The following is a 111,124-nucleotide window of genomic DNA, read 5'->3' on the forward strand; positions in this document are numbered from 1 at the left end:
AGGCCTTGGTATTGCCGGTGGGGTAAAGCTGAGCGAGAACCTCTACGCCGTTGCCAGCGTATCAGACGCAAACGCCGACCCGTCCGATCCAAACTTTGATGTGTTTAGCGACGGCAATCTCTTCAAGTCGCTCGAACTTGGGTACACGTCCGGCTTTGATCGCATCTACTTCGACAATATCCATCTGACCCTCTGGCATGCGGATGCGGCTGACGATGGCAGTCGAGCAGAAGATTACGGCGCAGCGTTTTCCGCCGCATGGTTTGTTGACAATAAATGGATGCCGTTCTTCCGTGCAGGGGCCTCGAAGGGAACCGCAGCGCTTTATGAACGGTCGATTTCTGCCGGTCTCGGTTACTATGGTCGCAACACCGATTTGGCCGGTCTGGGCCTAAACTGGGCCGAAGCAAGAGGCATAGATGGCGATCAGTTCACGCTTGAAGCTTTCTACCGCTTTTCAATCTCACCCGGACTGCAGATCACGCCATCGGTACAATTCATTTCCGACCCGCTTCTAAATCCCGATCAGGACCGGATTACCCTGTTCGGTCTAAGAACCCGGATCGTTTTCTAATGCGGGGTGAAGGCAGTCACTAAGGGGTGTGCCAAAGGGCAACTAAGAGAGATCAAGCGCGTGCCGGAATTTTCAACGCCGGTCGAATGAAGTTGGGAAGCAAAGGAACAATCTATGAAGATTGCATACGGAATTCTTGCAGCCTTAGCAGTTGTGTTTTTCATCCTTGGAGGCAGCGATGCCCATGCCAAAGACAACAAGGGTAAAAAGCCGAACAAGGGGGGCAAGAACGGTGATGTCAGCATTCAGATAGAAGACAAACCCGGCAAAGGCCCAAAAGCTGTACCACCTGGACAGATCAAGCGCTACACGCGCGGTGCCAAGCTCCCATCTGACCTGGAGTTCGAGGATATTGGGGACCTTTCCAAATGGAAGCTTGGGGAGCCGGGCAAAGGAAACCGCTACATTCTGGTCGATGACGAAGTCCTCGAAGTTACGAATGACCTGTCTACCGTGGTCGATGCCGTCGGCATCGTCGGTGATCTTCTAAATTAGGCGAAAGTACGATGTTTCAGGGCAAGAACTACCTCGTTTGCCCTGACGCTGGCCGGGGCGATCATTTGTGAACCCCGGCCCAAGTTCAAAACCCGGATCCGAGGCGCTACGATGATAAAGGCCCTTCTTGTTCTTTTTGCGCTTGCTACCTTTTCGTCAGCACGCGCCCTACTCGCTCAGGAAAACGGTGCAACTGAAGTCCCGCAAACAATACGCTTTGAGGGCTATGTATAGCCCAGTCGCGAAGCAGAACTGTCGCCTTTGGTGGACAATGTGGTCAACCGGACTTTGCAGAGTCTGCTTTCTGCGCATAGCCGCCGTCGGTTGATCGCGCAGCATCGGTCACTATGGGCTCAACGCGGTCATTCGCCGCGCCAGACACGAATGACTGATCTGCGGACGAAGCCGCCAATCGGTCTCTTAGTGCAAGAGGTCGCAATCGGCCCTTAGCGGACTCTTGGGTCACACACCGGGAACGGCAGTTTTCGGAAACACAGCAAGTCGGCAAGTTGAGCTACATACGCTGAACACGCAGGTTTCTGTTCATCAAGCCGCAGACTGTTGTAACCAGGCAGGTCAATTCACTGCCTGACCAGGCACCGCTTCGACAACCGGCACGGACGCCGGGCATCGGGAATGCGCGCCGAAAGTCATTGCGGGTCAAAGATTGATCCGCAGCCTCAGGCCGAACACGGTCGGGTCCTGATCGTTGAAGCCCGGGTTGATCAGGTGCTGGACATCCGCCGTCAGGGCGACATTGTCCGACAGGTCCAACCGGTAGAAGGCTTCCATCGTCGTCTGGGTGTCGAGTGTTTCATCCACCGGGGCAGCGACCGTTGCGCCGAACCCGAACAGGTCGTCATAGAGGCCCGGCCGCCATAAAAGACCGGCATTGGCCGCACGCCGGGCGATCGGCGCCTCCCCCTCCGACCAGCCGAAACGTCCGTAGATCATGAACTCCTCGTTTATCGTGTGGTTGGCTGACAGGATCGCCCCGTAACTTTCCGGCAGGCCCGCCTCTGCGCGTTCGTCGACGTGAAACACGCCGAGGTGAACGTTGGTTAGAAAACGCTTCGAGCGTTCGGGGGTCCATCCGATCTCGGCGTATTTGTAGAATTCGGGGCCACCGGGGAACCACTCGACATCGGTCAGCGAGCCGTTCGCGTCCGACAAGACACCGAGGGCATAGATCTGGTCGGTCAGGAAACCGCCCCCCGCGATTCCGAAGCCGGGATCGGGGAGCGGCAGGACCGGGCTGAACAGGATCGAGAAATTGGAAAACGTGGTGCGTGGGTTCACGTAGCCGAGGATGTCCGAGTAGTCTCCCGGATCGATCCGGCCGGCCACGAAGCCGGCCCGCCCGCCGGCGAGAGTCTGGGACCAGTAGGCGACGGAGAGGGTCGTGTCGGTGTCACTGAAAGTCGTTGCGGTGACGCCCGCATAGCCGATCTCTCCGGCAAGCCCTCCGGGCGCAATGTCTGTGCCAAGCAGGTGGCGATTCTCCAATGAGAAGACAAGTTGCCCGGGGTTTTCACCACCGCGGTTGAGCAGCGTCCACTGGCCAAGAATGCGGGCCTGGCCCAAAGCGGCTTCTTCGATATCGGTCAGGCTCTCGGTCGCAGACTGATAATAGGCCTGGTAATCAAAGGAAAGGTTCAGGCCGGTGCGTTCGGCAAAGCTTTGTCGCGATGCCTCCAAGGGGTCCAATGCGGCATCCAGCCCCGGCCAGCGAGAGTCCTGCAACCGTCGGATCCGGTCCTGCTCCAGTTGGGCCTGCGTGGAGGCCGGGCCACCCAGCGAGACTGCGGCGGCGGCCTCCAGGGCGGAGGGTGGCGGGCTTTCCTGCGCGATGGCTCCGGTTGAGACCCAGAAGCCAGCAACGATGACCGTACCGAGAAGCCTTGCCTGTCCCATGTCAGTTCTCTCTTGTTGCTTTTGGTTTTCTTCGGCCTGTTTATGCAAGTATCGCCAGAACCACATCCCGACCGGACTAGAGAACCAAGGCCGACAAGGTGGCGGTAATCATGGCGGGCACGCCGTCTTTCCATGTGTCCCAGATCAGGTGGCAGCCGATTGCGCCAAGCGACGTGCCCAGAAGGGCGGCGGCCCCGAGCGGCCCGAGCAGGCTGCCCTGAAACCAGATCGCCACCGCCCCAAACAGCTCGACGACCCCGACAAGCGCCATGATCTGACGATTCAGCCCGTATTTGACGAACATCGCCAGTTGCGTTTCGAAGATGAGTTTCTGCCAGCCAAGGATCTTGATCGAACTGGCGAACAAGAAGAACGCGGACAGCAGGCCAATTGCGATCATCAACATGAGTGTCGCCGGCCCCTGCGGGCATGGTTGAATATCATCTGGTGTTCCATTCCCTGTTCGTCCCCTGCTCGGGCGATCAATTGACCGCCCAACGCAACACTTTCGCAGCCTTGGAGAAGACCTACCCGCCCCAGTTGGCCTCGTAGACGCGCATGAGGTTTTCGCCCATCAACGCGCGGATCTCGGCCTCGCTCCAGCCATGCTCGTCTTCCAGAACCTGCGCGACAGCCCAGGCATCGGCGGGCGGCGCCATTTGCGTCGGCAGGCCATAGCCCTGCGCCGGCGGGTATTTCTCCGGGTTGCTGATGATCGGACCGAGGGCGACACCGTAGTTCTCCACGTAGTCAACACCGAAACATGTCGCCTGCTTGCCGACCATCTGGCCGATATAGTCGATATGCTTGGCTATCGCCTTGGGGGTGGCGTCCCCTTGCGGATTCAGGAAGCCGCCAAGGAAATTGACACACACCACGCCGCCGGTTGCCGCAACCGCGCGGATGGCCGCGTCCGTGACGTTTCGGAAATTGCCAAAGAGCGCATCAGAGTTGCTGTGAGAGATCATCATCGGCTTCGCGGTGATCTCGGCGGCGTCAAGGCAGGTCTGCCAGGAGGAATGCGAGCAATCGACGATCATGCCAACACGGTTCATCTCGGCGACGACCTTGTAGCCCAACTCGGTCACGCCGTTATCGGGAATAGCCGGATCGTTGGCGACCATGCCGGCGGAATAGGCGCCGGTCTGGTTGTAGCTGAAGTTCATCTGCCGGATGCCGAGATCCCAGTATCTTTGGACGTTTTCGAGGTTCTCATCCAGCATGTCCATGCTCTGGGAATTGAGCATGATCGCGACCTTTCCGGCAGCCTTGGCATCCCGCAGATCCTGAACGGTCGTGGCAATCACGAAGCGCTCAGCGTTCTCCTCGACCCATTTCTGCATCACGTCGATACGTTCCAGCACCGCGAGCGCGCCTTCCGAGCCGTTCGAAATTGTCGTGCTGAAGGCCGCGAACCCGGACCCCTCGTAATGATCCGCAAGGCTCTCCCAATCCTTCAGCAGGAAAGCAATACTCTCGAACCCCGGCGATCCGACCGCCAACGCGTCGATCATGAAGGCGTCGGCATAGCGCTCCCGATATGCCAGATCGCCCCTACGCGCCTCATCGCCGCGCGGGTCGGCCATCTCGACCAGTTTTTCGATGCGGGCGGCGATCTCCTCGTCGCTTGGCGCGGATTGAGCAATTGCCGGGCCACCCAGAACCACCACTGCAAGAGCAAGCCCTGTTGTTCGTTTCATTGTGTCGTCCTCTCCGTCGTCTTTCGGTTACTTGAGATCGTCCTGCGCCTTGATCTCCTGCACCCGCTCGAGGGCTTCGGCCATGTCGGCGCTGCTCATCAACTCGATCATCTGGTATTCGGTCAGCAGCCCGTCGCCGAGGCGGCTGACATAAAAGGCCTGGATGAAGGTCGGGTCGTCCGGAAGGGCCACGGTGATGTAGTTCTTCCCGTTCCCCAGCCCCCAGTAGTAGCTCAGAAGCTCTCCACCGAGCGCCTCGATCCCACCTTTCACCGAGGCCGCGCGGTCTCCGGGATTGGCGATCTGCATCTCCCAGGCGGCGCTGTTGGAAGTGCCGATGAACAGAAAGGTGCGCATGTTTGCAGCGTCTTCGGCGGTGGCCATCGAGCCGCAGAGGGCCATGAGAGTACCAAAGGCGAGATGTTTCACAGTCTGTCCTTTCCCGGATACTTGTGTCGGATGAAAACGCGGGGCGGACGAGGGAGACCGCCCCGTGCTCACCTCAGTCCAGCGTGTTCTTGTAGATCACGCCGTCCTTCATGATGACCTTCAGGTTGGGATCAGGATCGGCCAGAAGCAGGATGTCTTCGAGCGGGTTGCCATCGACCAGCAGGAGATCCGCGTAAGCGCCTTCCTCGACCACGCCGAGCGGGCCATCCTGGTACGGGTTGTTCAGGCCCGTAAGCCGGTTCATGCGGGCGCCGTTCGATGTGGCCATCCGCAGAATGTCAAAGGGTTTGAACTTGGCCTCGTGCAGGTATTTGAACTCGTCGTTCATTTTCTTGTCCTGCTCAAGTGTCTGGTCCCAGTTGTTGATGAGATCGGTGCCTAGCGTGTAGAGGTCGATCATGCCCGGTGTCGTCTGGATCACCTCGATCATGTTGGCGGCGGCGTCACGGACGCTCTTCCATTTGGCGAACGAGGCTGGCGTATAAAACGCCTCTGCCTGCTCGGTTGAAACCGAGTAGACCGGTGCTACCGCAGTTGCGAACATGACTTGTTTGTCGACCATCTCTTCGGCCACTTCGGCAGTCAGAAACGGGATGTGCTCGACGGTTTTTGCCCCGTTGTCGATACAGTTGCGGATCGCCTGTTCGGTGAACACGTGGCAGGTCACGTAGGTGCCCCATTGCTCGGCCGTTTTCACCGCCATCTGGATTTCGTCGTCTTGATATTGCAGTGAATGCAGAGGGTCGAATTCCGAGGTCACACCACCGCTGACCATGATCTTGATCTGGGTTGCGCCGCGGCGCAGGTTCTCGCGCACGGCCATGCGGATCTGCTCCGGGCCATCCGCGATGAAGCTCATATCCGTGTCGACCCAATGCAATGGACCTTGCCCCGACAGGGTAGGATGCCGGTCGTTCAGCTTACGGAAATCGGCATGGCCCGATGTCTGCGTGATGAAAGCCTCGGAAGAATAGATCCTCGGGCCGGGGAACATGCCGGTATCGATGATCCGCGCGATGGACTTTGCCGGTCCGCCCAGATCGCGAACCGTCGTGAATCCGTTCATCAGGATGCGTTCGGACCGGATCGTTGCGACGCCGCCAAGATGGAAGGGCGTGATGTTCTGGCGCAACCCGTCGCTGAGCGGGTTGAAAACCGTAAGGTGCACATGCTGGTCGTGCATCCCCGGCATGAGCGTGCGCCCGCCGCCGTCAATCATGGTTGCGTTGGGCGCTTCGATCCCGTCCGTCGAAATCTCCTTGATCAGGTTGCCTTCGACCAGAACGCTGGCGTTTTCGATCCGCGCCTCGTTCACGCCGTCAAAAACATGGACATTGGTGAACAGGGTCTGCGGCAGCGCTTCGTCCTGCGCAAAGGACATGCCTGCGGCGAGCGTCACCACTCCCGCCAGCAATGTGGACTTGAAAATATGCTTCATGAGTTTGCCCCTCCGGAAGGTTGACGGCGGGGCCAGCGCCCCGCCGAAACGTTCAGTCCAGCGTGTTCTTGTAGAACTTGCCGTCCTTCATGATCACGCGAATGCTCGGCACCTCCTGCCCGCGCGGTTCGGCATCAAACCATGTATCGACAGCGCCGATGGCCGTGATGTCTTCGAGCGGGTTTCCGTCAACGATGAGGATATCGGCATAGGCGCCTTCTTCGATTACGCCGAGCTTGCCTTCGGGATAGGGGTTTCCGCGTCCCGTCAGCGCGGCCAGCTCGCCGCCATTCGAGGTCATCATCTGCAAGGCCCAGAGGTTGCCGAACTCACGCGCCATGAAAGCCTTGGTGAAGTCCATCGACTGCCGGTACGGCACACCGGTCAGCAGCACGTAGTCGGAATCGAACACCATCTTCGGCTTGTACTTCCGCACCAGATCAAACAACTGCTCGCTGTTTTTCCGCAACCACAGGAACTTCGCCGTCGGCGGGAAGGTCGGGTCCTGATGCATCGGATGCTCCAGCGCCTCGGGCGCCAGCGCGGTCAAGTTGGGCGAGAAGAATGCCCCCTTTTCCACCAGCTTCTGCATGGTCGGCTCCGTGATGGTCAGGCCGTGATCCACCACCTTGACCCCGAGATCGAGCGCGCGCGACAGGTCGCTGTCCATGAAGACATGCATGGCGACATAGGAGTCCATGTCCCCGGCCACCTCGACGGCTGCGGCGATCTCCGCGTCAGTAAAGGCGGACTGGTAGATCGGGTCCTTGATAGAGGTCACACCGCCGCTGACCATGATCTTGAGGTAGTTGGCCCCAAGCGCAAAGTTACGCCGCGCGCCGTGGAGTACTTCGGCAGGGCCGTCGACAAGCCGCGTGATCTCCAGACGTTCAAGATTGCTTTCGTTCTTGCGCTGCCCGGCGATCCCCCAGTCGCCGTGACCACCGGTCTGGCTGAGGCAGGCACCGGATGAGTAGATCCGTGGTCCGGGAAGCGAACCCTCGTCGATTACCGCACGAAGTCCACCATGTGCACCGCACATGTCGCGCACCGTTGTGAAGCCCATCGCCAGCATTTCCTGCGCAAAGGCCGCAGAACGTGCGCCGATCTCTTCCCAAGTCGTGTCCTGAAGGCCCGGGATCGTGCCATCCTTGTACATATTCACATGCACATGGCTGTCGATCAGGCCCGGCATCAAGGTGCGTCCGCCGCCGTCGATCACATTGACCTTGACCTCTTTGGTCTCGATTCCGCGTTCGGTCTGGACAGTGAAAGAATAGCCGTCGATACCGCCAACAGGGTCGGGCAGGCGCTTGCTTCCGCCTGTCTGTACCTGGACCTCCCATGTCCCGGATTCGGGAATGCCCTCTGCAATCTTGTGAATCTTGTTCTTGACGACGAGCACGTCGACATCTTTCAAGCCGTCATTCACCCCGTCGAAGACCATCACGTTTTTGAACAGCGTGACCTCTGATGGAATGTTGGGGATATCCTGCGCAATAGCGGTGGTCGTCAACGCAACTGCCATGGACATGGCCGGCAGCAACGCCTTCAGGTTGAGTGTTGTCATTCGGTGTCCTCCCAAGGGTCGGTCTTCCTGCGGACCGGTCCTCCCACTATGCACATGTGCCCCGAGATTCTTTTGACCCGCTGATCCCGTGGTGCGTTTTTCTGACCCGATCCGGTCAATTTCAGCCAATTTCTGCTTGGCCTTCAGGCGCGCGCGCCCGTAGCGTGGTGGAGAGCGAAAGGGTGATGTGGATGCCGCAAGGAGAACAAAAGGACGGATTGTCCCTCGTGCGTGCTACGGTTCTCGGTCCGGTCGTGGCGATGATGCGGCGGCTCGATGTGGACCCCGCCTTCGCGCTTGGGCTGCATGGTCTGTGCGAGGAACAGGTCCTGAACCCGGCCGCCTTCATCCCGCATGACACGGTCTATGCAGCGCTGACCACTATCGCCGATGTGACACGGCCAGATATCTGCGCATTGGCTGGGCAACAGACAGACCTGTTGAACTTCCTGCCGCGTGGCGCGCTCCTCGGCCAGTCGGTGACCCTTGGCGATTTCTTCACCCGGTTCACCCAGATCGTCTCGAAGGAAAGCAACGCGGTGTCCTTCCGGCTCGTGATCGAGGAGGAACACGCCTACTTCACCACCAGCCGCAACTTCGAACCCGAGGCGTCGCCGAGCCATTCGGACGCCTTTCTCGTTGGGATCTGGATCTCCCTGCTGCACCGCGTTCTCGACTTCAGATGGGATCCAACCCAGGTTGTTCTGCGCCTGTGTGACCCGACCCTATTGCCGGAGCAGTTTCATGGCGTGCGGGGCATCAAGTGCAACAACAGGGGATTCTCGATCCGCTTTCCGGTGGCCTGGTTGTCGCTTCCAATCAACCCCGAGGTCCTCGCGAACCACGACAATGATATCGAAGAACCGGTTCAGGTCGATGTGCCCCTGGACTACCTCGAAGGCTTCGAAATTCTCGTGCGGTCAAGGCTGTCCGATCCGGCGCTGACGGTGAGCGAGGCCGCCCGGATGTGCAGCATCACCACCAAGGTGCTCAACAAGCGCTTGTCCTCCTACGGGACAACGGCTTCCAAGGTGATCAACAGACTCCGGATGGAACGGGCCTCGGAGTTGCTCACCGGGTCTGATCACTCGATCAAAGAGATTGCCCAATTGGTCGGCTTATCCGAAACATCGGCCCTGACCCGTGCTTTCACGCGGAACTTCGGCATGTCCCCGAAAGATTGGCGCAAGAAGGAGGCACAAGAGGCCCAAATTGCCGGTGCGCCTGCAGATTAGCCTGACCCCGCTGCGACTTTTCAGCTACCGAAATCTCTTGGGACCTCGGTCGCCCAAGGTAATGCCGAAGAGATGCATGAACCGGCGAGCCCTTCGCCGGGAGCAATCGATGGGAAAGGAGACCTCCGTGCTATCCGCAGCGAACTTCCGTTTGCCGCCCTTAGCGACAAATGCTGCACTTAATTTCTAAGTCGCCTTCGGGCTCAGAGCAGTCGTTCGCGGCGCAGTGCATCAGTGACCGCTGTGTAGACCAAGCCGACGTTCAACGTTAGTTAGCGAGATGGCCAGTATGCCTTGAGATGTTTCGTCATGACACGAGACCCAGCTGCTGAGCGATAGAAGCAGCATCGTAGTAATCCCGACCTTCTACTACTTTGCCATCCTTGACCCGCATAACACTGCAATAGCGCGTCTCTTGCCACCTACCAGTTGGTTCGAACGATCCAAGCGAAGACTCAAGAAGGCCGGTATGGGTTCCGCGATTAATAAACTCAACCACTGCTCTGTCACCATCTACTACTACGTTTGTGACCTTCACCTCTCCATCGGGGAACGCGCGTCGCCAGCGTTCATAGTCCATTCTGTAGCCCTCAGGTCCGATCTGGCTCTCGCTTCGTGGGATATCCTCGAACTGGCAGTCGCTCGCAATAACAGCAACGCCGCGTTCGGGATCACGCATGTCCCAAGATTCGTGGAATTGCCTTACGATCTTTTCAGTCGGATGCATTGCCAAGCTCCTTTGCGCGTATGAACAAGAAGAGTATCAATCGGAGGGGGCCTGTCCACTACTAGGTCTAACGCGAATCCAAAGCAGCCGCTTGCGGTTCCCTCTGGCGCGGCCAAGTAGGTTGAATGCCTATTTTGCGGACTTTTCTGCAGCTTGCCGATCTTGAACCAAGGTTTGTTTTTCTAATCGCGAAGGCGGATGCCCGTTAGTCAGGGTACAACAGTTTGATCAAAAGCCGCTCGGGCGCGCCATGAACTCTTAGCCTGAGCGCTCCAGCCGGCCCGCAAAAGCCGCGTAATCCAGTGTTGGAAAAAACAAGTTGGTCGGTAACAAAAGGCTGGTCGTATTCATGAATAAGCTTCATTTCCGGGTTGAACAGCGAGAACCGAATGGCGTTCTCCGGCACTCAAGAGATGTCGAGCTGATCAACCAGTGACGTAGAGCTGTCTTTCGGTAGTTGTGTCGGGTCAGAGTAAGGTGTGTTTATGCAGACAAACCCGACGTCATCCCGGAAAGCGGCCGCCAACGGGATGGGTATTTCTTTCTCACGGAAGTTTTGAAGCTCTGCCCAGTTCCAGGGAAGGCTTTGTCTTTGAATCGTGAGCCAAACTCCAATGATGACGAGCGCGATGACAAGCGCAAGCATGATGGTTTTGAAGGCGGCTGACCTTAGCATGATCGTAGTCTAGCGGTAGGTGGATACAGCCAACACCAAAAAACAATGCTGGAAGGGTAAGCCGTCTTTTCTGTCCTTGACCCGCTTGCGCCCGCCGGCCGCTTGTGACGCATCCGTCGGATTTGCGCGCGATGCGACGTATAATTGATGAAGGCTAACCGCCGAATTTGGGATAAATGAAACCGTTCACCGGGTAAAAACTGCCATATCTCCCCGGATGGCTTTCAACCCGGACCAACGTCCAATCATTGTTTTTGGATACATCCTTGACGCCCATTTTCAATGATACCTTGTTGCGGTGCCAGTTGGCATGGTTTACGACGACTTCCCTGTCGGTGATAACATCGGATACGACAGCCACGTGACCAAGGGGCATCCCTCGGGTTGCTCTAAAGGACATGACCGCTCCGACAACCGGTTCACTGCCTCGCTCAAAATTATTGCGCGCTTTGCCCCACCAGTCCTTGGCGTTTCCGCGAATTTCGATGCCACTGAGGTTGCGTGCGTAGGGTACGCACCACACCCTTTGTCCTCGAGCTTGTTTTTGTGAGACCTCGAGCAACGCCATGGACTGACGTTCTGGGTCGAGATCCGCGTCCTTTGAACTCTGAGCACAGGCAGATACAAGAACAAAAAACCCCATCGCAAACGCAGTACGCGCAGCGCCGGGTAGGCGCTGCCATTTGGCATTCGTTTTGCTGTCGCTGTTTTGCAAGAAACTACATTGCCGGTATGAGTGGTTTTAGAGTTTTAAGGCGATCTTTCGGCCTGTGAAAAGAGCCCAGTTTATTCCCCGGCAGGAATTTGCCAGGTGGTGTTCACGATCTGCGGGCCGAGCGCGAGGCTTTGCGAAGTCAGCTTTCCGTGCGTAGTCGCCGTCGGTTGACCGCGCTGCATCGGTAACTAGCGGCCCGAAGAAGACGTTCTGTGCGTAGTTCCTCAGTGACCGCTGCGCCAACGTTCCTGTCAGTAGCGTTTTTTGTTTGAACAGCGGATCTCAGTACTTAGCATTGGCGCAAAAGTACCTTGGCTGTAGCACGGACATTCGGTACGCAATGTTAATGCCTATTTTTGTGAACCTAGGCAGTCGCGTCGAAGTCTGCGTGATAATGCTCTAGATTGTATCCTATCAGCGGCCAGTCACGTTTTTTCGATAAAGAACGATTAATTCAGAATTCTTTCCGAAACGTCCTCAAGAATAGCGTGCAGATCAAACTCTTCGCCTTTTTCCGCAAGTCTCCTATCGTGCAGAATGAAAGACAGCCCGTGCACGAAGCTCCACAACAAAAAACCACGACGACGGACTTCTTCTGTGATTCCCGGTTCCCCAAGGCATTTTGCAACCTCAATTAGCAGAATCGAAAAGTTTTGCTGACCGCCTTCTTCCAGTCGGGGATCCGCGATGCGGTCTGTAAAGCCGCCAAATTTTAATCTGAATATCCCGGGCTCACTTAAGGCGAAAGCAATATACTCCATACCGATTGCAGTAATGCGCTCGGGAGATCCTTCAGGAATGCCGTCAAGCGCTGCTAGCATTTTGCTTCGGTGACGGTCCATCCCTTCCAGAACTGTCGCGACCAGCATTTCTGTCTTATCTTTGAAGTGTTTGTACGGCGCCGCAGTCGATACGCCCGCCCGTCTGCAGGCCTCGGAAACGGAGAACCTGTCTGGTCCTTTTTCTTCAACCAACTGCCGCGTTGCCTCGATCAGCGCAGCGCGGAGATCGCCGTGATGGTAGGCTTTCTTGCTTACTGAATGGCTGGTTGTTGCGTGATATTTTTCTGTGCTGCTCATGATCCAACATGTGCCAGATCACGTATTCCTTGTCAAAGTGAGAACTTCTAACATATGTTAGAGATGCTAACTTGATGAGGTCCCCAAATGTCGAGTCCTGCGGATTTATCAACTGAAACGACCAAGCCGAACCTATTTTCGCGTATGCTGCGCGGTATTGTGCGTCTCTTGGTAACTATCTGCTTTATTGCCGTCGCTGCTGCTGCAGTTTACCTAGGCGCTTCAGAGCTTAATCGTAGGGCAGATGCTGTTCCTTCACCGGAAGCGGCCGCAGTGACCCCCGTTTCAGCAACGCTCATCACGTCGGAGAGCGCCTACACGGTCGACCGTGTATTCATCGGACAAGTCGAACCTCAGCGTTCAGCGGATATCTCTTTCGAATTGAATGGTACGCTGGACCACATCCTGGTGGATGAGGGTGACGAGGTCGCTAAGGGCCAGCTTCTCGCAACGCTGGACGTAGCTTTGTTGGAGGTCGAACGCGAAAGACTGTCAGCATCACGCGATGCCATTGCAGCCCAACTTGCATTCGCAAAGAAAACCGTCGAGCGAAACGCTAAACTCATCGAGCAAGGCTTTACCAGTCAGGCCCGCCTCGATGAGGCAGTTTCCCAGCAAGATGAATTGCTTTCCAGAATTGGGGAATTGGATGCGGGATTGCGTGACGTCACCGTTCGGATCGCGAAATCCAGCATCGAGGCACCTTTTGCGGGTCAAATAACCGCTCGGCACGTGGACGGCGGAGAGACTTTGCGTTCGGGCCAGTTGGTTTTCGGAATAGTCGAGGTCGTGTCGCCGCAGGTTCGGATCGGTATCCCGCTCGACGTTGACCCTGCGTTGCTATCCGACGTTGAAATTGAAATAGAAGATCAAAGCTATAGGGCCGACCTTGCAACTTTGCGACCCGATATTGATCCGGTAACCCGAACCCGAACTGCGCTTTTCGATCTTAGGAACAGACCGGACGTTGCCTTCGGACAAACTGCCCGGGTGCATGTACTTGATCCCGTCCAGAACGCAGGAACCTGGGTGCCCACGACTTCACTAAAAGAGGGGACGCGCGGGCAATGGACGTTGCTGGTTGCCGACGCGCAGAAGACTGTGCGACTGGCAACGGTCGAAGTGCTTCATGCCGAAGATGACCGTGTATTTGTGCGAGGCGTTTTTCCTGAAGGCACCGTCCTGATTGATCAAGGGCCGCAGCGCGTTACCGTCGGTCAGCGCGTCGACTTCACCATTGGCGAGTGACGGAGCGACATGATGGAAACCCTTACCTTTCGCCATCTCCGGCTCGTCGCCCTCATAATTATGGTGCTTGTATCTGCAGGCCTGTCTTCGTTCCTATCACTGGGGCGGCAGGAAGACCCAACGATTACCAACCTCTTCGCTACTGTTACGACGCAGTTCCCGGGTGCAGACCCTGAACGGGTCGAAGCGTTGGTTACTGCAGAAATCGAAGAAGAGCTTCGGAAAATTGCCGAGGTGGATGAAATCAGTTCTGTATCCCGCTCGGGCGTTTCGGTTGTTTCGGTGGAATTGCTCGAGACGCTGGACGAGGCCACGATTGAGCAGGTTTGGGCCGAGGCTCGGGATGCGGTTGAAGACGCTCGACAAAAGTTTCCGAGTGGAGTGGGGCAGCCGGAATTCGATGCCGAGGGTATTTCTGCCTATTCTGCTGTTATTGCGGTCGCGGCCGAAGAGCCTGACTTTCCGATAACTTTGCTTTCGCGTCATGCCGAAGCGTTGGGTGACAGATTGCGCGCGATACCTGCTACGCGGGCAGTGGACTATTTCGGTCAGCCGGAAGAAGAGGTGCTCGTAAGTGTCGATATGGACAAGGCCGCTGCGCTTGGGCTTGGCGCCGCAGAAATTTCGCAGAGAATCGCCGAAGCAGATGGAAAGGTTCAGTCTGGGCGGTTGCAGTCCGATGTCGACCTGACCATAGGCATCAGCGGTGAAATTGAAACTCTGGACCGTATTAGGAGCATCGTCCTGCGTGAAAACGCGGAAGGTGCCGTTGTGCAGCTCGGAGATATTGCCAGCGTGGACCGTGGCGCGCGCGAACCGCAGTCTTCAATCGCGTTTGCCAACGGCAATCCGTCCGTTTTAGTCGGGGTAATGGCGCAGGATGGCGTACAGATCGACCGCTGGACTGGTTTTCTTCGGGATGAGCTTGAGGCCGGGGCCGCATCGGTACCTTTGGGCGTGAAGGAAATACTGCTGTTTGATCAAAGCCAATACACGACGGATCGTTTGTCAGAGGTTGGGATCAACATGGCTATTGGCGTGGCTCTGGTCGTGGCTGTTTTGTTCTTTACCTTGGGTGTGCGGGCAGCAGCGATTGTCGCTTTGGTGTTGCCGGTTGTCTCATTGGCAACTTTGGCAACAATGAACATGATTGGATTGCCAATTCATCAGATGTCCGTAACGGGTCTGATTGTTGCACTCGGTTTGCTGGTCGACGCAGCGATCGTAATGACCGATGAAATTCGGCGCCGTCTGCAGGATGGGTTGGAACGGCTTGCGGCCGTGCGAGATGCTGTTCGCCGGTTGGCTACGCCGTTGCTGGCGTCGACTGTGACAACGGCGCTTGCCTTCACGCCGATGATCTTGCTTCCGGGGCCCGCTGGCGACTTTGTCGGTGCTATCGCTATAGCCGTCGTGCTTATGCTTGTCTGGTCCTTGGTTGTGGCGTTGACAGTCACTCCAGCCGTTGCCGGCTGGTTACTATCCGATCGCCCTGACGCAGGAATGCTGAGCCGTGGTATCAGTATCCCCCCGCTTACCCGCTTGTTTGAGGCGTCAATTCGATTGTCCGTTGCTAATCCGGTGCGATCCATCGCGTTGGCATTGGTCTTGCCCGTGCTTGGCTTTGCGGCCTTTCCAACCCTGACTGCGCAGTTCTTTCCGGGCGTCGACCGAAACCAGTTCTATATCGAGGTCGACATGCCAGGTGGAACTTCAATCGCCACCACCGAAGCAACCGCGCGACGGATTGACGAAATCCTACTGGCCGATGACGGCGTCAAGAGTGTTTACTGGACTGTGGGTGAGTCTGGCCCGGCATTCTACTACAACATCGTTGGTAACCGTTCTCGCGAGCCTGGGTTTGCACAAGCCATGATCACGACCGACACGGCCGACGACGCTGCCCGCCTTGTTGGAGCGTTGCAGAACCGTCTAGATGTCGACTTTCCTGACGCTCAGATCATCGTTCGCAATCTTGTACAGGGCCCCCCAGTCGCCGCACCGGTTGAAGTCAAAATTCAGGGACAGGACATCACGGTTTTGCGCGATCTGGGCGACGAAGTGCGTTCGGTCATGGCAAATCTCGATTTGGTGACCCAGGCGCGTGCGAGTGTGAACGGAGGCAATCCCCAAATTCGGTTCGAGATTGATGAAGTCAAAGCCCGTCTGCTGGGGCTGGATGTAGCGGATATAGCTGGCCAGATGGACTCGGCGCTTGTGGGCATTACCGGCGGATCACTGATCGAAGGGACAGAACAACTGCCAGTACGCGTTCGCTTAGGCGACGAGGTACGATCAGATCTTAGCGCAATTGTCAGTATGCCGATCCTTTTGCCGAACGCTGCTGAAATATCTGCGATCGGAGTTTTTCCCGGCGTGCCGTTGTCAGAACTAGCCCGGCCAGTGATCGAACCGGCCGAAAGCGTCATAACCCGAACGGATGGCACGCGCGAGAACACTATACAGGCGTTTATAGTGCCCGGTGTTTTGCCTGAAGAAGCATTGCAGGACGTATTAGCAGCGCTTGACGCGTCGGAGTTTGATCTGCCGCAAGGCTACAAGATGACTTTAGGCGGTGACAGTGATGCTCGATCCAATACCGTGGGTAATCTGCTCGCGTCCGTGGGTTTGATCGTAACACTTTCCATCGCGACCATCGTGCTAACCTTTAACTCGTTCCGCCTGACACTTGTGACCTTGGTCGTTTGCGTTCTATCCGCAGGCCTTTCAATGTTGTCGCTGGCAGTTATGCAATTCCCATTTGGAATAAACGCGATAATTGGGGTCATTGGTTCAATCGGGGTTTCGATCAACGCTGCAATCATTATCTTGACTGGGTTGCAACAAGACCGGCAGGCCAGCCAGGGCGATCAGGCGGCCATGGCTCGCGTCGTTATTGGTTCCAGCCGTCACATTGTCTCGACTACGGTCACAACATTTGGCGGCTTCCTGCCTCTGATATTGGGCGGAGGTGCATTTTGGCCACCATTCGCCGTGGCAATCGCCGGAGGCGTTCTGTTGTCAACCGTTGTATCGTTTTACTTCACTCCACCCGTTTTCGCTTTGGTGTATCGAGGAACATTCAACAAAATAAATTCGGCCAATCACGACCATTCTGAGCCCTGCAGTGATATTGTAGCACTTGTGGCGGAGTGAGGATTGAGTTGCCTTCTATAGGCGGGTTGTAATGCTTCGATGTGGTCGTTGTTCAACGCAAGCTTTCTAATCTGCTTCGTCTCGTAAGTGGACTATGCGCAATCTGCTTTTTCTAGAATCTACTGCACTTGGCTATCGCGGCGATAGCCGTTTTGAGCTCATCGCCGGCATACGTTGAGCTCTGCATGAGTGGCTTCTATGAGACAGCAAGCAGATCATCTGCTTTGCTTGAATCTCGGTTTAAGCTCCGCCTGACATTAGGATCGGTGTGGTATATTTGGTGGTAGTTCCAAAAAAATCCATTTAATATTGTTTATATTTAATAATGCTTTAACGGATTAATTGTACTGCCTTCGCCTCCGCCATCAACACAGAATTTGTGTGCTCTTCCGCCTATGTTGATGGTTTCTTGTGGATCGAGTTGATCACAACATGACATTCCAACCCGCCCAGCACCTTTGATCTGCCCAGATCCAGCTTGGCTCCGTATGCATTGAGCAAATCGACCGCAATCGCCAACCCCAGTCCCGTTCCAGCGACAGAGGTGTCTAGTCGCCCGCCTGATCGAAGAGCTTCGCGCCGGTCATCCTCGGGGATACCCGGTCCGTCGTCCTCGATATGAATTTCAATACTGTTCCTTTTGGCCATCGCCGAAACACGCACAGTTTGACGACACCATTTGACAGCGTTGTCCATCAAATTACCCAGGACTTCCTCGATATCCTGGGGATCCATCCGTACCCAAAGGTTTTTTTGTCGGATGACTTCGAGCTCTTTGCCGTCACGTTCAGCCATGCGAGAAAACAGGCGCGACAGCCGGTCCACCGAATTGGACAGATCTGCGCGCGAATGGCTAAGTTCGGCTGTGTTCATAGCCCTCATTCGTGCCAATGATCGACTGAGTTGAGCGTCTATCCTGTCCAGTGCTTCCTGCGCGGTGTCGATCGTGGCGCCATGTTCAGCTAGGCTGCTCAATTCATTACGAAGGATCGCTGTCGGCGTCTTGAGCGCATGCGCGAGGTCGGCAGTTTGTCGACGCGACCCTGATACAATATCCCGATTACGCCTTGAAAGTTTGTTGAGGTCGTCGACCAATGGCGACACCTCATCAGGATAGTCGTCAGGCTTGAGCCCCTCATCCGTGTCCCAGCGATGTGCAACATCCGTACGAAGTTTGCGAAGTGGACCCATGATCGCAGACATCAAAAGCAAAGATCCGGCGACCCCAATCAGGCCCACCAGAGTAAACACCGGCAGCAGGCTGCGCTGCGCGGCCCGGCGCTCGGCAATGAGCTCGTCGCGACTCTCGGCTACACTGACGCCCCATACGGTTCCGTCCTCGTACGAGATTTCCTGATAGATACTGCGCAGAGCCTCACCTTCAGGGCCGGTTGTGTTCCAGAAGGTTGCAGACGCCGTGGCAACGACAGGTTCCGCGATGGTTTCATCGAACAGAGAAGCCGAGGTGAAAACCTCATCCCTTCCGTTGGTCACCTGCCAATACCGCCCTGAATAAGGTGTGCCATAGGCCGGATCGAACATCAGATCCTGCAATGCATCCGGGTTGTCTGTCGTGACACTTAGCCCGACAACGAGCTGCGTGTGGCGGTCACGCAGATTGGAGTCAAATTGATCCGAGACCCTTGAGTTGATATAGGATAGAACCGCCAAAGTGCCCACCGCAACCGAGATGGCACCCGTGGCAACGCCGCCCAGCAGGGCTCGTTCCCTTAGTGACAGCATCAGGCGCTGTCGATCATATAGCCGCGCCCGCGTACGGTTTTGATCAGTTCGGGACCCAGCTTTTTTCGAAGACGTGTGATGAAGACAGCGATCGTGTTCGAATCCCGATCACCATCATATTCGTAAATATGCTCGGAAAGTTCGGTGCGCGAGATCAGACGGCCGCGGTTATGCGCCAGATAGGTCAGCACAGCGATTTCCTGTGCAGTCAGATCAACCGGAACATCTTTCGCGGTTACTCGTCCGTTTTTGGTATCCAGTGACACACCCCCCATCTCGATCAGGGGATTAAGCTGTCCGCTTTGTCGCCGTAGGATCGCACGCACTCTGGCTGCCAGCTCGGGCATATGGAAGGGTTTGGTCATGTAGTCGTCGGCGCCAGCATCCAGACCGTCGACCCGTTCGCTCCAGCCATCCCGTGCAGTAAGGATCAGCACTGGGGTCTTGACGCCGTTTGCGCGCCATTCCCGCAAAACCGAGATACCGTCCCGTTCCGGCAGACCGACGTCCAAAACGATCACGTCGTACGGTTCAGTTGATCCAAGATGAAGCGCCTCAAGCCCATTGTGGGCGACGTCCACAACCCGGCCTTCGGCGTTCAGAAGTTTTTTGATCTGAGCGCAAAGATGCGGCTCATCCTCTGCAAGCAATACTCTCATAGGTGAAAACTACAATGCTTCGGCGAAATGTTCATCGGTTATCTTCCGCGTCCGCCATTTCCGTTACCGTTGCCGCCGGAGTTACCACCACCGCTGTTGCCGCCGCCGGAGTTACCACCACCGGAGTTACCACCACCGCTGTTGCCGCCGCCGGAGTTACCACCGCCGGAGCTGCCACCACCGCTGTTGCCACCGCCGGAGTTACCACCGCCGCTGTTGCCACCACCGGAATTGCCATTACCATTACCACCGGAGTTGCCATTACCATTGCCACCGGAGTTGCCATTACCATTGCCACTGGAGTTGCCATTACCATTGCCACCGGAGTTGCCTTTGCCGTTTCCACCGGCATTGTTGTTTCCGCTGTTGGCCCGGTTTCCAGCTTGGCTTTTGGAATTGGCCGATTTGCCGTTATTCGCCTGAGCCGCTTCGCGTATTTGCCGACCAACACTAGATCGATTCGATACGACAACGCCGGTCTGGGCATCAACAATAACACTTATAATGCTGCCATTGGGTTTTTTGACCAGAATCCGGTAGTAGACCCTGTCCGTCTGAAACGCGCGTGCGTCCACAGGAGTGCCGCCAAACACTTTTTCAACGCCACGAATAACTCTTTTCAACCGAATTGCACTGCCAGTCTTTGTCGCCTGGCGTAACTCGGACTGCTTAAGTTCGCGCGCGTCAGCAAACCCCTCACCAGTCATGAGAAGGGTGGCAAAAAGCGTTACTGCTACAAGCTTTAACATCACGGTCACTGTCTTTGCGTAGATCACCCTAAAGATTAATTAATTCTATGTGAACTAGTGATGAACAAACAGTTTTTCGTGTGTTCAGTGTGCATCATGTCAAATGCAATCAAAGGGGTGATTCTGCCTCTGGCGACTAAGTGGGGGCTGTCGTTCGGAATATTTCGATCCGCGAGGGCCAAAGTAAATGAACATGAAGATCAAGACGACAAACCTCCTGAAAGCTTCTGCTGTTGCCGTGGCCTTAGTTGGCTCTGCTGCTGTTGTTATGACGGTCGCGGTGCCTGAACCCGCCTTTGCCAAAGGGGGGCAAGGCAATGGCGGGGGCAACGGTGGCGGTAAAGGCAATGGCGGCGGTAACGGTGGAGAAAAAGGTAACAGCGGCAAAGGGAATGGCGGCCAAGGCGCAGGCAAAAATGATGGCGCAAAGGGCAAAGGGGGACTCAACCGTAGCGGTAAGAAAACCGCGGGGTCGGGAAGTAAGTCGCTTGGGGGAAAAGGCTTCTCTTTGAAGGATTTTTTCCAAGGCAATAAGTCGTCCAAGAAATCGTCCAAGTCCAGCCGTTCCGTATCCTCTGGCTCTCAGCAGAAAGATGCCGTGACCGAAGTGACAACATCTGTTCGGCCACAGGGCCGGAGCAAAAAGGTCAAAGCGTCCGAGCTTCTTCAGGCCCATCCTTCTGAACTTGGTGCCTTGAATGCGGCCAATGCCAGCCCGACAGCGTTGTTGAATGCCTCTCCGAATTCCCGTGTCGGCCGGATCGCAATCTATCGTGATACCGTGCTGGCAGGTTTTGCCCTCGAAGAGGATCTGGAAGAAGCGATCGAAACGCTTGCGGGCCTGGAACAGCCCGATCGTACAACCGATGAGATCGAAGATGCGCTTGATGAAGCGCAGCAAAATGTCGACGAGAAACAAGAGGTTGTCGACGGTCTGGAACAAGACCTGGCGGATGCCGGTGGTGAGGATGAAGCAATCGAAGAGGCGTTGGGCATTGCAGAAGCAGAGCTTGCGGAAGCCGTAAAGGAGGAGCAGGAAATTGCGGATGAGCTGCAGGATGCTGTCGACTACAACGATGCGGTTGCAGAAGTTGAAGATCTAACTGAGCAAGTTGAACAGCAGCCAGACCTGGAGCGTGAGGCGCTTGAAGATGCGGCGAACAAACCTGTAACCGACGAAGTGGAGGCGACGGTGCGAGCCATGCTCGGGCTCGAATAAGACATGATCTCATTGCCCTGAATCTCACGGAGGCAACGAGAGCCGGGCCAGCCTTTATCATCCACCTACAAAACATTGGCTGGCCCGGTAATCGACTAATGGATGTGAACTGAAGACGAAAAGGATCGCGCACCCGTACTCACTCTAGGCGCGAATTAAAGCCCGCTCTTATTATGAGCGGGCTTTTCCCTTTTTTTGGGGCGAGCAGCGCCAGAATGTTGGTCCGAAATCACTTGGGCGCGGCGGGTTTATTTTCTTCCTGAAACCGCATTTCTCTGACGATGCCCGCAAGCGTAATGTTGATCGGAGGAAAACGTTCACGACCTCGCATTCCCACCGCAGGGCTGCTGCTGCACCTGACCGACTTAAATGTGTATCGCTCAACCGAAGACCACGGTGTTGCAATCAATATGGCAGACTTTGTCATGTTATTCCCTTTGCAGAATCTCGGGGCGACTAAGGTGTTCAGATTCAATTAATACGAATTGTGCCAAATCTTGATTGAATGAAGTGCGAATACATTATTCAACTTCCGTTAAAGTTGTTGCGAAAATGAGAACAACGCCACTTTAGTTCGCCGAATCGACGTAGCCGTTCCCAGCGTGGGCAAATAGGCTTTGGTTTTCGGGAGTTTTCCAATTGTTCCAGTCCGCCCCAAATACCGCAATTTTCAAGCTATTTTTTCAAAGTATTAATTGAAAATGAACCGATCAGGGGGATTCTCAACGCAGTATGAATTTATTTAACTAATTGTTATTGAACGACTAATTAGAGCCTTTTTCTGTAGGAAATCTTCGTTAATTTTCAGTTCATTTCACATTCATTTATTGTAATCTAAACACCCGATTTGTGGCAAATTGGGGACAAATTCTCAGGCAATGGTGAAAAAAATTTACGTTGCCCCGGAGATTCAAATGCCCAGAATTCGGACTAGAAGACAACTGAACTCAATTTTAAGTGGTCCTTCTAAAAAGGGACGTTTCGCCACTGGCGAAGATGGCGCTTTGACGATTTTTGCGCTTTTCGTCTTTCTCATGTTGCTGGCCGCTACGGGAATCGCAGTTGATGTCGCCAACTATGAGCGCGACCGCGTTAAGCTACAGTGGGTTCTTGACAATGCGGTGCTTGCTGCCGCCAACCTCGAGCAGACACTGCCACCAGAGGAAGTGGTTAATGCGCATCTGGCGGCGCAGGGGCTGTCGGAGTACCAAAGCTCAGTAGCTGTTCAAGAGGCGTTTCAGGACCGGACGGTCGCCGCAGCGATCGGGGCAGAATACGATACAAAATTCATGCGCCTGAGTGGTATCGACTCTATTCCTTTGGGTATCGGAGCCGCGGCCAATGAAGCTGCGCCCCATACCGAGATCTCATTGGTGCTGGATATTTCGGGCAGTATGGGCAGCAACAACCGTGTCGATTTGATGCAAGCTGCCGCCAAGGCGTTCATCACCAAAAGTCTTAGCCGAAATGAAGACCCCACAACGGGTACCAAGGCGGACAAGCAGACTTCGATCAATGTCATTCCTTTCGCGGGTCAAACAAACCCGGGGTCGACGATGTTCGAATACCTGGGTGGTGAACGGTTTGGCACGACCACAGAAGAGGGGTATTTCCCGACCTGGAAGCAGGATATTTCCAACGTTGTCTTCTGGTTTGACACCAGCGGCGACGGTTCACCGGATTACTCGGTAAAGATTGACAGCTTTCCGGACAACGACGTGGATGGTTTCGACAAAGACGACGTCGACACCTACTATTACTACGTCAAGGATTTCGCCATCGAGAACTCTGTCCTGACCGAAGACGCAGAACTGGTTGGTGCTTCGATCAAGGGTGGTAAGCAAGCAACCGAATACTACAGCGTCACGGGTGACATGGAAGCCAGCGAAACTAAATTCAACAATGTCGATGCTGAATTGCAGTTCAATGATTTCCACTCATACTACCAGACCATCCCGAACAATGAATCGTCCTGTCTGGAACTTTCATATTCCGATTTCATGACGTCGCAATTGCCATCCGGTTCGACCGAGCAGGTGCCGTACTTCGTGAATTGGGACTATGACGAGACCACGCAGAACTGGGGTTGGTGCCCGGATGACGAGATGAGCATCAAATACGCTCAGAACGACGAGGTCACTCTGCACAGCTTTATTGACAACCTGCGTCTGTTCGACGGCACTGGCACCAATTACAGCCTGAAATATGCGCTGGCTCTGCTTGACCCGTCTTCGCGCGATGCCTTTGCCTATCTCAGCACAATGGGTGAGGTTCCGGCTGAATTCGCGAACCGTCCCCTAAACTGGGATCATGAGGACACGTCGAAATACATCGTCATCATGACCGATGGCCGGACCAGCCCGCAGGTTCGCCCAGCTGACGAAATGGAAGAAGAAAACGGTCTGACCGAGCTGGTCTCGCGCCCGTCCGAAGACACGACCATTACATCGTCACAGGTTACCAACTTGCAGCTGTTCAAACAGCAGTGTGAGCTGGCCAAGGCGAACAACGTGATCATCTATGCGGTTGCGTTTGAAACTTCAGATCAGGCGGCGGCCGAGGTTAAGGCATGCGCCTCGTCGCCTTCGCACTACTACGAGGTTACCGGCGAAGAGATCATCGACTCGTTCGTGTCGATTGCCGGTTCCATCCAGAAGCTGCGGCTGATCCAGTAACCATGCAAAAGGAGCACACGTGATGTGCTCCTTTTCGTTTTCCCTCTACCGCTCGGTTCCGAAAGGGCCGGGCGATTTTTTTTGCTTTAACCCAGCAGTGTGGCGGTTTGGGCTTTGTCGAAGTCCCAAATCACTGCGCGCTCAAAGTTGGCGCAAGGCAAACCAAAATTCGGCACATCCAGTACGCGCGAACGGTGCTGAATTTCGAAGTGTCAGGCGTTGGATGGGGTCGTTCAGGAATAGCCCAAAACTTTACGGGCAACGCGGAAGCATTCCAGAGCCTGTGGAACGCCGCAATAGATACCGATGACATGGATGATGGCGCGGATCTCTTCTGGTGAAACACCGTTGTTGATCGCGCCTTTGCAGTGAATTTCCCACTCATGCATTTTGCCCAGGGCGCCGATCATCGACAGGTTCATCATCGACCGTGTTTTGGCGTCGATGACATCATCACCCCACCCAAAGCCCCAGCACCATGCTGTCATTGCTTCTTGGAATGGGCGGGTGAAGTCGTCAGCCGCCGCGAGGTTCTTTTCGACATATTCTGCGCCAAGAGTGTTTTTGCGTTGTTCCAGGCCTTTCAGAAACAGGTCTTCGTTGAACAGGTCTGACATTTTCACCTCTGAAGTTTTGTTTGTAGGCTAAGCGTCGGGCTAAGAAAATTCGACGTATTTTCCTAGCCATTAGGCAGGTCAGCCATCAATGGCGTCGCGCATCCATTGTTGCAACCGTGCGATTGAATGTTCGGACATAACCCCACAGCCGGGGTCCAGCACCAGCGGTCCGGGGCGATAGCCGCGGGATTTCAGGCCGCGGTGGACGGATTCGACCAGACGGATATCCTCTTCGACCGTTGTCTCGCGGTCTTGCACGGCCAGTTGGCGGATGACGGCGCTTTCCGATCCGCCCTCGGTATACCATCCGCGCCAGACGGTGCAGTGATCGGCGTCATTCGCGCGCCAGTGATAGGTGTTCAGTACGTTACCCGGATAGCACTGGAACGAGAACATCGGCCACAGGAACCACGACTGGTAGTCGCCCGCGTGAGGCACGGACATGTCGATGGGGTAGGTCATCTTGTCGAGGCTCTGACACTCGGTCGTATGACGCAGGACATGGCCGCCGCTGGCGTCGGGCTGAATGTCATAGGTCTCGGGCTTGACGACGCCTTCGGCAAAAGTCGGGTGGTTGGTCGGGCAGTGATAGCATTCCGAGTAATTCTCGATACTGACCTTCCAGTTGCAGTTTTCCGGGATTTCCACCCATTCCAGCGGTTCCAGGTCGTCGATATGCGGCACAAACGCACCGATTTCCTCGCGCACGCCGGGATACCAATCGTCCATGGGGGCTGCATCATCGTCGAGGTTGACGAAGATGAAACCGTTGAACACTTCGGTCCGGACCGAGGTCAGGCAGATCGCGCTGCGGTCGAAACCGGGAACCGATTTGATATTCGGGCCGGCGCGCAATTGGCCCGTCAGTTCATAGGTCCAAGAGTGATAGGGGCAGACGACCACGCGGGTATTACCCGCGCCACTGACCATCTCGTGCGCGCGGTGTTGGCACACATTGTAGAATGTGCGGATTTCCCCGTCGCGACCCCGAATGCAGAAGAGGTTTTGCCCCGCGATCTCGAACGCAAAGTAATCACCCGGTTCGCGCACCTGCGCCACGTGGCCCGCGAATTGCCAGGATCGGGCCAGCAGCCCCTGCATCTCGTGCGCGAAAATCGCGGGGTCGGTATAGTATCGCGCGTCCAGTGAATGGGTCAGGGGTGCGTTCATTCGGGCTCCTCCGCGTAGAGGCCAAGTTGGTGTCTGCGTTGATGAAACCGCTCCACCCGCTCGACGATTTCGTCGCTGGAGACGGCCACCACAAAGGACAGCAGCGTTTCCAGCAAAGCGATAGTCGAGACGGAGGAGGGAAAGAATTGCGGCGTATCGGCGGCCACGACAAAGCCGTGCTGCGCGTTCAGAATGACCGGGCTGGCCGGGCTGTCCGAGATACCCACGACGGTCAGGCCCTGTTGCCGGGCCAGTTTGATCGCGTCGATCACCTCGGTCCGGTAGGGGTGGCATGTGATGGCGATCAGCACGTCCTGTTCATCGGCCCAGGCCAGATCGTCTACCGGAGTTGATCCGGGACGGGGGATGGCGTGGAATTGCTTCATCCCCGTTGACGCAAGATAGGTGAAGTTGCGCGCGTTCGAGTTGTTGACGCCCACGCCCAGCGTGAAAATCTGGCGGCAATTCCAGATATCTTCAGCCGCCGATTGCAGGCGCTCGGCATCGATCCCGGCGAAGGTGTCTTCGATATTTCGGATCGCGGCGCCAATCATGTCAGCATAGAGCCCGCCCAATTCGCCAGACTTGCCGATGTCCTGCAACCAGCGCGCGCGATCCGGAAACGACGCGGTGCCGCGCCGAATCGCATCGCGGAACGGGGCGCGGAAATCCTCGTACCCTTCGAACCCCACCTGCCGCGCCATCCGGACGAACGTGTTGGGCTTTACTTTTGCGGCCTCGGCGATCTCGCGCACGGTCGAAACCCCAACATCCGTGGGGTTTTCCAGCACATAGCGTGCAGCCTTTTGCGCCTCGGGCGTCAGCGCCTCCCATTCCTCCGTAAGGCGGTCGAGAACGATTGATGATACATTTGTGTCATTCATGATTGACGATGGTACAAATGTGGAATTAGCCTGTCGAGCAGAAAAGCGACTCGGGAAGAGGAAATGTCATGTCCGAGAAGAAATTGCCCACCCACGCTCGCGTGGTCATTGTCGGAGGCGGCGTCATGGGGGTCGGTCTGGCCTATCATCTGGCGCATGAAGGTTGGGGCGAAGATACCGTCCTGCTGGAAAAGGCCGAGCTGACCAGCGGCAGCACGTGGCACGCGGCGGGCCAGATCACGCATTCGACCTCAAGCTTTGGGCTGGGCAAATGCGTGGACTACAATATCGGTCTCTATTCCGGTCAGCTGGAGGCCGAAACGGGTCAACCGGTGACATGGCATGGCTGCGGGTCCTTCCGCCTGGCCTATACCGAGGATGAGATGGACTGGCTGCGCCATACCCTATCGGTGGGGCGGTCGCTGGGGTTCAACATCGAATTGGTCGGTCCTGAGAAGGTGGCCGAACTGCACCCGTTCTACAATCTTGAAGGCGTGTTGGGCGCGCTGCATACACCCGACGACGGCCATGTGGACCCGACCAACGTGACCATGGCGATGGCGACGGGCGCGCGCCAAAAAGGCGTCCGCATCTTCCGCAACTGCCGCGCTACCAACATCACTCAGGCCGAGAATGGCGAGTGGGTGGTTGAGACCGAGATGGGCACCATCACGTGTGAGCATGTTGTGAACGCGGGCGGCACCTATGCGCGGCAGATGGGTGAATGGTCAGGGCTGCAATTGCCGATGACCTCGATGACCCACCATTACTTCGTGACCGAACCGGTGCCTGAGTTCCAGAATCTGGACAACGAACTGCCAGTGATCCGCGATGACCGCAAAGTCTCGGGCTATATCCGCATGGAGCAGCAGCGCGGGCTGATCGGCATTTACGAGAAAGAGAACCCGAACTCGGTCTGGCATGATCATTGCCCGTGGGAATACGAGAACTGGCTATTCGACGCGGATTACGACCGGGTGATGCCGTGGCTTGAGGAAAGCCTGAACCGTATGCCGATCTTTGCCGAACTGGGCATTCAGCGTGACGTGCACGGCGCGATCTCGCACCCGCCGGACGGTAACCCGTTGATCGGGCCTGCGCCGGGTGTGCAGAACTACTGGTGCTGCTGCGGTACGCAGATCGGCATTGGCTGGGGGCCGGGTCTGACGCGTGAGTTGGCGCGCTGGATGGTGCATGGGGCCGCCGATATCTCAATGCGCGAGTTCGATCCGCGCCGGTTCGGCAGCTATGCCACGAAGGACTGGCAGGTGATCAAGGCCGAGGAAGATTACTGCCTGCGCCACGAAATCCCCTTTCCGCATTTCAACCGTCTCGAGGGGCGTCCGATCAAGCCATCGCCCCTGTATGAGTTGCTGAAATCCAAGGGCGCGGTGCATGAGGAAGTCTATGGGTTCGAGCGCCCCCGCTGGTTCGCCCGCGATGGGGTTGAACAGCGCGACCATTATTCCTTCCGCCGCACGCCCGCCGACGACATGGTCGCGGCCGAGGTCAAAGCGGTGCGCGAACGCGTCGGCATCATGGATGTCACCGCCTTTACTAAGGTCGAGGTTTCGGGGCCGGATGCCTACGCCCTGCTGGATCGGCTGACGGCCAACCGGATGCCGCAAAAAGTGGGCTCGATCACGCTGACCCATATGCTGAACCGCCGGGGCCGGATCGAGTTGGAGACAACCATCGTTCGTATGGCCGAAGACCGCTTCTATCTGGTCTGTGCGGCGTTCTTCGAGCAACGCCTGCGGGATCACCTGACGCAACAGCGGGCGGATGAGGATGTTCAGATTACCGCCCTCTCGTCCGATTGGTCAGCCTTGTCGCTGAACGGCCCCCTATCGCGGGACGTACTGGCGCGCTGCACCGATGCCGATTTGACCAATGCCGGGTTCCGCTGGTTGTCCGCGCAGGAAATCACAATCGCAGGCCACAAGGTCTGGGCGTTCCGCATGTCCTATGCCGGGGAACTGGGCTGGGAGTTGCACATGCCCAACACCGCTTGCCTCGACGTTTACAACGCACTTTGGGGTGCGGGTGAACCGCATGGCATCGCCGACTACGGCAGCTTTGCCATGAACGTGATGCGGATGGAGAAAGGCTTCAAAGGCGCGGGTGAACTGACAAATGAGGTCACTCTGGCCGAGGCGGACGTGCTGCGCTTTGCGCGCACCGACAAGGAGTATCTGGGCAAGGAAATGACCCTGAACACCGACCTTCCGTGGATTTGCGCTTATCTGGAAATCGAACCGGATGGCGAGATTGACGGCCATGGTGGCGAGGCCGTGATGCTGAATGGTCGCGTGGTCGGCTCGACCGCGTCGGTAGTCTACGGCCATACCGTCGGCAAGATCCTCGCCTTTGCCTATATCAAGCCCGAGGCCGCCACGCCCGGCACAGCCTTGCAAGTCGTGATCCACGGCCAACCCCGCGCGGCCCGAGTATTGGGTGAACCGGCCTATGATCCGCAAAGCCTGCTGCCACGACCCGACGCTGTACTGGAGGCCGCGCAATGACTCTGCCTGATACAATGAAAGCCATGGTCACGATGGGTCATGGCGGGCTGGAGCAGATGGTCCTGCACCCGGACTGGCCTCGCCCCGAACCTGCGGCTCAGGAAGTGTTGATCAAGGTCGCCGCCTGCGGTCTAAACAACACGGACGTCAACACGCGGTCGGGTTGGTATTCCAAGACAGTCACCGACGCGACCACCGGCGGCGCGTTTCATGAGGTGGGTGAGGAAGACCCCACCTGGGGCGGAAACCCGATCACCTTTCCACGCATTCAAGGGGCGGATATCTGTGGCCATATCGTTGCCGTGGGCGCGGGCGTCGACCCCGCCCGCATCGGTCAGCGTGTGATCACCGATGGCTGGCTGCGCGACCCGGATGATCCCGGCAACAAGGACAAAACCGGCTACTACGGCTCGGAACGGGACGGAGGGTTTGCGGAATACGCCACCACTCTGGCCGTGAATGCCGTGCCGATTACCTCTGATCTGTCGGATGCGGAACTGGCGACGTTTTCCTGCTCCTACTCAACCGCCGAAGGGATGCTGACCCGAGCCAACGTCACTGAAAAAGACACGGTTCTGGTGCCCGGAGCCTCGGGCGGTGTCGGCGGCGCCTTGGTGCAACTGGCCAAACGGCGTGACGCGCGCGTTATCGCAATGGCGTCCGAGGCGAAACATGCCGACGTCGCCGAGCTTGGTCCTGACATGATCCTGCCGCGCGCACCAGAAAACCTGCGTGCCGCGCTGGGCGGTGAAAAAATCACGGTGGTCGCAGATGTGGTCGGCGGTCCCTACTGGCCGACCCTGATCGACATCCTCGAGCGCGGCGGACGCTATACCTGTTCTGGGGCTATCGCGGGCCCGATGGTTGAGTTCGACTTGCGCACCTTCTATTTGCGCGACCTGACCTTCACCGGCTCTACCGTGATTGATCCGCAAGTCATGCAGAACCTCGTCAAATACATCGAAGCGGGTGAGATCAAACCGGCTCTTGCCGCGACTTATCCTCTGGAGGAGCTGCGCGAGGCGCAAGCAGCTTTCATCGCCAAGCAGCACACGGGCAATATCGTGGTGATCCCATGACTTTGGATGATGTGCTGAACGCCGCGCGACAGCTGCACCAAACGCATCCTGATCTGGCTGCGTTCGGCGATTGGCCAGATGATCTGTGCGCCGTTGACGTGTCGCCAAACGCGATCCCGGCGGTTCCTCTCGTGCAGGCGATCCCGTCCGATGCGGGGCCGACCCAAGCCCTTACGAAGGCGATCTGCGCAACCGCGCATCTCGCCGATTGGAAGCTGACTTACACCGAAGACGAAGTCGGTGCCGACTTCCTGAACCGTTTTGGCTATTATGAACTGTTCGGTCCCACGGGCCATTTCCACTCAACAAAGCTGCGGGGCTACGTGGCTTTTTGGGGTGAGGGATTGGCCTATGATTGGCACAGCCATCAGGCCGAAGAACTGTACCTCATCGCCGCCGGCCGTGCGAGGTTTCGGGTCGAAGGCAATGACGCCGAACTGACCCCCAACCAAACCCGGCTGCACACCAGTTGGCAAAGTCACGCAATGACAACCACCGACAGCCCCATCCTGACCTACGTGTTGTGGCGCGGCGAAGGGTTGGATGCCTTGCCCCGAATGGACGCCGCATGAAAATCACCCGCATCCGCATCTATCAGACCGGGCTGCCCTATGTCGGTGGGGCTTACGTTTGGGGTGCGGGCAATGCGATTGAGACGGCCATCGCCTCGGTTGTGGTGATCGACACCGATGCTGGGTTGCAGGGCTGTGGTGAGTTCACACCCTGCGGCGAAAACTACATGGTCGCGCATTCTCAGGGCGTTCCTGCCTTGGCCGCTCTCGTCGCCCCTAAGCTACTGGGTGAGGACCCGCGGCAGGTTGGGCGGATCGAACAACTGATGGACCATCTTGTACAGGGTCACGGATACGCAAAGGCTCCGTTTGATGCGGCCTGTTGGGATATTCTGGGGCAAGCCTGCTCGCAGCCCATCTGGATGTTGCTGGGTGGCAAGCTGACGGATGGTGCCCCAATGTATCGGGTGGCACCTCAGAAGGCAGTGGATGAGACCGTGGCCGAGATGAACACCTATCGCGATCAGGGTTACCGTCAGTTCCAGATCAAGGTAGGCGCAGATTGGGCCACGGATATCGACCGCATCAGGGCCACGGTCCCTTTGCTGCAACCGGGTGAGACCGCCATGGCCGACGCCAATCAGGGCTGGCGCGTGGATAACGCGATCCGGGTGGCTCGGGCGACGCGCGACCTGGACTTTATCCTCGAACAACCCTGCAGAACGTATGAGGAATGCCAACAGGTCCGCCGCGTGGCCGAACAGCCGATGAAGCTGGACGAATGCCTGACCGGAATGCACATGGCGCAGCGGATCGTCGCGGATCAGGGGGCCGAGATCTGCTGCCTCAAGCTTTCCAATCTCGGCGGGCTCAGCAAGGCACGACGGGTGCGTGACTATCTGATTGAAAACCGTATTCCCGTGGTGTCCGAGGATACATGGGGCGGCGAAATCACCACTGCCATCGTCGCCCATTTTGCCGCCTCGACGCCCGAGGAATACCTGCAAAACACCACAGACCTGATGAACTACAACACCCGCTCGACCGGATGCGGCGGGGCTGTGTCGCGAAACGGTAAGCTCTACGCGCCAGATGCGCCAGGGTTGGGTGTTACCCCGGATTTCAAAAGCCTCGGTGCGCCCGTGGCAGAGTACGCGCTATGAAGATCAAAACCATCACCGTCTACCAAATCGACCTGCCGCTCGAGCATCCCTATTGGCTGTCTGGCGGGCGTTTGAAATTCGAAACGTTGGACGCTACGCTGGTGAAGCTTGAAACCGATACTGGCTTGATCGGCTGGGGTGAGGGCACGCCCTGGGGCCATACCTATGTGCCAGCCCATGGCCCTGGAATCCGTGCGGGAATCGAGACCATGGCCCCGTTTATTCTGGGCCTGGATCCGCGCCGCGTGCTTGATGTGGAACGCGCCATGGATACGGCGCTGCCCGGCCACCTCTATGCCAAAAGTCCGATCGACATGGCCTGTTGGGACATCGCCGGGCAAGCAGCGCGCTTGCCAATTGCTGATCTGATGGGCAGCGGTTCCCGCACCCCACGCCCGATTGCCTCGTCCGTCGGTGCCAAAACCGCTGAAGAAACGCGCGAGGTGATGACCCGCTACCGCGACCGTGGTTACATCGCCCATTCGGTCAAAATCGGCGGAGACGTCGAACGCGACATAGCCCGCGTTCAAGATGTTGAAAGCTTCCGCCGCCCCGGCGAGATTGTTCTTTATGACGTGAACCGGGGCTGGACTCGCCAACAGGCGCTGCGCGTGATTAAGGCCTGCGAGCCTTTGCAGGTGATCTTCGAACAACCCTGCGAATCCCTCGACGACATCGCCGCCATCTCGGGTCGCCACGCCTCACCCGTCTCAGTGGACGAAAGCCTCGTCACCCTGCAAGACGCCACCCGCATCGCGCGCGACGGTCTTGCCGAGGTCTTTGGCATCAAGCTAAACCGCGTCGGCGGCCTGACCAAGGCAGCCCGAATGCGCGATATTGCGCTGGCCCACGGGATCGACATGTTTGTCATGGCCACCGGAGGCACCGTTCTTGCCGATACCGAGGCCTTGCATCTGGCCGCCACCATCCCCGATCAGAACTGCCATGCCGTCTGGGCCTGCCAGGATATGATCACCATCGACATCGCCAACGGTCGCGGTCCCCGCAACAATAACGGACACCTCCACCTGCCCGAAACCCCGGGCCTTGGCGTCCACCCCGACGAAGACACCCTCGGCCTCCCAATCGCAACCTACGAGGCCCCGCGATGATCCGCCCCTTCATCTGGCTAGAAATATCTCGGGGTGTGAATTGGCCGAAGGCCAAGAGAGGGGCTGGCCCCTCTGACTGCACAACATCAACACCCCAAGGGCGGCCTGAATGAAAATCACCGCCATCACTCTCTGGTCCGTCGACCTCACCAGCCATGAAACCTACCGCATGGCCGAGGGCAAAACCTGCGCCACTGTCAAAACCCATGTCCTGTGCTTTGAAACTGATACTGGGCTGAAAGGCTGGGGCGAGGTTTGCCCGATACCGAACTATCTGCCCGCCTATGCCGATGGCGTCCCGGCGGCGATCACCGAAATGGCCCCGGAAATCCTGGGTATGTCGCCCTTCGGGGCCGATGCCCCCATGCGGAAACTCGACGGGTTTCTACAAGGCCATCGCTACGCAAAATCCGCCGTCGATCTTGCCCTGTGGGATTTATTCGGCCAAGCCACGGGCCAGCCGGTCTATGCGTTGCTGGGCGGGCGCACGCGCAAGGACATGCCGCTCTATCACTCGATCACCTGCATAGACCCCGATGAGATGGCCCGCATCGCGCAGACCGCCTATCAGACCGGCATACGTCAGTTTCAGGTCAAGCTGGGGGTCGAAGCCGACTGGCAGGCCGATGCCGAACGCCTGACCAAAGTGCGCGAAGCTGTGGGGCCGGGGCCAATCGTCTACGGAGACTGGAACTGCGGCGCATCGCGCCTGCAGGCCACACGCACGGGCCGCGCCGTCACACATCTGGATGTGATGCTGGAACAACCCTGCAAAACTCTGGAGGATTGTGCCGCCGTGCGGCAAGCCACCGGCCTGCCGATGAAGATCGACGAAAACGCCCATGATTTGGCCTCGTTGCTGCGTGCACATGAATTGGGCTGCATGGATGCGGTGGCGTTGAAATTGTCCAAGTTCGGCGGTCTGTCGGCCATGCGCCGCGCGCGCGATCTGACAGTGTATCTGGGGGCCGAAATCTGCGCCGAATGCACATGGGGATCCGATATCGTCACCGCCGCCGCGTTGCATTTCGCGGCTTCGACTCCGCATGGCTCGTTGATGAACACCTGCGATCTGTCCTCATACGTGGGCCCGCGCCTCTGCCCGGATGCACCCAGCCGCAAAGACGGTCGCATCGCCCCGCCCGAAGGCCCGGGTCTGGGCGTGACGCCCGACCTGGAAACCCTTGGTTCCCCGATATTGGAGATTGCCTGAGATGCTCAAGATCAACACTCAATCCGAATGGATCGCCCGCGCCAACGCCGCATTGCCCGCCGGGGGATTTGGCAATTTCGACCCCGGCATCATCATTGCCCGTGGCGAAGGCAGTCGCGTCTGGGATGAGGACGGGACCGAATATATAGACTATCTGATCGGCTCTGGACCGATGCTGCTGGGCCACGGCCACCCCGAGGTGATGGAGGCGGTGCTGGAACAACTGCCCAAGGGCATGACTTTTTTCGCCAACAACGCCAAAGGCATTGAACTGGCCGAGGCAATCATCGACGCCGTGCCGTGCTGCGAACAGGTGCGCTTTGTCGCCTCGGGTGGCGAGGCCGACATGTACGCCATCCGCTTGGCCCGCGCCTATACCGGGCGCGACAAGATCCTGAAGTTCGAGGGCGGCTATCACGGTATGAGCGCCGAGGCGCAGATGAGCCTCGCCCCCAGCCGCCATGTGAACTTCCCACAGGCGGTGCCCGACAGCGCCGGCATCCCTGCGGGCGTGGCCGAGCAGATGCTGATCGCCCCGTTCAATGACCTTGAGGCCGTCGCAGCGCTGTTGGACGAACATGACGATATCGCCGCGATTATGGTCGAGCCGCTGCAACGGATCATTCCGCCAATGCCCGGATATCTGCAAGGTCTGCGCGCATTGTGCGACAAACACAATGTCCTGCTGATCTTTGACGAGATCGTGACCGGTTTCCGCCTCGCTTATGGCGGCGCGCAAGAGAAATACGGCGTGACGCCCGATATCTGCACGCTGGGCAAGATTACCGGTGGTGGCTTCCCTCTGGCCGCGCTGGGCGCAAGCACCGAGATCATGAAGCATTTCGACAAGGCACAGGTCGGCGAAGACGGCTGGCTGATGCAACTGGGCACATTGTCGGGCAATCCGGTTGCCTCTGCCGCAGGTTTGAAAACGATGGAAATACTACGCCGTGAAGGTACCTATGAGCGTCTGAGGACCATAGGGGCCGCGTTGCAACAGATGCAGGTTGATGCGCTGACAGCGGCCGGTATCCCGCATCAGGTTTGTGGCGATGAAACTCTGTTTGATATCTATTTCACCAATGCCCCGTGTCGCGATTATCGCAGCTCTCGGCACGATGAACCCCGACGCAACGTGGATTACAACAACAGCTTACGGGCGAGTGGCATCTTTAAATCGCCCGGAAAGCTCTACCCTTCCCTTGCGGTAACTGACACGGATATTGAAATGACAAGGGAAGCGGTCAATACGGCGGTCGAGTTGATTGCCAATAGATGACCGCACGCTGCGCAAAAAAGGGACGGGCCGCTGTCAAATCAATGACAACGGCCCTAACTGATCGGATCTCAGGATCGGGTCTCACCCCCTCGAACACCACTTAAAACGGTACAGACTTACAAAACTTTCGACTTATTTGAGACCGAGCCGACTTCACAACCGGTATGCAAGCATTATGCCTGACTCATCAGGCGACGGCAGTGAAGTAGTTCACATTGCGTGGATTTTTTTTAGTTTCGCCAATCAAAGAATCCGGCACCCGCCTGTGCAAGCAGGGTTTTAGCAACAGTGCGGCCCATTTCGACGCCGTCTTCAATCGATCCTTCAACATCTTCGGTGATCGCCTCAGACCCATCCGGGCGCAAAACCTCGCCCCTCAGGTGAAGTTGACCTGCATTGATCTCAGCTAGGCCCGCGATTGGCGTTTCGCAGGAGCCGTCCAGCGCAGCCAGCAATGCGCGTTCGGCGGCCAAACGCTGCCCCGTTTCAATGTGGTGAATCGCTTCCAGCATACCCGCAGCACGGGAATCGTCGCTGCGGCGTTCGATGCCAATGGTGCCCTGTGCGATGGCGGGCAGCATGTCCTCTGGTGCAATGGCGGTGGCGGGGACGTCTTCCATGTTCAGGCGGCGGATGCCGGCCATGGCCAGAAAGGTACAATCGGCCACGCCGTCCGCCAGTTTCTTCAGCCGCGTCTGCACGTTGCCTCGGAATTCCACTACGTTCAGGTCAGGCCGACGATTCAACAGCTGCGCACGGCGGCGCAGGGATGAGGTGCCGACGGTGGCACCCCGCGGCAGGTCGTGGATTGATTTCAGGCTGGGCGAGATGAACGCGTCGCGCACATCTTCACGCGGCAGGAAGGTGTCCAGCACCAGACCTGCGGGCTGCTCTACCGGCATATCCTTGGTGGAATGCACCGCGATGTCGATATCGCCGCGCAGCATCGCCTCTTCGATCTCCTTGGTGAACAGACCCTTGTTGCCGATTTCTTTCAGAGGGCGGTCTGCGTCGATCATGGCGCGGTTGTCGCCGGTGGTCTTGATGACCACGATCTCGAACGCCTCTTCGGGCAGATCGAACGCCGCTGACAGCCGCTGCCGGGTTTCATAGGCTTGCGCCAGCGCCAGAGGCGATCCTCGGGTGCCGATCTTTAGAGGTTGGGCGGGGGAGGGCAGGGTCAATGTCATGGCCTCAGCTTTAATCGCGTCACATTGCCCTGACAATGGGGGCAGAGCTTGACAAATTGCCACTGAGGGCCGACCCGTGGCGCAAACCAGATGATTGGGGGCAAAGATGGTCGAGACAAAGAAGATACTGCGCGCTTTGGCAGGTGAAGTGCAGGATGTGCCGCCGATCTGGATGATGCGTCAGGCTGGGCGGTATCTGCCCGAATATCGCGCGACGCGGGCGCAGGCGGGGGATTTCCTGTCGCTGTGCTATAACCCCGAGCTGGCGGCTGAAGTCACATTGCAGCCGATCCGTCGCTATGGGTTCGACGCGGCGATCCTGTTTGCCGATATCTTGTTGGTGCCGCAGGCGCTGGGTGCGGATTTGTGGTTTGTCACCGGTGAAGGCCCGCGCCTGTCGACCATAACCCAACAGGCCGAGTTTGACGCGCTGAAGCCCGTGGATGCGATTCACGAGACTTTATCGCCGGTCTATGAAACCGTGCGAATCCTATCGCGGGAATTGCCGTCCGAGACGACTCTGATCGGTTTCGCGGGCGCGCCCTGGACGGTGGCCACCTATATGATCGCCGGGCGCGGCACGCCGGATCAGGGCCCGGCCCATGCGCTGCGCGAGGGCAATGTGGCGTTGTTCGAGGCCCTGCTGGATCGGATTACGCTGGCGACGATCGAATATCTGTCGGCCCAGATCGAGGCCGGAGCCGAGGTGGTCAAGATCTTTGACAGCTGGGCCGGGTCCCTGAAGGGCGAGGCATTCCAGAAATATGCGGTCGAGCCGTGCCGTGTGATCACTCAGGCCATCAAAGAACGTCATCCCGGAATTCCGGTCATCGGTTTCCCGCGCGAGGCCGGAGAGGGCTATGTCGGGTTTGCCAAGGCGACTGGTGTGGATTGTGTGGCGTTGGACAATTCGGTCGCGCCGGATTGGGCGGCGGCCCATGTGCAGGTGGATGGTTGTGTGCAGGGCAATTTGGCCTCGTCCCATATGGTGACGGGTGGTCAGGCTTTGGTGGATGAGACGCGGAAGATCGTTGAGGCATTTTCCAAGGGGCCGCACATTTTCAATCTGGGTCATGGGATCACGCCGAATGCGGATCCTGAGAATGTGCAGCTGATGATTGATACGGTGCGCGCGCGGTAAGCTGGGTGGAAGGGGGCCAGCCCCCTTCTTGGCCTGCGGCCAATTCATCCCCCGAGATATTTTTGGCCAGATGAAGGGCGGATCAGTCTTTGGTGTCGAGGTCGACGAGAATCTCGGCCCGGTGTTCATCGCGATTTGGGCTGGGTTTTGGTTGCCAGTCATGGGTAGAGAATCGTGGGGCGGCGTGGGCTTGCAGGGTGCCGTTCTGAGTTGTCCAAGTTTGGCGGCTTTGGTTCATTGGGTGGTCAAGTGCCTGTTCGGGGCTGAGAACTGGCGCGACGCAGGCGTCTGAGCCGTGGAAAAGGTCTGCCCAGTGATCGCGCGGGTGTTGGACGAATATCTGGCTGAGCCGTTCTGTTAGCGTCGGCCAGAGGGTGCGGTTGTTTTGTTGTTGGAAATCGGGGTCGGCGGACAGGCCGAGTAAGCGTAGGAATGTGGCGTAGAATTTGGGTTCCAGGCATTGCACCGTGATGAAGCCGCCGTCGGCGCAGCTGTATGTGCGGCTCCAATGGGGGCCGTCGAGAAGGCTTTGACCTCTGATTTCATCAAGATTTTCGGTTTGCCGCAGGCTCATAAGCAGGTTCATCATATGGGCCGAGCCGTCGTAGATGGCGGCATCGACGACGGTGCCTTCCCCTGTCTTTTGAGCATGTAGCAGGCCGGCCAGCAGGCCCGCCACCAGATACATGGCGCCACCGCCGATGTCGCCCACCAGGGTCGCGGGAGTTTGTGGCGGCTGACCTGCTTGCGACGCGTACCAGAGCGCGCCGGACAGCGCGATGTAGTTCAGGTCATGCCCCGCGGTGTTGGCCAGCGGGCTGTTCTGGCCCCAACCAGTCATGCGGCCATAGACCAGTTTGGGGTTCAGGGCGTGGCAAGGAGCTGGGCCGAGGCCCAGCTTTTCCATGACACCTGGGCGGAATCCTTCGATAAGTGCATCTCCAGAAGCGATCAGGCGTTGGGTGATGTCCAGATCGTCTGAGTCTTTCAGATCCAACGCAATCGACCGTTTGCCGCGATCTAGCACCGATTGCTGGGGCATTCCGGGTGTTCCTGCCACTCCCTTGCGGTGGATGGTGATCACATCTGCGCCCATATCTGCCAGCAACATGGCGGCGAAGGGGGCGGGGCCCAGCCCTTCGAATTCGATGATCCGAAAACCGTTCAGCATTTTGCCGCTCCTATAAGTATCGCCGCAGGGTTTCGGGAATGCCGGCGAATTGCAAGCCCGAGCAGGGTTCGGCAAAATCCGCGTAACGGCCGGTGCGGAATGGGTCTGTTCTGCGCTCGCCCACCGGGGTAGGGTCGCCGTCAGGACAGGGAAACAGCATGACCACCATTCTTTCGATCAGGGATTTGCGAAAATCCTATGCTGACGGGTTTGAAGCGCTTAAGGGCGTGACTTTGGACATTCGGCAGGGTGAGATTCTGGCCTTGCTGGGTCCGAATGGCGCGGGCAAAACAACTCTGATTTCAACCATCTGCGGAATTACCACGCCGAGCTCGGGTACAGTTACGGTCGGAGGGCATGACATCCAGTCCGACTTTCGCGCTGCGCGCCGGATGATCGGCCTTGTCCCGCAGGAGATCGCGCTGGAGCCATTCGAAAAAGTCTGGAACACGGTACGTTTGTCGCGTGGGCTGTTTGGCTTGGGTCGAGATGACGCGCGGATCGAAGAGATCCTGCGCAAGCTGTCCCTTTGGGACAAGCGCCGCAACGCCATCAAAGAGCTGTCGGGCGGGATGAAGCGCAGGGTGCTGATCGCAAAAGCGTTGGCGCATGAGCCGCGCGTGCTGTTTCTGGATGAACCCACCGCCGGTGTTGATGTCGAATTGCGCAAGGATATGTGGGAGATCGTGGCCGAACTGAAACAGGCGGGCGTCACGATCATTCTGACCACTCATTACATCGAAGAGGCCGAAGCAATTGCCGACCGAGTTGGTGTCATCGACAAAGGCGAATTGCTGCTGGTTCAGGACAAGAACACTCTGATGGCGCAAATGGGCAAGAAGCAGATCGAAGTCATGTTGACCGATCCCATCGCGTCGATCCCCGACAGTCTTGCAGCGCATAACCTGACGCTGAATGGCAATGGCGATGCCCTGATCTATACCTACGATACCCATGCCGACCGCACCGGCATCACCACGTTGCTGAACGATGTGGCGCAAGCCGGGCTCATTCTGCGAGACGTGCAGACCCGTCAGTCGAGCCTGGAAGAAATATTTGTCAATCTGGTGTCGGGAGAGCCCGCATGAACTGGTCCGCAATCGCTGCTATTTACCGGTTCGAAATGGCCCGCTTCTTCCGGACGCTGGCACAGAGCTTTTTGTCTCCGGTTCTGTCGACCTCTTTGTATTTCGTCGTCTTCGGTACTGCGATCGGCAGTCGTATCCAAGAAGTTGAGGGCGTATCCTATGGCGCGTTCATCGTGCCGGGTTTGATCATGCTGTCGGTGGTGACGTTGTCGATATCGAACGCGTCTTTCGGGATTTATTTCCCCAAATTCCTTGGCACGATCTATGAGCTGCTCTCGGCCCCTGTGAACTTTATCGAGATCGTGATCGGCTATGTGGGGGCGGCGGCGACCAAGGCGCTGTTCGTAGGGGTGGTGATCTTGATCACGGCGACGTTTTTTGTGGATTTACGGATCGAACATCCGCTGGCAATGGTGGCGTTTCTGGTGCTGACTTGCCTCAGTTTCTCATTGCTTGGATTCATAATTGGCATCTGGGCAGGCAACTTCGAGCAGATGTCGCTGGTGCCGCAACTGGTGGTAACGCCGTTGATCTTTTTGGGGGGCACATTCTATTCGATCTCGATGTTGCCGCCGGTTTGGCAAACGATCACATTGTTCAATCCGGTAGTCTATCTGATTTCAGGTTTCAGATGGTCGTTTTATGGGCTGGCGGACGTGCCAATAGGCTTCAGCCTGCTGGCAATCGTGGTCTTTACAGGCATTTGCCTTGGCATCATCTGGTGGATTTTCAAAACCGGCTGGCGCATTCGCAGCTAGGGTACGTTTGGCGTTGCATTTTTGCCCATCAACTCCGGGAAATGTGATCCGGCTGCATCTAACGTTCAAACGGTCCCTTGTTTAGCACAATGGCGCACTCTACATCGGCTCCCATGAAACTCAGCCTGCCCTTTGTTAAAAAGCAGCCATGCGTGGCCATTGTGCGTCTGTCCGGAGCCATCGGAATGGCCGGCCGAGGGTCGATGTCCGACACGTCGCTGGCCCCGGTTCTTGAGAAAGCCTTTCGCAAAGGTAAACCCGCCGCCGTCGCGCTCGAGGTCAACTCGCCTGGTGGCTCACCGGTGCAAAGTTCTTTGATCGGTGCGCGTATTCGGCGGTTATCTGAGGAATTAAACGTTCCTGTCATAGCATTTGTCGAAGACGTCGCCGCCTCGGGCGGGTATTGGCTGGCAGCTGCAGCTGATGAGATTTATGCCGACGACAGTTCGGTTCTGGGGTCCATCGGAGTGATCTCATCCGGCTTTGGTGCGCATGTACTTTTGAAACGTCAGGGGATCGAGCGGCGCGTGCATACGGCCGGAGAGTCGAAATCCATGCTCGACCCGTTCTCGCCCGAAAAGAAAGAGGACGTCGCCCGGCTAGAGCGCCTTTTGGGTGATATTCACGAAAATTTCATCGCCCATGTTAAAACCCGGCGTGATGGAAAACTGGACGACAGTCAGGACCTGTTCACCGGCGAGATTTGGCTGGCGCGTCGCGCGCAGGAATTGGGATTGATCGACGGGATTGCTCATCTGAAACCCAAGATGCAAGAGCGGTTCGGCGACAAGGTAAAATTCCGGCGCTATGGGTTGCGGAAACCTTTGTGGTCCCGGTTCGGTGCTTCTTTGGCACAGGATGCGATTGCAGGGCTTGAGGAACGCGCGGCCTATGCGCGTTTTGGGTTGTGACGTGATTATCAAGATTGTCACCCTCTTCCTGATCGCCATGGGCGTGTTGGCCATGTTTGGTAAGCTGCGTTTTCCCGGACAGAAAAGGTTGCAATCGGCACGGTGTCCGCGCTGCGGGCGGTTCAGGATCGGTAAAGGCCCCTGCGCCTGCAAAAAAGGAGGCCGTACATGACGGCATGGCTGTTATCCGGCCTCGGATTGCTGATCCTGTTGCTGGCAGGGGATGCGCTAGTACGTGGTGCGGTAAACCTGAGCCTGCGTCTGGGCGTACCTGCGTTGATCGTCAGTCTGACGATTGTGGCCTTTGGCACTTCGGCGCCTGAATTGTTGATCGCTATCAGTGCGATCAAGGAAAACGCGCCGGGTATTGCGCTCGGGAACGTGGTCGGGTCTAACACGGCCAACATCCTGCTGGTACTGGGCCTTCCAGCGTTGCTTGCCACTTTGCACACAAGCGAATGCGATAGCCGCAAGAACTATGTCTTCATGATCATGGCCACAGTGTTGTTTATTGGGTTGGCTTTCTTGGGCGAATTCAGTCTGGTCAGCGGAGGTATCCTGCTGGCTGCACTGGCTCTGGTCCTGTGGAATGCCTTCCGCGAGGCCCATGCCCATCGGAGAGCCTGTGGTGAGGCTTGCAACGATGACGAAGAACTGGATGGTCTCGAAGAGGCCGATCCGGATATGCCGTACTGGAAGGTCGCGATCTATCTGCTGCTGGGTCTGATCGGATTGCCGATGGGCGCGCATCTGCTGGTCGAAAACGCAACCGTGATCGCGCGCACCTATGGGATCAGTGAAACGATTATCGGTCTGACTTTGGTGGCGGTCGGTACGTCTCTGCCGGAATTGGCCACGACTGTTATGGCGGCGTTGCGGCGTCAGGCGGACGTTGCGCTAGGTAACGTGATCGGGTCAAACATGTTCAACCTGTTGGCCATTGTCGGTATCGCGACATTGGTCGGGCGAATTCCGGTTGATCCCGAGTTCCTGCAATTCGATCTGTGGGTCATGCTGGGCGCATCATTGCTGCTGATCCCGTTCGTGTTTTTCAAGAAAGATATCACGCGAGTGTGGGGCTTGCTGTTGACCCTGCTCTATGCGGTCTACATCGTCACATTGCTGGCGTAATGTGACGGAGAGTCCCCGATGACCCGAGCCCTTGTAACCGGAGCAGGTATTCGCCTTGGCCGGGCCATGGCCCTGTATCTGGCGCAGCGTGGATATGATGTAGCTGTCCACTTTGCTTCGTCCGAACAACCGGCGTCGGATGTCGTGGCCGAGATACGATCAATGGGTCGCAATGCTGTTGCCCTACAAGCCGACCTGCTGGACGAGGCGCAGGTGAACGTCCTGTTGCCCCGCGCGGCCGAGGCATTGGGTGGGTCGATCACCTGTCTGGTCAACAACGCCTCGATCTTTGAATACGACAATATCCAAACGGCCACGCGGCAAAGCTGGGACCGGCACCTCGAAAGTAACCTGCGCGCGCCTTTTGTGCTGACCCAGGCGATGGCTGAACAAGGGTTGCAGCCCGACACCGATGCGGCAGGCGAACCGGTCGCAACCGGTCTTATCGTCAATATGGTCGACATGCGGGTACGCAAGCTGACCCCCGAGTTCATGTCCTACACCATCGCCAAGATGGGCCTGTGGGCGCTGACCCGCACTGCTGCGCAAGCGTTGACTCCGGCGATCCGCGTCAACGCAATCGGTCCCGGTCCCACGATGCAGGGGCACCGCCAAAGCGTCGATCACTTCAATGCGCAACGGCGGAGCACGGTATTGGAGCGCGGCTCGAACCCTTCGGACATCACTGCCGCGCTGGGATATTTTCTGGATGCACAGGCGGTCACCGGGCAGCTTTTATGTGTGGATGGCGGGCAGCATCTTGGCTGGCAAACTCCGGATGTTTTGGGCGTTGAATAGGTAATTCTCAGATAAGTTTTGCACCGCTCTCATTTCCGTTACCAACACGTTACAAAAATGTATTGTTTTTCATGCACTTGTCTTGATTTAGAAAAAATAACATTGAAAAACAGACGGTTAGGTTATTGCCTAATTTTTGTGCAAATCAAGGAATCCTTAATGAATTAAGGGAAAATCGCGATACCCGGAAACTTATCTTCATACTTATCCACAGAAACCGTGGATTTGTTTTCTCTTGATCTGAGGCGCTCAAGATTGCAGCCATGGTCAGGGAATCATATTTCAGACACATGACCGTCCAGAACGAATCGAACTCCGAAACCCAAAGCGTTGGATACGAATGTATACAGCGATATGTGAAAACGCTGGACAGCTCTCCGGGCGTTTACCGGATGTTGGATGCCGACAGTCGGGTTCTTTATGTCGGCAAGGCGCGAAACCTGAAGGCGCGGGTGTCGAACTATACGCGGCCTGGACATTCGGGGCGGATCGAGAAGATGATCGCCGCGACGGCTTCGATGATGTTTCTGACCACGCGGACCGAGACCGAGGCGCTGCTGCTGGAGCAGAACCTGATCAAGCAGCTTAAACCGAAATACAACGTGCTGCTGCGCGACGATAAGAGTTTTCCGAACATTTTGGTTTCAAAGGATCATGGGTTTCCGCAGATCAAGAAACATCGTGGGGCGAAAAAGGAAAAGGGCGCCTATTTTGGCCCCTTCGCCAGTGCGGGTGCCGTTAACCGGACGCTGAACCAGCTGCAAAAGGCGTTCCTGCTGCGCAACTGCTCGGATTCTATGTTCGACAGCCGCACGCGGCCCTGTCTGCTGTATCAGATTAAGCGCTGTTCTGGGCCGTGTGTTGGGTTGATCTCGGAAAGCGACTACGGCGAAAGCGTCAAGGATGCAGAACGTTTCCTGTCGGGCCGGTCGACCAAGGTGCAAGAAGAACTGGCCGAACAGATGATGGCCGCGTCCGAGGCGATGGAGTTCGAACGCGCCGCCAGCCTGCGCGACCGAATCCGGGCGCTGACGCAGGTGCAGACAAGCCAAGGCATCAACCCGCGCGGCGTGGCCGAGGCGGATGTGATCGGCCTCTATATGGATAGTGGGCAAGCCTGTGTGCAGGTGTTCTTTATCCGGGCCAACCAGAACTGGGGCAACAAGGACTTTTACCCTCGGGTCGGGGCGGATGTGTCGCCGGCCGAGGTGATGGAGGCTTTCCTTGGTCAGTTCTACGACAACAAGGAGCCGCCGCGTCAGTTGATCCTGTCGGACGGGGTCGAGAACGCTGATCTGATGCAGGACGCGCTGTCGGAAAAGGCCGGTCGCAAGGTCGAAATCCTTGTGCCGCAGCGCGGTGAGAAACAAGAACTGGTCGCCGGGGCCCTGCGCAACGCGCGTGAGTCGCTGGCCCGTCGCATGTCGGAAAGCGCCACGCAGGCCAAGCTGTTGCGCGGCGTGGCCGAGGCGTTTGATCTGGACACGCCACCCGAGCGGATTGAGGTCTACGACAACAGCCATATCCAAGGCACCAACGCGGTGGGCGGCATGATCGTGGCCGGTCCTGAGGGGTTCATGAAAAACGCTTATCGCAAGTTCAACATCCGGGGCGATGACCTGACACCGGGCGACGACTTTGGCATGATGAAAGAGGTCCTGACCCGCCGTTTCACTCGTCTGTTGAAAGAAGACCCAGACCGGGACAAGGGCCATTGGCCCGACCTGCTTTTGATCGACGGCGGCGCAGGGCAGGTGAGTGCGGTGCATGAGATCATGGTCGAACATGGCGTCGAAGACATCCCGATGGTCGGTGTCGCCAAGGGCGTAGATCGCGACCACGGCAAAGAGGAATTCCACCGTATCGGCCAACGCGCCTTTGCGCTGAAACGCAACGATCCGGTGCTGTATTTCATTCAACGCCTGCGGGATGAAGCGCACAGGTTTGCCATCGGCACCCATCGCGCGAAACGGGCCAAGGCGGTGGGGGCGACGCCTCTGGATGAAATCCCCGGCGTGGGGGCGGCACGCAAACGTGCCTTGTTGACCCATTTCGGCAGCGCCAAGGCGGTTAGTCGGGCCAATCTTGCGGACTTGAAGGCGGTGGACGGGATCTCAGCCGGGTTGGCGCAGAAGGTCTATGATTTCTTTCACGACAAGGGCTAGGCCCGCCGCCCGCGCCACAGGATGTACAGCCCTGACGCCACGATCAGCGCGGACCCGATCCACATGGTCTGGTCCAGTCGCTCACCAAACATGACCACGCCCAGGCCGATGCCGAACAGCAGTCGGGAATAGCGGAAAGGCGTGACGGATGAGACCTCACCCGTGCGCATCGCCTTCATCAGCGAGGCATAGGCCATAACGCCCATCACGATTGCGCCGGTCATATGCAGGCTGACTTGCGGGCTCAGGGGCTGCATCGGTGTGCCCTCCCAGAACCGGTAGGCCAGACCGGCGATGATGATGCAAAGGAAACCGTAGAACCCCAGCACCTCGGTCCCCAGTGACGCGGGCGCGGCGCGGCTGGCCAGATCGCGCCCGGCAAAGCCCAGCATCCCCAGCACCGCAAGGATGGAAAGGGCCGAGAAGCTGTCCCCGGTTGGTTGGATGATGATCACGACGCCGACAAGGCCGATCAGAATGGCGCTCCACCGGCGCCAGCCGACGGTTTCGCCAAAAACCAGTGCGGCCCCGGCGACGACGACCAAGGGCGTCGCCTGCAGGATCACCGTAGCCGAGGACAGCGGAGTGAGCGCGATGGCCAGTACATAGAACAACCGCCCTAGGATTTCGAATACCGCACGCACCTTCATCGGGCGCGACGTTACATCGGTTTGAAACAGCCGTGTGCCGCGCAGCAGGGCCACCGCCGCATAGATAACCGCGCCGCCTGCGCCGAACAGAACCAGCACCTGCCAGATCGGAATCGCCGCCGAGGCCGCTTTGATCAGCGCATCCTCAAGCGCGAACAGGGCCATTGCGGTGATCATCCATGCGCTGCCGATCAGGTTCGATCGGGGGTCGGTTTGAATGTGACGGGTCATGTATCGCTCTGTCTTGGCCAGTCGCCAATCTGACCGCAAAGCCCGCGCGCGCCAAGCCGTGTGATTGGGGTTGCGACCCTTTGACCCCGAAGGCCACAACTGCCTGTGATCGGGTCAGATTTTCAATGGCCCATCTTTTATGTCCTGAACCGGCGATGTAGAGTTTTCTTCATGAAGTGGAACTTGCCCAATATCCTGACCGTACTGCGCCTTCTGGCCGCCCCCGGTCTGGCCGTGATGTTTTTGTATTTCACCCGGCCCTATGCCGACTGGTTTGCCCTGATCCTGTTCATGTCAGCGGCGATCACCGACTGGTTCGACGGGTATCTGGCCCGTGCTTGGAAACAGGAAACCAAGATCGGAGCGATGCTGGACCCGATTGCTGACAAGGCGATGGTGGTGATCGCGCTGATGATACTTGTGGGCTATTCGACCGAGCATTGGACGCCTTGGCTGGTGCTGCCCGCCACCGTGATTCTATTCCGCGAGGTCTTTGTTTCGGGGTTGCGGGAATATCTGGGCGATGTGGCGGGAACTTTGAAAGTGACCAAGCTGGCCAAATGGAAGACCACAGCGCAGATGTTTGCCATTGCGGTTTTGTTTTCACAGGGAATTTTTGAACACTACTTTGTCATGGCCACGTTTGGCATGGACCCTGCGACCATTGATCAGGTTCTCATTGGACAGCTTGAGGACGTAAACCACATCCGTTGGCATCTGGAAGGTATGTTCTGGTCGGGCCGGATCGGTTTGTGGCTGTTGTGGATCGCGGCGACGCTGACGTTGATCACCGGCTATGACTACCTACGTAAAGCCATGCCCCATCTGAAGGAGAGCTAAGCGATGGATGTGCTGTATTTCGCATGGGTGCGCGAACGCATCGGTCTGCCCAAGGAAAAGGTCGAAACACAGGCCGCAACGGTATCCGAGCTGGTCGCGGAACTGACCGCGCGCGAAGATCGCTATGCCGCCGCTTTTGCCGACCTGTCTGCGCTGCGCGTGGCGCTGGATCAGGAACTGTCGGACTTTGACGCCCCTTTGTCGGGCGTGCGCGAAGTTGCGTTCTTTCCGCCGATGACAGGTGGCTAAGATGCGGATCGTCGTACAAGAAGCCCCTTTCGACATGGGCGCCGAGGCCAACGCCTTTGCTGCCGGAGATGAGGCCGCAAATGGGGCCATCGTAACCTTCACTGGTGTTGTGCGCGATCTGGCCACAGGCGATCTGGACGTGATGGAGATCGAGCATTATCCCGGTATGACTGAACGTGCCCTGACCAAGATCGCTGAAGAAGCACAGTCGCGCTGGTCGCTGGGCGATGTGCTGGTGATTCACCGCCACGGAAGGCTGGCTCCGGGGGATCAGATCATGATGGTGGCCACAGCCTCGCCTCATCGCAAGGACGCGTTCGAGGCGGCAGAATACCTGATGGACTACCTGAAATCCCGCGCGCCGTTCTGGAAGAAAGAGATCACCAATTCCGGTGCTGACTGGGTCGCTGCCAAGGACGAGGACGAGGACGCGCTGACGCGCTGGTGATTTAATCCGCGTTGTTGATCCGCCCGCGCAGCTCTTCGGCCTCTTGCCTCGCTGCGCGCAGCCCATCCATGGCCGCGGACAGCTCGGCCTCGGTTTGCGTCAGCTGGTTGGTCAGTTCAGCCTCGCGCTGCTGCAGATAGGTGATGGCCTGATCGCGGGTTTCCTCGGCCTCATGCAACTCCTGGCTCATGCGGTCCAGATCGGCTACGTCGCTTTGGCGCACGCGGGACAGGCGATGGGCCAGCCAGTTGGCGAACCACCCCATACAAAACGCTGCAAACAAAATGACGGCGGTGGCGATGATGAATTCTAGTCTGTTCAACTTACTGGTCCCCTGCGCCGGTTTCTTCGGAGTCTGTTTGTGCGTCTTCTGACGGCTGTGTGTCCTGTTCCAGCGCTTCCAGACCCGTCTCGGAATTGGCGACGGGTTCAGGGCGGATCAGGCGGAATTCAATCCGACGGTTTTCTTCGCGACCTTCCTCGGTGCCATTGTCGGCGATAGGTTGCGTTTCGCCGTATCCCACTGCCGTGTAACTTGCGGTGGGAACGCGCCGTCCGCGCAGCTCGTTTAGGATGGACTGTGCCCGTGACTGGCTGAGTTGCTGATTCATCTCTTCCCGGCCTTGACTGTCGGTGTGGCCCTGGATCTCCATCCGGATTGGGCCGCATTCGCGCAGAATGTCGGCGATCTGGTTCACAGTATCACGCGAATCCGCCGCCACCGTGGCCGAGCCAGGTTCGAAGGCGATCTTGCTGGACGTCTGAACTTCGGCAATGCGGTCTTCGCATTGCTCGGGGTCTGGCAGTGCGTCTTCGGGTTCCGGAGGTTTCTGGTAGGTGATCGAAAGTGTGTATTCCTGCGCTTCGCCTAGCTTGTCGGACAAAAGGCCAGCGATGCGCGCTCTGGTGTCGGGTTCATGGCTGACGCCGATCAGCATGACATCGTCCGGCGTCACAGTCAGAGCACCATTGTGCAGTAATGACAGCGCCTCAAGCCCGGCCAGGACACGCACGGCCCAGTCGGTGGGTAGGTCAGGCACAACGCGAGTTGCGGTATAAACCTGTTCCGAGCCAAACGCCGCGCGGGCATAGCTGTCGACCATGTCCCTAAGGGTTTCATCACCCAAGCGTCCGCGCATTTGGACCAGCCCTTCGGGGCTGCGTGTGGCGGAAAACTCGGGTGGGCCGGTGGGTTCGTCGGTTTCAGGCTCGGGCAGGACGGCGTGAAGGGCGAAGACCTCGGGCAGCGCATTCTCAAGCTCGCCTACCACGCGGTCGAACGTGGCGGCGTTCGTACCCATCTCGGCGACCAGCGTGATGTCGGCGTCAGACATGGTCACAGATCCCAAACCGATCTGAGCCAACGCCTTGATGCTGAGCGTTGCGGCCTCGGACCAGCGGGGTGATGGAACGCCCAACCCGATCGTGCAGGTGTAGGGTCCGGTCAGCCCTGCCGCTTCGGCCGTGGCAATGATGGCGTTTCGGGAATCCTGATCAGGCGCCGAACACGCGTCGAAATGACCGCCTTCGGCATCGACAATGTAGCGCAGCGTAAACGGCGTGATCACCGGCCGCGGGGCCGTGATCGACAATCCGATCCTAAGGCTGGGTGGCGCAGCGCGCGTCAACTCCTGCTCAAGCCGTTCCTTTTCCTGCTGGCTGTCGGCGATAGCGGTAATCTTCACCAACCCCGGACTGGCCGAAATCTTGGCGCGTGGAAGCCGAACAAGGGCTTCGATCGCGTAGGTTAGTGCCTCATCCCAGCCTTTGGGCTTGGGATAGTCGGCGGTCTCAAGAAGGTCCGATACATTGTCCCCGTCCAACCGATGCAAACGCTCCATCAATGCCTCGCGGTCCTGGCTGAGCGGGACCAGACCTATCACCGAAATACCGCTGTCATTGCGCAGAATTTCGGCTGAAAACTTAGGTGGTGCCAATTGGGTCGTGGGTGCGACTTCCATCTCGTCAATAACGCGCGAGGTGTCGACTTCGGTGCCGGCAGCGGTCAGGGCGCTGAAACGCGCGGCTTCGTCAGCAGCGGTGCCAGTCAGTATGACGCGCAAGCCGTCAGATTCGACCTCGGCCCAGTCATGGCCTTTCAGATCAAGCGCGCGGCGCACCGCGAATTCCGATGCCTCTTCGACCTTGGTGACCGAGTAACTGGCGGCCAGCAGAGACAGCCCGGCAGAAACCAGGAAGATAAAGGCAACAGCTAGGAGATAAGGCAGGCGCATGTGCAGACAGAAGACTCCTCGGGTGATTGAGCCGGACTCTTACAGAGGCCCGGCCCGAGGTGCAATCAGACCAGCAAGGCCACGCAAAGGAAGATCAGCGGAATAAGGCCGGTGTCGCGATTTGCGCGGAACAGTTGCAGCAGTTTGGCGTTGTCCTCGGTGTCCAGTCCGCGCAATTGCCACGCCATGTGCCACCCCATCGCCCAAGGCCCGGCCAGCGCAACAAAAAGCGCCATGATCGAGGCCTGAGTCGTTGCCGCGTCGATGATCGCCAGCCCCATCAACGACACTGTCGCAACGAGGAAGTATTTCAGCCATCTGGCTGTATCCGAACCAAACAGGCGTGCAGTGGATTTGATGCCGATCAACTCGTCATCTTCGGCGTCCTGATGGGCATAGATCGTGTCGTAGAACAGCGTCCAGGCGATTCCGGCCAGATAGAGCGTGATCGCGGGCACCCCGACCGTTCCGGTATGCGCTGCCCATGCCAGCAGAATGCCCCAGTTGAACGCCAGTCCCAAAAACACCTGGGGCCACCATGTAAAGCGTTTTGCGAACGGATATATTGTCACCGGCAACAGCGAGAGGACACCCATCGCGATCGCAGCTTGATTGAAGGTCAGCAGAATACCCAGCGCCAACAGGCATTGCAGCCCCATCCAGACAACCGCTTGTCGTACCGTGACCTGACCTGATGGGATCGGACGCGACCGAGTACGCTCGACCTGAGCGTCGAACTCGCGATCAGTGATGTCGTTCCACGTGCAGCCCGCGCCGCGCATCAGAAAAGCGCCGATTGCGCAGCCAACGGCGATCCAAAGGTCTTCCCATCGCGGGGTGCCATCGCTGAGGATGGCCAGCGCAAGACCCCACCAGCAGGGAATCAGCAAAAGCCATGTGCCGATGGGCCGGTCTGCGCGGCTTAGGCGCAGATAGGGGCGGGTGAAGGCGGGCGCATGGGTGTCGACCCAGTTGCCGCTTACGGCATCAGCGACCTGACCGTCTGGTGTTGGGGCATTGCCTTGCATATTAAGGTCTCATGAGTGCAAAGATCAGACTGTATGTAGAGCACCCTTTGGGTCCGGGGCAATCGGTTCCTTTGACGCGTAATCAGGCCCACTACCTGTTTGGCGTCATGCGGCTGGCCGTGGGCGGGCAGGTGGCTCTGTTTAACGGCCAAGATGGCGAGTGGCTTGCCAACGTAGCCGAGGCGGGCAAGCGTGGCGGCGTGCTGTCCTGCGCCCGCCAGACCAAACCACTGCAAATGCCGCCCGATCTGTGGTTCCTGTTTGCGCCGATCAAAAAGGCGCGCACCGATTTCATGGTCGAAAAAGCAGCCGAGATGGGGGCTGCGCGTATCCTGCCCGTGCAGACTGAATTCACCAATTCCGAGCGTATACGCCAAGACCGCCTTCAGGCGCATGCCGTTGAGGCGGCTGAGCAATGCGGCGGAACTTACGTGCCCGAGGTTTCCGATATGCAGCGGCTTGATCGCGTGCTGGATGCGTGGCCAGAAGACCGACAACTGATGTTCTGCGACGAGGCAGAGGTTGGGTCGACCCTGCGATTGGCAGCCAATGAAACGGGCCAGCCCTGGGCCATTCTCATCGGGCCCGAGGGTGGGTTTTCGGATCGCGAACGGACCCACTTGTCTGGTCTTCCCTACGCACACGTGGTCAGCCTTGGGCCACGTATTCTGCGCGCGGATACAGCAGCGGTGGCGGCACTGACCATGTGGCAGCAGGCACTGGGGGATTGGTCATGAACTGGCAACAGGCCCAACAAGAGGACGTGCCGCGCATCACCCGGTTTTTGTCCGACCACATTCAGACCTCGATGTTTCCTCTGGCCAATCTGCGGGATTTTGGTTTGAGGGGCACGGACCCTCGTGCTTTGAACGTCTGGACTTTGGGTGACGGCCCGCGCGCGGTCTTCGCGATCACGAATGAGGGCATGGTCCTGACCCAGTGCCCGGGCTGTTCCGATGACGAGCTTATGGCCGCGATTGACCTGATCCGGGGGCGCCCCTTGTTCGGCATCGCCGCCGAGGCGGCTCAGGCGCGGCGTATCATGCAGATGGCGGGATGGGCCGGCAGACCCGCGACGCTCAACAGTGATGAACCGGGCTTTACGCTGGACCTGACACAGCTTGTCGTGCCGGACACGACGGGCGCTATGCTGGAACCCTTAAGTGGGTTTTACGGGGACATTGCCGAAGGCTGGCGGACCGACTATTTGATCGAGGCGATGGATTTCGATCCCGCCCGCGCACGCAAACAGGCGCGTAAGGACTTTGTCGCTTATACCCAGCGCAACTCACATCGAATATTGCTGATCGACGGGCAGCCCGTGGCCATGACCGGGTTCAACGCACGCTTGCCTGACGTTGTCCAGATCGGAGGGGTCTATACCCCGCCCGAACTGCGTGGGCGGGGGTATGCCCGCTTGGCGGTTGGGTTGCATCTGCTTGAGGCAAACGCCAGTGGTGTGTCCCGTGCCGTTCTGTTTGCAGCTTCTGATTCCGCAGCGCGGGCCTATATGGCTATTGGATTTAAACCGGCAGGGCAGTTTTCACTGGTCCTGTTCAAAGACCCAAAGGACCCGGCATGAGCTTTATCCGACCCGAAGCCAAACTGACCCTGTGGCGCTGGCGCGAAGTGTTGGTTGCCGTGGCCGTCCTGCTGGTTGGCCTTAGCTGGATCAGCGGCCCCGGCGGATTGCTGGGCTGGATGGGCTGGGTTCTGGTTGCCGTGGCCGTGGCGCTGGCCGTCATAGGTTTTCAGCGCGCGCGATTCCGTACTGGGGCAGGCGGCCCCGGCGTTGTCACCATCGACGAAGGTCAGATCACCTATCTGGGCCCGCTGGACGGCGGCATGGTCGCCGCACGCGAGATCGAACGGCTGGCACTGGACCCGACCTCGAACCCGGCGCATTGGGTGCTGTCTCAGCCGGGCCAGCCAACGCTTCACATTCCCGTGAATGCCGAAGGTGCAGAGGCGCTGTTTGATGTGTTCTCGAACCTGCCAGGGCTGAAAACCGAGCAAATGCTGGCCGAACTGAACGGCGGTGCGGTGCATCCTGTAGTGATCTGGGAAAAGCGCCCGATGCGCCCGGCGCATCTGCGGCTGCATTGACACTGGCGGCATTTCCCCCCACGACTGACCCAAAGACAGACACATCAGGATCGGAGAGCGGTTCATGTCCATCCCCCAGTCCGGCGGCGGGCCGATCGAACGCCACGAACAGCTAGCGGAATATCTGGAATCGGGCTGCAAGCCCAAAGCCGATTGGCGCATCGGGACCGAGCATGAAAAGTTCGGCTATTGCAAGGACACGCTGAAACCGCTGCCGTTCGAGGGCAAGCGTTCCATTGTTGCGGTGCTTGAGGGTCTGCGCGACCGCCATGGCTGGGCCGAGGTGCGCGAGGGCGACAACCTGATCGGTCTGGAAAAGGACGGCGCGAATGTCAGCCTGGAACCCGGCGGTGCGCTGGAACTATCGGGCGCTCCGCTGGAGACGATCCACGAGACCTGCGATGAGGTGAACACCCACCTGCGCGAGGTGAAGGATATCGCCGATGAGATCGGCGTGGGCTTCATCGGTCTGGGTGCGGCTCCGATCTGGACCCATGACGAGATGCCGTTGATGCCCAAGGGTCGCTATCGGCTGATGAACGACTATATGGAAAAGGTCGGCACCATGGGCCGCGCCATGATGCGGCGTACCTGTACTGTTCAGGTCAATATCGACTTTGGGTCCGAGGCCGACATGGTCCAGAAACTACGTGTCGCGCTGGCCTTGCAGCCGGTGGCGACGGCGCTGTTTGCCAATTCGCCATTCTTCGAGGGCAAGCCCAACGGCCAGAAAAGCTGGCGCAGCCATATCTGGCGGCATCTGGACGATGCGCGGACGGGCATGCTGCCTTTCGTGTTCGAAGAGGGCTTTGGGTTCGAACGCTATGTCCAATACGCGCTCGACGTGCCGATGTATTTCGTCTATCGCGACGGGCAGTATATCAACGCGCTCGGCATGTCCTTCCGCGACTTCCTGCTGGGCAAACTGCCCGCGCTGCCCGGTGAAACCCCGACGCTGTCTGATTGGGCCGACCACCTGACCACCGCCTTCCCAGAGGCTCGCATCAAGAAATATATGGAGATGCGCGGCGCCGATGGCGGCCCGTGGCGCCGCCTGTGCGCGCTGCCTGCCTTTTGGGTGGGTCTTACCTATGATCAGGGCGCGCTCGATGCGGCGTGGGATCTGGTCAAAGGCTGGGACGCGGACACCCGCGAAGAACTGCGCGTTCAGGCTGCCGTTCAGGGTCTTCAGGCGCAGGTTGGCGGCATCAACATGCACGATTTGGCGCGCGAGGTCGTGGCTATCTCTGAGACTGGTCTGAAATCCCGCGCCTTCCCCGGCGCAGGTGGTCTGGTGCCGGACGAGACGCATTTCCTGAACGCGCTAAAAGAAAGCATCGACACAGGGAAAGTCCCCGCCGATGAGTTGCTGGATCACTACAATGGCGACTGGAATGGCGATCTGACCCGGATTTATCCCGAATACAGCTATTGATCAGAACCGTCCCGCTTGCATTCGCAGGGCTGGCCCGATAGCAGGTTGGCGACCAAATTCAGAGGGCGTCATGGACGATCTTAAGGCAAAATATCTAAGCCAAATCGCCGAAGCGGGTGACGAGAACGCGCTTGAGGCGATCCGAGTCGCTGCCGTGGGCAAAAAAGGCGAGGTCGCGCTGAAGATGCGCGAGCTGGGCAAAATGACCCCCGAGGAACGCCAGGTTGCAGGCCCCGCCCTGAACGCTCTGAAGGATGAAATCAACTCGGCGCTGGCCGCCAAAAAATCCGCGCTGGCCGATGCCGCGTTGGATGAACGTCTGCGCACCGAATGGCTGGACGTTACCTTGCCGACCCGTTCGCGCCGTCAGGGCTCGATCCACCCGATCAGCCAGGCGACCGAGGAACTGACCGCGATCTTTGCCGAACTGGGCTTTGCCGTGGCTGAAGGGCCTCGGATCGAGGACGACTGGTATAATTTTGACGCCTTGAACATCCCCGGCCACCACCCCGCGCGGGCCGAGATGGACACGTTCTACATGCACCGCGCCGAAGGCGACGACCGCCCGCCGCATGTGCTGCGCACCCATACGTCACCGGTGCAGATCCGCTCGATGGAGAAACAGGGCGCGCCGATCCGCGTCATCTGCCCGGGCGGTGTGTACCGTGCCGACTATGACCAGACCCACACGCCGATGTTCCATCAGGTCGAGGGGCTGGCCATCGACAAGGACATCTCGATGGCGAACCTGAAATGGGTTCTGGAAGAGTTCGTGAAAGCCTTCTTCGAGGTCGACGACGTCGAGCTGCGCTTCCGCGCCTCGCACTTCCCCTTCACCGAGCCGTCCGCCGAGGTCGATATCCGCTGTTCTTGGGATAACGGCCAGCTGAAGATCGGCGAGGGCGACGACTGGATGGAGATTCTGGGCTCGGGCATGGTCCACCCCAAGGTGATCGCCGCCGGTGGCATCGACCCCGAGGTTTATCAGGGCTTTGCCTTTGGGATTGGGATCGACCGTCTGGCGATGCTGAAATATGGCATTCCGGATTTGCGGGCGTTCTTTGATTCTGACCTGCGCTGGCTGCGGCACTACGGGTTCGCGGCTCTGGATATGCCGAACCTGCATGGTGGTTTGTCTCGGTGAAGCGTGATGCGGACGTTATTCGTAAGCTTCTCTTTGAGATGTAAGAGTCGGGCGAATGGCAGTTTACCTATGACTAAGACGATGACGAGGAAAACGAATACTACCACCTCCAACTGATGAAGGATGTTGGCCTGACCACCAACGTTGGTAAGTATGGATTTCGTCTAACTTCGATGGGTCACGATTACATAGATGCTATCCGAAACGACACGATTTGGGACAAAACCAAGTCCGGTGCTTCCAAAGTTGGAGGTATGACGCTTGGGATGATGAAAGATTTGGCTCTCGCGTACGTAAAGCAGGAAGCTGCTGAAAAACTGGGGATCAGTCTTTAGTCTCACATAGCTGAATACTGTGCATGCGCGGAGCAAAGGCCTAAGGCCGCCGCGCTATCGCCAGACCGCCCGGACGGGCTGGCGATTTGTCTCCGCCAGCGCAACGCTCGAACAGCGCGCGGAATTGGTTGGCATAAAGTGCCCAACACAAACCTTGGATCGCCACCCCGAGGTCTGGCGACAGCGCGGCTTGCGCGCTGTCCGACGGCAGTGCCCCTGCGCGTGTTACAGTTTCCCACACGGTTGTGACGTGACAGTTGGCGTCAGGCGGCTAGGCTCCGGCCTATGATTTACCGACTGCTTTTCCTGCTGATGACCGCAACTCCTGCACTCGCCATGGGTCCGTGGAAAACCGATTGCCATGGCGACACCGCCTGCGAGCTCGGCGACCGCTCGTATCATGTGCTTGAGCCTGAGGGGTGGGACGGCGAAACGCCTCTGCCCGTGTTGCTGCATTTCCACGGCTGGGCGCGGCAGGGTACTCTGGTGGTGAACCATCAGCGCATCGCCGGGGCCACAAAACTGCGCGGCGTGTTGCTGGTGGCCCCCAACGGCTTGGGCAAAAGCTGGGACTTCTGGACATCGGACACGCGTGACGTTCCCTTTGCCGATGCGGTGCTGGAGGATGTGGCCAATCGCTATCCGGTTGATCCTGAACGTATCTACGTCTCGGGGTATTCCTTTGGCGGCGCGATGGCGTGGCGCTATGTGTGCCAGTCGGGCAATGACATTGCCGCGCTGCTTGCTGTTGCAGGCAGCATCCGCCAGACCGAAGACTGCCCCGAAGCCCCGCGTGAGGCGCGCCATGTACACGGCCTCAGCGATACGGTGATGGATTTCCCTTATGGCTCCAATGGGGACACGACCTACCCGGTGGCGCTGTGGCGGGCGGCGTATGAGTGCCACGATGCCACCCCGCGCGGGGATTGGAGCGTGGTGCCGATCCTGACCCTCAGCCGGGTGGAGTGGACCGATTGCGCGCGCGGGCAGGTGACGCTGGACACGCATCCGGGCGGGCATTTTATCCCCCATGGCTGGATCGGGCGGCAATTGGACGAGCTTTTGGGCCGCACCCCCACCTATCCGTGACGCGCAGCGCTTGCACCTTGGCGCATTCTTTGTCATTGCCTGTGCCGACTGGATGTTTGCCAAAAAAGGCCCCGAGCAATGAAATTCACTCTGTCCTGGCTGAAAGACCACCTCGACACGGACGCGTCGGTTGATGAGATCGCCGAGGCGCTGACCGACCTCGGGCTAGAGGTCGAAGAGATCGTGAACCCGGCGGACCGGCTGGCAGGCTTTACGCTGGGCCATGTGAAACACGCGGAAAAGCATCCCGACGCCGACAAACTGCGGGTCTGCACAGTGGAAACCGACGAGGGCGATCTGCAGATCATTTGCGGCGCGCCCAACGCGCGCGAAGGCATCACTGTCGTGGTTTGCAAACCGGGCATGTATATCCCCGGTCTGGATATCACCATCAGCGTCGGCAAGATCCGGGGCGTCGAAAGCTTTGGCATGATGGCCTCCGAGCGCGAGCTTGAGCTGTCGGACGAGCATGATGGCATTATAGAACTGCCCTCGGGCGAGGTCGGTGATCGCTTCGTCGACTGGTTGGCCGAGAATGACCCGTCCAAGGTCGATCCGATGATCGAGATTGCGATCACGCCGAACCGCCCCGATGCGTTGGGTGTGGCGGGCATCGCACGTGATCTGGCCGCGCGCGGTGTGGGTACGCTGAAAGAGCATATCCACGCGCCAGTGCCGGGGGATTTCGAATGCCCGATCAAGGTGACGATTGACGACGACACCCTGGACGGCGCGCCGCATTTCACCGGTCGAGTGATCCGGGGCGTCAAGAACGGCCCCAGCCCGCAATGGCTGCAGGATCAGTTGAAGGCCATCGGTCTGCGTCCCATTTCGGCGTTGGTGGATATCACCAACTACATGACCTTTGACCAGAACCGCCCGCTGCACGTGTTTGATGCGGATAAGGTGCATGGCAACCTGCGGGTTCACCGCGCCAAGGGTGGTGAAACGCTGGTGGCGCTGGATGAGAAGGAATACACCCTGCAGCGCGGCATGATGGTGATCTCGGACGACAAGGGCGCGGAATCTATCGCGGGTATCATGGGCGGCGAGGAAACCGGCTGCACTGATGAGACGGTCAATGTCTTCCTTGAAAGCGCCTTCTGGGATCACGTGCAGATCGCCCTGACGGGCCGCGCTCTGAAGATTAACTCGGACGCGCGTTACCGCTTTGAACGCGGCGTTGACCCGCAATTCACCCGCGAAGGGCTGGAGCAGGCGACGCAGATGATTCTGGATATCTGCGGCGGCGAGGTATCCTCGGTTGTCGAAGCCGGTAAGGCCCCGAACCACGCGCGCGCCTACAAGCTGGATGCGGCGCGGGTGCAGTCGCTGGTCGGGATGGACATACCCGAAAGCGAACAGCGCCAGACCCTGACCCGTCTGGGTTTCCGCCTCGAAGGCGAGATGGCCCATGTGCCCAGCTGGCGCCCCGATGTCATGGGCGAGGCCGATCTGGTGGAAGAGGTCGCGCGGATTGCCTCGCTGACCAAGCTGCAGGGCAAACCGCTGCCGCGAGTGACCGATGGCATCCCCAAGGCGGTGATGACGCCGACGCAGCGCCGTCAGTCGATGGCCCGCCGGACTTGTGCGGCGCTGGGCTACAATGAATGTGTGTCCTATACCTTCATTGATAAGGCCTCGGCGGCCCTGTTCGGGGGCGGCGATGCCGCGACGCAACTGGAAAACCCGATTTCCTCGGAAATGAGCCATATGCGCCCCGATCTGCTGCCCGGCCTGCTACAGGCGGCCGCCCGCAATCAGGCGCGCGGCTTTGCCGATGTTACCCTGTTCGAGGTTGGCCCTGTTTTCCACGGCGGTGAGCCCGGCAACCAGAAAACCCAGATCACTGGTCTGCTGGTGGGCCGCGATGGTCCCAAGGATGTGCATGGGGCCGCGCGCGCGGTGGATGTGTTTGACGTCAAAGCCGATGCCGAGGCCGTACTGGCCGCGATCGGAGCGCCCGCGAAGGTGCAGGTTCTGCGCGATGGTGATGCGTGGTGGCATCCGGGCCGTCATGGCAAAATCTGTCTGGGTCCGAAAAAGGTGCTGGGCGTGTTTGGTGAACTGCACCCGCGCATCCTGCAAGCGCTGGATATCAAGGGTCCGGCGATGGCCTTTACCATCTGGCCGGACGAAGTGCCTCTGCCGCGCAAATCCGGGGCCACCCGCGCGGCGCTTGAACTGCGCGATCTGCAGGCGGTGGAACGTGACTTTGCCTTTGTGGTTGATGCGGATGTCGAAGCTCTGACCTTGGTGAACGCGGCAGCAGGCGCGGATAAGGCGCTGATCGACGATGTACGCGTGTTCGATGAATTCATCGGTGGCAGCCTGGGTGAGGGCAAGAAATCGCTGGCCATCACCGTACGTCTGCAACCGACGGACAAGACCCTCAAGGAAGAGGATATCGAGGCGGTTGGTCAGAAGATCATCGCCAAAGTGTCCAAGGCCACGGGCGGCGTTCTGCGCGGCTGATTGGCGCGACAAGCTAACAAGACAAAGGGGCCGGACGCGCCCCTTTTTCATTTCAGGAGGAACAAGACATGCTGAACGTTTACCTCTCGGGCGAGATTCACACCGATTGGCGCGACCAGATCATCGAAGGCGCGCAGGGGCTGGAAATCACCTTTAACAGCCCTGTGACCGACCACGCGGCCAGTGACGATTGCGGTGTGGCCATTCTGGGGGCCGAGCCGAACAAATACTGGCACGACCACAAGGGCGCGATGGTCAATGCCATCCGCACCCGTAAGGGGATCGCGGATGCGGATGTGGTCGTGGTCCGCTTTGGCGAGAAATACAAGCAATGGAATGCGGCCTTCGACGCAGGGTACGCTGCCGCTCTGGGCAAATCCCTGATCGTGCTGCACGGCCCCGACCATCAGCACGCACTGAAAGAGGTCGACGCCGCAGCTCTGGCCGTGGCCGAGCACCCCGCGCAGGTGGTCGAGGTTCTGCGCTATGTTCTGACCGGGCAACTGCCCGGATAGCGGTCGATGGGGCGGGGCAATGCCTCGCCGCCGATCTGCCTTAGCTAACCGCAGGGATAACCAATCCGCGCTGGACCGCTGGGCGGTCCAGAAAGCGGTCCACGTATGGCTGAAGGTTGGCGAAATCAGACCATCCAAGCAGCTCTTTCACACCGTAATAGTCCAAGCCTCGCAGCCAAGGTACAATGGCGATATCGGCAATTGAATAACTGCCCGCGATCCATTCCTGCCCTTCAAGCTGGGTGTTTAGCACATTAAGCAAGCGCTTGGCTTCGTTGATGTAGCGTTCGCGGGGGCGAGGGTCTTCGATCTCGCTACCGGCGAATTTGTGGAAATAGCCAAGCTGACCGAACATCGGGCCAAGGCCACCCATCTGGAACATCAGCCACTGTGTCACGCGGGCTTTGTCCGCTGCGGTCGCGCCCATCAACTGATCGCTTTTCTCTGCCAGATATAGCAGGATTGCCCCGCTCTCGAACAGGGATACAGCTTCGCCATCCGGGCCGTTGGGGTCAATAATCGCAGGAATTTTGTTGTTTGGATTCAGCGACAGGAACTCGGGGCTTTTGACATCTGAATCCGCCAGCGTGACCAGATGCGCTTCATAGGGAAGGCCGATCTCTTCTAGCATGATCGAAACTTTGACACCGTTTGGCGTTGGATAGGAATAAAGCTGCAACCTGTCGGGTGTCTGGGCAGGCCAGCGGCCGGTAATTGGATGAGTTGAGGTGTCAAGCATGGTGCGCTCCTGAATGCGGTTCCGAGTTGAGGTAAGCACTGGCTAAATGTGTTACCAGTAGAGCACCTGTGCATTCCCGGTCAGTTCTTGTGCATTTCGCAACAGAGGGGAAAACCGGTTCATTCCGCACCTAGACCAGAGGGGTATTCTCGCTCACAATCTTGTGCATCCCGCGTGCGTGTCGCGGGTTTTGCATAGCTAGCAGAAGGAGAAGCGCGTGGACGAGGTCGTAACTCAGGTAGGGGCGTTTGCTCCGCTTATCATGAATGCAGTCAAGGCACTGATTGTTCTGATTTTGGGCTGGATCGTGGCCGGAGCGATAGGTGGTATGGTGCGCCGGCGCATCAACGCGACCCCGCAGATTGACCCGACCCTGGGCAACTTTATGGCCAGCCTAGTGAAATGGGCTATCCTGGCGATGGTTCTGGTTGCCGTTCTAGGGATTTTCGGGATTGAGGCCACAAGTATTGTTGCCATTTTGGGTGCGGCATCACTGGCCATCGGTCTGGCGCTGCAAGGGACGCTCAGCGATCTGGCGGCGGGCGTGATGCTGGTGGTGTTCCGGCCTTATAAGCTGGGTCAGTATGTGGATATCGGCGGTACTGCAGGGACAGTGCAAGACCTGAACCTGTTCACGACCGAATTGGTAACACCGGATAATGTGCAGATCATCGTGCCAAACGGTCAGGCATGGGGAACGGTTATCACCAACTACTCGGCACATGACACGCGACGCGTGGACCTGGTTTTCGGGATTGATTACGGCGACAGCGCAGATCAGGCGATGCAGATCATTCTGGATGTGGCCAAGGCCGATGAGCGTATTCACAACGATCCCGAGCCTTGGGTGCGCGTGACCAATCTGGGCGACAGCTCGGTTGATCTGACGGCGCGGCTGTGGTGCGCCACTGCAGATTATTGGGACGTGAGGTTTGAAATCACGAAAGCCGTTAAAGAAGCGTTCGATGCCAAGGGTGTATCGATTCCCTATCCGCATTCGGTCGAGATCCAAAAACAGGCATAACGCTCACGCCCGTCATACGGGCATTGAAATGCCCTTTTCCGGTTGAGCCCAGCGCCGCGCTGATCGCGCGGCGCTTTTTCGTTTGTTGCAACGTTGGTCAGAGGTTCGACCGCGCCGCGCGATCAGCGCGGCGCTGCGCCCAACGCTGTAAACGCACTCGTCAGAGGGCGCTTTCAGGGGCGGGAGTATCTTAGGCCTTGATGACGACGTTGGGTGACACCACGTCGATCCCAAGAGCTTTGCCGACGGCGTAGTAGGTCAGCTGACCCGCATGTACGTTCAGCCCGGCCATCAGATGAGGGTCGTCCTGACAGGCCTGTTTCCAGCCTTTGTCGGCCAACGCCAGCATGAAGGGCATGGTGGCGTTGCCAAGCGCGATGGTCGATGTGCGGGCGACAGCTCCGGGCATGTTGGCCACGCAATAGTGCATGATGCCATCCACATCATAGATCGGTTCGGCATGGGTCGTCGCTTTCGATGTCTCAAAACACCCACCCTGATCAATCGCAACGTCGACAAGGACTGCTCCGGGTTTCATGGTAGAAAGTTGCGCGCGGGTCACCAGCTTTGGCGCAGCCGCACCGGGGATCAGCACCGCGCCGATCACCATATCGGCGGATTGGATCAGCTCGGCCGTTGCGCCAGCTGTCGAGTATTGGTTCTTGAACGTCCCGCCAAACACGTCATCCAGATAGCGCAGGCGCGGCAGCGACCGGTCAAGAACCGTCACGTCTGCCCCCATCCCCGCGGCGATCTTGGCGGCATGTGTTCCCACGACACCACCGCCAATGACAACAACTTTCGCTGGACCAACTCCGGGAACGCCGCCCATCAGAACACCGCGCCCGCCATTGGCCTTCTGCAGGGTCCACGACCCGACCTGCGGGGCGAGGCGACCTGCAACCTCGGACATGGGTGCAAGCAAAGGCAGCCCCCCATTGGCGTCCGTTACAGTCTCGTACGCGATAGCCGTACAACCCGAAGCAAGCAGGTCATGGGTCTGGTCTGGGTCCGGGGCAAGGTGCAGATAGGTAAACAGCAGCTGTCCCTCGCGCAGCATCTTGCGTTCGCCTGCCTGCGGTTCTTTGACTTTGACGATCATGTCGGCAGTGGCGAAAACTTCGGCTGCGGTGTCGACAATGCGCGCTCCGGCTGCGACGTAGTCGGCATTGTCAAAACCCGAGCCCTGACCGGCTCCGGTTTCAATGATCACCTCGTGGCCGCGCGCGACCGCTTCTTGCGCAGCGTTCGGGGTCATTCCGACGCGGAACTCCTGCGGTTTGATTTCTTTGGGGCAACCGATCTTCATTTGGTCTCTCCGTTTGTAAACTGCTTAAATAATGGGCAACTTTGCGCGCAATTTCTGTGAAACTCTGCCCGTGTGAACGCTTTAATTCCGAAAAATTTTCGGTATTTTGGCCTAAACTTGCAAAAGGATTGCGCAGATGGCCATTGATACGACGGATCGAAAGATTCTGGCGGCATTGCAGCGTAACGGTCGGATGTCGAATGCAGAACTGTCCGAACAGGCCAATTTGTCGCCTTCGGCCTGCCACAGACGGGTGCAACGGCTGGAATCCGAGGGCTTTATTCGCAACTACGTTGCCCTGTTGGATGCACGCAAGATGAACGTGCCGACGACCGTCTTTGTCGAGATCACTCTGCAAGGACAGGCTGAAGAGGTTCTGGATGCCTTCGAAAAGGCCGTTGCCCGTATTCCGGATGTTTTGGAGTGTCACCTTATGGCGGGAACGGCGGACTACATCTTGAAAGTCGTCGCCGAAAACACCGAGGACTTTGCCCGCATCCATAGGCAATACTTGTCGCGGCTACCCGGTGTGGCGCAGATGCAAAGTTCGTTTGCGCTCCGAACTGTGTTCAAAACCACGGCCTTACCGGTTTGATCAGGCCGGTCCGGGATAGGTGAACAGCACCAGATGCGCGGCGTTGAAGCCGAAATGCATGAGGACAGGAACCCACAGACGTCCGGTTGCATAATAACCCAGCCCGCAAGCCGCGCCCAGAATGGTTGCGAAACCTGCCAATGCCGGTCCTCCGCCGACGTGAACCAAACCAAACAGAAGGCTTGCAGCAGCTATCCCCAGACCCGCGCCAAAACGGGAAGAGATCAACGATTGCAAATAGCCGCGAAAAAACACCTCTTCCGTCAGGCAGGTCAGGAAGAGATTGGACAGCGCGAAGATCACCCACCAATGGGGCAGGCTGATCTCGGGGCGGATGGCATTGACGGCAGAACCCAATGCCAACAGCGCAGGCAGCAAGGCGAAACCAACTGCCAACGGGATTTTGCGCAGTGCCACAGCCCCACCAATCATGCTGGGCCACGCCAAAGCCACGGTGAACAGCACCATGGGCTTGTCCAGGTTCAAGTACATCGTGAAATCGCGACTTAAAGGGCCAGATTGAACCTGATCAAGGACCAGAAGGTTGTGAAATCCCGGGACCAGATGCGCCCCGAGCGCGATGCACCACATGACGAGTGCAATATGGCCAAGCGCGGCCCACACCCCGGACAGGTTGCGCAGCATCAACGCTCCTGCAAAACCGACAGTGACCACCCCTGCGGCGATCGGCGTAACCAGCCCCAATGTCAGCAAGACCGCTCCGAAAACCCCCAATAGTCTCATACCCAAAACCTGTTTGCCTGACACGGTGCTGACCATGGCAATGATCAGCAAGAGCCACGGCCAGATCGTGGGTAGCAATTCGAAAAATTGGGTCAAAGTCGCGCCTTTGCAGTTCGGTTTGCGCCTTGATGCCGTGGTTGGGCGCGTTCTGGCAAGACAGTTCAACAGTGAACGGGCTGCGGATTTGCGTCACAGTGATCTTGTCGCCGTAAGCTGTTAGGCTTAGGAAAAGACCTTCATCAATTCATCCGATGACATCAGGCGGTTACATGCGCCCGATACGGTCCGAACCCGGGAATTTGTAAGGAGCAGACCTTGGCTGACGAATATAACGACGCCTCGAAAGACTGGCTTGAGGCCGAGCTGGAAGACACGCTGGACGAAGATTTCGAGATCGAGTTCAGCGAGCCCATGTTGTCGATGGAAATCCGCAAGATCTACAAGGATCAGCACCCCGAAATGCTGGACCGCAAGGTCTATTTCCGGAACCTGCTGCGTCTTCAGGCCGAGTTGATCAAAGTGCAGGATTGGGTGCAGCACACGGGTGCCAAGGTTTGTATCCTGTTCGAAGGCCGCGACAGCGCCGGTAAGGGGGGCGTGATCAAGCGGATCACGCAGCGCCTGAACCCGCGGGTTGCGCGTGTTGTTGCTCTGCCCGCGCCAAGCCGTCGGGAACAAAGCCAGTGGTATTTCCAGCGATACGTTCCGCACCTGCCTGCAGCGGGCGAAATCGTGCTGTTCGACCGGTCATGGTACAATCGCGCGGGTGTCGAACGGGTCATGGGCTTTGCGACCGAAGATCAGGTTGAACAGTTCTTTCAGGACGTTCCCGAATTTGAACGGATGCTGGTGCGTTCGGGCATTATTTTGCTGAAATACTGGTTCTCGATCACCGATGAAGAGCAGCAGTTGCGGTTCCTCATGCGCATCCACGATCCGATGAAGCAGTGGAAGCTGTCGCCGATGGATCTGGAATCTCGTATCCGGTGGGAGGCCTACACCAAGGCCAAAGAAGACATGCTGTTCCGCACCAACATTCCGGAAGCGCCATGGTATATCGTCGAAGGCAATGACAAAAAGCGCGAGCGTCTGAACTGTATCGAACACCTGTTGACCAAGATCCCCTACACGGATGTACCGCAGGAAAAGGTCAACCTGCCGGATCGCAAGTACAACCCGGAATACGAACGCCGTGTTCTGCCAGACGAATTGCACGTGCCAAAAATATACTGATCGGTCCGAAAGGATGCGAAGCAGCGATCTGCTTCGCATCAGGTTGGGGCGTCAGGCCGCGTCCATCATGCAATCGACGCTGAAGAAGGTGAGCGAAAAGAAGTCTTCTGCTCCGCCAGACGTCATCTCGGGACAGATTGGTTCGTCCGCAACCGGGACTGAATCATCTACTATGACGAAATCCATGTCGTCCTGGGTCTCAGGCGGGGTCATGTCGTCATCATTCCACGCGAATTGATCGAAATCTTCTTTTAGCTGCTGAATGAATGCGTCTAGTTCAGCAAAAAAAGCCGCAAGATCGAAGCAATCTGCATCAGCGTCTTCGGTGTCCGACCGTTCAGGGGCCGGATCGCCGTTGTCGGTGACGTCAGTACCCGGCTGCTCCAAGGCTGAGTCGTCGGTTTCGGTAAGGTCAGTATCCGGCTGTTCGGTGACCGGGTCTTCGGTCTCGGTCACATCAGTATCGGGTTGTGCGGGGTCTGGCTCTGCAGGTGGGGTAGGCGCCATGGCTGTGCCGCCGCTGTCCAGCATGACTGCCGCATCAGTTGTGGCAAAGTTCTGCGTGACGATCACGGCGTCAGAACCCTGCATATCCCCGGTCTCGATACCGATGCCGATGTATTTGAAATCGGGGTTCAGAATATTCGCGCGATGACCGGGGCTGTTCATCAGGCCCTGGTGCAGTTGTGCTACGTCGTCGCTGATCCCTGGCGCGCCGCGCTCTGATTGCCAGGCGATATTCTCGCCAGTTCGCCAACTGCCTTCAAGATCGAACCCGGCCGCCTGCATCCGCTGGGTGGCGCTTGATCCGCCTGACCCGGTGTGGCTGAACGTGTCCGTATCCAGCATCCAGCTGCTGTGATCTTCCGACGAATCGTTGAGCTGCGTTTCAAGCTGTAATGGGTCCAAGCCACGGGACGTACGCTCTTGGTTGATCAACGCCAGCATTTCCCGTTCTACTTGACTTGCTGCAGACATTTTTGCCTCCTTAAGTTGTTGTGTCCGAATGGAAGGACCCACTTAGAGAACCGGCAAAAGACATGAACAGTGAGGTCGGAAAGATCGGCGCATTTCGGCGGGAGGGCGCACCGAAACAGAGATTCGCCGCGCTGGATAACGCCGAGAAAATGGCAAATCAATGTCTCGGCGAGTTGTTGCGATCGCTAAGAGGCAGGACTGGCGAAATCCCTCTTAGAAAACGACAAACCCCCGGGCGGGGCCTCGGGGGTCGTCAAATAGTGTCATCCAAAGCTGGACGAGCATCAGGTGCTTAGAGCAAACCTTCGCGCTGTGCTTTCTTGCGTGCCAGTTTACGGGCACGGCGGATCGCTTCAGCTTTCTCGCGCGCTTTTTTCTCGGACGGTTTCTCGAAATGTTGCTTAAGCTTCATTTCACGGAACACGCCTTCGCGCTGCAGCTTTTTCTTCAGGGCACGAAGCGCCTGATCGACGTTATTGTCGCGAACACTAACCTGCATGTGGTTGTCACCACCTTTCTAGATAGAGTTGCAAGGAAATTGCAGGAGGTGGCCGTATAGCAAAGCCGCTCTAACTTGTCTAGTACTGGTGCCAGAACCCGGAGAACCGCCATGACCATATCCTACGAAGACGCCAAAACCCGGCTTTTGGACGCTATGCTGGCCCATGTGCCGTTTGATGGCTGGTCGGAAACCAGCTTTCGCATGGCTATCAGTGACTGCGGTATTGATGAAACGTTGGCACGGTCGATCTGTCCTCGTGGTGCGGTTGATATGGCCCTGGCTTTTCATGCCCGCGGGGACGCGGCGATGGTAGAGCGTCTGAAAACCGAAGATCTGAGCGATCTGAAATTCCGTGACCGGATCGCTGCTGCTGTCCGGTTCCGTCTTCAGGCGGTAGAGGACAAGGAACTCGTGCGTCGTGGGATGACGTTGTTTTCTTTGCCGATGCACGCGGCTGATGGGGCCAAGGCGATGTGGCAGACCTGCGATCTGATCTGGGACACGCTTGGCGATACATCGGACGATGTGAACTGGTACACCAAGCGGGCGACGTTGTCGGGGGTCTATTCCTCGACCGTGCTGTTCTGGCTGGGGGATGATTCGCCTGACCACCAGAGAACGTGGGAGTTTCTGGACCGCCGCATCGACAACGTCATGCAGTTCGAAAAGCTCAAGGCGCAGGTCAATGGCAACCCACTGTTCAAGCCCTTTCTTGCGGTGCCGAATTGGTTGGCAGGTCAGGTTAAAGCTCCTATGAAGATGCGGGCTGATCTGCCGGGAATGCTGAACCCGCGCAAGTAAGCGTCTGGGCCTTTCCGAATTCGCCTGTTAGGCATTGGGCAAAGGAGAATTGCCCATGACCCAGACAATGCGCGCTGTAGAAATCACCAAACCCGGCGGGCCCGAGGTTCTGCAGATAACGGACCGGCCCGTGCCTGAGCCTGCTGCGGGTCAGGTGGTGCTAAAGGTGGCCTATGCCGGGGTAAACCGTCCGGATGCGCTGCAGCGGGCGGGTGCGTATGATCCTCCTCCGGGTGCCAGCGATCTGCCGGGGCTTGAGGCATCGGGTGAGGTCGTAGCCCTAGGTTCTGGCGTTCAAGGGCTTTCAGTTGGCGATCAGGTTTGCGCCTTGTTGCCCGGCGGCGGCTATGCCGAATACGTTGCTACGCCCGCTGCCCATTGCTTGCCGGTGCCAGAGGGGATGGGCCTGAAAGAGGCCGCGTGTCTGCCCGAGACCTTCTTTACCGTCTGGTCCAATGTTTTCACACGCGGCGGTCTGAAAGCGGGCGAGCGATTTTTGGTCCACGGCGGCTCCAGCGGGATCGGAACAACGGCGATCCAGCTTGCAAATGCGTTCGGCGCACGGGTCTTTGCCACCGCCGGATCGGCCGAGAAATGTGCCGCTTGCGAGAAACTGGGGGCCGAGAAGGCGATCAATTACCGGGATGAGGATTTCGTATCCACCATGCGCGCCGAGGGCGGGGCGAACCTGATCCTCGATATGGTGGGCGGTGACTATATCCCGCGCAACGTCAAAGCTCTGGCCGAGGATGGGCGGCTGGTTCAAATCGCCTTCCTGCAGGGCCCCAAGGTCGAGCTGAACTTTGCCATGATGATGGTGAAACGCCTGACCCTGACCGGCAGCACCTTGCGTCCGCAATCCGATCTGGCCAAGGCCAAAATCGCCCAAGACCTGCGCGAGGCGGTCTGGCCGCTACTGGATTCGGGCAAGATTGCCCCGGTGATGGACAGCGAGTTTGACATGGCCGAGGCCTCAGCGGCCCATGCGCGAATGGAAAGCTCGGGTCATATCGGCAAGATCGTTCTTAAGATCGGCGGCTAGGCACCGTCTTCCGGTTCAGGTCACGGCGCAGCGATACAGGTGCCAGGTGGCGTGGCCCAGAACCGGAATGACAACAATCAACCCCAGTAACATCGGGATCGCGCCCAGTATCAACGCACTGGACACAACCAGACCCCAGGTCAGGATGACCGATGGGTTGTGCCGCAGAACGCGAACCGATGTCACTACGGCGAGTGGCACCCCGACTTTGCGGTCAAGAAGCAAGGGGAAGCTGATCACGCTTGTGGCCAATGCGATAAGGGCGAAGAAGAACCCGACCAAGATGCCAGACAGGATCATGACCCAGCCTGCCTTTGTTGTGAAGACTTGGGTTAAGAAAGTGCTGAACGAGGTCGGCAGATCAGGACCCAATGTCTGAACATAAATGCTTTGCGCGACCATCAACCAGATCAGCAAAAGCGCCACCAGATAGAAGCCCAGTGTCAAAATGGCCCCGAACGAGGGTGACCGGAATACACCAAGTGCATCCAGCCAATGGGCTTCGGCCCCTTGCTCGCGTTTTCGGCTGATTTCATAAAGACCCACGGCCGCCACAGGCCCGATCAATGCGAAACCTGCGATCAGGGGGGCCAGTAAAGGTATCATATTCCGGTTCAGGCCGAACCCGAACATCAGCAAGCCCGCCAGAGGGTAGATCAATACTACGAAGACCGCATCTGCGCGGGTTTCCATGAAATCTTCGGATCCGGCTCTCAGACACGCCCAGAGGTCGCTGAAACTTAGCGTCTGAACCTTGGGCATTTTGGGTGTCCCAGCGCCGCCAATTCCGGTGACGCTCTCTGCAACATGATCACTGGTGGCTCCCAGCGTTTGGGCCGCCCAGCTGATCGGATTTCCTATCGTCCTGACCATCGTCATCCCCTCGCGTTTGCCTATCAGCGCCGCAGAGATGATCCGGTACGAGTTGCCTTTGGCCGGACCAGCCGGCAACGCTCAAACACCAGTATAGCATAATTTTTTGCGTTTGGGTCGCCTTGGACCTACTTGTGCCGATTGCTCTGGATCGCAGGCGTGTTAGCTTGGCCCCAGGTTACAGGAGGTGAGTATGCAGCAAACGGCACGTACCGTCGTCATTCACGAACACGGCGGCCCCGAGGTTCTGAAGATCGAAGACCGCCCGATAGGCGATCCTGGACCGGGCGAAGTTCGCATTCGTCATCAAGCCTGTGGGTTGAACTTCATTGATGTCTATCAGCGGACGGGCCTCTATCCGATGGACTTGCCGCACGCATTGGGAATGGAGGCGTCTGGGGTGATCGAAGCGGTGGGCGAAGGCGTCACCCATCTGCAACCGGGCCAACGCGCAGCCTACGCGGCTAACCCCTCTGGTGCTTATTGCGAGGCGCGCGTGATGCCGGCCGCACAGGTTTGCCCTTTGCCTGATGATATCTCGTTTGATGCGGCTGCGGCCATGATGCTTAAGGGGATGACTGTCGAGTATTTGTTTCACCGCACGACCCCGCTGAAACGGGGTGACACCGTTCTGTTCCACGCCGCCGCCGGTGGTGTCGGGCTGATTGCGTGCCAATGGGCCAAATCCGAGGGGATCAAGCTGATTGGTACGGCTGGAACGGATGAAAAATGCAGTCTGGCTCAGTTCAACGGGGCGACACACTGCATCAACTACCGGACCGAGAATTTTGCCGAGCGGGTCGCCGAGATCACGGGTGGCAAGGGCGTCGATGCGGTGATGGATTCGATTGGTGCACAGACATTTGCCGGGTCTCTGGAGTGCCTGAAACCTCTGGGTATGATGATTTCCTTTGGCAATGCTTCTGGGCCGGTGCCGTTGATGGATATCGCCATTCTGGCCAAGAAAGGCTCGCTCAAGATCACGCGACCGACTTTGTTTACTCACACCGCTGATCACGCCGTCTGTCAGGCCATGGCGCGGCGCCTGTTCAACAAGGTGCAGGGGAATGAGGTGAAAATCCACATCGACCAGCGCTTTCCGCTTGAGCAGGTCGCCGACGCCCACCGCGCGCTTGAAGCCCGTCAGACGACAGGAAGTACGGTCTTGGAGCTGTAGTCTGGCAAGGTCCCGACGTGTGCCGGGACCGTTTCTGGAGGCGTTAAATCAAAACCGATAGGCCGCACGGGCCTGAAAGGTCGTGGCGTCAACATCAACGCCGGATGAATTGAAATCGTTGAACTCGTGATACAGGATTTCACCGCCAATGCTGACATTGGGTGCCACAATATGTTCGTAACCAGCACCGATAAACCAACCATTATCGCTGCTCAAATTGTCGGTACCAGCCTCGGCATATCCGCCGATGCCATAAAGCAAACCCACTGACGTGACCTTGTAGCCCGCACGGGCCTTGATGCGCCAGACGTCCTCGACCGTGGCCGCGCCGCCCAGATCAACATCGGTCCAGTCATAGTCGAAGCCGCCACCTACGACCCAATCCCCCAGATCGTAATCATAACCCAGAATGATGCCGCCGATCGCGCCGTCTCCATCGATGCCAGAGACGTTGGTGTCGATATCGGCATAACCAACCTGCAGACCGCCGTAGAAGCCCGTCCAGTTGCCAGAAGACTGCGCAACAGCGGATCCTGCGGCCAGAAATGCAATGCCTGTCGCTGCTAAAAGACGTTTATTCATATTGTGTTCCTTTCCCTCAAATTGATTTTTTGTGCCGACCCACGGATGATCGTGCGCTCACATACTTGAATACGTTTGAGCGAGAGGCTGGATCATTCACGGGTTAAAGCGCGAGGTCGACGCGGGCATCCGCAGCACGGGCATTCCGGACAATCCGAAGCAGAGGCGGTTAGGGAAAGTGTGTGAGTGAATTGAAAACAAAAGAAAAACGGCGGCAGAATGCTCTGCCGCCGTTGTGTTGGAGTGCGTAGGCGGATTATTGCGCCTGCAGTTCTGCCGGAGTTTTGTCGGCAATGTCTTTCCAGTTGGCGTCCGCACGCTCGTTAAAGCCCGGGATGTCGCCTTCCCAGCGTTCCTGAATGTCGGCCGACAGGTTCAGGTACAGCTTGTTGTCAACGATTTTCCAGTAGTTCGGGTCGCCGTCAAACTTGAAGCCCATCGCGGTGCCGAATGCGCAGTAGCCGCCATATGCGGGCAGGTACGCTTCGGGGTTTTCTTCGAACGCGACTTTGTTTTCTTCGTTTGCAAAGCGGTACAGAGCGTCGTTGTGCAGCGCGGTGATGCGGTAGTCGCCCTTGGTGGCTTCGCCAACGGTGAAATAGGCAACCGGGTCATAACCCTGCAGCGCCAGACCGGTCGAGCTTGCGTTCAGGTCAACGCCTGCGGCCATCGCCGTGCTTGCAACTGCAACAGACAGCGCAACGCCGCCGATGAGGGATTTGATCTTGTTCATGGTTTTCACCTTTCGTGAATTGAGCCACCGGACGACACCCTGAATTGTGCCTGAGTGGCCCTTTCGATTTTGTTCCGTGCGGTCGGTAATTGGCCGTCACGAAACCGAAGTGGGTAATGCTGTGATCACGTTCAAAACAATCAATTGTGATTGTGCGTAATAGAATAGGTTTTGTGCAAATATGCAGAGTAGAGCTTAGGAATCGGGCGCAAAACCAACAACGAATTCAATCACTTTATCAGCCGGCATCTCACACGGGCGCAGCAATGCACCACTATTTGCCGTCATGTACAGGTTCAGGCTGATGTAATCGGTCCCGCCAAGCTCGTGTGCTACCAGCTTTATGGACTTGCCGCCTGCCAGCGCGGTTCGGCTCACGACATAGCGACGCCCGTGGCTGCGCCCAGTTGACGTTCCAAGCGGGATGCGGAAAACCGCCGTCAGGAACGGCGCCAGCGCGGTCAAGACTTTCCGATTTTGGGTTCCGTTCCGGCCCGGATGCGGGCGATATTTGCCCCGTGGCGCCAGTAGACCAGCAAGGTCAGGGCCACACCCAATCCAAACGCCGTGCCATTGGTCAGAAACATCACCCATATCGTCGACATCGCGGCAGCGCTTAGCGCTGCCAAAGACGAGATTCGCCAGACTGCTGCGGCAAACAGCCATGTCAGGCAACAGGCAACACCGACCCGCCAGTCCAGCATCAGCCATAGCCCAAGGAAGGTTGCAACACCTTTGCCGCCCTTGAAGCCAAGCCACACTGGAAAGCAGTGACCCAAAAAGGCGGCCAGCGCAGCGATTTGTGCAGCGTCTTCGCCAGCCACGATCCGGGCCAGCAGGACGGCCATTGCGCCTTTTGCGGCGTCAAATATCAGCGTCAGCGCGGCGGCGCGCTTGTTCCCGGTGCGCAGCACGTTTGTGGCGCCAATATTGCCCGATCCGATATTGCGCAGGTTGCCGAGCCCCATGACTTTGGCGACAATCATACCAAAAGGGATAGACCCCATCAGGTAACCCACTGCAGCCCAGAGGATAAGTTGGGCCATGGAACTGTCGAACGGGGGCATCAGGGTCTCCGGTAGATTTCTTGACCTGCGACGTAGGTTGCGGTGACCTTACCCTGCATGCGCTGGCCGTCAAACGGTGTGTTCTGCGATTTCGATTTCAGGCTGAAACGATCCAGCACAAAAGGCACATCCGGGTCGAACAGGACCAAATCGGCGGGTGCGCCTGGGGCCAGACGCCCACTGTCCAACCCCAGCCGTTTTGCCGGGTTCAAAGCCATCGCCCGGAACAGGGTCGGAAGATCAAGCTGTTCGGCATGGTAAAGGCGCAGTGCGGCAGGCAACAGCGTTTCCAGCGCAACCGCCCCCGAGGCCGCTTCTTCAAAAGGCAGACGTTTACTTTCTTCGTCCTGCGGCGTGTGCATGGAACTGATTGTATCAATCAGTCCGGTCCGCACCGCCTCGATCACCGCCTGCCGGTCACCCTCGGACCGCAGAGGCGGTTTCACCTTGAAGAAGGTGCGATAGTCGGCCACGTCCAACTCGTTCAGCGTCAGATGGTGGATCGATGTGCCTGCGGTGATGTCCAACCCGTTGCGTTTGGCGCGTTCCAGCGCGGGCAGGGCGCGGGTGGTGGTGATCTGATCGGCATGGTATTTGGCCCGGGTCATTTCCAGCAGGGCGATATCACGGTCCAACCCCATGCGCTCAGCCATGGGCGAAACGGCAGGTAAACCACGCAGCGCGGCGAACTTGCCGCTGGTAGCGGCCGCTCCGGCGCTGAGGCCGGGTTCCTGCGGATGCGCAATCACCAGTGCCCCGCAGGATTTCGCATAGGTCAGAGCACGGGAAAATACCTTGGTGTTGGCGATCATGTGGTCGCAATCGGTGAAGGCCACGGCGCCTGCGTCTTGCAGAAAGCCGATCTCGGTCATCTCGCGACCCTCGCGCCCTTTGGTCAGCGCGGCCATTGGCAGAACATTCACCGGCGCATCTGCTTGTGCGCGGCGGGTAGCGAATTCAAGTGTTTCCGGCGTGTCGATCGCTGGGCTGGTGTCAGGTCGGGTGACGATGGTGGTCACACCTCCGGCAGCGGCGGCCAGACCTGCAGATTTATAGCTTTCCTTATGCCGTTCGCCTGGCTCGCAGACCTTGACGCCGATATCCACGATGCCGGGGGCGAGGCACTGCCCGCCGCAATCGATCATCTGCGCGTCCGTTGTCGGGGCTGCGCCTTTGCCGTGGTCCTTTATCTGACCGTCCGCAATCAGTAGCCAACCGAGGGCATCCGTTCCCGCCTCGGGGTCGATCATTCGGGCGTTGGTGAAAATCTGGGCGGTCATGTCTGGGCCTCTTGGGCTTTGGTCAGGGCTTCCATTGCGGAGTCAGGGGCGGGGAGGTATTCGAATACCAGGAAACGCAGTTGCGAAAACACGATGTTGCGTCCGTTGCGATAGAATTTCAGGTCGGGATTAATGGACAAGGATTTTGCTTTAAATATCTCGCTGATCCACCAGGCGTTGCGATTGGTCACAACATAGACGCGCCGCATGCGGATTAACCGTTCCCACCACATGAAGAACGCCAGCAGCAGCGTGCATCCGATAAGCTTCCAATAGTCGCGCAAAGTCTCCGCGAACCAAGGGCTGGCAACCCAACCGAGCGCAAGGCAGACAATTAGAATGCCATATGCCCATCTCAGGCGCGAAGGAAAGTACCCCTGGTAAGGCCGCCCATGCCACAGCACCTGTTCAGTGTCGGGTATTTTCTTGCGCCACCAGTCGTCGCTCATCCCATGGCCCTTTCGATGGTGGCTTTGGTGGCGGCGGGGTCGGCTTGGTACTTGATCAGGTGCTTGTCGCCGCTTTTGGTGACAACCTGCACGAAACTGCCCATCGTGTTGACGGCCTCGATCTGGTTCAGGGCAATAGTGCGTGGGCCGGGGCCGGTGAGGGTGGTGTCCGACATCTCCCATGTGTTTGTCAGCTCTTCCGAGGCTAGATACCACGCGCGAAACCCGATGGCGGCCAACCCTGCAGGTGCGCCGGTCCAGACATAGGGATTGCCGATCAGCCACAACACGATCATCGCTCCGGCCATCGCAATAGCTGCTAGGGTCAGGTTGGTCTGGATATAGGCATTTCGATGTGGCGTGAAGACTACAGAATCAGCCATAGGGCACCTCCGACAATAAGCAATGCGATCACCGCTAGGATCGCGGACCCGATGCGGCGCGGTGCGTTGTTTTCTACGGGGTTCTGGGGGGCCGAGAAGGGCTTGGCGCTTTCGGTCTCGATCACGCCGCCGGTCCAGTTTGTTGCCTCTTCGGTGTATAGCCCCAACAGGCGTACCCGTGGGTCGGGGTTCAGTGTCGCAGCTTGGCCGCGAAAAGCTGCGCTGCGGACGGCCATGACCCAGCCTTCGATAGCATCCAGCATTGTGCGGTTTAGCTGATCCTCGGACACACCGCCGCCTTCATGCAAATATCCATAGAGCCCGAGGTCTTCGAGGTCCGAGACCGGAAAGATATCGATCTGCCCTTTATCCAAACCATCGACCCCAAGAACTGTATCGGCGGCACCAGGTTCGCGCAGGAACTTTGCCTCTTCGGGGCGCATGTCCAGCGTGAACAGGCGGATCACACCGCGTTCATGGGGGGCAACGGTCAGGTCGCTCATGCGGCCTCGCGCAGGTTGCGGGCTAGTAGTTCCATCGCGGCCATGCGGACGGCGACGCCCATCTCCACCTGTTCCTGAATGACGGACCGGTTGATGTCATCGGCCAGCGTGCCGTCGATTTCCACGCCGCGGTTCATCGGGCCGGGATGCATGACGATCGCGTCGGGCTTGGCCAGCGCCAGTTTCGCCGCATCCAGCCCGTAGCGGTGGTAATATTCGCGCTCCGAGGGGATGAACCCGCCATCCATCCGCTCACGTTGAAGGCGCAGCATCATGACGACGTCGACGTTTTGAAGGCCCTCATTCATGTCGTCGTAGATCTCGGCCCCGAACTCGGCAAAGGTCGAGGGCACCAGCGTCGGTGGGCCGATCAGGCGGATGCGGTTTTCCATCTTGCCCAGCAGGATCAGGTTCGACCGCGCCACGCGGGAATGCGCCACATCCCCGCAAATTGCGATGTTCAGACGGTGCAGGCGGCCCTTTGCACGGCGGATGGTCAGCGCGTCCAGCAGCGCCTGCGTGGGGTGTTCGTGCTTGCCGTCGCCCGCATTCAGCACGGCACAATTCACCTTTTGCGCCAACAGGTCCACCGCGCCGGAATGCGGGTGCCGCACCACCAGCAGATCGGGATGCATCGCATTCAGCGTCATCGCCGTGTCGATCAGGGTTTCTCCCTTTTTGATCGAGCTGGCCTGCATCGCCATGTTCATCACATCCGCGCCAAGCCGTTTGCCTGCCAGCTCAAAGCTGGCCTGTGTGCGGGTCGAGTTCTCAAAGAACATGTTGATCTGCGTCAGCCCCGACAGCACATCGGAATGCTTGGTCGATTGGCGGTTCAGATCGACATATTTTTCGGCCAGATCCAGAATGGCGGTGATATCGGACTGCGACAGATGCTCGATGCCAAGAAGGTGACGATGGGCGAAACGCATGGGCGGGCTCCTGTCTGACAATCGAGCCGCTTATAGAAACCTGTGGGTGCTAAAGCAACCTATGGTTCAGAGCCTTCGGGCAGTTTCTCACATCCGCCTTCGGGCAGGCATCGCTCGCCGGGTCTGCACCATTTGGCATTGCCGCAATCGACCGCTTTGACCGGGACGCAGCCCTGATTGGCCGAGCATTTGAAACCCTGCCGACATTGTGATCCGGTCTCTTCGCACAGGAACCAGCCGGGGCGGGTGCATCCACCGCCGGGCAGGCAGCTTGTGCCGCTGGCGCAGGTGCGGCCATCGTCGCATTTTGGCCGGGGCAGAGTGAATTCCAGCTGGATCGCTTCGCATTCGCCACGCCCGTTGCAGGCGGTGCCGCTGGGGCAGTCCAGACTGGACCGGCACTTGTTTTCGCCCTTTGGGGCACATCTGCGATTGCCGACGCAGCGTTCAAATGGACCGCAGGAAAAGCCGCCGCCGCAATAGGTGCCACCGGGCGGGATGCAGTTTCCGTCAAAACTGCAGCGTTGTCCAACGGGGCAGCAATTCCGTCCACATCTGAGTTGCCCCGCGCGGCATTGGTTCTGGATACGGTTGCGCTGTTGGAAGCCGTTGCGATCTTGGATACCTCGGTTCTGAACGCCGAAACGGTCGTTCACCTGCGCAAAGCCAGAGGTGCTGACGGGGATCAGCAGCAAGATAACCAGAAAGAATCGAATAAGGCTCGGCATGAATAGTGCCATGGTCTGCCCGGTTGCCGGGTCGATCAAGTGCTATTCGCTTTCCCTCGGTCAAAAGCTGGTTAGATTGTGAGGCATGGAATCGGCTTTGGATTATCACACGGCGCGAGCCCTTTTGGACTGGCAGATCGAACTGGGCGCGACCGAGTCTATCGGGGATGTGCCGATAGACCGCTACGCGTTGCCTGACACCGCGCCCAAGGTCAAGAAACCTGTGGCGCAGGCGGCGCCGGAAAAACCCAAACAGGTTGATCCGTCTGCGGTGGCCACAGCTGCGGCTCAAGGCGCGGGATCGCTGGATCAATTGCGCGCGACCATGGAGGCGTTTGACCATTGCGAGCTGAAGCGCGGGGCGCGGCAGTTGGTGTTTTCCGATGGCACGCCGGGGGCGCGAGTGATGATCATCGGCGAGGCTCCGGGGCGCGAGGAAGATCGCGAAGGTAAACCCTTTGTCGGCCGCGCGGGTCAGTTATTGGACCGGATGTTAGCCGCGATTGATCTGGATCGTCACAAGAACGTCTACATTACCAATGTGCTGCCATGGCGGCCTCCGCAAAACCGGGATCCCAAGCCCGAAGAGATCGGGATGATGAAGCCGTTTTTGGAACGGCACGTGGCCTTGGCCAAGCCCGAGGTTCTGGTGGTCATGGGCAATATCAGCTGTCAGGCGGTGCTGGGCAAACGCGGCATCACCCGACTGCGCGGTCACTGGGATCAGGCGATGAACCTACCGGTGATCCCTATGTTCCACCCCGCCTATCTGCTGCGCCAGCCACAGGCCAAACGACAAGCCTGGGCCGATTTGCTGGAGCTGAAAGCCCGGTTGGAGGGCAAGTGATGCGCATTCTGGCCTTTTCCGACCTGCATATGTCCCGCAACCACGCCAACCAACTGGTTACAGCTAGCGCAGAAGCTGATTTGGTGATTGGCGCCGGGGATTTCTGCAAGATGCGGCAAGGTTTGGACGAAGCGATGGAGATGCTGTCCGGCATCGCCGCGCCTTTGGTTTTGGTGCCCGGCAATGCCGAAAGCGCCGAGGAGTTAACACAGGCCGCGCCGCAGGGTGTTCATGTCCTGCACGGCTCGGGCATGACAATAGACGGCCTGCGCCTGTTCGGTCTGGGTTACGGCGTGCCGCTCACACCGTTCGGAGACTGGTCCTGCGACCTGACCGAGGCCGAGGCGACCGAGTTGCTGGACCGCTGCGATGGGACTGACATCCTGATCGCGCATTCTCCGCCCAAAGGCTATGGAGATGTGACGTCGACCGGTGATGCGGTAGGATCTACCGCCGTGCGTGACGCTATTGAGCGGCTACAGCCACAGTTGTCGTTGCACGGGCATATCCACGACAGTTGGGGATATCGCGGTACGCTGGGACGCACTCAGATCGCCAATCTAGGGCCGCGCGTGAATTGGTTTGAGGGTGCGGCATGATTGAAACTGTCACCTTACTGGCTTTCATACCGGCGGCTTTGGCGCTGAACTTCACGCCGGGCGCGGATATGATGTTCTGTTTCGGGCAGGGTCTGAAATCGGGGTCTAAACCGGCCTTGGTGGCCAGTGCTGGCGTCTCGGTCGGGCTTATGGTGCACGTCCTGCTGGCCGGGCTGGGGCTGGGGGCCGCGGTGGCGGCGCTGCCGTGGCTGTTTGACGTGATCCGCTGGATGGGCGTGGCCTATCTGCTGTATCTGGCCTGGGGCGCGATCCGAAACGGGGCTATATCTGCAGAAACACCCGCCAGACCCGCACATCACGCTTTCAGGGATGGCATGGTTGTGAACCTGACCAATCCCAAGGTCATTCTGTTCGTGCTGGCCTTTATCCCGCAATTCGTAAATCCGGCCCTTGGTCCGATCCTACCGCAATTCCTGATCTTTGGCGTGGTGATAGCGCTGGGTGGGTTTGTGGTGAATGGGCTGGTCGGGGTGTTTGCCGGTAGCGCGGGCAAGGTTCTGATCTCGAACCCGCGCGCCTCGCGTATCATGGGCTGGGTGACAGGAGGGATTTTCACCGCCCTTGCCATCCGGCTTGCCATTATGGAAAGGGCTTGACGCAAGATGTCACGCATCGACGAAACCAAAGACTTCATTCCGGTACGGATCGCGGTTCTGACCGTCTCGGACACCCGCTCGCTGGACGAGGACCGCTCGGGGCAGACACTGGTGGAGCGTATCGAAAAGGCAGGTCATTTGGTGGCGGACCGCAAGATCATCCGCGATGAGCGCGCTCAGATTGCTGATCAGTTGCGCGACTGGGTCGCCAATCCGGATATCGACGTTGTGATCTCGACCGGTGGCACTGGTCTGACCGGGCGCGATGTATCGGTCGAGGCGCATCGGGACGTCTATGAGAAAGAGATCGAAGCCTTCGGAACAGTGTTCACGATCGTGTCGATGGAGAAGATCGGCACTTCGGCCGTTCAATCCCGCGCCACGGGGGGCGTGGCCGGCGGCACCTATCTGTTCGCATTGCCCGGCAGCCCTGGCGCCTGCAAGGATGCTTGGGACGCGATTCTTGAAAAGCAGTTCGACTACCGCCACCGTCCCTGCAATTTCGTGGAAATAATGCCAAGATTGGACGAACATCTGCGACGGAAGTAGACTGGTCGCACGTTCAACTGTTCATAACCGCTTTGTGGCTTGGCATTTTTGACCGCACAGCTACCTTTTGCGGCAGGTAGCCTGATGCAACCGGGGTAAGTGCAATATGCGTTTTCTGAGGCAAAGCCTTGTCGGAGTGTTTCTAGCGTCTTTGACGCTGGCTCTCTTGTTTGCGGCCGCCCAGATTATTGCGGGCGCGGTTCAGGATTTGTTGACGCGTGAAGACGCGGCCCCGCAGGCGCGTGAACGTATTTTTGCTGTTACGGTTCGTCCAGCCGAATTGGAAACCGTGACACCCTATCTCGAGGCATTTGGTGAAGTACAAAGCCGCAGACGCTTGGAACTGCGCGCGGCACTGGGCGGGCGCGTAGTGTCTCTGTCGGATGACTTCGAGGATGGTGGTTCCGTTAGTGCCGGCGAGGTTTTGGTCGAACTGGACCCCGCCGATGCGCAATCGGCGCTGGATCGGGCCAAGTCAGATCTGCTGGATGCCCAATTCGAAGAACGCGACGCCGAGCGGTCTTTGTTGCTTGCTCAGGATGAGTTGAATTCGGCCGAGGCACAGGCAGAGCTGCGTGGGCGTGCCATGCAACGGCAAAAAGACCTGCAAAGCCGGGGTGTTGGCGCCGCGGCATCGGTAGAAGAAGCCGAATTGGCCGAAGCTGCAGCGCAGCAGGCCGTTCTGGCCCGCCGGATCGCCTTGGCGCAGGCCGAGTCGCGGGTGGATCAAGCCACAACTTTATTGTCACGCGCCCGTATCGCGCTTGAGGCCGCCGAACGTGATTTGGAGGACATGACCGTCCGCGCCCGTTTTGGCGGGACATTGACGGATGTAACGCTGGTTGAAGGCCGTTTGGTATCGGCCAATGAAAAACTGGCAGAACTGGTCGATCCGAATGCGCTTGAAGTCGCGTTCCGCGTTTCGACCGCGCAATTCGTGCGTTTACTGGATGCCGAGGGCGATCTGATCAACGCACCTGTCACGGTCTCGCTTGAGGTCACGGGCACTGATCTGTCCGCTACTGGTCGCATAAGCCGCGATAGTGGATCAGCCGGCGAGGGGCAAACGGGGCGCTTGCTTTATGCGCGGATGGACAACACGTCGGGTTTCAAACCCGGTGACTTCGTGACAGTGACCGTGCAGGAACAGCCATTGGACAATGTAGTGCGGCTGCCATCTTCGGTTCTGGATGCGGTTGGCACGGTTCTGGTGCTGGGCACGGATGACCGGCTCGAAGCTTTGCCGGTCGAACTGATCCGTCGTCAGGGAGACGAGGTTTTGTTGCGGGGCAAAGGTCTGGACGGCCGCGAGGTTGTCATCGGGCGCACGCCGTTGCTGGGTGCTGGTGTTCGTGTCCGCCCCTTGCGGATCGAAGCCAATGCTGGGGCTGAACCCGATTTGGTCGAGCTGTCGGACGAGCAGCGCGCGCAGCTTGTCGCGCAGGTCGAGGCCAGCGACAAGATGCCGAAGGATATGAAAGACCGCGTCCTGGGGCAGCTCAGCGAGGCGAAAGTTCCGGCATCTCTGGTGCGCCGCATTGAAAACCGGGCCGGAGGTTAACCGCTATGATGCGCGAGATCCCCGGCGCGGCAAGCGGTATACTCAGCTATTTCACCCGGCATCGCACAGTGGCGAACCTTTTGCTGCTGGTTTTGTTGGTGCTGGGTGTGGCGGCTTTGCCCAACATGCGGGCGCAGTTCTTTCCAGACGTCATACTTGAACGTGTTGACGTCGACGTCGTGTGGGAGGGGGCGGGTCCCGAGGATGTGGACAACGGAATCGTTCAGGCGCTTGAACCTGCGCTGCTGGCGGTTGAGGGCGTTTCCAGTACCGAGGCGACCTCGCGCGAGGGGCGGACCAGCATTCGGCTGGAGTTCGAGCCGAATTGGGACATGTCTCGCGCAGTAGAAGAAGTCAGAACAGCCGTTGATGGCGTGACCAACCTGCCAGAAGATGCCGAAGAGCCTACGATCCGACGCGGTGCGTGGCGGGACCGTGTAACGGATGTGGTGGTAACCGGGCCTGTTGCCCCGGATCAGCTTGCCAAATTCACCGATGAACTGATCAACCGCCTGTTTGCCGTGGGTGTTACGCGGACGACCATCCGGGGGCTGGCTGCACCGCGCGTGGTGGTTGAGGTTCCGACCGCGCAGTTGATTGCCAACGATATCACACTGTCCGAGATCGCGACTGCCGTTGCGGCCGAAGTCACGGCTAACCCCGCCGGGGATGTTACGGGTGCCAATGCCCGCATTCGCACCGGCACCGAGAAGCGAACACCTGAGGAAATCGAAGGCATCCCGCTGCGCAACTTCCCTGACGGGTCCAAGTTGCTGATCGGCGACGTGGCGCAGATCCGCCTTGAGGGCGTTGACCGAATTCGCAGCTATTTCGTAGGTGAAGATCCAGCGATGTCAGTGCGGGTGGATCGCTCGAACCTAGGGGACGCGATCGAGATTCAGGGCACTGTCGAGGAGGTCGTGGCCGAGATGCAGGCCAGCCTGCCCGTAGGCGTGTCGGTCGAGCTGATCCGAACCCGCGCGCAGGCAATCACCGACAGGCTGGACATCCTGATCGACAATGGCCTCATGGGCCTGGGGCTGGTTGTGTGTCTGCTCTTTCTGTTCCTGAATGCGCGTATCGCGTTCTGGGTGGCGGCGGGGATCCCGGTGGCGATGTCTGCGGCGATTGCTTTCATGTATATTGGCGGGTTGTCGATCAACATGGTGTCGCTGTTTGGTCTGATCATCACGCTGGGTATCGTTGTGGACGACGCAATTGTTGTCGGTGAACATGCCGATTTCCGTGCTCGTCGCTTGGGCGAGGCCCCGATGGTGGCAGCTGAAAGCGCGGCGCGGCGCATGGCGATGCCGGTTTTTGCCGCGACCCTGACAACGGTCATTGCCTTTTTCGGTCTGACCGCGATCGGCGGCCGGTTCGGCGAGTTGATCCGAGACATTCCCTTCACTGTGATCGCGGTTCTGATCGCTTCGTTGATCGAGTGTTTTTTGATCCTGCCGAACCATATGGCCCACGCCATTGCACATTCCGCGAAAGAACACTGGTATGATTGGCCTAACCGGGTCGTCAATCGCGGGTTCCGCTGGGTGCGCGATCGGTTGTTCCGCCCATTCATCGCATGGGTCATCTGGGCGCGTTATGTCGTTGTGGCGCTGATGATCCTGATCCTGGCAAGCCAGGCGGCGCTGTTCATCAAAGGTGATGTGAAGTGGCGATTCTTCAATGCGCCCGAGCGTGGTTCGGTCACCGGCAATTTCATAATGGCAGAAGGCGCGACGCGTCATGACACTCTGGCCATGATGCGTCAGTTGCAGACCGCCGTGGACGAATTGGGGCAAATTTACGAAGAACGCCATGGGCGCAATCCCATTGACTATGTCTTGTCCGAGATTGGCGGATCGGCGGGCCGCGGACTGTCTGCGGCAGATGGCAAGGACGAAGATCTTCTTGGTGGCATCTCGATCGAGTTGATCGATGCCGATCTGCGCCCCTATTCCAGTTTTGAATTCGTTGGCGAATTGCAGGATTTCGTCCCGCGCCATCCCAAGGTCGAATTGCTCAGCTTCCGTGGCTGGCGGTCGGGGCCGGGTGGTGATGCGATTGACGTGCAATTTTATGGCGCAGACGTAGACACGCTTAAGGCCGCGTCCGAAGACCTTCAGGCCGAGCTTTCGAAATACCCCGAAGTCTCGGCGCTGGAGGATAATCTTGCCTATGACAAGGAAGAGTTCATTCTGGATCTGACGGCGCAGGGACAAGCACTGGGCTTCCGGATTGAAACACTTGGCCGTGTGTTGCGCGATCGTTTGAACGGGATTGAGGCCGCGACCTTCCCCGACGGTCCCCGAAGTGCTGAAATCCGGGTCGAATTGCCCGAGGACGAGCTGACTGCCGATTTCCTGGAACGCACACTGATGCGGACTCCGGATGGCGTGTATGTGCCGCTGGCCGATATCGTATCAGTTCAGCGCAAGTCAGGGTTTTCTACTGTCCGCCGTGAAAACGGCCTGCGGGTCATCTCGGTCAATGGCGACATCGCGGAAGACGACCCCACCCGCGCCGAAGAGATAAACCGCGCGATGAGCGAGGAAATTCTACCCGACATCGCCGCCAAACGTCAGGTCGAATGGACCATGGCGGGTTTGAGCGAGCAGGAGGATGAGTTTTTGTCCGAGGCCCGCACCGGTCTTATCCTGTGTCTGACCGGCATCTATCTTGTTCTGGCTTGGGTCTTTGCCAGTTGGACGCGACCTCTGGTCGTTATGGCGATTATTCCGTTTGGGTTGGTTGGAACGATCTGGGGCCACTACATCTGGGAGGTGCCGCTGAGCATGTTCACCGTTGTAGGGCTGCTGGGGATGACCGGGATTATCATCAACGACTCGATCGTTTTGGTGACGACGATTGATGCTTATCAGCTGGATCGCGGGCTGGTGCCGTCTATCATCGAAGGAACCGCAGACCGATTGCGTCCGGTTATGCTGACAACGCTGACGACTGTTCTTGGCCTGACCCCGTTGCTGTATGAGGGGTCGCAACAAGCGCAATTCCTCAAGCCGACGGTGATTACTCTGGTCTATGGCCTGGCCTTCGGGATGATTTTGGTACTGGTTCTGGTGCCGGCGCTGTTGGGCATTCTGAACGACCTGTCGCGTCCGATCACGGCTATGCGGCGCGCGGTGCGCGCGCCTGACCGGGTGGTGCAGGGCGCTCTTGCCGCCACCGGTACAGCGTTGCTGGTTTGGTTCGGCATAACCATGGTGCTCCCGGTCATTACGGGTGCGCCTTTGGGTATATTGTCTCGGCTTTATGGGTCTGCGGACGGCCTCGTAGCCCTGCAAATGGGGCTGGGCGCATTTGTTGTGGGAGCGGTTGTCATTCTTGTGCTCAGCATCGCCGCGTCTGGCCTGTTTTTCGCACGACTCAAGGCCCGCTCGGCCTAGTTTCGGCGCAGCGCCGTCTCCAATAGATCATTGACCCGATTGCTCATGGGCAGGACACCGCGCCGTATCTGTTCCAAAGGAAACCAACGCGCATCCAGCGCATCGTCGCCTGCAACAGGCTGCCCGGACTGGTATGCGCACACCACACCAACCAAAAGATAATGCGACACTACAGCACCGTGCGAGTCCCGTCGCAACAGATCCAGATTGTCCAGATAATGCAGAGGCTTCGCCGTGACCGAGGTTTCCTCATGCAATTCGCGTTGTGCGGCTTGCAGAACGGTTTCGCCCCATTCCACATGACCGCCGGGAAAGCCCCACAATCCGGCGTCTGGCTGTTTGCTGCGTTGCACAAGCAGAACCTGCGCGTCGTGTATGACGACGGCCAGTGCCCCGATTTTTGGCGTTTGAACCATCAGGATCAGCCCGCGCTGCACCCTTTGATGTCAACCGCGTGATTTGCGCCCAGAACTGTGATCCTGATCTCGGACCGCTCCAACGCAAAGGGGGCCCCGGATGCGCTGATCACTTCGGACGTGGCAACAAGCGTGTCACCCTGGCGCTCAGTGTCGGGTTGTGATGCCCAAAGAGTGGGATTGCCGGGCTCAATCACTGCCAGTTCCTGACCGCCAGCCGAGGGCATGGTCACCCGAGCTTCGATCTGCATCCCGTCCGATGTCGGTGTCAGGCGGCAGCTGGCCTGAGCGACCCTTGCTTCTTTTGCGGAATAGGGGCGCTGCGCGAGTGCTGCGGCAATGGTCGGGTTGCGCCCGGCATCGGCGTTCAGTCTGTGATCGAAGTCCAGTTGTGCCGGGATGCAGACTTCCTTGCACACGCCAAGATCCATCGTGCCTTTCAGGTGCACTGGTTGGCTGGGATTCTTCGGTGTAATCTCAACCGGCAGAACAAGCTGGTCTTCGTACCCGATGGATTGCAGTCCATTCTGGACAAAGACTTCAGGGGTCGGCCAAGTAATCGATACGTTCCCAACATTGTCCGAACTGTTCCAGTCGAAATGCGGTGGAATGCCTGCATCACCGGGCGCGCGCCAATAGGTTTTCCACCCATCATCCAACGTCACCCGCACGGCTGTCATATAGGTTCCCTGCGTGGTGCGACCACCGTCGAGAATATCCAATTCTGCCACGGTACCAGTCACCTGACCGGATGCCGGGGCAACAAATCCAAGGGCGAAGGTCAATGCGACCGCTGAGACTGTCATATGTACGTTCATAACCTATAAATGCGCGGTCCCGACGCAGATTCCAAGTCACGTTCAGGTCACTCGAATGAAATCTGCGGAAATCTGCGCTGATCTCTTGCCAATCGCCGCCGCTCGGGGCCATTGTTGAAGGGCACCAAGCAAGAGATGCCATCTTATGGACCTGACCGGAAAACTGTTGATTGCGATGCCGGGTATGGGCGATCCGCGCTTTGATCATTCGGTGGTATATATGTGCAGCCACGGAGATGATGGGGCGATGGGTCTGATCATCAACAAGCCGTCAGACCTGCGGATCAAGACTTTGCTTGGGCAGCTCAACATCGCCTGCCGAATCCCTGTCGTGGGCGAACGCCTCGTACATTTTGGTGGGCCGGTCGAGATGTCGCGCGGCTTTGTTCTGCACAGTTCAGACTATGATGCGAATCTTCATTCGATGAAAATTTCGGATGATTTCAGCATGACCGCGACATTGGACGTCCTTGAAGATCTGGCCTCGGGTCGTGGTCCACTCAATTCGACATTGGCGCTGGGCTATTCCGGCTGGGGGCCTGGCCAGCTTGAGGATGAGATCGCCATGAATGGCTGGCTGACCACGGATGCGTCCTCGAAACTGGTGTTCGACGTCCCCGATGACGAGAAATGGGAGGCCGCGCTTGCCACTTTGGGTGTTGATCCGTTGACTTTGTCGGCCAGCGCCGGGCGTGCCTGATCAGCGATCGCGCGGTGCAGCGGCGCGGCGCAGACGGTCATTGATTGCTGCCCCAAGGCCGTGATCTGGGATTGGCGAAACCGCAATCGGTCGACCGGTGGTATTCAACTGGTGGAGCGCTGCAAACAGGTTAGCGGCGGCTTCGACCAAATTGCCTTTAGCCGACAGGTTGAGGTCGCAAGGAACAGACCCAAAACCCAACAGCACCTCGTCCCCCTGAGTGGCGTCAGCATTCAAGCGAACCGGGGCATCGGGCGCGTAGTGGGATAGTAACTGGCCGGGTGCTGTCAGCAGATCTCCGGTTTGATGTAGATGGAGGCGGGTGTTCAGGGTGCTCTCGATCTCTTCCAGCGCGACGCCGCCGGGCCGTAGCAAGGTTGGATCACCGGCCAGTCCAACGATCGTCGATTCCAGACCGACCCCGCACGGGCCGTCGTTCACGATAGCGGCAATGCGTCCGTCCAACCCGGCCCACACATGATCAGCGGTTGTCGGGCTGATTTGCCCTGACGGGTTCGCTGATGGCGCTGCAACGGGCCCGTCAAAGGCTTCGAGAATAGCGCGTGCCGTTGGATGGGCCGGAACGCGAATGGCCAGTGTATCTAGTCCAGCGGTCACCAGAGACGACACTTGATGGTCAGCGCGCAATGGCAAAACCAAAGTCAGCGGGCCGGGCCAAAAAGCATCTGCCAGGACCTGTGCCTGATCGGACCATGTCACAAATCGTTTTGCGGCGTCGACCGATGCAACATGCGCGATCAATGGGTTGAAACTGGGGCGGCCTTTGGCTGCATAAATGCGGGTCACGGCCTCTCCGTTGCAGGCATCGCCGCCTAGCCCGTAGACTGTTTCGGTCGGGAAAGCGACAAGCTGTCCTTGCCGCAGCAGGTCCGCTGCCTGCGCAATTCCGTCTGGGTCGGCGAACAGTTCGTGTGTTCCGTTGGGGATCATGGGTGGTGACGCCGCGTTTTGATTGCTTGTATCATGGGGACAGGTACGTAATCGTCCAAATCCAGATGAATAACGGTGGGCGCTGGGTTTTCCAACCCCGCCGTTGCAGACCTTTATACAGCCCCGAGGTGAAGCCATGCCATATCGCGCACCAGTCTCTGACTACGAATTCCTGTTCCGCCACGCGGTCGATTTCGGACAGATCGCCGCCACTGACAAGTTTTCGGAAGCCAGCGAAGACGTGGTCAGCGCGATTCTGACCGAAGCTGGAAAGATGTGCGAAGAGGTCATGGCCCCGCTGCAACGCCCCGGCGATCTGGAGCCGGCGCGGCTGGAGAACGGTGTTTTGCGCACCTCACCGGGTTATGGTGACGGCTGGAAAGCGATTGCCGAAGGCGGCTGGATCGGCATGAGCGCGGATCCCGAATATGGTGGCATGGGCCTGCCGATGACTCTGACAACCGCCGTAAACGAGATGATGTCAGCGGCCTGTCTGTCACTGCAATTGGCCCCGCTGATGACGCAGGGCCAGATCGAAGCGTTGGAACACCACGCCAGTGATGCGCTGAAAGAGCTGTACCTGCCCAAGATGATCGCGGGCGAGTGGTCAGGCACCATGAATCTGACCGAACCGCAGGCCGGTTCGGATGTGGGTGCGCTGACATCAAAAGCGGAACCCAATGGCGATGGTACTTTCGCGGTGTCGGGCCAAAAAATCTACATCTCTTGGGGCGACAACGATTTTGCGGAAAACGTCTGCCACCTTGTTCTGGCGCGTCTGCCCGACGGCGTCCCTGGAACCAAGGGGATTTCGTTGTTCCTGGTGCCCAAATACCTGCCAGACGAAAACGGCAATCCCGGCGTGGCGAATGACCTGAAAGTGGTTTCGCTGGAACATAAGATGGGCCTTCACGGCTCGCCGACCTGCGTGATGCAGTATGACGGTGCCAAAGGCTGGCTTGTGGGCAAGGAACATGGCGGTATGGCCGCGATGTTTACCATGATGAACAACGCGCGTCTGGGCGTGGGTGGTCAGGGCGTTGGCGTGGCCGAGGGTGCCTATCAGCACGCATTGGCCTATGCGCTGGAACGCAAGCAGGGCAAGACGCCCTCGGGGACGATCATCGACCACGCCGATGTACGGCGGATGCTGATGAGCATGCGTGCCGACACGTTTGCGGCGCGGGCGATCATGCTGGCCAATGCGGCGGCGATCGACATGGCGACGGCCACCAATGATCCCGAATGGGTGTCGCGCGCTGCGCTGCTGACCCCGATCAGCAAGGCGTTTGGAACCGAAACAGGCATGCGCGTCTCGGAAGAGGGCGTGCAGGTCCACGGTGGAATGGGCTTCATCGAGGAAACCGGCGCGGCGCAGTTCTATCGCGATGTCCGCGTGACAGCGATCTATGAGGGAACCAACGGCATTCAGGCGATGGACCTTGTGGCCCGCAAGATGATGGATGGCGGCGAAGCGGCCAGCCGTCTTCTGGACGAGATCGAGGATCACGCTGAAACGGCCCGTGCGACCATGCCGGAACTGGCCGGTCCGGTCTGGGAAGCCACCGAAAGCCTGCGCGAGGCCACCGAGTGGTTGGTGTCGCAGGCCGACATGAACAACCGTTTTGCCGGTGCCGTGCCCTATTTGCATGCCTTCGCCCGCATTTTGGGCGCGCATTACCACCTGAAGGCGGCGCTGGCCGAGCCCGAAGGTCCGCGCTTCAAGCTGGCGCGCTTCTACATCAACGCACTGCTGCCTGAATACGCAGGTCTGCTGGCGCAGGCGCAAAACGGGGCCGAAGATGTCTACGGTCTCAGCGCAGAAGAACTGGCCGCCTGATGGACGGCCAGAGCCCTTTGACGATCCGTTATCCCTGGCCCGAGGCTCCGGCCCCGGGCGAGGCGACTGAGGTCGCCGAAGGCGTGCTGTGGATGCGCTTGCCGCTGCCCATGGCGCTGGATCACGTCAACATCTATGCGTTGGATGATGGTGACGGTTGGACGGTGATCGACACCGGTCTGTCCTCGAACAAGACGCGCGGCATATGGGCTGATTTGATGGCGGGCCCGCTGGGCGGCAAGCCGGTCAAACGGGTGGTGGTGACACATCACCATCCTGACCATGTCGGCAATGCCGGTTGGTTCCAGTCCGAACACGGGGCCGAGCTGGTGACAACCCGCACCGCATGGCTGTTTTCGCGGATGCTGCAGTTGGACGTGCAGGAAACCTGGCCGACCGAGACGCTGGATTATTACCGCAGCGCCGGGATGGATGCGGATTTCTTGGCCAAACGCATGACCGAACGGCCGTTCAATTTCTGCGACACGGTCTATCCGATGCCGCTGGGCTTTACCCGGATCAAGCAGGGCAGCGTGATCCGAATGGGCGGGCGCGATTGGGACGTGCATATGGGCAATGGCCACGCCCCCGAACACGCGACCTTCTGGAGCCGTGACGACAATCTGGTGATCACCGGCGATCAGATCCTAAGCTCAATCAGCCCCAATCTGGGGGTTTATGTGACCGAGCCGCTGGCCGATCCGGTGGCCGAATGGCTTGAGGCCTGTGAGCGGCTGCAAGGGTTGGCGCGCCCCGATCACCTGGCGTTGGGCGGGCACAAGCTGCCCTTCACTGGCCTTCCGCTGCGGATGAAGCAACTGATCGACAATCACCATGGTGCGTTGGAGCGTCTGCAAAACTATCTGGACACACCCAAAACCGCCGCCGAGTGCTTTCCGCCCCTGTTCAAACGCCAGATCGGCGATGGCGAATATGGGCTGGCGCTGGTCGAGTCGGTTGCACATCTGAACCATCTTTATCACATTGGAGCGGTGACCCGGACGCGGCGCGCAGACGGGGCTTGGGAGTTTCAACGCAAAGGGTAATGCCATGGACAAAATCGAAACCTCGGCCGAGGCAGCAGAAGCGGCGGCCTTGCCCCGCTGTTACGAAGTCCATGCCAACCCTGACGCTCAATCCGGCACACAAAATCTGCCCGACACACTGCAAAAACCGGTTGAAAGCAAAAGCCCGGCGCAATGGGCCTATGAGCGGCTGATCCTTTATATCCAGAATTTCGAGAAAACGCTGGATGCCGATCACGAGGTCGCCATGGGCTTCACTGGTGGCGATGCAGGCGTGATGCGGATCGAAGGGATGGGCTATTTCGACCCTGATATGATCACCTTTTATGGCTCGGACGGGCCCGGCGCGCGGACGCAATTGGTGCAGCATGTCAGCCAGCTGAACGTGATGCTGCGCGCCCTGCCCAAATCGGTCGAGGACAAGCCAGCCAACCGCATCGGATTCCGTCTGGCGGCCGATCTGGAAGAAAGCTGAGCGTACATCTTGCAATTCACCTCTGCGCGGCCTTGAATATGTTGGTCATTCAAGGGGAACGCTGGTGAGCCTTTTTTCAGCCGTTACAACATCCTATCGCGGCGCCTGGGCGCGACGACGTGTCTTTGTGCCGATCTATCTGGCCGTGCGCCTGCTGCTGGTTGCGCTGATCGCGCCGGGGGTGGCGATTACAGTCAATCTGGCGGTGTCGCTGTCAAACCAGACCGCGCTGACGGATCAGGCCATCGCCGCATTCATCCTGTCTCCGGTCGGGTTCGTGGCGGCTGTGGTGGTGCTTAGCCTGTTTCTATTGGCTGAGGTGCTGGTCTTTTCGGTCATGGCAGCCTCGTTGCGAATGGGTGAACGTGACCCGTGGCGCGCGGGCAGTTCCGCCATTGGCCTGATCCTGTCGCGCCTGCCCGCTCTATTCGGTTTCGCGGTGCGGTTCGTGTTGCGGGTGTTGCTGTTGGTTGTGCCATTTGCCGCTGTCGCGGCGGTGATCGCGTGGTGGACCCTGACCGACTATGACATCAACTATTACCTGACGTTCCGCCCGCCATCCTTCCTTGTGGCCGTGGGCCTGATCGGCGCGGTGGTGCTGGTCATGGCTTGGGTGTTGATCCGCAGGCTCTCGGCCTGGGCGCTGGGCCTGCATCTGGTGTTGTTCGAATCCGTTGCCCCCGCCAGCGCCTTCAACGTCAGCGCCACCCGGATGGAGGGTAAGCGCGGGCGGCTCAAGCTTGAGCTGGCGATCTGGCTGTGCCTGCGCATTGTCATTGCCGCGTTGATTGCGACGGTGGCGGGGTTGTTGTTCGATCTGGTGCCGCTGCAGGGGGCGTCTCATCTGAAAATGGCGCTGATCTACAGTCTGATCGTAGCCGGGCTGTGGTCTCTGGCCGGGCTGGTTCTGGCCGCAACGGCGCTGGGCGCGCTGGCGGTGCTGCTGGATGGGTTTTTCGAGATCAAGACCTCGGAGCCCCCGCATCCCGAACCGGGCAATTTGCGCGTGCCGCTTCTCGCCGCTCTTGGCGGCGCGGCGGTGGCCTTGGTTGCGGGGCTATGGGTCGGGCAGGAGGTGCTGGACCGTGTCGATGCCCCCGACCGGGCCGAGGTGATCGGCCACCGGGGGGCTGCAGCGTTGCGGCCGGAAAACACCATGGCCGCAGTTCTGAAAGCCATTGAGGACGGTGCCGATTGGGTCGAGATCGACGTGCAGGAAACGGCAGATGACGTGGTGATCGTGGCTCATGACAGTGATTTCATGAAACTGGCGGGCGTGCCCACCAAGGTCTGGGATTCCACGATGGAAGACGTGGCCGAGATCGACATCGGCAGTTGGTTCGATCCTGAATACGCCGACGAACGCACCCCGACTCTGCGACAAGTTCTGGAGGCAGCAAAGGGCAAGGCCAAGGTCATCATTGAGTTGAAATATTACGGTCACGACGTCGATCTGGAAAATCGCGTCGCCGCGCTGGTGGAAGAGTTCGAGATGCAGGACGACATCGCCACCATGTCGCTGAAATACCCCGCCGTGCAGAAAATGGAAAAACTGCGCCCTGAATGGCGCGCCGGTGTTCTGGCCGCCACGGCGGTCGGAGACCTTTCAGGGCTTGAAGGTGAGTTTGTGGCCGTCAATGCAGGCATGGCGACGCCGGGGCTGGTCCGCAGCGTGCAGGCGGCGGGCAAGGATATCTATGTCTGGACGGTGAATGACCCGCTGCAGATGTCGGCCATGGCTTCGATGGGGGTAGACGGGTTGATCACCGATGACCCGGCGCTGGCCAACGAGGTGTTGCGCATCCGGGCCGAGATGGGCCCGGCTGAGCGCCTTTTGCTGTGGCTTGCAACTACTTTTGGCATGTCCGTGGACAAACAGGCGATGCGCGATGCCAGCCCGTAAACTGACGCTGATCCTGTCGGTTCTGGCCAGCCCGGTCGCGGCGCAAGATTTCATGCGCAGCCTCGAACTGCCCGCCCATCGCGCGCTGATCGCGCAAAGCGAGGGAGCAGATTTAACAGTATTCGAGACTGATGGATGCTCGGGCGGGTTGTCGACCAGCTGGCGGTTCGTGGCCGAGACCTTCCCGAAGTTCCGCGCTTTGTATGAAGCGCACCCACCCTGGGAATACTGCTGCGTGGCCCATGATCGGGCCTATCACAACGCGGGTGCAGCCCTGCGCGCCGAAGACAGTTATGACGCGCGCCTGTCAGCGGATGACACGCTGCGCGCCTGCGTGAAACAGCACGGCACTGAGCACGCCGAAGAGTATTCCGTCCGCTATGACATGACACCCGACCAGATTCGCACCGCCCATTCCGTGACAGCCGAAGCGATGTTTGCGGCTGTTCGATTCGGCGGCGCGCCCTGTTCTGGCCTGCCGTGGCGCTGGGGCTTTGGGTATCCGGGCTGTTCGGTGTTCCAATCTGCGGCCCCTGCGCGCGAATGACGTGGTGACAGCCCTCGCGTTTTCGATTACCAACGTCTCAAACACGCGAATTGGGAATCTTTCACATGGCTGAATACAAGCACGGCGAAATGGACATCAAAGTTCAGGAAAAAACATTTGACGGCTTTATCAAGGCGACCACGTGGTGCGTCGTAGCCATTGCCTTCCTGTGCCTGTTCCTGGCGGTTTTCGCTTCTTAAACCTTAAAATCGGGGTCCATCGTGATCAGGATAGTGATTGCCTGCCTTTTGGCAGCAACGGTGGCTGGCTGCGTGGGCTCTCAACGCCCGCAGGCCGATTTCTCAGAGATTGCGGCCCGGTCCTATAGTGATCCCGGCCCGTCGACCCTGACGCTCTATACGATGATCAGCACGCGCACCGGTTCGGGGGCGCATACCTCGTTGATGATCAGCGGCAGCGAGCGGGTGATTTTTGACCCCGCAGGGTCTTTCCGCGCCGATGTGGTGCCGATCAAGGATGATGTGCTGTATGGCATCACTCCCAACGTGGAGCGCGCCTATCGCAGCAGCCACGCGCGCGAGACGCACTATGCCCGCATCCAGACCATCGAAGTGACCCCGCAACAGGCCGAAATCGCGCTGCAACTGGCCAAACAATCGGGCCCGGTGGCGGGGGCGTTCTGTACCAATTCAACTGCGCAACTGCTGCAGCAGGTGCCGGGGTTCGAGCAGATCAGCACCACCTTTTACCCGGTGAAACTGTCCGATCAGTTCGGCCAGATACCGGGAGTGGTGACGACGGAATACCGCGAGAATGACTCGGCTGACTTGCAAGCTGGGTTGGCAGCGAACAATGCCCTGCTGAACCAGCAGGACACGGCCCTAGCCCAGTAGATACAGCAATCCGTAAAGGGTTCCGGCCCCGCTGAAAATCGCGGCGATCACGTTCTTGGTCCAAAGCCCCACGGCCACAGAGACCGCCGCAGCCGACATGCGCGGTATGTCCGGCTGGCCTTCGGTCGCGGTTGGCCAGACCACCAGCGGCGCAATCAGCGCAGGGATGATCGCCACGGCTGTATAGCGTAGATGGCGCAGCAGCCAGGGGGGCATCGGTCGATCTCCGACCAATCCGATAAAGACAAAGCGCAGCCCATAGCTGCCGATCGCCAGTCCGATGATAATGGTCCAGACGGTAACGGGATCTGGCGGGGTCATGTCCGGGCCTTTCTGCGCTCGGCGATCAGTTCGGCCTGAGCGCCTGCGATCATGCCCGCGCATCCGGCGATCAGCAGGCCAAGGTTATAGGGGACGCCGACGGTGAACAGCGACACGACAATGGCCACAAGGGCCGCGACCACATGCGCTAAGGTCCGCATCATCGGCCCGATCATGGCCAGAAAGGTGATCGGCAGTGCAAAATCCAGCGCCCAGCTTTCGGGAATACGTGTGCCCAGCACCGCCCCCAGATAGGTCGCCAAGATCCACAGCGGCGTGATCGGTGTGACTGAGCCCACGAAATAGGCCATTCGCTGCGGCACGCTCATGTCGGGCTGTTTTTCGAACTGGATGATCGAGCTGGCATAGGATTGATCCACGGTCAGATAGGCCGCGAATGCCCTCTGCCACATCGGCGCGGCCCCCAGATAGGGCGTCAGCGAGGCGGAATACATCGCCATCCGCAGGTTCACCGCCAAAGCCGAGATCAGGATGATTGCCGTCGGAGTTTGGTCCTGCAGCAGTTGCAGCGCGGCAAACTGCGCCGCCCCGGCAAAGACGGTCGCGGTCAGCGTCATGGTTTGCAACAGGTTCAGCCCGGCCTCGGTCGCGAAGACGCCGAACAGGGTGCCAAAGGGGATCGCCACGAAGATGAAAGGCGTCCCGTCGCGAAAACCCTTCCAGAAGTATGACTTGGATGTGGTGTCTGCCATGGCTAAATCCTATGGTAATGCCCGCAGCAGTATCTGTCTTACGAAGGGGTTGCAATTGGCCACGGAACTCGATCTTTCGGACTACATCATCGCCCCCGATCCCGGCGCGGTCCGCCTGACCCGCGCGGTTGAGGGCGTGGACCAGAATGGTGAGGTCAGCCATATCTCGGTGGTTGAGGAGCGGCCGCTGACCATTTTCCTCAACTCGCAGGAAATCGTGACGGCGATGACCATTGGCGACTATCCCGAATATCTGGCGCTGGGGTTCCTGCGCAATCAGGGGATGCTGCTGGCGGATGATGAAATCACCCGTGTTGACTATGACGACGATCTGGAAACCGTGGTGGTGCGGACCGCGCGTGAAACCTCGTATGAGGACAAGCTCAAGAAAAAGACCCGCACCAGTGGCTGCGCAGTGGGCACGGTCTTTGGCGATATGATGGAGGGGCTCGAGGGTGTGCGCCTGCCACAGGTTCAGGTTCGGACCTCGTGGCTGTATGATTTGGCCGCCAAGATTAACCGCACGCCGTCATTGTACCTTGAAGCCGGGGCGATTCACGGCACGGTGCTGTGCCACGAAAATCGCCCCCTAGTCTATATGGAAGACGTGGGTCGTCACAACGCAGTCGACAAAATCGCGGGCTGGATGCTGTCCGAAGGCGCGGTGGCCGATGACAAGATCCTCTATACGACTGGGCGATTGACATCCGAGATGGTGATCAAAACGGCGATGATGGGCATCCCGGTATTGGCGTCTCGGTCCGGGTTTACGGCTTGGGGCGTCGAGATCGCGCGCGAGGTCGGCCTGACCCTGATCGGCCGAATGCGCGGACAACGTTTCGTGTGCCTGGCGGGCGAGGACCGCCTGCTGCGCGACGTCGATCCCTCCAGCGTGGCGGTCGAGGACAAGAAACATCGACGGAAGAGTGCGGGATGATTGTTGCGCTTTACATCATTCCCCTCCTACTGATGGTCCTATTCGTGTGGATCATGGTGAAAGCCCTCCTCCACTTTGAGCGTTGCAAGAAGGCAGTCGTTGATGGAATAGCAAGGCTCGGGACGGACAGGCTGTCCCGGCTTGGATGGAAAGCTGGTCCTTATGTGAGCTTACGGGAAGCTCTTCCGCTTCCGGGGTCGGGCTGGACGTTGCGCGACACACGCTTTCGCGATCAGATGTATGGTCTTCAACGGGTTGCTATTCATGGCCTGCCTGCGCCCAGAGAGCTGGGCAAATCTGTTGTGAAGTCAGCGCGGGCATTTAGGCTCTATTTCTGGATGATTGGCGTTCCGGGCATGTCTTTGGTGTATTTGGTTGGGGCTGCACAAATCGGCATCTGGTTGGGCAAGATAACGCCCACGCCTCCGATCTATTGGTTTACAGCGATGGTGGCGGTCACTTCTGTTGGATTTCTCCTTCCGTTCGAGAAGTACCGGAAATGGCCCAATGTCGAGGATATGAAATGACCAAACCCCTCGGAGTGATCCTCGCCGGTGGACTGGCGACCCGGATGGGTGGCGGCGACAAGGGCCTGTTGCAGATCGGCGGGCAGAGCCTGATGGCGCATGTGATCGACCGGCTCGCCCCTCAGGTGGACGGGCTGGCGCTGAACGCAAATGGTGATCCTGATCGGTTTGCCGATCTGAACCTGCCGATCCTGCCGGATACGATTGACGGCTTCGCGGGCCCTCTGGCCGGGGTGCTGGCGGGGTTGGACTGGGCGGCGACACAAGGCGCGGACTCTATCATCACCGCGGCTGCCGATACGCCGTTTTTCCCCCGTGATCTGGTGACGCGATTGACCGAGGCTGCGCAGGGCCAGACCCACCCGCTCGTGCTGGCCACCACGCCGCGCAGGGGGGACGAAGTGCTGAAATCCGGCGGGGGCAAACGCATCAACCGGCACCCGACCTTTGGTCTATGGCCCGTGGCGCTGCGCGATGATCTGCGGGCGGCGCTGCAGGACGGTTTGCGCAAGGTGGTGATCTGGACCGACCAGCACGACGGGCGCGAGGCGCTGTTCCCCGCCGAGCCGTTTGATCCGTTCTTTAACGTCAACACGCCCGACGATCTCGCGCGGGCCGAACAGCTGCTGGAGCAGGCATGAGGGTTTACGGCGTCACCGGCTGGAAAAACGCTGGCAAAACCGGGTTGATGGAGCGTTTGGTGGCCGAAATCACCGGACGGGGGTTTACCGTCTCGACACTTAAGCATGCGCATCACCGCGTCGATGTGGATCAGCCCGGTACTGACAGCTATCGCCACCGCACGGCAGGCGCGTCCGAGGTGCTGCTGGCCTCGGGTCAGCGTGTCGCCATCATGCAAGAACTGCGTGGCGCGTCCGAGCCTTCGATGGCGGATCTGCTGGCGCGCCTCTCCCCGGTCGATCTGGTGTTGATCGAGGGGTTCAAGCGTGAGAGCCACCCTAAGGTCGAGGCGTTCCGGGCCGAGGCCGGGAACGCGCTGATGGCCCCCGAAAACCCAACGATCCGCGCCGTGGCCAGCGACACGCCGCTGCAGGTGGATCAGCCGATTTTTGACCTGAACGACACAGCGGCGATTGCCGATTTCATCTTGCGAGAGGTGGGGCTATGACCAAACCCGACATTGCGCCCCCACCCCTGCGCAACGATTGTTTTGCCTTGCCCGCCGGGGTGAACTGGACCCCGATCGACGATGCGCTGGCCCTGTTGCGCGACCGGCTGACCGTGGTTGCAGGCGTGGAAACCGTGCCTTTGGCGCAGGCCACCGGGCGTATTCTGGCGCAGGAGGTTATCGCCCAACGTTCGAATCCGCCGCAGCCCAATACGGCGGTGGATGGCTATGGCTTTGCCGGGGTCGCGCTTGACGGCCCGCAGGTGATGCCGCTGCATCCAGGGCGCGCGGCGGCTGGGATACCGTTTGATGGCACGGTACCTGAAGGCTATGCGTTGCGTGTGTTGACCGGGGCGGCACTGCCTGCGGGCGTGGATACAGTCATTCTGGAGGAGGACGTGACCGTTCAGGACGGCCACATCGCTTTTCACGGGCCGCTGAAACGCGGCGCAAATACCCGCAAGGCAGGCGAGGATGTGGCTGAGGGCGACGCGATTCTGCCCGCCGGACGTCGCCTGACCCCGGCTGATCTGGCGCTATTGTCGGCCACCGGTCTGGCCGAGGTTCCGGTGCGCAAAGTACTGCGCGTGGCGGTTCTGTCCACGGGGGATGAACTGGTCGAACCCGGTGAATCCGCCGGTCCGGGCCAGATTTACGATGCCAACCGTCCGATGCTGTTGTCCTTGTTGGAACGCATGGTGTTTGAGGTGGTAGATATGGGCCGGGTGCCCGACGACCGCGAGGCGTTGCGGACTTGTCTGAACCAAGCCGCTGTACGCGCGGATGTGATCCTGACCAGTGGCGGCGCGTCTGCCGGGGATGAGGACCATGTCTCGGCACTGTTGCGGCAGGCAGGGGCGATGCAGGAATGGCGGATTGCGTTGAAACCCGGTCGCCCTCTGGCGCTTGGGATGTGGGGCGGAACGCCTGTGTTCGGCCTACCCGGAAACCCGGTGGCCGCGTTGGTTTGCACGCTGATCTTTGCGCGCCCGGCCTTGGGCCTGATGGCGGGCGAGGGTTGGTCGACCCCTCAAGGCTTTGACCTGCCCGCCGCGTTTGAAAAGCGTAAGAAACCGGGCCGCCGCGAGTATCTGCGCGCCCGCATCCGTGATGGCCGGGCTGAGGTGTTCGCCTCCGAGGGCTCAGGTCGGATCAGTGGGCTAAGCTGGGCTGAAGGGCTGGTCGAGATTGGGGATGGCGCGTGCCATATCAAACCGGGCGACATGGTCCGGTTCATCCCCTATGGCAGCTTTGATCTTTAATCGAAGGTTCCAGCCACTCGACCCAACAACATGAACGCCCGCGCGGTGCGCGTGTCGCCAAGCGCGGTCAAGTCGGCATCGCTGGCCTCGGGCTCGAACTCGATGATCATGTGGTCGAACCGGCGCAGAAAGTGATGCGCGGCATCGCGGAAGATGGGATCCTGCTTCATCCGGGCTGACGTCAGCGCCAGTGACGAACGGTCCCTTATGCCGCCCAAAGCAGCCACGGCACGCCCGCGTGATCCTTGCGCAAATTGCCGCCAGATTTCCGGACGCGCCATGTCGGGGCGCAGGTCATCCATGTAGATGCCTTCCTGACTGAGCAGGGTCAGCACATCCTGCGACGCCTGCACCAGCTGCGCGGTCTTGCGGTCTTTCAGCGCCAGCCTCAGGGCATTGAACCCTTCGGTGTCTTCCTGCGTTTCAGGGAAGTTCAGGGCGCGGATGAACACATCCGTCCCAAGCGGAGGCGCGATGTCTTCGGCCTGTGTTCCAAGTTCCAGCGTGGTCTGGTCGCCGTTTGCATTCGGGGTCTTGCCCCGAACAGGCTGAGTCCGATGCGTGGAAAACGTGGCCAGGGTACTTTCTGTCTTTTTGGCTGTCTCGACAATTTCGTCCAGTTTCTTGGACACATTGGGCTCATAGCCGCTAGAGGCGCGCTGCTGCTGAGCGATCAATGCATTGCGAATCGCGTCGATCGAACTTTGTAGCCGCGCGCTTTCTTCACGCATGATACGGCTGGCGCGCAGTGCCGTGGCTGCCACCCAGATCATGGCAATCGGCATGAAAACCGCCAGCAGCGTTACCACGAAACCGCCGCCTTCTATTTTGCCGGGCAACACTAGGAATACGACCGACACGACCAGCCAGATAAGGCTGAGAACGATGGCCGCGATTTCGATTTCGGTCAACGCGGGTTCCGCTGGCCGGTCATACATACCAATCGGTGCGGGCCGTTCGGTTTCGTGCTCTGGCGTGGACTCGGACATTGTCGGCGCTTGGCTTAGGCGTACTCGATACTCAGGATTTCATAGGAACGTACACCACCAGGGGTGCGGACTTCGACACTGTCACCTTCTTCCTTGCCGATCAAGGCGCGGGCGATAGGAGATTTGATATTCAGCAGGCCACTTTCGATACTGGCCTCATATTCACCGACAATCTGCCAGGTCTTTTCCTCGTCAGTGTCCTCATCGACCAAAGTGACCTTGGCGCCGAATTTCACAGCACCGGACAGCTTTGCTGGGTCGATCACGTCGGCCAGCGACAAGATACCTTCCAGTTCTTTGATGCGGCCTTCGATAAAGCCCTGCTTTTCACGCGCCGAGTGATACTCGGCGTTTTCCTTCAGGTCGCCCAGCTCTCGGGCCGAGGCGATGGCTTCGATGATCGCCGGGCGCTCGACGGATTTGAGGTTTTTCAGCTCCGCCTCGAGCGCGGCATTGCCCGCAGGCGTCATGGGAATCTTTTCCATATTCTCGTCGTCCACGCATAAATTGAGTCGCCCCGCCGCACGAGATTGGCGCCGGGGCGAATGATTGGGTCGTCAAGTACCTGACCCAAATGGCGCGTGAAATGCAAGGGGGCTAAATCACGCCAACGCGGATTACAGCCTACGTGTAGCTAATCACCTCGAATTCGATCCCGTTGTCGTCATCAAAATAGAACCTTTTGCCCGGTTCGTAATCAGCATGCGACGTTGGCGTGAATCCTGCTTTGATAACGCGGGCTTCGGTTTCGTCGATATCTTCGACCAGAACACCAACATGATTAAGCCCACCAACGATGTCATAGCTGCTTTCTTGTGATAGTTTGGGATCGCTGGGCGCGTAAAGCGCCAAATATGTGTGCGCGCTGCCCACATGGACCGTATATCCGCCCGCGATGGCCGGTCCTTCCCAGCGGGTTTTCCAACCAAAGACTTCGTGCATCCATTTGGCCGAGGCCTGAGGGTCGCGGACGGTAAAGTTGGTGTGTTCAAGCGTCGCCATCATGGGATCTCCTTTTTTCATCTTGAGGCGTGTCGCGACGCACCGTAATTTCTAAACCTAACTTTAGGTCAAGGTATTTGTTGGAGGATAAGTTGGCGTTATCCGAGGGGCTGGCCATTGGCGCTTTGGCCCGGCGCACGGGATTGGCGGTTTCGGCCATTCGCTACTATGAGGCGCAAGGGTTGATCACCCCGTGGCGCAATGCGGGCGGGCAGCGGCGGTATCAGCGCGCTGATATCCGGCGGCTGAGCTTTGTCATGATCGCCCAGCAGTTCGGTTTGTCGCTGCCGGAAATTCGGCAGGTGTTGTCGGGTCTGCCGGGCAATCGGACGCCAACACCGAAAGACTGGCAAAAGATCAGCGTCGGGCTGCGCGCGCATCTGGATCAGCGAATCGAGACGCTGACGCGGTTGCGTGACAATCTGGATGGATGCATTGGCTGCGGCTGTCTGAGCTTGCCCAAATGTGCGCTTTACAACCCGGATGACCGGGCCAAGTCAAAGGGAAGTGGCCCCAGGTACCTGCTGGGGGACAGCCCGGACGCGTGATCTGCCGCATTGCGGCATTGTTACGCCGTGTTCTGATTGACCAAGGACTTGGTGAACATGTAGTCAGCAGGGAAAGAAAATTGCGCCGAGCACGTGCACAAAGCGCCAATTCGGAAAGTTAGCTAAGGAGCCCGCGATGGCCGATATTGAACGCGAAGCGATGGAATACGATGTGGTGATCGTGGGCGCAGGCCCGGCCGGTCTGTCTGCAGCCATCCGTTTGAAACAGCTGGATGCCGATCTGAACGTTGTCGTTCTGGAAAAGGGCTCGGAAGTCGGGGCGCACATTCTGTCTGGTGCGGTGCTTGATCCCTGCGGCCTGGATGCTTTGATCCCGGACTGGAAAGAGAAGGGCGCGCCGCTGAACACAGAGGTGCATGAAGACAATTTCTATATGCTGGGTGAGGCCGGTCAGATCCGCATCCCCAACTGGCCGATGCCGCCGTTGATGAACAACCACGGTAACTACATCGTGTCGATGGGCAATGTTTGCCGCTGGATGGCCGAACAGGCCGAAGAACTGGGCGTAGAAATCTTCCCCGGTATGGCCTGTTCCGATCTGGTTTACGGCGAAAATGGCGAAGTCAAAGGCGTGGTGGCCGGTGTCTTTGGTTTGGAAGCCGATGGCTCATATGGTCCGAACACCGAGCCGGGGATGGAGCTGCACGGCAAATACGTCTTCCTGTCGGAAGGTGTACGTGGATCGCTGTCCAAAGAGGTTATCGCCAAATACGACCTGTCAGCGGGCAAAGAGCCGCAGAAATACGGCGTTGGCATGAAAGAAATCTGGGAGATCGACCCGGCCAAGCACAAAGAAGGCTCAGTCACACACACGATGGGCTGGCCTCTGGGCAGTAACGCGGGTGGCGGATCGTTCATCTATCACCTGGAAAACAATCAGGTCTATGTCGGTTTCGTGGTTCACCTGAACTATAAAAACCCGCACTTGTATCCCTACATGGAATTCCAGCGCTTCAAGCACCATCCGATGGTGGCTGAACTGCTGAAAGGCGGCAAGCGCGTGGCCTATGGCGCCCGTGCGATCACCGAAGGGGGCTATCAGTCGATGCCGAAACTGGTTGCGCCGGGTGTGGCGCTGCTGGGCTGTTCGGCGGGTATGGTCAACGTGCCGCGCATCAAGGGCAACCATAACGCGATGCTGTCGGGCAAAGCCGCAGCCGAGGCCGCCTTTGACGCCATCAAAGCCGACCGTTCGGGCGACGAACTGACCGCATACGAGACCGACGTACGCGAAGGTGCCATCGGCTCCGACCTGAAAAAGGTGCGAAACGTCAAGCCGATCTGGTCGAAATGGGGCCTGACCGCATCGCTGATGCTGGGCGGAATGGACATGTGGACCAACACGCTGGGCTTTTCGTTGTTCGGGACAGTTGGCCACGGCAAGAACGATGCCGAGGCGACCGAGGAAGCCAGCAAGCACAAGCCCATCGACTATCCAAAACCAGATGGCGTGCTGTCTTTCGACCGCCTGACCAACGTATCCTTCGCGGCTACCAACCACGAGGAAAGCCAGCCTTGTCATTTGAAACTGGCCGACCCGGCAATCCCGGTCAGTGTCAACATGCCCAAGTTCGACGAACCTGCGCAACGCTATTGCCCGGCGGGTGTCTACGAAATGGTCGAGGATGAAAACGGTCCGCGATTCGTCATCAACTTCCAGAACTGTGTTCACTGCAAGACCTGCGATATCAAGGATCCCAGCCAGAACATCACCTGGACAACGCCGCAGGGTGGCGACGGACCGAATTATCCCAACATGTAAGCGAAAAACGGGCAATGGCAGGGTCGTGAAGGCTCTGCCATTGCCTCTTTCCGGCCGAAGCCCTAGCTTAGATAGCAGTCAACAATGGCAGGGCAGGATTTTGGTGGTATCCTTCTTACGTCGCGCGGCAGTTGCCGCGCTTCTTTCATCGGCCTTTTCGTTTCCGGGTTTTGCGGATACTGGATCCGGAGCCTATCTGGCCGGACGTCAGGCAATTTTCCAGAACGATTACTCCGCGGCCGAACGATACTATGCGCAAGCTCTGCGTGCCGACCCCGAGAACGGTAAGCTGCTGGAAAGCGTTGTGGTCGCGCGGCTGTCGCTGGGCCAGATAAAACGCGCGTTGCCGGTCGCCCAAGCGATTGAAGAGCTCGGTATACCCAGCCAAGCGGCCCGTATGGCCATTGCAGTTAACTTGCTGGCCCAGGGTGAGCTGGATGAATTCCTGTCCCGTGACCCGGAGACGCAAGGCATAGGGCCGCTCGTCGACGGATTGCTGTTGGGTTGGGCCTATGTCGGCCAGGGCGCGATGACCAACGCGATGGAGCAGTTTGATACTGTTGCCACGCAAGAAGGGCTTACCGAATTTGCGCTTTACCACAAGGCGCTGGCCCTGGCCTCGATCGGAGATTTCGAAGGGGCCGAGGCGATCTTTGCGGCCAATGACAGCGCGATTGCGCGCTTTACCCGACGTGCCGCACTGGCCCGTACCGAAGTGCTGTCGCAGCTGGACCGCAACGAAGATGCGTTGGTTTTTTTGGATGAAGTCTTTGTCGCAGGAAGCGACCCGTCCATCGAAGGGTACGAGGCGCGTCTGAAAGCTGGCGAGACTTTGCCCTTTACCCATATCGGTTCTCCGCAAGACGGCATGGCCGAAGTGTTCTTTTCTGTCGGGGCAGCTCTCAGTCGCGAAGCCGCACAGAACTATGTCCTGCTTTATGCTCAGCTCGCGGCCTTTCTACGCTCGGATCATGTCGACGCGATCCTGCTGAGTGCTGAATTGCTGGATGGGCTTGAGCAATATGATCTTGCGGTCGAAGCCTATCGTAAAGTGCCAGCGACCAGCAGCGACTACCATGCGGCTGAACTGGGCCGCGCCGAGGTTTTGGGCCGCGCGGGCAAGACAGATGCCGCGGCCGAAGTTCTGCAGAACCTGGCCGCCAAAAGCCCTGACCTGCCCAGTGTGCATGTGGCGCTTGCCGATCTGCAGCGCCGCGAGGAAAACTACGCGGCTGCAGTGGAAACCTACAACACTGCGATAGAACTGATCGATTCGGGTGTGGGGGGCAACTGGTTCCTGCACTACGCCCGAGGCATCTCGCACGAACGCCTCAAGCAGTGGGATCAGGCCGAAGCCGATTTCCGCCGCGCGCTGGAGCTGAATCCAGATCAGCCGCAGGTGTTAAACTATCTGGGTTATTCGCTGGTCGAGCGCCAGGAAAAGCTGGGTGAGGCGCTGGATATGATCGAACGCGCAGTGGCTGCTCGCCCTGACAGCGGCTATATTGTTGACAGTCTTGGCTGGGTTCTGTTCCGTTTAGGCCGCTACAACGAGGCGGTCGAGCATATGGAGCATGCGGTCGAGCTGATGCCTGTTGATCCGGTCGTCAATGATCATCTGGGCGATGTCTATTGGGCCGTGGGTCGTGCGCGCGAGGCCGAGTTCCAGTGGAAACGTGCTCTGTCTTTCATCGACCCCGAAGACACGGATGGCGAGGCTGATCCGGACCGTATCCGCCGCAAGCTGGAAATTGGACTGGACGCGGTTCTTGTCGAAGAAGGGGCCGAGCCCCTGAAAGTGGCCAATGAAGGCTGAGGCGTTTGCCCCCGCCAAGATCAATCTGACCCTGCATGTGACTGGCCGCCGCGCGGATGGTTATCACCTGTTGGATTCTCTGGTGGTCTTTGCTGATGTGGGTGACACGCTGCAGTTCACTCCTGGCGATGCCCTGACGATTGCAGTGACGGGTGAACACGCCGATGGCGTACCAGCAGACAGCCGAAATCTGGTTTGGAAAGCCGCACAGGCGGCGGGTTGGACCGGCCATATCGACCTGAACAAAGTGCTACCGCATGGCGGCGGCATTGGGGGCGGGTCCTCGGATGCGGCGGCGACACTACGGATGGCGGCAGAGCAGGGTAGGACAGTCTCGCCCGACGTGGCCCTGTCACTGGGGGCTGATATCCCGGTCTGCGTAACGGCTCGGGCCATTCGGATGCGGGGCATTGGGGATGATCTGACGTCCGCTTCGCTGCCCTCTCTGCCAGCTCTGTTGGTTAACCCTGGCGTCGAAGTGCCCACCGGGTGCGTGTTCGCGGCATTGAAAAGCCGCGACAATCTGCCAATGCCTGCAGAGATCCCCGAGTTGGAGACTGTCGAAACCTGCGCCGATTGGTTGCAGGATCAACGCAACGACCTTGAACCGCCAACAACGGGCTTGGCCCCTGAGGTCGCCCGCGTTCTGGATGAACTGGCAGGCACGAAAGCGGCCCTCATGGCGCGCATGTCAGGGTCGGGTTCGACCTGTTTCGCGCTTTATCCCACGATGAAAGACGCGCATTTCGCCGCCTATGAGATTGGTGCGGCCCATCCCGATTGGTGGTGCCGCGCGACTCAGCTTAATTGAGGCGCGAGACCACGTAGTCGGCAAGATCACACAACAGCGTGCGGATCTCGTGATCAGGCAGAGCCTCCAGCGATGCTTTGGCCTTGTTCGCCCAGCCGAATGCATCCGCCCGCGTTGCTTCAAGCGTGCTGTACTTTGCCATCAGCCCAAGCGCGTGGTCCAGATCACCCTCTTCCTGACGACCGCGTCCGATGGTGCGTTCCCAGAAGGCGTGTTCGTCGGGCGTGGCCTGCGCCACAGCTTTGATCACCGGCAGGGTCAGCTTACGCTCGCGGAAATCATCGCCCACATTCTTACCTGTGGCTGCGCTCTCGCCTTGATAATCCAGCAGATCATCCGCAATCTGGAACGCAATCCCCAGCGCGTCGCCATAGTCATAAAGCGCCTTGACCTGTTCCTCGGTCGCGCCTGCGATCACGCCGCCCACCTCGGTCGCGGCCGAGAACAGCGCCGCCGTCTTGCCGCGCACAACCTGTAAGTAAATCGCCTCGGTCGTGCCCAGATCGGTTGCGGCAGTCATTTGCAGCACTTCGCCTTCGGCAATCGTGGCCGAGGCATTGGCCAGAATATCCAGGACCCGCAGCGAGCCGGTCTCAACCATCAACTGAAAGCTGCGGGAGAACAGGTAGTCGCCGACCAGAACGCTGGATTTGTTGTCCCACAGCAGGTTCGCTGTAGGCCGCCCGCGCCGTTGGGCGCTCTCGTCGACCACATCATCATGCAGCAGGGTTGCAGTGTGAATAAACTCGACCGTCGCGGCCAGACGAACGTGGTGATCTCCGGCATAGCCAAACAGCCGCGCCGCCGCCAAGGTCAGCATCGGGCGCAGGCGTTTGCCGCCAGCCTCGACCAGATGCGCGGTGACTTCGGGAATGCGCGGCGCGTGTTCGGACGCCATGCGCGTGCGGATCAACTCGTTGACCGCGCCCATCTCGCCCGTCAGGATTTCCGCCAAGCGCTCATGCGGTTTTGTGACTGTGTCGATATTCATCACACCCTTGATACAAGGCTCGACATCGCGGCCGCCTTGCCCTTACATCCATCCCCATGAAAGAACTTTTGCGCAGCACTGATCCGACGATTCTGGCCTTTGCATCCGCCCTTCTTGAGGGCGAGGATATAGACTGCTTTCAGATGGACGTAAATATGAGCATCCTCGAAGGTGGCATCGGAATCTTCCCCCGCCGCTTGATGGTGCGCGCCGATGACCTGACCCGCGCCGAACGTGTCATGCACGACAATGATATCCCTTTGGGTCGATGACACTGTTTGCTGACGCCGACCTGACCCGAAACGACTTTTTGGGCGGGCGTGTGCGCCTGTGGCAACCCATAATGGGCTATCGCGCAGGCGTAGACCCTGTTTTATTGGCCGCATCTGTACCCGCAATACCCGGTCAGACAGTTATGGAGCTGGGATGCGGTGCCGGTGCAGCTGTGTTTTGCCTGATGGCCCGCGTACCCGATCTGCAGGCTGTGGGGGTCGAGTTGCAGCCTGCATATGCCGATCTGGCGCGTCGGAATGCCGCTGAGAATTCCGTCTCGCTTGAGGTTTTTGAGGCTGATCTGACCGCTTTGCCGTCCGATCTCAAACAGCGCCAGTTCGATCACGTTATTGCGAACCCGCCCTATTATCGGGCCGGAGCCCACAGCCCGGCGGCGGATGAAGGCCGTAGCGCCGCATTGGGTGAGAACACGCCGTTGAACCTTTGGATCGAGACTACGGCCAAACGCCTTGCCCCCCGGGGTTATCTGCACATGATTCAGAAAGCGGACCGGTTGCCAGATATGCTGGCCGCGTGTGAGGGGTGCTTGGGGTCTGTCGAAGTATTGCCGTTGTCCGCCCGTGTTGGTCGACGTGCTGAACTGGTTATTCTGAGGGGCAGAAAGGGCGGAAAAGCCGCGTTTCAACTGCATGCCCCGCTGGTTCTCCATTCAGGTGAGCGCCATGAGGTAGACGGTGACAGTTACACTCCGCCAGTTTCGGCCGTATTGCGCGAAGGGGCTGGCTTGCCCGGATTTTCCAGCTGACAGGCATTAACCAGCCGATTTTGTCGGATTTGTTACATTTTCTATGCACCCGCAGCGTGACAGGGTGGAAACGATGTGCTCAACTTCTTACGTGAAACTCAGACATCAACAGAGGAGTACCGCCATGAGCGTGAGCGCACACCTGACCGAACTTAAGAAAAAGCACGAAAACCTCGGTCTTGAAGTTGAACAAGCACAACGCTCGCCTGGTATCGACGACCTTCACATTGCTCAGCTTAAAAAACAGAAGCTAAGGCTCAAGGAAGAGATTGAGCGATTGTCGAGTTAACGGCGCATACTGGCCCGGGCGGCAATTAAGGCGCCGCCAGTGATTAAAACGGCCGCGATCGCCAGACCCCAGCTTGGGGCGGCGATCCCGGCGACCACCAGAACAAGCGTAGACAGAAGCGGGGCCGCGTAAGATGACGTGCCCAAAATTTGAATGTCGCCCTGCTTGACCCCGATATCCCAGACATAAAACGCCAAGCCAACGGGCCCCAACCCAAGAGCTATGACTGATCCCCAACCCAGAATGGTTTCTGGCCAGACTGTCTCTTCAACGGCGATGTGCAAAAGGCCCGAGGCGATGGCCGTGGCCACACAGAACACAGCCACCGAACTGGTTGGCGTGTCGCCCAGACGACGCGACAGCACGGAATAGCCCGACCATGTCAGCGCGCACATCAAGGCCAAGGCATACCCCGGCAGGTGTTCGGCCTGAAAACCGCTGCTACCGCCACCCGCGATGATCACGGCGGCCCCTGCGAAACCCAGGCTGGCCCCGATCAGGTGGCCGATGCGCAATTGTTCTCCGGGCAAGAGCCCCGAGAGCAGGACGATCAGCAGAGGCCACAGATAGGCGATAAGCCCGGCCTCTGCGGCAGGGGCCATTCGCAAAGCCGAGAAATACAGCGCATGATAGCCAAAAAGACCGATTGTACCGAACAGATAGGTCGTCCACGGGATTTCTCGAAGCTGACTCAACCCGCCTGTGGCCCATGTCCAACCCAATCCCAGCGTCCCCCCGATGGAAAAGCATAGGGCGTTCAGCAGCAAAGGCGGCGTGGGCGCGGACCCAACCGTAAAGAGGGCCAGCAGGGCCCAAAGCAGGACGGCGACAAAGCCGATTCCCGTTGCGCGCGTTCTTGTCACGGTGCGGGCACCTCTTCCACCGGAATGATTTCGAACTCATCCGACAAATGCGCAGTCTTTTCAATCTCGGACATGAACCAATCGCGGAACGCCGCAATCTGAGGTCTGTTTTCGGATCCTTTAAGACACAGAAACCGGAAGCGGCCCATGGTCTCGATTGCGACCTTGAAGGGGGCAACCAAACGGCCTTCCGCCAGATCCTTGATAATCATAGCCCTTCGACCGAGCACGACGCCCACTCCGGCAACTGCTGCGTCAATCGCATGATCCGCGTTGGAAAAATGCGCGCCGTGCTGTGGGTTGAAGTCTACCCCGACGGCCCGAAACCAAGTGGGCCAGTCAGATGGGGGCCGCAGAAACGCAATCGAGTCGTCAAAGATCAAGGGGGCCTCCCGCAGGCTTTCAGGCGTTGGAAATTGTTCGGCCATATCCGGGGTCATCACCGGGGTCAGCCATTCCTTGCGAACGGGGACGGAATACAGCCCTTCGTCCCCGCCATAGCCAAAGCGGATCGCCACATCCACATCGTCCCTCTCGAGGTCCATGTTACGTAATGTGGCCGAGAACTTCAGGTCGATCTCTGGATGCGCGCGGGCAAAGTCATAGAGCCGTGGAG

The 111,124-nt window shown here is 58.7% G+C and carries 114 protein-coding genes and 1 pseudogene (1 of these 115 cut by a window edge); 65 read left to right on the forward strand and 50 right to left on the reverse strand.

The annotated features are described in order from the left end of the window. On the forward strand, positions 1-574 hold a 574-nt coding region (locus ACR0DX_RS04780; RefSeq protein WP_480845348.1), incomplete at its 5' end, for a carbohydrate porin. Between the two features lie 114 nt (positions 575-688). Beyond that, complete coding sequence (locus ACR0DX_RS04785) at positions 689-1,069, forward strand: hypothetical protein (RefSeq protein ID WP_170337130.1); 381 nt, start codon at positions 689-691, stop codon at positions 1,067-1,069. Positions 1,070-1,729: 660 nt separating this feature from the next. On the opposite strand, the gene ACR0DX_RS04790 is transcribed toward ACR0DX_RS04785, so the two are convergent. The 6 genes from ACR0DX_RS04790 to ACR0DX_RS04815 all read right to left on the reverse strand — a co-directional run bounded on the left by ACR0DX_RS04790 (position 1,730) and on the right by ACR0DX_RS04815 (position 8,141). Next, positions 1,730-2,983 (reverse strand): carbohydrate porin, encoded by a 1,254-nt coding sequence (locus ACR0DX_RS04790; RefSeq protein WP_170356699.1) that lies wholly within the window; start codon positions 2,981-2,983, stop codon positions 1,730-1,732. A 76-nt stretch (positions 2,984-3,059) separates the two neighbouring features. After that, positions 3,060-3,389 carry a DoxX family protein gene (locus ACR0DX_RS04795; RefSeq protein ID WP_170356698.1) on the reverse strand — a complete coding sequence of 110 codons (330 nt, stop codon included), beginning with the start codon at positions 3,387-3,389 and terminating at the stop codon, positions 3,060-3,062. Positions 3,390-3,510: 121 nt separating this feature from the next. Further along, entirely contained in the window at positions 3,511-4,683 is a 1,173-nt protein-coding gene (locus tag ACR0DX_RS04800) for a dipeptidase (protein WP_170356697.1), read from the reverse strand. Between the two features lie 27 nt (positions 4,684-4,710). Further along, positions 4,711-5,112: a hypothetical protein gene (locus tag ACR0DX_RS04805; protein WP_170356696.1), complete on the reverse strand. Its 402-nt coding sequence runs from the start codon at positions 5,110-5,112 to the stop codon at positions 4,711-4,713. A 73-nt stretch (positions 5,113-5,185) separates the two neighbouring features. Beyond that, the gene (locus tag ACR0DX_RS04810; protein ID WP_170356695.1) at positions 5,186-6,571 is read right to left on the reverse strand and encodes a metal-dependent hydrolase family protein; all 1,386 of its coding nucleotides are present in this window, start codon (positions 6,569-6,571) and stop codon (positions 5,186-5,188) included. Between the two features lie 52 nt (positions 6,572-6,623). Beyond that, positions 6,624-8,141, reverse strand: a complete 1,518-nt coding sequence (locus ACR0DX_RS04815) for an amidohydrolase family protein (protein WP_480845353.1) — start codon at positions 8,139-8,141, stop codon at positions 6,624-6,626. Between the two features lie 191 nt (positions 8,142-8,332). On the opposite strand from ACR0DX_RS04815, the gene ACR0DX_RS04820 reads away from it, so the two are divergent. Beyond that, on the forward strand, positions 8,333-9,376 hold the full coding sequence (locus ACR0DX_RS04820; RefSeq protein ID WP_170356693.1) for a helix-turn-helix domain-containing protein: 1,044 nt from the start codon (positions 8,333-8,335) through the stop codon (positions 9,374-9,376). Between the two features lie 307 nt (positions 9,377-9,683). Here the strand turns inward: ACR0DX_RS04820 and ACR0DX_RS04825 are convergent, their stop codons facing one another. The 4 genes from ACR0DX_RS04825 to ACR0DX_RS04840 form a co-directional block, all read right to left on the reverse strand. Then, the gene (locus ACR0DX_RS04825; protein ID WP_170353650.1) at positions 9,684-10,103 is read right to left on the reverse strand and encodes an ester cyclase; all 420 of its coding nucleotides are present in this window, start codon (positions 10,101-10,103) and stop codon (positions 9,684-9,686) included. Between the two features lie 205 nt (positions 10,104-10,308). Continuing rightward, the gene (locus ACR0DX_RS04830) at positions 10,309-10,509 is read right to left on the reverse strand and encodes a hypothetical protein (protein WP_170353649.1); all 201 of its coding nucleotides are present in this window, start codon (positions 10,507-10,509) and stop codon (positions 10,309-10,311) included. A 424-nt stretch (positions 10,510-10,933) separates the two neighbouring features. Next, the gene (locus tag ACR0DX_RS04835) at positions 10,934-11,422 is read right to left on the reverse strand and encodes a CHAP domain-containing protein (protein WP_170353648.1); all 489 of its coding nucleotides are present in this window, start codon (positions 11,420-11,422) and stop codon (positions 10,934-10,936) included. Between the two features lie 521 nt (positions 11,423-11,943). Beyond that, positions 11,944-12,573, reverse strand: coding sequence for a TetR/AcrR family transcriptional regulator (locus ACR0DX_RS04840; RefSeq protein ID WP_170353647.1), 630 nt, complete (start codon positions 12,571-12,573; stop codon positions 11,944-11,946). Between the two features lie 273 nt (positions 12,574-12,846). Between ACR0DX_RS04840 and ACR0DX_RS04845 the strand changes: the two genes are divergently transcribed. Further along, a complete protein-coding gene (locus ACR0DX_RS04845) occupies positions 12,847-13,821 on the forward strand; it encodes an efflux RND transporter periplasmic adaptor subunit (RefSeq protein ID WP_170353646.1) in 975 nt (324 codons plus the stop codon). A gap of 12 nt (positions 13,822-13,833) precedes the next feature. Continuing rightward, on the forward strand, positions 13,834-16,977 hold the full coding sequence (locus ACR0DX_RS04850) for an efflux RND transporter permease subunit (RefSeq protein ID WP_480845357.1): 3,144 nt from the start codon (positions 13,834-13,836) through the stop codon (positions 16,975-16,977). Between the two features lie 393 nt (positions 16,978-17,370). Here ACR0DX_RS04850 and ACR0DX_RS04855 read toward each other — a convergent pair whose 3' ends face one another. From ACR0DX_RS04855 to ACR0DX_RS04865, 3 genes are read right to left on the reverse strand one after another with little or no spacing between them, the layout of a single operon-like run. Further along, complete coding sequence (locus ACR0DX_RS04855) at positions 17,371-18,720, reverse strand: sensor histidine kinase (protein WP_480845359.1); 1,350 nt, start codon at positions 18,718-18,720, stop codon at positions 17,371-17,373. Continuing rightward, on the reverse strand, positions 18,720-19,379 hold the full coding sequence (locus tag ACR0DX_RS04860; protein WP_170353643.1) for a response regulator transcription factor: 660 nt from the start codon (positions 19,377-19,379) through the stop codon (positions 18,720-18,722). Before ACR0DX_RS04860 ends, ACR0DX_RS04855 begins: the two co-directional genes overlap by 1 nt. 38 nt (positions 19,380-19,417) lie before the next feature. Then, positions 19,418-20,155, reverse strand: coding sequence for a PepSY domain-containing protein (locus tag ACR0DX_RS04865; protein WP_480845362.1), 738 nt, complete (start codon positions 20,153-20,155; stop codon positions 19,418-19,420). A 160-nt stretch (positions 20,156-20,315) separates the two neighbouring features. Here ACR0DX_RS04865 and ACR0DX_RS04870 point away from each other — a divergent pair, with 160 nt between their 5' ends. After that, entirely contained in the window at positions 20,316-21,347 is a 1,032-nt protein-coding gene (locus ACR0DX_RS04870) for a hypothetical protein (protein ID WP_170353642.1), read from the forward strand. A 914-nt stretch (positions 21,348-22,261) separates the two neighbouring features. Next, on the forward strand, positions 22,262-24,022 hold the full coding sequence (locus ACR0DX_RS04875; RefSeq protein ID WP_480845364.1) for a pilus assembly protein TadG-related protein: 1,761 nt from the start codon (positions 22,262-22,264) through the stop codon (positions 24,020-24,022). 233 nt (positions 24,023-24,255) lie between these two features. Here the strand turns inward: ACR0DX_RS04875 and ACR0DX_RS04880 are convergent, their stop codons facing one another. From ACR0DX_RS04880 to ACR0DX_RS04890, 3 genes are all read right to left on the reverse strand, one after another. Then, the gene (locus ACR0DX_RS04880; protein WP_170353640.1) at positions 24,256-24,639 is read right to left on the reverse strand and encodes a carboxymuconolactone decarboxylase family protein; all 384 of its coding nucleotides are present in this window, start codon (positions 24,637-24,639) and stop codon (positions 24,256-24,258) included. A gap of 78 nt (positions 24,640-24,717) precedes the next feature. Beyond that, the gene (locus ACR0DX_RS04885; protein ID WP_170353639.1) at positions 24,718-25,809 is read right to left on the reverse strand and encodes an aromatic ring-hydroxylating oxygenase subunit alpha; all 1,092 of its coding nucleotides are present in this window, start codon (positions 25,807-25,809) and stop codon (positions 24,718-24,720) included. Then, positions 25,806-26,693: a MurR/RpiR family transcriptional regulator gene (locus ACR0DX_RS04890; protein ID WP_170353638.1), complete on the reverse strand. Its 888-nt coding sequence runs from the start codon at positions 26,691-26,693 to the stop codon at positions 25,806-25,808. Before ACR0DX_RS04890 ends, ACR0DX_RS04885 begins: the two co-directional genes overlap by 4 nt. A gap of 68 nt (positions 26,694-26,761) precedes the next feature. Between ACR0DX_RS04890 and ACR0DX_RS04895 the strand changes: the two genes are divergently transcribed. The 7 genes from ACR0DX_RS04895 to ACR0DX_RS04925 all read left to right on the forward strand — a co-directional run bounded on the left by ACR0DX_RS04895 (position 26,762) and on the right by ACR0DX_RS04925 (position 35,576). Next, on the forward strand, positions 26,762-29,218 hold the full coding sequence (locus ACR0DX_RS04895) for an FAD-dependent oxidoreductase (protein WP_170353637.1): 2,457 nt from the start codon (positions 26,762-26,764) through the stop codon (positions 29,216-29,218). Then, the gene (locus ACR0DX_RS04900) at positions 29,215-30,297 is read left to right on the forward strand and encodes an alcohol dehydrogenase family protein (protein ID WP_480845368.1); all 1,083 of its coding nucleotides are present in this window, start codon (positions 29,215-29,217) and stop codon (positions 30,295-30,297) included. The genes ACR0DX_RS04895 and ACR0DX_RS04900 overlap by 4 nt, the downstream gene beginning before the upstream one ends. Next, on the forward strand, positions 30,294-30,869 hold the full coding sequence (locus tag ACR0DX_RS04905; protein ID WP_170353636.1) for a dimethylsulfonioproprionate lyase family protein: 576 nt from the start codon (positions 30,294-30,296) through the stop codon (positions 30,867-30,869). The genes ACR0DX_RS04900 and ACR0DX_RS04905 overlap by 4 nt, the downstream gene beginning before the upstream one ends. Beyond that, positions 30,866-31,972 (forward strand): enolase C-terminal domain-like protein, encoded by a 1,107-nt coding sequence (locus tag ACR0DX_RS04910; RefSeq protein ID WP_170353635.1) that lies wholly within the window; start codon positions 30,866-30,868, stop codon positions 31,970-31,972. The genes ACR0DX_RS04905 and ACR0DX_RS04910 overlap by 4 nt, the downstream gene beginning before the upstream one ends. Next, positions 31,969-33,084 carry a mandelate racemase/muconate lactonizing enzyme family protein gene (locus ACR0DX_RS04915; protein ID WP_480845371.1) on the forward strand — a complete coding sequence of 372 codons (1,116 nt, stop codon included), beginning with the start codon at positions 31,969-31,971 and terminating at the stop codon, positions 33,082-33,084. The genes ACR0DX_RS04910 and ACR0DX_RS04915 overlap by 4 nt, the downstream gene beginning before the upstream one ends. A gap of 109 nt (positions 33,085-33,193) precedes the next feature. Next, complete coding sequence (locus ACR0DX_RS04920) at positions 33,194-34,297, forward strand: mandelate racemase/muconate lactonizing enzyme family protein (RefSeq protein WP_170527274.1); 1,104 nt, start codon at positions 33,194-33,196, stop codon at positions 34,295-34,297. 1 nt (position 34,298) lies between these two features. Beyond that, on the forward strand, positions 34,299-35,576 hold the full coding sequence (locus ACR0DX_RS04925) for an aminotransferase class III-fold pyridoxal phosphate-dependent enzyme (protein ID WP_170353632.1): 1,278 nt from the start codon (positions 34,299-34,301) through the stop codon (positions 35,574-35,576). Between the two features lie 230 nt (positions 35,577-35,806). On the opposite strand, the gene hemC is transcribed toward ACR0DX_RS04925, so the two are convergent. Beyond that, the gene (gene hemC, locus ACR0DX_RS04930) at positions 35,807-36,766 is read right to left on the reverse strand and encodes a hydroxymethylbilane synthase (RefSeq protein ID WP_170353631.1); all 960 of its coding nucleotides are present in this window, start codon (positions 36,764-36,766) and stop codon (positions 35,807-35,809) included. A 106-nt stretch (positions 36,767-36,872) separates the two neighbouring features. On the opposite strand from hemC, the gene hemE reads away from it, so the two are divergent. Next, entirely contained in the window at positions 36,873-37,907 is a 1,035-nt protein-coding gene (hemE, locus tag ACR0DX_RS04935) for a uroporphyrinogen decarboxylase (RefSeq protein ID WP_170353630.1), read from the forward strand. 82 nt (positions 37,908-37,989) lie between these two features. Here the strand turns inward: hemE and ACR0DX_RS04940 are convergent, their stop codons facing one another. After that, positions 37,990-39,078: a CaiB/BaiF CoA transferase family protein gene (locus ACR0DX_RS04940; protein WP_480845375.1), complete on the reverse strand. Its 1,089-nt coding sequence runs from the start codon at positions 39,076-39,078 to the stop codon at positions 37,990-37,992. Between the two features lie 158 nt (positions 39,079-39,236). Between ACR0DX_RS04940 and ACR0DX_RS04945 the strand changes: the two genes are divergently transcribed. The 6 genes from ACR0DX_RS04945 to uvrC all read left to right on the forward strand — a co-directional run bounded on the left by ACR0DX_RS04945 (position 39,237) and on the right by uvrC (position 45,929). Further along, the gene (locus tag ACR0DX_RS04945; protein ID WP_170353628.1) at positions 39,237-40,166 is read left to right on the forward strand and encodes an ABC transporter ATP-binding protein; all 930 of its coding nucleotides are present in this window, start codon (positions 39,237-39,239) and stop codon (positions 40,164-40,166) included. Beyond that, a complete protein-coding gene (locus ACR0DX_RS04950) occupies positions 40,163-40,924 on the forward strand; it encodes an ABC transporter permease (RefSeq protein ID WP_170353627.1) in 762 nt (253 codons plus the stop codon). The genes ACR0DX_RS04945 and ACR0DX_RS04950 overlap by 4 nt, the downstream gene beginning before the upstream one ends. A 113-nt stretch (positions 40,925-41,037) precedes the next feature. Beyond that, entirely contained in the window at positions 41,038-41,835 is a 798-nt protein-coding gene (locus tag ACR0DX_RS04955; RefSeq protein ID WP_170353626.1) for a S49 family peptidase, read from the forward strand. A 168-nt stretch (positions 41,836-42,003) separates the two neighbouring features. After that, complete coding sequence (locus ACR0DX_RS04960; RefSeq protein WP_170353625.1) at positions 42,004-42,966, forward strand: calcium/sodium antiporter; 963 nt, start codon at positions 42,004-42,006, stop codon at positions 42,964-42,966. Positions 42,967-42,984: 18 nt separating this feature from the next. Continuing rightward, a complete protein-coding gene (locus tag ACR0DX_RS04965; RefSeq protein ID WP_170353624.1) occupies positions 42,985-43,764 on the forward strand; it encodes an SDR family oxidoreductase in 780 nt (259 codons plus the stop codon). Positions 43,765-44,054: 290 nt separating this feature from the next. Next, a complete protein-coding gene (gene uvrC, locus ACR0DX_RS04970) occupies positions 44,055-45,929 on the forward strand; it encodes an excinuclease ABC subunit UvrC (RefSeq protein WP_170353623.1) in 1,875 nt (624 codons plus the stop codon). On the opposite strand, the gene ACR0DX_RS04975 is transcribed toward uvrC, so the two are convergent. Continuing rightward, entirely contained in the window at positions 45,926-46,810 is an 885-nt protein-coding gene (locus ACR0DX_RS04975; RefSeq protein ID WP_170353622.1) for a DMT family transporter, read from the reverse strand. The genes uvrC and ACR0DX_RS04975 overlap by 4 nt on opposite strands. A 171-nt stretch (positions 46,811-46,981) precedes the next feature. Here ACR0DX_RS04975 and pgsA point away from each other — a divergent pair, with 171 nt between their 5' ends. From pgsA to ACR0DX_RS04990, 3 genes are read left to right on the forward strand one after another with little or no spacing between them, the layout of a single operon-like run. Next, positions 46,982-47,650, forward strand: a complete 669-nt coding sequence (gene pgsA / locus ACR0DX_RS04980; protein WP_170353621.1) for a CDP-diacylglycerol--glycerol-3-phosphate 3-phosphatidyltransferase — start codon at positions 46,982-46,984, stop codon at positions 47,648-47,650. A gap of 3 nt (positions 47,651-47,653) precedes the next feature. Next, on the forward strand, positions 47,654-47,899 hold the full coding sequence (moaD, locus tag ACR0DX_RS04985) for a molybdopterin converting factor subunit 1 (RefSeq protein WP_170353620.1): 246 nt from the start codon (positions 47,654-47,656) through the stop codon (positions 47,897-47,899). Between the two features lies 1 nt (position 47,900). Continuing rightward, complete coding sequence (locus ACR0DX_RS04990) at positions 47,901-48,347, forward strand: molybdenum cofactor biosynthesis protein MoaE (RefSeq protein ID WP_170353619.1); 447 nt, start codon at positions 47,901-47,903, stop codon at positions 48,345-48,347. 1 nt (position 48,348) lies between these two features. On the opposite strand, the gene ACR0DX_RS04995 is transcribed toward ACR0DX_RS04990, so the two are convergent. The 3 genes from ACR0DX_RS04995 to ubiA form a co-directional block, all read right to left on the reverse strand. Next, on the reverse strand, positions 48,349-48,669 hold the full coding sequence (locus ACR0DX_RS04995; protein ID WP_170353618.1) for a hypothetical protein: 321 nt from the start codon (positions 48,667-48,669) through the stop codon (positions 48,349-48,351). A 1-nt stretch (position 48,670) separates the two neighbouring features. Beyond that, positions 48,671-50,581 carry an OmpA family protein gene (locus ACR0DX_RS05000; RefSeq protein ID WP_170353617.1) on the reverse strand — a complete coding sequence of 637 codons (1,911 nt, stop codon included), beginning with the start codon at positions 50,579-50,581 and terminating at the stop codon, positions 48,671-48,673. Positions 50,582-50,646: 65 nt separating this feature from the next. After that, entirely contained in the window at positions 50,647-51,609 is a 963-nt protein-coding gene (gene ubiA, locus ACR0DX_RS05005) for a 4-hydroxybenzoate octaprenyltransferase (RefSeq protein WP_170353616.1), read from the reverse strand. An 11-nt stretch (positions 51,610-51,620) separates the two neighbouring features. Here ubiA and ACR0DX_RS05010 point away from each other — a divergent pair, with 11 nt between their 5' ends. From ACR0DX_RS05010 to ACR0DX_RS05035, 6 genes and pseudogenes are all read left to right on the forward strand, one after another. Further along, positions 51,621-52,346, forward strand: coding sequence for a 16S rRNA (uracil(1498)-N(3))-methyltransferase (locus ACR0DX_RS05010; protein WP_170353615.1), 726 nt, complete (start codon positions 51,621-51,623; stop codon positions 52,344-52,346). Next, complete coding sequence (locus ACR0DX_RS05015; protein WP_170353614.1) at positions 52,343-53,191, forward strand: GNAT family N-acetyltransferase; 849 nt, start codon at positions 52,343-52,345, stop codon at positions 53,189-53,191. Before ACR0DX_RS05010 ends, ACR0DX_RS05015 begins: the two co-directional genes overlap by 4 nt. Next, positions 53,188-53,715: a hypothetical protein gene (locus ACR0DX_RS05020; protein WP_170353613.1), complete on the forward strand. Its 528-nt coding sequence runs from the start codon at positions 53,188-53,190 to the stop codon at positions 53,713-53,715. The genes ACR0DX_RS05015 and ACR0DX_RS05020 overlap by 4 nt, the downstream gene beginning before the upstream one ends. A gap of 64 nt (positions 53,716-53,779) precedes the next feature. Continuing rightward, positions 53,780-55,150, forward strand: coding sequence for a glutamate--cysteine ligase (locus ACR0DX_RS05025; RefSeq protein ID WP_170353612.1), 1,371 nt, complete (start codon positions 53,780-53,782; stop codon positions 55,148-55,150). 70 nt (positions 55,151-55,220) lie between these two features. Beyond that, positions 55,221-56,294 carry a phenylalanine--tRNA ligase subunit alpha gene (pheS, locus tag ACR0DX_RS05030; RefSeq protein WP_170353611.1) on the forward strand — a complete coding sequence of 358 codons (1,074 nt, stop codon included), beginning with the start codon at positions 55,221-55,223 and terminating at the stop codon, positions 56,292-56,294. Positions 56,295-56,389: 95 nt separating this feature from the next. Beyond that, positions 56,390-56,629, forward strand: a pseudogene (locus ACR0DX_RS05035) (DUF2513 domain-containing protein); the annotation flags it as partial. Between the two features lie 40 nt (positions 56,630-56,669). Here ACR0DX_RS05035 and ACR0DX_RS05040 read toward each other — a convergent pair. Beyond that, positions 56,670-56,870 carry a hypothetical protein gene (locus tag ACR0DX_RS05040; RefSeq protein ID WP_170353609.1) on the reverse strand — a complete coding sequence of 67 codons (201 nt, stop codon included), beginning with the start codon at positions 56,868-56,870 and terminating at the stop codon, positions 56,670-56,672. Positions 56,871-56,914: 44 nt separating this feature from the next. On the opposite strand from ACR0DX_RS05040, the gene ACR0DX_RS05045 reads away from it, so the two are divergent. The 3 genes from ACR0DX_RS05045 to ACR0DX_RS05055 all read left to right on the forward strand — a co-directional run bounded on the left by ACR0DX_RS05045 (position 56,915) and on the right by ACR0DX_RS05055 (position 60,708). Further along, positions 56,915-57,718 carry an alpha/beta hydrolase family protein gene (locus ACR0DX_RS05045; RefSeq protein WP_170353608.1) on the forward strand — a complete coding sequence of 268 codons (804 nt, stop codon included), beginning with the start codon at positions 56,915-56,917 and terminating at the stop codon, positions 57,716-57,718. Positions 57,719-57,796: 78 nt separating this feature from the next. Next, positions 57,797-60,193, forward strand: a complete 2,397-nt coding sequence (gene pheT, locus ACR0DX_RS05050) for a phenylalanine--tRNA ligase subunit beta (RefSeq protein WP_170353607.1) — start codon at positions 57,797-57,799, stop codon at positions 60,191-60,193. Positions 60,194-60,261: 68 nt separating this feature from the next. Further along, positions 60,262-60,708 carry a YtoQ family protein gene (locus ACR0DX_RS05055; protein ID WP_170353606.1) on the forward strand — a complete coding sequence of 149 codons (447 nt, stop codon included), beginning with the start codon at positions 60,262-60,264 and terminating at the stop codon, positions 60,706-60,708. 40 nt (positions 60,709-60,748) lie between these two features. Here the strand turns inward: ACR0DX_RS05055 and ACR0DX_RS05060 are convergent, their stop codons facing one another. Then, positions 60,749-61,447, reverse strand: coding sequence for a glutathione S-transferase N-terminal domain-containing protein (locus ACR0DX_RS05060; protein ID WP_170353605.1), 699 nt, complete (start codon positions 61,445-61,447; stop codon positions 60,749-60,751). A gap of 262 nt (positions 61,448-61,709) precedes the next feature. Between ACR0DX_RS05060 and ACR0DX_RS05065 the strand changes: the two genes are divergently transcribed. Further along, a complete protein-coding gene (locus tag ACR0DX_RS05065) occupies positions 61,710-62,471 on the forward strand; it encodes a mechanosensitive ion channel family protein (protein WP_174821823.1) in 762 nt (253 codons plus the stop codon). A 190-nt stretch (positions 62,472-62,661) separates the two neighbouring features. Here the strand turns inward: ACR0DX_RS05065 and ald are convergent, their stop codons facing one another. Continuing rightward, positions 62,662-63,780 carry an alanine dehydrogenase gene (ald, locus tag ACR0DX_RS05070; protein WP_170353603.1) on the reverse strand — a complete coding sequence of 373 codons (1,119 nt, stop codon included), beginning with the start codon at positions 63,778-63,780 and terminating at the stop codon, positions 62,662-62,664. A gap of 136 nt (positions 63,781-63,916) precedes the next feature. Here ald and ACR0DX_RS05075 point away from each other — a divergent pair, with 136 nt between their 5' ends. Beyond that, positions 63,917-64,375: an Lrp/AsnC family transcriptional regulator gene (locus ACR0DX_RS05075; protein WP_170353602.1), complete on the forward strand. Its 459-nt coding sequence runs from the start codon at positions 63,917-63,919 to the stop codon at positions 64,373-64,375. Here the strand turns inward: ACR0DX_RS05075 and ACR0DX_RS05080 are convergent, their stop codons facing one another. Beyond that, positions 64,376-65,215 (reverse strand): CPBP family intramembrane glutamic endopeptidase, encoded by an 840-nt coding sequence (locus tag ACR0DX_RS05080; protein WP_170353601.1) that lies wholly within the window; start codon positions 65,213-65,215, stop codon positions 64,376-64,378. It lies immediately after the preceding gene. 219 nt (positions 65,216-65,434) lie between these two features. Between ACR0DX_RS05080 and ppk2 the strand changes: the two genes are divergently transcribed. Continuing rightward, complete coding sequence (gene ppk2, locus ACR0DX_RS05085) at positions 65,435-66,352, forward strand: polyphosphate kinase 2 (RefSeq protein ID WP_170353600.1); 918 nt, start codon at positions 65,435-65,437, stop codon at positions 66,350-66,352. 51 nt (positions 66,353-66,403) lie between these two features. On the opposite strand, the gene ACR0DX_RS05090 is transcribed toward ppk2, so the two are convergent. Continuing rightward, the gene (locus ACR0DX_RS05090) at positions 66,404-67,330 is read right to left on the reverse strand and encodes a CAP domain-containing protein (protein WP_480845385.1); all 927 of its coding nucleotides are present in this window, start codon (positions 67,328-67,330) and stop codon (positions 66,404-66,406) included. Between the two features lie 292 nt (positions 67,331-67,622). Further along, positions 67,623-67,829, reverse strand: a complete 207-nt coding sequence (gene rpsU, locus ACR0DX_RS05095; protein ID WP_005614280.1) for a 30S ribosomal protein S21 — start codon at positions 67,827-67,829, stop codon at positions 67,623-67,625. Positions 67,830-67,940: 111 nt separating this feature from the next. On the opposite strand from rpsU, the gene ACR0DX_RS05100 reads away from it, so the two are divergent. Both ACR0DX_RS05100 and ACR0DX_RS05105 read left to right on the forward strand, forming a co-directional pair. Then, positions 67,941-68,633, forward strand: coding sequence for a COQ9 family protein (locus ACR0DX_RS05100; RefSeq protein ID WP_170353598.1), 693 nt, complete (start codon positions 67,941-67,943; stop codon positions 68,631-68,633). Between the two features lie 55 nt (positions 68,634-68,688). Next, on the forward strand, positions 68,689-69,675 hold the full coding sequence (locus ACR0DX_RS05105) for an NAD(P)H-quinone oxidoreductase (protein ID WP_170353597.1): 987 nt from the start codon (positions 68,689-68,691) through the stop codon (positions 69,673-69,675). A gap of 15 nt (positions 69,676-69,690) precedes the next feature. Here the strand turns inward: ACR0DX_RS05105 and ACR0DX_RS05110 are convergent, their stop codons facing one another. Next, entirely contained in the window at positions 69,691-70,548 is an 858-nt protein-coding gene (locus tag ACR0DX_RS05110) for a DUF2189 domain-containing protein (protein WP_170353596.1), read from the reverse strand. Positions 70,549-70,741: 193 nt separating this feature from the next. Here ACR0DX_RS05110 and ACR0DX_RS05115 point away from each other — a divergent pair, with 193 nt between their 5' ends. Continuing rightward, positions 70,742-71,725 carry a quinone oxidoreductase family protein gene (locus ACR0DX_RS05115; protein WP_170353595.1) on the forward strand — a complete coding sequence of 328 codons (984 nt, stop codon included), beginning with the start codon at positions 70,742-70,744 and terminating at the stop codon, positions 71,723-71,725. A 48-nt stretch (positions 71,726-71,773) separates the two neighbouring features. Here the strand turns inward: ACR0DX_RS05115 and ACR0DX_RS05120 are convergent, their stop codons facing one another. The 10 genes from ACR0DX_RS05120 to ACR0DX_RS05165 all read right to left on the reverse strand — a co-directional run bounded on the left by ACR0DX_RS05120 (position 71,774) and on the right by ACR0DX_RS05165 (position 78,394). Next, positions 71,774-72,307, reverse strand: coding sequence for a porin family protein (locus ACR0DX_RS05120; protein WP_170353594.1), 534 nt, complete (start codon positions 72,305-72,307; stop codon positions 71,774-71,776). A 256-nt stretch (positions 72,308-72,563) separates the two neighbouring features. After that, entirely contained in the window at positions 72,564-73,040 is a 477-nt protein-coding gene (locus ACR0DX_RS05125) for a YHS domain-containing (seleno)protein (protein ID WP_170353593.1), read from the reverse strand. A gap of 195 nt (positions 73,041-73,235) precedes the next feature. Continuing rightward, the gene (locus ACR0DX_RS05130; protein ID WP_170353592.1) at positions 73,236-73,505 is read right to left on the reverse strand and encodes a hypothetical protein; all 270 of its coding nucleotides are present in this window, start codon (positions 73,503-73,505) and stop codon (positions 73,236-73,238) included. Then, entirely contained in the window at positions 73,502-74,107 is a 606-nt protein-coding gene (gene plsY, locus ACR0DX_RS05135) for a glycerol-3-phosphate 1-O-acyltransferase PlsY (protein WP_170353591.1), read from the reverse strand. The genes ACR0DX_RS05130 and plsY overlap by 4 nt, the downstream gene beginning before the upstream one ends. Then, positions 74,107-75,387, reverse strand: a complete 1,281-nt coding sequence (gene pyrC / locus ACR0DX_RS05140) for a dihydroorotase (RefSeq protein ID WP_170353590.1) — start codon at positions 75,385-75,387, stop codon at positions 74,107-74,109. Before pyrC ends, plsY begins: the two co-directional genes overlap by 1 nt. After that, complete coding sequence (locus ACR0DX_RS05145; RefSeq protein ID WP_170353589.1) at positions 75,384-75,836, reverse strand: hypothetical protein; 453 nt, start codon at positions 75,834-75,836, stop codon at positions 75,384-75,386. Before ACR0DX_RS05145 ends, pyrC begins: the two co-directional genes overlap by 4 nt. Then, complete coding sequence (locus tag ACR0DX_RS05150; RefSeq protein ID WP_170353588.1) at positions 75,833-76,219, reverse strand: hypothetical protein; 387 nt, start codon at positions 76,217-76,219, stop codon at positions 75,833-75,835. The genes ACR0DX_RS05145 and ACR0DX_RS05150 overlap by 4 nt, the downstream gene beginning before the upstream one ends. Then, positions 76,204-76,722 (reverse strand): hypothetical protein, encoded by a 519-nt coding sequence (locus tag ACR0DX_RS05155; RefSeq protein ID WP_170353587.1) that lies wholly within the window; start codon positions 76,720-76,722, stop codon positions 76,204-76,206. Before ACR0DX_RS05155 ends, ACR0DX_RS05150 begins: the two co-directional genes overlap by 16 nt. Then, positions 76,719-77,654, reverse strand: coding sequence for an aspartate carbamoyltransferase catalytic subunit (locus ACR0DX_RS05160; protein ID WP_170353586.1), 936 nt, complete (start codon positions 77,652-77,654; stop codon positions 76,719-76,721). The genes ACR0DX_RS05155 and ACR0DX_RS05160 overlap by 4 nt, the downstream gene beginning before the upstream one ends. Before the next feature lie 59 nt (positions 77,655-77,713). Next, entirely contained in the window at positions 77,714-78,394 is a 681-nt protein-coding gene (locus ACR0DX_RS05165) for a scavenger receptor class F, member 2 (RefSeq protein WP_170353585.1), read from the reverse strand. 73 nt (positions 78,395-78,467) lie between these two features. On the opposite strand from ACR0DX_RS05165, the gene ACR0DX_RS05170 reads away from it, so the two are divergent. The 6 genes from ACR0DX_RS05170 (at position 78,468) to ACR0DX_RS05195 (ending at position 85,959) form a co-directional block, all read left to right on the forward strand. Then, a complete protein-coding gene (locus ACR0DX_RS05170) occupies positions 78,468-79,229 on the forward strand; it encodes a uracil-DNA glycosylase (protein ID WP_170353584.1) in 762 nt (253 codons plus the stop codon). Further along, positions 79,229-79,828 carry a metallophosphoesterase family protein gene (locus tag ACR0DX_RS05175; protein WP_170353583.1) on the forward strand — a complete coding sequence of 200 codons (600 nt, stop codon included), beginning with the start codon at positions 79,229-79,231 and terminating at the stop codon, positions 79,826-79,828. Before ACR0DX_RS05170 ends, ACR0DX_RS05175 begins: the two co-directional genes overlap by 1 nt. Next, positions 79,825-80,445 (forward strand): LysE family translocator, encoded by a 621-nt coding sequence (locus ACR0DX_RS05180; RefSeq protein WP_170353582.1) that lies wholly within the window; start codon positions 79,825-79,827, stop codon positions 80,443-80,445. The genes ACR0DX_RS05175 and ACR0DX_RS05180 overlap by 4 nt, the downstream gene beginning before the upstream one ends. 6 nt (positions 80,446-80,451) lie before the next feature. Beyond that, on the forward strand, positions 80,452-80,994 hold the full coding sequence (gene moaB, locus ACR0DX_RS05185) for a molybdenum cofactor biosynthesis protein B (RefSeq protein ID WP_170353581.1): 543 nt from the start codon (positions 80,452-80,454) through the stop codon (positions 80,992-80,994). Between the two features lie 106 nt (positions 80,995-81,100). Continuing rightward, positions 81,101-82,555, forward strand: coding sequence for an efflux RND transporter periplasmic adaptor subunit (locus ACR0DX_RS05190; RefSeq protein ID WP_170353580.1), 1,455 nt, complete (start codon positions 81,101-81,103; stop codon positions 82,553-82,555). Positions 82,556-82,560: 5 nt separating this feature from the next. Continuing rightward, positions 82,561-85,959: an efflux RND transporter permease subunit gene (locus ACR0DX_RS05195; RefSeq protein ID WP_480845393.1), complete on the forward strand. Its 3,399-nt coding sequence runs from the start codon at positions 82,561-82,563 to the stop codon at positions 85,957-85,959. Here the strand turns inward: ACR0DX_RS05195 and ACR0DX_RS05200 are convergent. After that, a complete protein-coding gene (locus ACR0DX_RS05200; RefSeq protein ID WP_170353578.1) occupies positions 85,956-86,375 on the reverse strand; it encodes an NUDIX hydrolase in 420 nt (139 codons plus the stop codon). The two genes, ACR0DX_RS05195 and ACR0DX_RS05200, sit on opposite strands and share 4 nt — an antisense overlap. A gap of 5 nt (positions 86,376-86,380) precedes the next feature. Beyond that, positions 86,381-87,181 (reverse strand): protein-disulfide reductase DsbD domain-containing protein, encoded by an 801-nt coding sequence (locus ACR0DX_RS05205; RefSeq protein WP_480845396.1) that lies wholly within the window; start codon positions 87,179-87,181, stop codon positions 86,381-86,383. Between the two features lie 157 nt (positions 87,182-87,338). Here ACR0DX_RS05205 and ACR0DX_RS05210 point away from each other — a divergent pair, with 157 nt between their 5' ends. Then, a complete protein-coding gene (locus tag ACR0DX_RS05210) occupies positions 87,339-87,893 on the forward strand; it encodes a YqgE/AlgH family protein (protein ID WP_170353576.1) in 555 nt (184 codons plus the stop codon). Here ACR0DX_RS05210 and ACR0DX_RS05215 read toward each other — a convergent pair whose 3' ends face one another. Beyond that, complete coding sequence (locus ACR0DX_RS05215) at positions 87,894-88,844, reverse strand: L-threonylcarbamoyladenylate synthase (RefSeq protein ID WP_480845398.1); 951 nt, start codon at positions 88,842-88,844, stop codon at positions 87,894-87,896. 136 nt (positions 88,845-88,980) lie between these two features. Here ACR0DX_RS05215 and ACR0DX_RS05220 point away from each other — a divergent pair, with 136 nt between their 5' ends. The 7 genes from ACR0DX_RS05220 to ACR0DX_RS05250 all read left to right on the forward strand — a co-directional run bounded on the left by ACR0DX_RS05220 (position 88,981) and on the right by ACR0DX_RS05250 (position 95,488). After that, a complete protein-coding gene (locus ACR0DX_RS05220; protein ID WP_170353574.1) occupies positions 88,981-90,684 on the forward strand; it encodes an acyl-CoA dehydrogenase family protein in 1,704 nt (567 codons plus the stop codon). Beyond that, positions 90,684-91,730 (forward strand): MBL fold metallo-hydrolase, encoded by a 1,047-nt coding sequence (locus ACR0DX_RS05225; protein ID WP_170353573.1) that lies wholly within the window; start codon positions 90,684-90,686, stop codon positions 91,728-91,730. Before ACR0DX_RS05220 ends, ACR0DX_RS05225 begins: the two co-directional genes overlap by 1 nt. 4 nt (positions 91,731-91,734) lie before the next feature. After that, complete coding sequence (locus ACR0DX_RS05230) at positions 91,735-92,184, forward strand: DUF6173 family protein (RefSeq protein WP_170353572.1); 450 nt, start codon at positions 91,735-91,737, stop codon at positions 92,182-92,184. A gap of 64 nt (positions 92,185-92,248) precedes the next feature. Then, the gene (locus tag ACR0DX_RS05235; RefSeq protein WP_480845401.1) at positions 92,249-94,087 is read left to right on the forward strand and encodes a glycerophosphodiester phosphodiesterase family protein; all 1,839 of its coding nucleotides are present in this window, start codon (positions 92,249-92,251) and stop codon (positions 94,085-94,087) included. Beyond that, complete coding sequence (locus tag ACR0DX_RS05240) at positions 94,074-94,634, forward strand: hypothetical protein (protein WP_170353570.1); 561 nt, start codon at positions 94,074-94,076, stop codon at positions 94,632-94,634. Before ACR0DX_RS05235 ends, ACR0DX_RS05240 begins: the two co-directional genes overlap by 14 nt. Positions 94,635-94,699: 65 nt before the next feature. Next, on the forward strand, positions 94,700-94,834 hold the full coding sequence (locus ACR0DX_RS05245; RefSeq protein ID WP_170353569.1) for an aa3-type cytochrome c oxidase subunit IV: 135 nt from the start codon (positions 94,700-94,702) through the stop codon (positions 94,832-94,834). Between the two features lie 21 nt (positions 94,835-94,855). Beyond that, on the forward strand, positions 94,856-95,488 hold the full coding sequence (locus tag ACR0DX_RS05250; RefSeq protein WP_170353568.1) for a hypothetical protein: 633 nt from the start codon (positions 94,856-94,858) through the stop codon (positions 95,486-95,488). Here ACR0DX_RS05250 and ACR0DX_RS05255 read toward each other — a convergent pair. Further along, complete coding sequence (locus tag ACR0DX_RS05255; protein WP_170353567.1) at positions 95,477-95,809, reverse strand: AzlD domain-containing protein; 333 nt, start codon at positions 95,807-95,809, stop codon at positions 95,477-95,479. The two genes, ACR0DX_RS05250 and ACR0DX_RS05255, sit on opposite strands and share 12 nt — an antisense overlap. Continuing rightward, positions 95,806-96,522, reverse strand: coding sequence for an AzlC family ABC transporter permease (locus ACR0DX_RS05260; RefSeq protein WP_170353566.1), 717 nt, complete (start codon positions 96,520-96,522; stop codon positions 95,806-95,808). Before ACR0DX_RS05260 ends, ACR0DX_RS05255 begins: the two co-directional genes overlap by 4 nt. Between ACR0DX_RS05260 and ACR0DX_RS05265 the strand changes: the two genes are divergently transcribed. Genes ACR0DX_RS05265 through ACR0DX_RS05285 form a run of 5 tightly spaced genes read left to right on the forward strand, consistent with a single transcriptional unit; the run spans position 96,521 to position 100,377 of the window. Then, entirely contained in the window at positions 96,521-97,459 is a 939-nt protein-coding gene (locus ACR0DX_RS05265; protein WP_480845406.1) for a formate dehydrogenase accessory sulfurtransferase FdhD, read from the forward strand. The genes ACR0DX_RS05260 and ACR0DX_RS05265 overlap by 2 nt on opposite strands. Further along, positions 97,456-97,986 (forward strand): hypothetical protein, encoded by a 531-nt coding sequence (locus ACR0DX_RS05270; RefSeq protein WP_170353565.1) that lies wholly within the window; start codon positions 97,456-97,458, stop codon positions 97,984-97,986. Before ACR0DX_RS05265 ends, ACR0DX_RS05270 begins: the two co-directional genes overlap by 4 nt. Next, complete coding sequence (mobA, locus tag ACR0DX_RS05275; RefSeq protein ID WP_170353564.1) at positions 97,983-98,627, forward strand: molybdenum cofactor guanylyltransferase MobA; 645 nt, start codon at positions 97,983-97,985, stop codon at positions 98,625-98,627. The genes ACR0DX_RS05270 and mobA overlap by 4 nt, the downstream gene beginning before the upstream one ends. Next, positions 98,624-99,115 (forward strand): molybdopterin-guanine dinucleotide biosynthesis protein B, encoded by a 492-nt coding sequence (gene mobB / locus ACR0DX_RS05280; protein WP_170353563.1) that lies wholly within the window; start codon positions 98,624-98,626, stop codon positions 99,113-99,115. The genes mobA and mobB overlap by 4 nt, the downstream gene beginning before the upstream one ends. Next, a complete protein-coding gene (locus ACR0DX_RS05285) occupies positions 99,112-100,377 on the forward strand; it encodes a molybdenum cofactor synthesis domain-containing protein (RefSeq protein ID WP_480845409.1) in 1,266 nt (421 codons plus the stop codon). Before mobB ends, ACR0DX_RS05285 begins: the two co-directional genes overlap by 4 nt. Here ACR0DX_RS05285 and ACR0DX_RS05290 read toward each other — a convergent pair. The 3 genes from ACR0DX_RS05290 to ACR0DX_RS05300 form a co-directional block, all read right to left on the reverse strand. Continuing rightward, entirely contained in the window at positions 100,374-101,366 is a 993-nt protein-coding gene (locus tag ACR0DX_RS05290) for a hypothetical protein (protein WP_170353561.1), read from the reverse strand. The two genes, ACR0DX_RS05285 and ACR0DX_RS05290, sit on opposite strands and share 4 nt — an antisense overlap. Before the next feature lie 14 nt (positions 101,367-101,380). Next, positions 101,381-101,851, reverse strand: coding sequence for a transcription elongation factor GreA (gene greA, locus ACR0DX_RS05295; protein WP_170353560.1), 471 nt, complete (start codon positions 101,849-101,851; stop codon positions 101,381-101,383). A gap of 139 nt (positions 101,852-101,990) precedes the next feature. Beyond that, positions 101,991-102,371 (reverse strand): VOC family protein, encoded by a 381-nt coding sequence (locus tag ACR0DX_RS05300; protein ID WP_170353962.1) that lies wholly within the window; start codon positions 102,369-102,371, stop codon positions 101,991-101,993. 89 nt (positions 102,372-102,460) lie between these two features. On the opposite strand from ACR0DX_RS05300, the gene soxR reads away from it, so the two are divergent. The 4 genes from soxR to ACR0DX_RS05320 all read left to right on the forward strand — a co-directional run bounded on the left by soxR (position 102,461) and on the right by ACR0DX_RS05320 (position 107,326). Continuing rightward, positions 102,461-102,916 carry a redox-sensitive transcriptional activator SoxR gene (gene soxR / locus ACR0DX_RS05305; RefSeq protein ID WP_170353559.1) on the forward strand — a complete coding sequence of 152 codons (456 nt, stop codon included), beginning with the start codon at positions 102,461-102,463 and terminating at the stop codon, positions 102,914-102,916. A gap of 136 nt (positions 102,917-103,052) precedes the next feature. Further along, positions 103,053-104,699 (forward strand): electron transfer flavoprotein-ubiquinone oxidoreductase, encoded by a 1,647-nt coding sequence (locus ACR0DX_RS05310; RefSeq protein ID WP_170353558.1) that lies wholly within the window; start codon positions 103,053-103,055, stop codon positions 104,697-104,699. 100 nt (positions 104,700-104,799) lie between these two features. Further along, on the forward strand, positions 104,800-106,515 hold the full coding sequence (locus ACR0DX_RS05315) for a tetratricopeptide repeat protein (RefSeq protein ID WP_480845413.1): 1,716 nt from the start codon (positions 104,800-104,802) through the stop codon (positions 106,513-106,515). Then, a complete protein-coding gene (locus tag ACR0DX_RS05320; protein WP_170353557.1) occupies positions 106,505-107,326 on the forward strand; it encodes a 4-(cytidine 5'-diphospho)-2-C-methyl-D-erythritol kinase in 822 nt (273 codons plus the stop codon). Before ACR0DX_RS05315 ends, ACR0DX_RS05320 begins: the two co-directional genes overlap by 11 nt. On the opposite strand, the gene ACR0DX_RS05325 is transcribed toward ACR0DX_RS05320, so the two are convergent. Continuing rightward, positions 107,319-108,317, reverse strand: a complete 999-nt coding sequence (locus tag ACR0DX_RS05325; protein WP_170353556.1) for a polyprenyl synthetase family protein — start codon at positions 108,315-108,317, stop codon at positions 107,319-107,321. The two genes, ACR0DX_RS05320 and ACR0DX_RS05325, sit on opposite strands and share 8 nt — an antisense overlap. A gap of 56 nt (positions 108,318-108,373) precedes the next feature. Between ACR0DX_RS05325 and ACR0DX_RS05330 the strand changes: the two genes are divergently transcribed. From ACR0DX_RS05330 to ACR0DX_RS05340, 3 genes are all read left to right on the forward strand, one after another. Continuing rightward, positions 108,374-108,589, forward strand: a complete 216-nt coding sequence (locus tag ACR0DX_RS05330) for a putative signal transducing protein (protein ID WP_170353555.1) — start codon at positions 108,374-108,376, stop codon at positions 108,587-108,589. Further along, entirely contained in the window at positions 108,586-109,356 is a 771-nt protein-coding gene (locus tag ACR0DX_RS05335) for a methyltransferase (protein WP_170353554.1), read from the forward strand. Before ACR0DX_RS05330 ends, ACR0DX_RS05335 begins: the two co-directional genes overlap by 4 nt. A 124-nt stretch (positions 109,357-109,480) precedes the next feature. Further along, positions 109,481-109,645 carry a YdcH family protein gene (locus ACR0DX_RS05340; protein WP_170353553.1) on the forward strand — a complete coding sequence of 55 codons (165 nt, stop codon included), beginning with the start codon at positions 109,481-109,483 and terminating at the stop codon, positions 109,643-109,645. Here ACR0DX_RS05340 and yddG read toward each other — a convergent pair. Beyond that, a complete protein-coding gene (gene yddG, locus ACR0DX_RS05345) occupies positions 109,642-110,508 on the reverse strand; it encodes an aromatic amino acid exporter YddG (RefSeq protein WP_170353552.1) in 867 nt (288 codons plus the stop codon). The genes ACR0DX_RS05340 and yddG overlap by 4 nt on opposite strands. Further along, positions 110,505-111,124 carry the 3' portion of a transcriptional regulator GcvA gene (locus ACR0DX_RS05350; RefSeq protein ID WP_170353551.1) on the reverse strand. It continues 328 nt past the right edge of the window, so only the last 620 of its 948 coding nucleotides appear in the window; its start codon lies off the right edge, out of view — the gene reads right to left on this strand; it ends in the stop codon at positions 110,505-110,507. Before ACR0DX_RS05350 ends, yddG begins: the two co-directional genes overlap by 4 nt.

The sequence above is a fragment of the Ruegeria sp. D3 genome (assembly GCF_056534465.1).

Coding starts and splice junctions, on each gene's coding strand:
- ACR0DX_RS04785 (WP_170337130.1), top strand. CDS start 689: ATGAAGATTGCATACGGAATTCTTGCAGCCTTAGCAGTTGTGTTTTTC.
- ACR0DX_RS04790 (WP_170356699.1), bottom strand. CDS start 2,983: ATGGGACAGGCAAGGCTTCTCGGTACGGTCATCGTTGCTGGCTTCTGG.
- ACR0DX_RS04795 (WP_170356698.1), bottom strand. CDS start 3,389: ATGTTGATGATCGCAATTGGCCTGCTGTCCGCGTTCTTCTTGTTCGCC.
- ACR0DX_RS04800 (WP_170356697.1), bottom strand. CDS start 4,683: ATGAAACGAACAACAGGGCTTGCTCTTGCAGTGGTGGTTCTGGGTGGC.
- ACR0DX_RS04810 (WP_170356695.1), bottom strand. CDS start 6,571: ATGAAGCATATTTTCAAGTCCACATTGCTGGCGGGAGTGGTGACGCTC.
- ACR0DX_RS04815 (WP_480845353.1), bottom strand. CDS start 8,141: ATGACAACACTCAACCTGAAGGCGTTGCTGCCGGCCATGTCCATGGCA.
- ACR0DX_RS04820 (WP_170356693.1), top strand. CDS start 8,333: ATGCCGCAAGGAGAACAAAAGGACGGATTGTCCCTCGTGCGTGCTACG.
- ACR0DX_RS04825 (WP_170353650.1), bottom strand. CDS start 10,103: ATGCATCCGACTGAAAAGATCGTAAGGCAATTCCACGAATCTTGGGAC.
- ACR0DX_RS04835 (WP_170353648.1), bottom strand. CDS start 11,422: ATGGGGTTTTTTGTTCTTGTATCTGCCTGTGCTCAGAGTTCAAAGGAC.
- ACR0DX_RS04840 (WP_170353647.1), bottom strand. CDS start 12,573: ATGAGCAGCACAGAAAAATATCACGCAACAACCAGCCATTCAGTAAGC.
- ACR0DX_RS04850 (WP_480845357.1), top strand. CDS start 13,834: ATGGAAACCCTTACCTTTCGCCATCTCCGGCTCGTCGCCCTCATAATT.
- ACR0DX_RS04855 (WP_480845359.1), bottom strand. CDS start 18,720: ATGCTGTCACTAAGGGAACGAGCCCTGCTGGGCGGCGTTGCCACGGGT.
- ACR0DX_RS04860 (WP_170353643.1), bottom strand. CDS start 19,379: ATGAGAGTATTGCTTGCAGAGGATGAGCCGCATCTTTGCGCTCAGATC.
- ACR0DX_RS04870 (WP_170353642.1), top strand. CDS start 20,316: ATGAACATGAAGATCAAGACGACAAACCTCCTGAAAGCTTCTGCTGTT.
- ACR0DX_RS04875 (WP_480845364.1), top strand. CDS start 22,262: ATGCCCAGAATTCGGACTAGAAGACAACTGAACTCAATTTTAAGTGGT.
- ACR0DX_RS04880 (WP_170353640.1), bottom strand. CDS start 24,639: ATGTCAGACCTGTTCAACGAAGACCTGTTTCTGAAAGGCCTGGAACAA.
- ACR0DX_RS04885 (WP_170353639.1), bottom strand. CDS start 25,809: ATGAACGCACCCCTGACCCATTCACTGGACGCGCGATACTATACCGAC.
- ACR0DX_RS04890 (WP_170353638.1), bottom strand. CDS start 26,693: ATGAATGACACAAATGTATCATCAATCGTTCTCGACCGCCTTACGGAG.
- ACR0DX_RS04895 (WP_170353637.1), top strand. CDS start 26,762: ATGTCCGAGAAGAAATTGCCCACCCACGCTCGCGTGGTCATTGTCGGA.
- ACR0DX_RS04900 (WP_480845368.1), top strand. CDS start 29,215: ATGACTCTGCCTGATACAATGAAAGCCATGGTCACGATGGGTCATGGC.
- ACR0DX_RS04905 (WP_170353636.1), top strand. CDS start 30,294: ATGACTTTGGATGATGTGCTGAACGCCGCGCGACAGCTGCACCAAACG.
- ACR0DX_RS04910 (WP_170353635.1), top strand. CDS start 30,866: ATGAAAATCACCCGCATCCGCATCTATCAGACCGGGCTGCCCTATGTC.
- ACR0DX_RS04915 (WP_480845371.1), top strand. CDS start 31,969: ATGAAGATCAAAACCATCACCGTCTACCAAATCGACCTGCCGCTCGAG.
- ACR0DX_RS04920 (WP_170527274.1), top strand. CDS start 33,194: ATGAAAATCACCGCCATCACTCTCTGGTCCGTCGACCTCACCAGCCAT.
- ACR0DX_RS04925 (WP_170353632.1), top strand. CDS start 34,299: ATGCTCAAGATCAACACTCAATCCGAATGGATCGCCCGCGCCAACGCC.
- hemC (WP_170353631.1), bottom strand. CDS start 36,766: ATGACATTGACCCTGCCCTCCCCCGCCCAACCTCTAAAGATCGGCACC.
- hemE (WP_170353630.1), top strand. CDS start 36,873: ATGGTCGAGACAAAGAAGATACTGCGCGCTTTGGCAGGTGAAGTGCAG.
- ACR0DX_RS04940 (WP_480845375.1), bottom strand. CDS start 39,078: ATGCTGAACGGTTTTCGGATCATCGAATTCGAAGGGCTGGGCCCCGCC.
- ACR0DX_RS04945 (WP_170353628.1), top strand. CDS start 39,237: ATGACCACCATTCTTTCGATCAGGGATTTGCGAAAATCCTATGCTGAC.
- ACR0DX_RS04950 (WP_170353627.1), top strand. CDS start 40,163: ATGAACTGGTCCGCAATCGCTGCTATTTACCGGTTCGAAATGGCCCGC.
- ACR0DX_RS04955 (WP_170353626.1), top strand. CDS start 41,038: ATGAAACTCAGCCTGCCCTTTGTTAAAAAGCAGCCATGCGTGGCCATT.
- ACR0DX_RS04960 (WP_170353625.1), top strand. CDS start 42,004: ATGACGGCATGGCTGTTATCCGGCCTCGGATTGCTGATCCTGTTGCTG.
- ACR0DX_RS04965 (WP_170353624.1), top strand. CDS start 42,985: ATGACCCGAGCCCTTGTAACCGGAGCAGGTATTCGCCTTGGCCGGGCC.
- uvrC (WP_170353623.1), top strand. CDS start 44,055: ATGACCGTCCAGAACGAATCGAACTCCGAAACCCAAAGCGTTGGATAC.
- ACR0DX_RS04975 (WP_170353622.1), bottom strand. CDS start 46,810: ATGACCCGTCACATTCAAACCGACCCCCGATCGAACCTGATCGGCAGC.
- pgsA (WP_170353621.1), top strand. CDS start 46,982: ATGAAGTGGAACTTGCCCAATATCCTGACCGTACTGCGCCTTCTGGCC.
- moaD (WP_170353620.1), top strand. CDS start 47,654: ATGGATGTGCTGTATTTCGCATGGGTGCGCGAACGCATCGGTCTGCCC.
- ACR0DX_RS04990 (WP_170353619.1), top strand. CDS start 47,901: ATGCGGATCGTCGTACAAGAAGCCCCTTTCGACATGGGCGCCGAGGCC.
- ACR0DX_RS05000 (WP_170353617.1), bottom strand. CDS start 50,581: ATGCGCCTGCCTTATCTCCTAGCTGTTGCCTTTATCTTCCTGGTTTCT.
- ubiA (WP_170353616.1), bottom strand. CDS start 51,609: ATGCAAGGCAATGCCCCAACACCAGACGGTCAGGTCGCTGATGCCGTA.
- ACR0DX_RS05010 (WP_170353615.1), top strand. CDS start 51,621: ATGAGTGCAAAGATCAGACTGTATGTAGAGCACCCTTTGGGTCCGGGG.
- ACR0DX_RS05015 (WP_170353614.1), top strand. CDS start 52,343: ATGAACTGGCAACAGGCCCAACAAGAGGACGTGCCGCGCATCACCCGG.
- ACR0DX_RS05020 (WP_170353613.1), top strand. CDS start 53,188: ATGAGCTTTATCCGACCCGAAGCCAAACTGACCCTGTGGCGCTGGCGC.
- ACR0DX_RS05025 (WP_170353612.1), top strand. CDS start 53,780: ATGTCCATCCCCCAGTCCGGCGGCGGGCCGATCGAACGCCACGAACAG.
- pheS (WP_170353611.1), top strand. CDS start 55,221: ATGGACGATCTTAAGGCAAAATATCTAAGCCAAATCGCCGAAGCGGGT.
- ACR0DX_RS05045 (WP_170353608.1), top strand. CDS start 56,915: ATGATTTACCGACTGCTTTTCCTGCTGATGACCGCAACTCCTGCACTC.
- pheT (WP_170353607.1), top strand. CDS start 57,797: ATGAAATTCACTCTGTCCTGGCTGAAAGACCACCTCGACACGGACGCG.
- ACR0DX_RS05055 (WP_170353606.1), top strand. CDS start 60,262: ATGCTGAACGTTTACCTCTCGGGCGAGATTCACACCGATTGGCGCGAC.
- ACR0DX_RS05060 (WP_170353605.1), bottom strand. CDS start 61,447: ATGCTTGACACCTCAACTCATCCAATTACCGGCCGCTGGCCTGCCCAG.
- ACR0DX_RS05065 (WP_174821823.1), top strand. CDS start 61,710: ATGAATGCAGTCAAGGCACTGATTGTTCTGATTTTGGGCTGGATCGTG.
- ald (WP_170353603.1), bottom strand. CDS start 63,780: ATGAAGATCGGTTGCCCCAAAGAAATCAAACCGCAGGAGTTCCGCGTC.
- ACR0DX_RS05075 (WP_170353602.1), top strand. CDS start 63,917: ATGGCCATTGATACGACGGATCGAAAGATTCTGGCGGCATTGCAGCGT.
- ACR0DX_RS05090 (WP_480845385.1), bottom strand. CDS start 67,330: ATGTCTGCAGCAAGTCAAGTAGAACGGGAAATGCTGGCGTTGATCAAC.
- rpsU (WP_005614280.1), bottom strand. CDS start 67,829: ATGCAGGTTAGTGTTCGCGACAATAACGTCGATCAGGCGCTTCGTGCC.
- ACR0DX_RS05100 (WP_170353598.1), top strand. CDS start 67,941: ATGACCATATCCTACGAAGACGCCAAAACCCGGCTTTTGGACGCTATG.
- ACR0DX_RS05105 (WP_170353597.1), top strand. CDS start 68,689: ATGACCCAGACAATGCGCGCTGTAGAAATCACCAAACCCGGCGGGCCC.
- ACR0DX_RS05110 (WP_170353596.1), bottom strand. CDS start 70,548: ATGGTCAGGACGATAGGAAATCCGATCAGCTGGGCGGCCCAAACGCTG.
- ACR0DX_RS05115 (WP_170353595.1), top strand. CDS start 70,742: ATGCAGCAAACGGCACGTACCGTCGTCATTCACGAACACGGCGGCCCC.
- ACR0DX_RS05120 (WP_170353594.1), bottom strand. CDS start 72,307: ATGAATAAACGTCTTTTAGCAGCGACAGGCATTGCATTTCTGGCCGCA.
- ACR0DX_RS05125 (WP_170353593.1), bottom strand. CDS start 73,040: ATGAACAAGATCAAATCCCTCATCGGCGGCGTTGCGCTGTCTGTTGCA.
- plsY (WP_170353591.1), bottom strand. CDS start 74,107: ATGCCCCCGTTCGACAGTTCCATGGCCCAACTTATCCTCTGGGCTGCA.
- pyrC (WP_170353590.1), bottom strand. CDS start 75,387: ATGACCGCCCAGATTTTCACCAACGCCCGAATGATCGACCCCGAGGCG.
- ACR0DX_RS05145 (WP_170353589.1), bottom strand. CDS start 75,836: ATGAGCGACGACTGGTGGCGCAAGAAAATACCCGACACTGAACAGGTG.
- ACR0DX_RS05150 (WP_170353588.1), bottom strand. CDS start 76,219: ATGGCTGATTCTGTAGTCTTCACGCCACATCGAAATGCCTATATCCAG.
- ACR0DX_RS05155 (WP_170353587.1), bottom strand. CDS start 76,722: ATGAGCGACCTGACCGTTGCCCCCCATGAACGCGGTGTGATCCGCCTG.
- ACR0DX_RS05160 (WP_170353586.1), bottom strand. CDS start 77,654: ATGCGTTTCGCCCATCGTCACCTTCTTGGCATCGAGCATCTGTCGCAG.
- ACR0DX_RS05165 (WP_170353585.1), bottom strand. CDS start 78,394: ATGGCACTATTCATGCCGAGCCTTATTCGATTCTTTCTGGTTATCTTG.
- ACR0DX_RS05170 (WP_170353584.1), top strand. CDS start 78,468: ATGGAATCGGCTTTGGATTATCACACGGCGCGAGCCCTTTTGGACTGG.
- ACR0DX_RS05175 (WP_170353583.1), top strand. CDS start 79,229: ATGCGCATTCTGGCCTTTTCCGACCTGCATATGTCCCGCAACCACGCC.
- ACR0DX_RS05180 (WP_170353582.1), top strand. CDS start 79,825: ATGATTGAAACTGTCACCTTACTGGCTTTCATACCGGCGGCTTTGGCG.
- moaB (WP_170353581.1), top strand. CDS start 80,452: ATGTCACGCATCGACGAAACCAAAGACTTCATTCCGGTACGGATCGCG.
- ACR0DX_RS05190 (WP_170353580.1), top strand. CDS start 81,101: ATGCGTTTTCTGAGGCAAAGCCTTGTCGGAGTGTTTCTAGCGTCTTTG.
- ACR0DX_RS05195 (WP_480845393.1), top strand. CDS start 82,561: ATGATGCGCGAGATCCCCGGCGCGGCAAGCGGTATACTCAGCTATTTC.
- ACR0DX_RS05200 (WP_170353578.1), bottom strand. CDS start 86,375: ATGGTTCAAACGCCAAAAATCGGGGCACTGGCCGTCGTCATACACGAC.
- ACR0DX_RS05205 (WP_480845396.1), bottom strand. CDS start 87,181: ATGACAGTCTCAGCGGTCGCATTGACCTTCGCCCTTGGATTTGTTGCC.
- ACR0DX_RS05210 (WP_170353576.1), top strand. CDS start 87,339: ATGGACCTGACCGGAAAACTGTTGATTGCGATGCCGGGTATGGGCGAT.
- ACR0DX_RS05215 (WP_480845398.1), bottom strand. CDS start 88,844: ATGATCCCCAACGGAACACACGAACTGTTCGCCGACCCAGACGGAATT.
- ACR0DX_RS05220 (WP_170353574.1), top strand. CDS start 88,981: ATGCCATATCGCGCACCAGTCTCTGACTACGAATTCCTGTTCCGCCAC.
- ACR0DX_RS05225 (WP_170353573.1), top strand. CDS start 90,684: ATGGACGGCCAGAGCCCTTTGACGATCCGTTATCCCTGGCCCGAGGCT.
- ACR0DX_RS05230 (WP_170353572.1), top strand. CDS start 91,735: ATGGACAAAATCGAAACCTCGGCCGAGGCAGCAGAAGCGGCGGCCTTG.
- ACR0DX_RS05240 (WP_170353570.1), top strand. CDS start 94,074: ATGCCAGCCCGTAAACTGACGCTGATCCTGTCGGTTCTGGCCAGCCCG.
- ACR0DX_RS05245 (WP_170353569.1), top strand. CDS start 94,700: ATGGCTGAATACAAGCACGGCGAAATGGACATCAAAGTTCAGGAAAAA.
- ACR0DX_RS05255 (WP_170353567.1), bottom strand. CDS start 95,809: ATGACCCCGCCAGATCCCGTTACCGTCTGGACCATTATCATCGGACTG.
- ACR0DX_RS05265 (WP_480845406.1), top strand. CDS start 96,521: ATGGCTAAATCCTATGGTAATGCCCGCAGCAGTATCTGTCTTACGAAG.
- ACR0DX_RS05260 (WP_170353566.1), bottom strand. CDS start 96,522: ATGGCAGACACCACATCCAAGTCATACTTCTGGAAGGGTTTTCGCGAC.
- ACR0DX_RS05270 (WP_170353565.1), top strand. CDS start 97,456: ATGATTGTTGCGCTTTACATCATTCCCCTCCTACTGATGGTCCTATTC.
- mobA (WP_170353564.1), top strand. CDS start 97,983: ATGACCAAACCCCTCGGAGTGATCCTCGCCGGTGGACTGGCGACCCGG.
- mobB (WP_170353563.1), top strand. CDS start 98,624: ATGAGGGTTTACGGCGTCACCGGCTGGAAAAACGCTGGCAAAACCGGG.
- ACR0DX_RS05285 (WP_480845409.1), top strand. CDS start 99,112: ATGACCAAACCCGACATTGCGCCCCCACCCCTGCGCAACGATTGTTTT.
- ACR0DX_RS05290 (WP_170353561.1), bottom strand. CDS start 101,366: ATGTCCGAGTCCACGCCAGAGCACGAAACCGAACGGCCCGCACCGATT.
- greA (WP_170353560.1), bottom strand. CDS start 101,851: ATGGAAAAGATTCCCATGACGCCTGCGGGCAATGCCGCGCTCGAGGCG.
- ACR0DX_RS05300 (WP_170353962.1), bottom strand. CDS start 102,371: ATGATGGCGACGCTTGAACACACCAACTTTACCGTCCGCGACCCTCAG.
- ACR0DX_RS05310 (WP_170353558.1), top strand. CDS start 103,053: ATGGCCGATATTGAACGCGAAGCGATGGAATACGATGTGGTGATCGTG.
- ACR0DX_RS05320 (WP_170353557.1), top strand. CDS start 106,505: ATGAAGGCTGAGGCGTTTGCCCCCGCCAAGATCAATCTGACCCTGCAT.
- ACR0DX_RS05325 (WP_170353556.1), bottom strand. CDS start 108,317: ATGAATATCGACACAGTCACAAAACCGCATGAGCGCTTGGCGGAAATC.
- ACR0DX_RS05330 (WP_170353555.1), top strand. CDS start 108,374: ATGAAAGAACTTTTGCGCAGCACTGATCCGACGATTCTGGCCTTTGCA.
- ACR0DX_RS05335 (WP_170353554.1), top strand. CDS start 108,586: ATGACACTGTTTGCTGACGCCGACCTGACCCGAAACGACTTTTTGGGC.
- ACR0DX_RS05340 (WP_170353553.1), top strand. CDS start 109,481: ATGAGCGTGAGCGCACACCTGACCGAACTTAAGAAAAAGCACGAAAAC.